Origin of the sequence: Klebsiella sp. C360 (genome assembly GCF_048822415.1) — a bacterium.
GTDB classification, from domain to species: Bacteria; Pseudomonadota; Gammaproteobacteria; order Enterobacterales; family Enterobacteriaceae; genus Klebsiella; species Klebsiella quasipneumoniae.
In genome coordinates this window covers 1-114135 of the sequence record NZ_JBMEZZ010000004.1, presented here as the reverse complement: position 1 = coordinate 114135, position 114135 = coordinate 1, and the positions used below count along the sequence as shown (strand labels likewise).

Sequence of the window (114135 nt, the reverse complement as noted above, 5' to 3'; positions counted from 1 at the left end):
CCGGGCAGTGGCTGAGCCGTACGTTGAGGCGCCGCCGGTGCTGGTGGCCGGTCCCGCCGCCCGCGGGCGTTTTGGCGAACTGATGGGCCTGCCGCAGGTAGCCGACCATGCCGCTGACGTGGCGGCGCAAGCGTTACTCACGCTCGGGATCCCGCAGGACTCCCGATGTCCTGCGTACTGAATTCCTCTCTTTCTTTTCCCTGATTCATTTTGCCGCGTGCGCCCCGGCGACGGGCCGCGCTATGGAGATTGCTATGTCATCACAACGTGAAATTCGTCTTAACGCTTTCGATATGAACTGCGTCGGCCATCAGTCGCCGGGCCTGTGGGCGCATCCCCGGGATCGCTCCTGGCAGTATAAAGATCTGGAGTACTGGGTGGATCTGGCGCGACTGCTGGAGCGCGGCAAGTTCGACGGACTGTTTATCGCTGACGTGCTTGGCGTCTACGACGTGCTGAACGGCAGCGGCGACGCGGCGATCCGCCAGGCGACGCAGGTCCCGGTCAACGATCCGCTGGCCCTGATCACCCCGATGGCGCTGGTGACGGAGCATCTGGGCTTCGGCCTGACCGCTTCGCTGTCGTTTGAGCATCCTTATCCCTTCGCCCGTCGTCTGTCGACGCTCGACCATCTGACCAAAGGGCGGGTGGGCTGGAACATCGTCACCTCCTATCTGGAGAGCGGGGCGCGCAATATCGGCCAGCAAACCCAGACCGACCACGACACCCGCTATGACTATGCCGATGAGTATTTGCAGGTGATCTACAAACTGCTGGAGGGAAGCTGGGAGGACGGGGCGGTGCTGCGCGACAGAGAGCGCAAGATCTTCAGCGATCCGCGGAAAATCCATCCCATAAACCATCAGGGACAGTTCTTTTCCGTGCCGGGTATCCACCTCTGCGAGCCATCCCCGCAGCGCACGCCGGTGCTCTATCAGGCGGGAGCGTCCAGCCGCGGCAAACAGTTCGCCGCCGGCCATGCTGAATGCGTCTTCGTGGCTGCGCCGTCGAAGGTGCTGCTGAAGAAGACGGTGGCGGATATTCGCCGCCGGGCGGCTGAGGCGGGGCGCGATCCGCACAGCATTCTGATCTTTAACCTGCAGACGGTGATTGTCGGCGACACCGACCGCGAGGCGCAGGCGAAGTGGCAGGAATATAAGCAGTACGTCAGCTATGAAGGCGCGCTGGCGCTGCTCTCCGGCTGGACGGGGATCGATTTCGGCCAGTATCAGCCGGATCAGGTGCTGAAGTACCTGCACACCAACGCTATTCAGTCGGCGGTGGAGGCCTTTTCCACTGCGGACCCGAACCGGCAGTGGACGGTGCAGGCCCTGGCCGATTGGGCCGGTATCGGCGGCTTCGGCCCGCTGGTGGTCGGCAGCGCGCAAACCGTGGCCGACGAACTGCAGTCCTGGGTCGAAGAGACGGACGTCGATGGCTTTAACCTCGCCTATGCCGTCACTCACGAAACCTTCCGCGACGTCGTCGAGCTGCTGGTGCCTGAGCTGCAAAAGCGCGGCGTCTTTAAGCAAGAGTACCGCGAGGGGACCCTGCGCGAAAAACTGTTCGGCGCCGGTCCGCGTCTGGCCGCGCCTCACCCCGGTGTCAGCTACCGTCGCGATGCGCGCACGGCGGCCTCGGTAGAGGAGAAGGTGACATGATTGCTATCGATGACCTGCATAAAAGCTACCGCACGGCGGATGGCCGGCTCAGCGCGGTGCTAAAAGGGTTGTCGCTGCAGGTACCTGAACGCTCCATCACCGCGGTGGTGGGGCCGAGCGGCGCCGGTAAATCAACTCTCGCGCGCTGCATCAGCCTGCTGGAGCGCCCGGACAGCGGCAGCATTCGTATCAACGGCCAGGATCTGTCGGCGCTGTCCGGCGAGGCGCTGCGCCGGGAGCGGCGGGCGATTGGCACCGTTTTCCAGTCCTCCGCACTGCTGAGCCGCCGGACCGCCTGGCAGAATGTCGCCCTGCCGCTGGCGTGGCTTGGCGTGGTGGAGCGCGATATCAAGGCGCGGGTTGGCGAGCTGCTGGAGAGCGTCGGCCTGAGCCACAAAGCGGATGCCTGGCCGTCCCAGCTCTCGGGCGGCCAGCGCCAGCGGATCGGCATTGCCCGCGCGCTGGCGCTGCGCCCGTCGGTTCTGCTGGCGGATGAAGCCACCTCCGGGCTCGATCCTCAGGCCACGGCCTCGGTGCTGGCCCTGCTCAAGCGACTGCGCGACGAGTATCAGCTGGCGATCGTCCTGATCACCCATGAAATGGACGCCGTGCGCACGGCGGCGGATGCGGTGGCGGAGATCCGCGACGGGACGATCGTCCAGTACGGGCGGATCGAAGATCTGCTGGCGCGTCCCGATTCTCTGCTTGGCCAGCAGCTGTTGCCGCTGACGCCGGCGGCAGCGGCCCACAGCGATCTGCTGCTGCGTCTGAGCTACCGCTGGGATGTACCGGTGGCTACCGACTGGATCAGCCGCCTGAGCCAGCAGTGGGCGCTGCAGATCGATCTCCTTGGCGGCCACGTCGAGGTGATTAACGGTAGGCTGGCCGGTCGCCTGCAGGCCGGAGTGCGCTTTCAGGGCGAACGCCTGTCGCCCGCGCGACTGCAGGACCTGTTGGCGCAGCTCGGCATGACGGCGGAGATCCTCGACAGCGCGCCGTTGCTCAGGGAGGCGGTATGAAACCGACAGTCATCAGCCAGGACACCCCCTGGGGCGAAATTCCTTCGCTGCTGCTCCCCGCCTATGGCGAAACCTGGCTGATGGTGGCCATTGTCATGCTGTTTGTCGTCACTCTGGGAGGACTGGTGGGGGTAGTGTTGTTTAACGCCTCGCCGCGGGGATTATTTCCGCACGCGTTGCTGTACCGGCTATTGAACTGGGTGGTCAACATGGGACGTTCGCTGCCGTTTCTGGTGCTGATGGCCGCCATTATCCCGTTCACTTACTGGCTGACCGGAACCACGATTGGCATCCCCGCCGCGGTGGTGCCGATGATTGCCGCCGGCGTCCCGTTCTTTGGCCGTCTGGTGGAGAACGCGCTGCGCGAGCTGCCGGCGGAGGTCACCGCGGTGGGCGTCGTTTGCGGCGGGTCGCGCTGGCAAATCATTGCCAGCGCGCAGCTCAGTGAAGCCTTGCCCGCGCTGGTGGCGGCGGTGACGCTAAATCTGGTCTCGATGATTGAGTATTCGGCTATCGCCGGGACCATCGGCGCCGGGGGCATCGGCTACCTGGCCGTGGTGTACGGCTATCAGCGCTTCGACAACCACATCATGATCGCGACAATCGTTGCCCTGATCGCCACGATCCAGTTGATTCAATTTTTGGGTGACCGCCTGGTCAACCGTTTACGCCACACGCAGGGGAACCTTGTATGACAACAGAGCAATTTGAGTTACGTAAAGCACGGCGCTGGCCCTGGCTGGCGGCGCTGGCGGTGATTATCCTGCTCGCCATCGCTTTCTGGTGGTGGCGGGGGCATACCCAAAGCCAGCAGGTGGTCTTCGGCAGCACGTTAAAAATTCACTACGAGCCGGCGATGGCCGGCGAGCAGCGGATCATTGAGTATATTAATCAGCATATTGCGCCCGATTACGGCCTGAAGCTGGAGGCGGTGGGGGTGCAGGATCCGGTACAAGCTGACCGCGCGGTAGCGGAAGGACAGTATGCCGGGACGATCTATCAGCATCAGTGGTGGCTCAAGCAGGTGGTGGACGCCAACGGCTTTGCGTTGTCGACTACGGTGCCGGTGTTCCAGTGGGCGTTCGGCATCTATTCCGACCGCTTCTCGTCGGTACAGGCGTTGCCCAATGGCGCGACCATCGTCGTGCCTGACGACGGCGCCAATCAGGGGCAGGCTCTGTGGCTGCTGCAGCGCATTGGGTTGATCTCACTCGACCCGGCGGTGGAGCCGCGCACGGCGAAGCTGAAAAATATTGTCGGCAACCCGCATCAGTTTGTCTTTAAAGAGCTGGATCTGCTGACCATGCCGCGGGCGTTAAATTCGGTGGATGCCGCCATCGGCTATGTCTCGCAATTTGACGCCGGGAAAGTACCGCGTGAGAAAGGCATATTATTCCCGCCGGCGCCGCGTACCTTTGCTTCGCAATTAGTGATTGGTACGCCGTATTTATCGCAGGAAAATATCGTCAAATTAAAACAGGCTTTTTCTGACCCGCGGATCCAGACGTGGTTAAAAACCACCGATGACCCGCTGGTAAAAGATGTATTAGTTCCGGTATCGGCGGAATAATCGTCCTGCACGACGTCTATTTTCGTTGTTATTTATTTCCCTTGAGGATGCGCGAAAGCGCGTCCTTTTTGTGCTGGTGTTTTAAATTAACTTATTGATTATGTTGATTTTAATAGCATGATTTGTTGTTTTGATTGTCGCCGCTCGAGGTTTATAACCGCTGATGACCTGCACAAAATAATAAGGTGAAAAAATGAGTACATTACCAGTGGATAATCCCGGTATCGCTTCGGTACCGGTCAGTAGCGTCGGGGATGTGGCGCGGCTAATTAATTCCGGCAGGGAACAGGCGAAATATGCGCGGATGATTGTGTTCCTCGCGCTGGGCGGCGTTTTTCTCGACGCCTATGACTTAACCACGCTCTCTTACGGTATTGATGACGTCGTGCGTGAATTTCAGCTCTCGCCGCTGCTGACCGGCCTGGTGACCTCCTCCATTATGGTCGGGACCATCGTCGGCAATATCATCGGCGGTTGGCTGACCGATAAATATGGTCGCTATTCGGTGTTTATGGCCGATATGTTCTTTTTTGTTATTTCGGCTATCGCCGCCGGGCTGGCGCCGAACGTCTGGGTGTTGATTGGCGCCCGCTTCCTGATGGGCATCGGCGTCGGCATCGACCTGCCGGTGGCGATGTCCTATCTGGCCGAGTTTTCCCGCTTTGCCGGCAAAGGCAACAAAGCGGCTCGCCTCGCGGCGTGGTGCCCGATGTGGTACGCCGCCTCAACCGTCTGCTTTCTCATTATCTTCGGCCTCTATTTCCTGCTGCCGCAGGAGCATCTTGACTGGCTATGGCGCGCCTCCCTGCTGTTCGGCGCCGTGCCGGCACTGCTGATTATTGCCGTCCGCAGCCGGTTTATGAACGAATCCCCGCTGTGGGCCGCGAACCAGGGCGATCTGACCTCCGCGGTGCGCATCTTACGCGACTCCTGGGGGATCCATGCCCATGAGGTCCCGGCGGCGAAGCCGGCGCCGAAAGTGAGCTTCCGCGTGCTGTTCGAAAAACCTTACCGCGAGCGGACTATCGTCGCCGGGGTGATGAATATCTGTATCTCCTTCGAGTACACGGCGATTGCCTTTTTCCTGCCGTCAATTCTTGCCCAGTTCCTCGGGGCTGGCGTCTTCGAAACCATTTCGGCATCACTGGGGCTGAACGCCCTGTTCGCCTTTACCGGCGGGCTGCTTGGTATGCATCTGGCGTGGAAATATCCTTCGCGTCATGTGGCGATAGCCGGCTTCGCCCTGCAGTTCGCGGCGCTGATTGTGCTGGCGCTGGTGGGGCAACCGCACGCGACGGCAGGCATCGTGTTGGCCATCGCAATGCTGGGGCTGTGGCTGTTCGCCGAAGGGTTTGGCCCGGGTGCACAGCTGATGATCTACCCGGCGCTCTCCTATCCCACCGCCATTCGCGCCACCGGGGTCGGCTTCAGCCGGGCGCTCTCCGGGATCGGCAGCGCGCTGGCGCTGTTTATTCTGCCGCTGCTGCAGGCCTCGCTCGGCACGAAGATGTTCTGGGTGGTCTCGCTTGCCGCCATTATTCCTATTTTCTTCCTGCTGGCGGTCCGTCATGAACCGACGCGAGAAGATATTGACGCAATCAATGAATAAGGAACCGACAATGACCTTGCTCTCCACAGGCACCGATTATGACGCGCTGGCAGCCGCCTTCCGCCCGATTTTCACCCGCATCGCCCAGGGCGCCGCGGAGCGCGAACAGCAGCGCATTCTGCCAGAGGAGCCGATCCGCTGGCTAAAGGAGGCGGGCTTCGGCACGTTGCGTATTCCTCGTGAGAAGGGCGGCTGGGGCGCTTCGCTGCCGCAGCTCAGCGCGCTGCTGATTGAGCTGGCGCAAGCGGACTCTAACCTGCCGCAGGCCCTGCGCGCGCACTTTGCCTTTGTGGAAGATCAGCTTAATCAGCCGGATTCCGCCGGGCGCGACCGCTGGTTTCGTCGCTTCCTCGACGGCGAGCTGGTGGGTAGCGGCTGGACGGAGATCGGCGCGGTTAAGCTGGGGGAGGTGAACACCCGGGTGACGCCGGCAGAGGGCGGCTGGCGACTCGACGGCGAGAAGTTCTACAGCACCGGCGCGCTGTACGCCGACTGGATCGATGTGTTTGCCCGGCGCAGTGATACCGGTGGCGATGTGATCGCCCTGGTCAGCACCCAACAGCCCGGCGTGGCGCGGGAAGACGACTGGGATGGCTTTGGCCAGCGGCTGACCGGCAGCGGGACCACCCGCTTCACCGGCGCCCGGGTGGAAGCCGACCACGTCTACGATTTTGCCCAGCGCTTTCGCTATCAAACCGCGTTCTACCAGCATGTGCTGCTGGCGACCCTCGCGGGCATTGGCCTGGCGGTTGAGCGGGATGCCGCACAGGGCGTCAAACACCGCTCCCGGATGTACAGCCACGGCAACGCCGCCGTACCGCGCGATGACGCCCAGGTTCTGCAGGTGGTTGGGCAGATCAGCAGCTGGGCATGGGCGACCCGGGCCGCGGTCCTCCAGGCCGCGGAATCGCTGCAGCAGGCCTATGTGGCGCACGTCAGCGACGACGAAGCGTTGATTGCCCGGCGTAACCAGCTGGCGGAAGTGGAAGCGGCGCAGGCGCAGGTGATCGCCAGCGACTGGATCCCGCGGGCAGCGACGGAGCTGTTCAATGCCCTTGGGGCGTCGGATACGCGAAGCCGACTGGCGCTGGACCGTCACTGGCGTAATGCGCGGACGGTCGCCTCGCATAATCCGGTGATTTACAAGGCGCGCAATATCGGAAACTGGCTGGTGAACGGTGAAGCGCCGACCTTTATCTGGCAGATTGGCAATGGTGAGAAAACGGTGGGGTAAGCCCGTCGGCGACGGGGGGCTATGCCTCCCGCCGCCGGGAAAACTAAGGTTTATCCAGCGACCAGGTGGCGCTGCGCACGTCGACTTTCACCGGCAGCAGGCCGATGCGCGTAAAGGTATCCGCCAGCGCCTGCTGTTCGTTATACACCGCCGGCGTCATGCGTTCGGCGCCGTAGGGCAGGCGGGCCAGGGTCTTCAGTCAGATGGCTTTATCCAGCCCGGTTGAGGTCGACAGGAGGCCAGCGGCCTCGTCCTGATGGCTGTTCGCCCACGCGCTGAGTTTACCCAGCTCATCCACCACCTGTTTTGCCGTCTCCGGGTAGGTATCCGCAAACTTGCGGCTGGCGAGATAGAAGGTGTAGTGCGGTACCAGCCCCTCGGCGTTGCGTATTTGTCGGGCTTTCGCGTTGGTTTCCACTTCCGCGAGGAACGGATCCCAGATCACCCACGCATCAATCGCCCCGCGCTGGAAAGCGGCGCGGGCGTCCGCTGGCGGAAGATAGACCGGGGTGATGTCTTTATAGCTGAGGCCCGCTTTTTCCAGCGCGGCGACCAGCAGGTAGTTGACGTCAGACCCCTTGTTCAGCCCCACGCGCTTACCTTTCAGGTCGGCCACGCTGTGGATTGCCGACTGTTCAGGCACCACAATGGCTTCCGTTTTCGGGTTAGCGGGGGAGTGGGCAAGGTAGACCAGATCGGCTTGCGCCGCCTGGGCAAAGGCCGGAGGCGCATCGCCGGTCGCGGCCAGATCGATACTGCCGACGTTGAGCCCCTCCAGCATTTGCGGCCCGGCGGGGAATTCGACCCAGCGTACGGCAATACCCTGTTTTTTCAGGCTTTCATCCAGGGTGCCGCGATATTTCAGCAGCGCGAAGATGTTCGCCTTTTGATAGCCGATGTTGACGGTCTCCGGCGCTTTGGCCAGCGCGGAGGCGGAAAGGGCGGCGAGGGCCAGCAGCCACGCGGGGCGGAATCGGTTGGACATTGTCTGTTCTCCTTAGCGTTTTGCGTAAGGTAACAAACAGCGCTTATAACCATTAAATAACTAAATTTTAATTGATATAACAAAAATGGGGGAGAGAGCCCGCCGCGGCGACGCGCGGCGGGCCAGCAGGTTAATCGCAGGCGACAATCTTCATCGCCAGCCCCCCGCGAGAGGTTTCCCGGTACTTGGCGTTCATGTCTTTGCCGGTTTCGTACATGGTCTCAATGACTTTATCGAGGCAGACGCGCGGCTCGCTGGTCCGGCGCAGCGCCATTCGCGCGGCGTTGACCGCTTTCACGGCGGCGATAGCGTTGCGTTCGATGCACGGCACCTGCACCTGGCCGGCGACAGGGTCGCAGGTCAGACCGAGGTTATGCTCCATGGCGATCTCTGCCGCGATGCACACCTGGCCCGGGCTGCCGCCCAGCAGTTCAGCCAGACCGGCCGCCGCCATCGAGCAGGCGACGCCCACTTCACCCTGACAGCCCACTTCGGCGCCGGAGATCGAGGCGTTCATCTTATAGAGCGAACCAATCGCGCTGGCCACCAGCATATAGCGCGCCAGGGAGTTGCTGTTCACCTTGCGGATAAACTTGTCGTAATAGGCCAGTACTGCCGGCACGATACCGCAGGCGCCGTTGGTCGGCGCCGTCACCACCCGGCCGCCGGCGGCGTTCTCTTCGTTCACTGCGAGGGCGAACATATTGATCCAGTCGACCACCGCCATCGGGTCGCTGTTGGTGGTGTCCTGGCTCACCAGCATGCGGCGCAGCGCGGCAGCCCGGCGCGGAACGCGCAGTTTGCCCGGCAGGACGCCTTCGGTGGTGATGCCGCGCTCAATACCGGCGCTCATCACTTCCCACACCGCGGCGAAGTGTTGCTCCAGCGCCTCTTTACTGTGCAGCGCCAGTTCGTTCTGCATCATCAGGCCGGAGAGCGACAGCCCGGTTTCGCGGCAGTGACGCTGCAGGTCGGCGGCGTTTTTATAAGGATAAGGGACGGCCACCGGCGCGTCGGTGGTCTGGCCGAAGTGCGCTTCATCGACGATAAAGCCGCCGCCGATGGAGTAGTACGTCTGGCTGTAGAGCGCCTGGTCGCCGGCCAGGGCGGTGATGCGCATGCCGTTCTCATGCAGCGACAGGTTGTCGGCATGGAAATTCATGCACTGATCGACCGGGAAGTCCACTTCGTGCTGGCCGTTGGCCAGCATCAGGCGACCATGGGTGTTAACGTCCTGAATAAAGCCAGGGATAGCGTCGATGTCGACGGTGTCCGGCAGGTTGCCGGCGAGCCCCATGATAATCGCGATATCGGTATGGTGGCCTTTACCGGTCAGGGAGAGGGAGCCGTAGACGTCGACGACCACTTTGGTCACCTCGGCCAGCAGGCCGCGCGCGATCAGGTCGTCAGTGAATTGTTTGCCCGCTTTCATCGGTCCAACGGTATGGGAGCTGGAAGGGCCAATGCCGATTTTAAAGATATCGAATACGCTGATCATATGTATTCCCGTGCTGTCGGAAAGCGCGCCGCCGTTCAGCGGCGCGGGGGGAGGTGTTGACTGAATTAGCTGAACAGCGAGTAGAAGATCGCGGAGATGGCAATCAGACCCATAATCACCACGAAGACGTTGCTGACGTGGCCGCTGTATTTACGCATCGCCGGCACTTTCTGAATCGCGTACATCGGCATCAGGAACAGGATCATCGCGATAATCGGGCCGCCAAGGGTCTCGATCATGCCGAGGATGCTCGGGTTCAGCGTCGCGACAATCCAGGTGGTCACCAGCATGAACAGCGCGGTCAGCTTGTTCAGTTTGTTGATTTCGATAGATTTGCCTTTACCGCGCAGGGACTTAATCACCATGCCGTTAAAGCCTTCGCGGGCGCCAAGGTAGTGGCCGAGGAAGGATTTGGTGATGGCGATCATCGCGATGATCGGCGCCATCCAGGCAATGATTGGCGCGTTAAAGTGGTTCGCCAGGTAAGACAGAATCGAGATGTTCTGCTCTTTCGCCGCCGCCAGGTCTGCCGGAGAGAGGCTCAGGACGCAGCTGAAGACGAAGAACATCACGGTCAGCACCATCATGATATGAGCGCGAGCCAGGATGCTTGAGCATTTTTTCTCGGCGCCTTCGCCGTACTCTTCACGCTTGGCAACCGCGAAGGAGGAGATGATCGGCGAGTGGTTGAAAGAGAAGACCATGACCGGGATCGCCAGCCACAGGGTCATCAGCAGGCCGTTGCCGGTGACGGAGGCGCCGCTCAGGGAGAGGGTCTCCAGCGCCGCGCCGTTCCACTGCGGGATCAGGTACAGCGCCAGAATCATCAGGGCGATTACGAACGGAAACACCAGAATGCTCATCGCTTTCACGATCATCTGCTCGCCGAAACGCACGATGGTCATCATACCGACGATCAGGATCAGCGACAGAATCGCACGCGGCGGCGGCGTCATGTGCAGCTGGTGCGCCATGAAGCTTTCGACGGTATTGGTGATCGCCACGCTGTAGACCAACAGGATTGGGTAGATAGCGAAGAAGTAGAGCAGGGTAATCAGCTTACCTGCGCCTACGCCGAAGTGTTCTTCAACCACTTCAGTGATGTCTTCGCCCGGGTTTTTGCCGGAGAGCACGAAGCGGGTCATACCGCGGTGGGCGAAGAAGGTCATCGGGAAGGCCAGAATCGCCATGATAATCAGGGGGATCATGCCGCCGACGCCGGCGTTGATCGGCAGGAACAAGACGCCCGCGCCGATCGCTGTACCGTACAGGCCCAGCATCCACATGGTGTCGGTTTTACGCCATCCGCTGCGGGTTTCGCCCGAAACGATGGTGCTGGTTTGAGTGGTTTCCATCTGTATCTCCTGGAGGAATCAACAAAATCTAATGAACAAATACAATTGCGTAACACGAAATTCGTTTAATTACGGTTTTTTTAGAAATTTTCTCCGTAATAATTGGGCCGGAAAGATACATTTATATGGTTTATGCATCAGTGATCGCGATCTCAAATGCAATAATCCACTTTCAATGTGCGTATTTTTAGTCCAACAGCCTGTTTCTGGTGATCAGCCAGCGATTTGTGGCGCGCAGGCTACCATTTGCAGCATATGAGATAAAAGCTGGGGGGCGTAATAACGAGGGATTTACTGTAAAAAAGAGAAGTGGTCGACGTTTTAGCGCTTAAAACCATTTTTTGCAGTGATAATTGTCGCAGTTTTTACCAACGCAAACGATTGGCTATGTAAAAATAATTTAGCTGTTTGATGAGTAACAGAAAGTTTTTTAGCGCGTTTTGGAAGTCAGAGAAAGCGTGCCCGCCGGGGCAACAGGCGCTGCCCCGGCGGGACGGAAATCAGGCGATGATTTCGTAGCAGGGAATATAGGCGGTGCCGCCCGGGAGCTTCATGCGGTGCTGGGCGACGAAGCCCTGCAGCAGATCGTCCATGCGGCGCATCATCTCCGGGTCGCCGTGCAGCTTATAAGGACCGTACTGCTCGATGGCCTGGATGCCCACCTCTTTGACGTTACCCGCGACAATGCCGGAGAAGGCGCGGCGCAGGTCGGCGGCCAGCACTTCCACCGGCTGGTCCGGGGAGAGTTTGAGGTTGGCCATGTTTTCATGGGTTGGATCAAACGGCATCTGCAGGTCCGGCGAGATACGAATCGACCAGTTGAAGCTGTAGGCGTCGTCGGTCTCGCGACGGCTCTCTTTCACCAGCGGCATCGCTTTTTTCATCTGCCGCGCCACTTCCGCCGGGTCGTCGATGATGATCCGGTAGTGGCGACGGGCGGATTCGCCCAGCGTATGGGTGATAAATTCGTCCAGCACGCGGAAGTAGTCAGCGCTCTCTTTCGGTCCGGTGAGGATCAGCGGCAGCACCTGCGCTTTGTTATCCGGATGCATCAGAATACCCAGCAGGTAAAGCAGCTCTTCGGCGGTGCCGACGCCGCCCGGGAAGATGATGATCCCGTGGGCGATGCGCACGAAGGCCTCCAGACGCTTTTCGATGTCCGGCATGATGATCAGTTCATTGACCAGCGGGTTTGGCGGTTCCGCGGCGATAATGGACGGTTCGGTCATGCCGATAAAGCGGCTGTCTTTGTAGCGCTGCTGCGCGTGGCCGACGGCGGCGCCTTTCATCGGCGCTTCCATCGCGCCAGGCCCGCAGCCGGTGCAGATATTGAGTTCCCGCAGTCCCAGCTGCGTACCGACGCGGCGGGCGTAGAGGTATTCGTTTTCGTTGATCGAATGGCCGCCCCAACAAACGATCATGTTCGGCGCTTCGCCGACGTGCAGCGCGCGGGCGTTGCGCAGGATCGAGAACACCAGGTTGGTGATATGGACCGAACTTTCGAGATCGAGGTTCGGGAAGCGAACGGTATTGTGGATCTGGCCGTACACGAACAGGATATCGCGCAGCACGGCAAACAGGTTGGCCTGCAGGGAACGAATAATGCGCCCGTCAACGAAGGCCTCTTCCGGCGGGTTGATCAGTTCCAGCTTCACGCCGCGTTCGCGACGCAGCACGTTAATATCGAAATTTTCAAAACGGGACAGAAGCTCCTTGCTGTTATCGGTCAGGCTCCCCGAGTTGAGCACAGCAAGCGAGCAGTTGCGAAAGAGTTGATACAGATCGCTGCTGGCGGTGCGCTTAAGCATATCCACTTCCAGCTGCGACAGCATATCCATTGAACCAAGCGGGCTAACATGTGTAATCAAGTGAACTCCTTACAGGACGCTTATGGTCTTCCTGTGATTACAATAGCCCTGCGAGCGGCGTTTCCACAACCTTGCGCGCGTCTAAACGCACGCAAATTGTGAAAATGTTTATTATTGTCGGGCAAGGCGGCCGGTGGCAGGGGAAAAGTCGCCGTTGCTGCGCCAGGGGTTGATATCCAGACCGCCGCGTCGCGTATAGCGGGCGTAAACGGAAAGCGATTCCGGCTGGCAGAAACGGAGAATATCGTTAAAGATGCGCTCGACGCACTGCTCATGGAATTCGTTATGGTGGCGGAACGAGACCAGATAGCGCAGGAGCTGCTCGCGGTCGATTTTCGCCCCACGATACTGGATCTGCACCGAGCCCCAGTCCGGCTGGTGGGTGATCAGGCAGTTGGACTTCAGCAGATGGCTGACCAGCGTCTCTTCCACGATTTTGCCGCTGGCGGCGCCCTGCAGGTAGTCGGCGCTGAACTGATAGTTATCGATCTCGATATCCTGATCGTCGATGCAGGCGCCGTGGAGGTGAGCAATCGGCTGGCCTTCCAGTTCATCCAGCCGATACAGCGAGACCTTGACCTCGCCCTGGGCGCAGGCGCTCAGATCGCGGGTCAGCGTCTCTTCAACCTCCTGCCAGCTGGCGAAACGCGTCTGGTTAAAGCTGTTGAGATAAAGCTTAAAGCTTTTTGACTCCACCAGATTAACGCTGGTGTCGGGCAGTTCGACGTGGCCGACGGCCACCTGCGGCAGGCCTTTGCCGTTCAGCCAGGAGAGTTCGTACAGCGTCCAGATATCGGCGCCGTGAAACGGCAGGTTGTCGGCATGCAGGCCAAGCGGGTCGCGGTTAAGGCTGCGCGGAACGCCCTGCAGCAGCGAGGCGTCATAGGTATCGCGGTAATCGGTTGATTTACCGAGCGTCAGGCCGGCCAGCGCCTGATGATTATCGTAAGAAGACATGTTTCACCATAGTAAAGCGGGTACACTATGACCCCAGTGTATCCTGTCTAACATGAAGAGAGAAACCGGTGGACCATCAGACCGCAGAAGCGCTGCATGCTTTTACCCAACGTTATTGCGCCGCCTGGCAGCAGCAGCGCCACAGCCTGCCGCGCAGTGAAGAGCTTTATGGCGTCCCGTCGCCTTGCGTCGTCGACACCCAGGGCGAGGCCGTGTTCTGGCAGCCGCAGCCGTTTTCGCTGGCGCAAAATATCAGCGCGGTTGAACGCGCCCTGGATATTGTGGTACAACAGCCGCTTCATTCTTATTATACCACTCAGTTTGCCGGCGATATGACCGGCCGGTTTGCCGGCGAAACGCTAACGCTGCTGCAGACCTGGAGTGAAGAGGATTTTCAGCGGGTGCAGGAAAACCTCATCGGGCATCTGGTGGTGCAGAAGCGGCTGAAGCTGGCGCCGACGCTGTTTATCGCCACCCTCGAGAGTGAACTGGATGTCATTTCCGTCTGTAATCTCAGCGGTGAAGTCGTCAAAGAGACCCTCGGCACCGCCAAACGCATCACCCTTTCCCCCTCGCTTGCGGGTTTCCTCAACCAGCTTGAGCCGGTTCTGTAATCCAGTCTGCCTGGTCATTTGTGAGAGATCTCTTACAAAACCTGTAAGAGATCATCATCATTTAAGGCAAATTTAATCCAATCTTTTTTTGTTAACTTATTGGTATTAAATTGGATTTTTATTTTTTCGTCCTTTTGAGTGGGGACTAATCTTAAGAGATTGTCTCAAGAAGGGTTGTAAGAAGAGGCAGAATCAGTGATCCTATGTCTGTCGACAGGAAGTCGCGAAATGAAGCGAACATCAGGATGATGGCGCTTCTGCAGGACCCGCCAGGATGGCGTTGCAAGGACAGGCTTCAGGATGAAGCAAGGATAACGCAGGATCGCGTAATGGACACCTCCAGGATGGAGAATGAGAGCCGCTCAGGATGAACGGTGGATCTGGAAGATCGGGACAAACTTAAGGATAAGTCATTTCGCATCGGGGTGGTGTGAAAGCAGGATGCACGAGTTTATGGATGAACATGGTCAGGAGACCTCAGGAAAAGTTTTCAAGGACGAGCAGGGAGCACCAATGTAGCGGGAATGCTGCAAAACGAACCGGGAGCACTGTTTATACAGTGCTCCCTTTTTTTATTTCTCCTGCGGATTTGCTATCCTGCGCCCGGTTTTTAACTCATCGAGGTTTCCCCCATGACTCTTGACGATAGCGTGCGCGATCGCCTGCGCGCCATTGAAGCCCTGCTGCGCGAAACAGAGCACTGGCAGGAGACGGCGCCGGACAGCAGCGCCTTCGCCAGCGATAAGCCGTTTTGCCTGGATACTCTGGAGCCGCTGGAGTGGCTGCAGTGGGTCCTGATCCCGCGTATGCATCAGCTGCTGGAGAGCGGCCAGCCGCTGCCGCAAAATTTCGCCGTTACGCCGTATTACGAAATGGCGCTGGATCAAGCCCACCCGGTTCGCGAATCCATGCTGGCGGAGCTGCTGCTGCTGGACGCGCTGTTTGCCGGTGAGCAGGCCTGATGCTGGAGATAATCTACCAGGACGACTGGCTGGTGGCGGTCAACAAACCGTCGGGCTGGCTGGTGCATCGCAGCTGGCTCGATCGCGATGAGAAAGTGGTGGTGATGCAGACCGTGCGCGACCAGATCGGCCAGCACGTTTTTACCGCCCATCGCCTCGACCGGCCCACCTCCGGCGTCCTGCTCATGGGACTGTCAAGCGAGGCGGGTCGCCTGCTGGCGCAGCAGTTCGAGCAGCATCAGATCCAGAAGCGCTACCATGCGATCGTCCGCGGCTGGCTGATGGAAGAGGCGCTGCTCGATTATCCGCTGGTGGAAGAGCTGGATAAAATCGCCGATAAGTTCGCCCGCGAAGACAAAGGGCCGCAGCCGGCGGTGACCCATTACCGTGGTCTGGCGACGGTGGAGATGCCGGTGGCGACCGGGCGTTATCCCACCACCCGCTACGGGCTGGTGGAACTGGAGCCGAAAACCGGCCGCAAGCACCAGCTGCGCCGCCATCTGGCCCACCTGCGTCATCCGATCCTCGGCGACAGCAAGCACGGCGATCTGCGGCAAAACCGCAGCGCCGCGGAGCATTTCGACTGTCACCGCCTGATGCTGCACGCCAGCGAACTGTCGTTAACCCATCCCTTTACCGGTGAGCCGCTGACCCTGCGCGCCGGTTTTGACGACGTCTGGATGCGTGCGCTGTCGCAGTTTGGCTGGCGCGGGCTTCTCCCGCTAAATGAAAGGGTTGAGTTTGCCGACGACTGCGGTCAGGATGAAGAGAATAAGGTCAATCCAGGGAGATAATAGCATGGCGGAAGTCGGAATTTTTGTCGGCACCATGTACGGCAACTCGCTGCTGGTCGCGGAAGAAGCGGAAGCGATCCTCAGCGGACTGGGACACAAGGCTACCGTGTATGAGGATCCGCAGGTCAACGACTGGGAATCCTACACGGGTAAGTATGTGCTGGTGGTCACCTCCACCACCGGGCAGGGCGATCTGCCGGACAGCATCGTCCCGCTGTATGAGGGCATCAAAGATATGTATCAGCCTCACCTGCGCTACGGCATTATCGCGCTGGGCGACAGCACCTACGCCAACTTTTGCGGCGGAGGCCTGAAGTTCGATCAACTGTTGCAGGAGCAGGGCGCGAAGCGCATCGGCGAGATGCTGAAGATTGACGCCAGCGAAGATCCGGAGCCGGAGAGCGTCTCTAATCCATGGGTTGAGCAGTGGGCTACCCTGCTGGAATAAAAGCGCTGCCCTCTCCCTACGCAGAGGGCGCCCTTTCAAGATGTCGCGGCCAGATACGCGGACAGCAAAAGTGTATCCCTTTCCGGGCGGCACGCCTTCAGGCAAATGCACAATATCCTTAGCAATATCATGGGTTAAGCCAGCCGGTTTCACCGGGTCAAGAGAGGTATTTCACACTCCGGCTCTTATTGCTGCGCTTTTGACCACCCGCGGCGCTGGTTTTTCATTTCCGTGAACTTCCCCCCATTCTTTCAGGCATACGCCATAAACCACCTGCAATAGCGGCGTAAAAGCTGTGTAGATGCACGGTGAGCCGCGGTGTGCCTCTTCATATACTGCTCCAGCCAGTGATAAATGCAGTGCCAGATATAACGACAACTATCAAAACACGACCACGTCATTCTGATTACCCTACAGGTTGTGCTGTTCAGAATGAACGTAGCTAAACGCTATGATTCAGGAGTACAACAATGAGTTCATTAAGTCAGGCGGCGACGGCGGCTGAAAAGCGCACCAACGCCCGCTACTGGATAGTGGTGATGCTGTTTATCGTCACCTCTTTTAACTATGGCGACCGGGCGACGCTGTCGATCGCCGGTTCGGAAATGGCCAAAGATATCGGCCTGGATCCGGTGGGAATGGGGTATGTCTTCTCCGCGTTCTCATGGGCTTATGTCATCGGCCAGATCCCGGGCGGCTGGCTGCTCGACCGCTTCGGTTCGAAGCGCGTCTATTTCTGGTCGATCTTCATCTGGTCGATGTTTACCCTGCTGCAGGGCTTCGTCGACATCTTCAGCGGCTTTGGCATTATCGTCGCGCTGTTTACCCTGCGCTTCCTCGTTGGCCTGGCCGAATCGCCGTCATTCCCGGGTAACAGCCGTATCGTGGCCGCCTGGTTCCCGGCGCAGGAGCGCGGCACGGCGGTGGCGATCTTTAACTCCGCCCAGTACTTTGCCACCGTTATCTTCGCGCCGATCATGGGCTGGCTGACGCATGAGGTGGGCTGGTCGCACGTCTTCTTCTTTATGGGCGGCCTGGGGATTGTGATTAGCTTTGTCTGGCTGAAAGTGATCCACGATCCGAACAACCATCCGGGGGTAAACAAGAAGGAACTGGAATATATCGCCGAAGGCGGCGCCCTGATCAACATGGATCAAAAGAGCAGCGCGCAGAAGGTGCCGTTCAGCGTCAAAATGGGCCAGATCAAGCAGCTGATCGGATCGCGGATGATGATCGGCATCTATATCGGTCAGTACTGCATTAACGCCCTGACCTACTTCTTTATCACCTGGTTCCCGGTTTACCTGGTGCAGGCGCGCGGCATGTCGATCCTTAAAGCAGGGTTTGTCGCCTCCATTCCGGCGGTGTGCGGCTTCGTCGGCGGGGTGCTGGGCGGGGTGATCTCTGACTGGTTAATGCGCCGCACCGGCTCGCTGAACATTGCCCGCAAAACGCCGATTGTGCTGGGGATGCTGCTCTCCATGACCATGCTGATGTGTAACTATGTCAACGTGGAGTGGATGGTGATTGGCTTTATGGCGATGGCCTTCTTCGGCAAAGGGATCGGCGCGCTTGGCTGGGCAGTGATGGCGGATACCGCGCCGAAAGAGATTAGCGGTCTTTCCGGCGGTCTGTTCAACATGTTTGGCAATATCTCCGGTATCGTCACCCCGATCGCTATCGGCTATATCGTCGGCACCACCGGCTCGTTCAACGGGGCGCTGGTTTACGTAGGTATCCATGCCCTGGTGGCGGTGCTGAGCTATCTGGTGCTGGTGGGCGACATCAAACGCATCGAACTGAAACCTGTCGCGGGGCGTTAATCATGACTACTCAATCCAGCCCGATTATTACAGAGATGAAGGTCATTCCGGTGGCCGGACACGACAGCATGCTGCTGAACATCGGCGGGGCGCATAACGCCTGGTTTACCCGCAATATCGTGGTATTGACCGATAACGCCGGCAACACCGGCGTGGGAGAAGCCCCTGGCGGAGAGGTCATCTATCAGACGCTGCTGGCGGCGATCCCGCAGGTGGTAGGTCAGGAGGTCGCCCGTCTCAATCGCGTGGTGCAGCAGGTGCACAAAGGCAATCAGGCGGCGGATTTCGACACCTTTGGCAAAGGGGCATGGACCTTCGAACTGAAAGTCAACGCGGTAGCGGCGCTGGAGGCCGCGCTGCTCGACCTGCTCGGCAAGGTGCTCAATGTGCCGGTCTGCGAGCTGCTGGGCCCGGGTAAGCAGCGTGATGCCGTCACCGTGCTGGGCTACCTGTTCTATATCGGCGATCGGCAGAAAACCGACCTGGGTTATCTGGACCATACGCCGGGCGATCACGAATGGTATCGCCTGCGCCACCAGCAGGCGCTTAGCAGCGAAGCGGTGGTGCGCCTGGCGGAAGCCGCTCAGGATCGCTACGGTTTCAAAGACTTTAAGCTGAAGGGCGGCGTGCTGCCCGGCGAGCAGGAAATTGACACCGCCCGGGCGCTGAAAAAGCGCTTTCAGGACGCGCGCATCACCGTCGATCCTAACGGCGCCTGGCTGCTGGATGAGGCGATCGCCCTGTGCAAAGGGCTGCAGGATGTTCTGACCTACGCCGAAGATCCGTGCGGCGCCGAGCAGGGCTTTTCCGGCCGGGAGGTGATGGCCGAGTTCCGCCGCGCCACCGGGCTGCCGGTCGCCACCAATATGATCGCCACCAACTGGCGCGAGATGGGTCATGCGGTGATGCTCAACGCCGTCGATATTCCGCTGGCGGACCCGCACTTCTGGACGCTCTCCGGCGCGGTACGAGTGGCGCAGCTCTGCGACGACTGGGGGCTTACCTGGGGCTGCCATTCCAACAACCATTTTGATATTTCCCTGGCGATGTTTACCCACGTCGGCGCCGCCGCGCCGGGTCATCCCACCGCCATCGACACCCACTGGATCTGGCAGGAAGGCGACGCGCGCCTGACCAAAAATCCGCTGCAGATTATTAACGGCAAGATTGCCGTGCCAGACGCGCCGGGACTCGGCGTGGAACTTGACTGGGAGCAGGTGCGCAGAGCCCATGAGGCCTATAAAGCGCTGCCGGGCGGCGCGCGCAACGACGCGGGCCCGATGCAGTACCTGATCCCCGGCTGGACATTCGACCGCAAACGTCCTGTTTTCGGCCGCCACTAATTACAAAAGGATGATGCTATGACGACTTTCTCTTCCACGCCTGTTGTCACCACCATGCAGGTGATCCCGGTTGCCGGCCATGACAGTATGCTGATGAATCTGAGCGGGGCCCACGCTCCGTACTTCACCCGCAATATCGTGATTATTAAAGATAACGCCGGCCATACCGGCGTCGGTGAAATTCCGGGGGGCGAAAAAATTCGCCAGACTCTGGAGGATGCCATTCCGCTGGTGGTGGGCAAAACGCTGGGCGAGTATAAAAACGTGCTCGGCGCGGTGCGCAATCAGTTCGCCGACCGTGACGCCGGCGGCCGCGGCCTGCAGACCTTTGACCTGCGCACCACCATCCACGTGGTGACCGGGATCGAAGCGGCGCTGCTGGACCTGCTGGGCCAGCACCTTGGGGTCAACGTCGCCTCGCTGCTCGGCGATGGGCAACAGCGCAGCGAAGTTGAAATGCTGGGCTATCTGTTCTTTATCGGTGACCGCCACGCCACGCCGCTGGCCTATCAGAGCCAGCCGGATGAACAGTGCGAGTGGTATCGCCTGCGCCATGAAGAGGCAATGACGCCGGATGCGGTGGTCCGCCTCGCGGAAGCGGCCTATGAAAAATATGGTTTCAACGACTTTAAGCTGAAGGGCGGCGTACTGGCCGGTTTTGAAGAAGCCGAAGCGATCAGCGCCCTGGCGAAGCGCTTCCCGGATGCCCGCGTGACCCTCGATCCGAACGGCGCCTGGCTGCTTGAAGAAGCCATTCAGATTGGCAAGCAGCTGAAGGGCGTGCTGGCCTATGCTGAGGATCCGTGCGGCGCTGAGCAGGGCTTCTCCGGCCGCGAAGTGATGGCGGAGTTCCGTCGCGCGACGGGCCTGCCGACCGCCACCAATATGATCGCCACCGACTGGCGGCAGATGGGCCATACGCTCTCCCTGCAGTCGGTGGATATCCCGCTGGCGGACCCGCACTTCTGGACCATGCAGGGGTCGGTTCGCGTGGCGCAGATGTGTCATGAGTTCGGCCTGACCTGGGGTTCGCACTCCAATAACCACTTCGACGTGTCGCTGGCGATGTTCACTCACGTCGCGGCTGCGGCGCCGGGCAAGATCACCGCTATCGATACCCACTGGATCTGGCAGGAGGGCAACCAGCGTCTGACCAAACAACCGTTTGAAATTAAAGGCGGAATGGTGCAGGTGCCGAGCACGCCGGGTCTGGGGGTAGAGCTGGATATGGACCGCGTCATGCAGGCAAATGAGCTATATAAGAAACATGGCCTTGGCGCCCGCGACGATGCGATGGCGATGCAGTACCTGATCCCGGGCTGGACCTTTGACAACAAGCGTCCATGCATGGTGCGCTAAAAGGCCGCCGGCCTCTGCGGGGGCCGGCATTGCGCGATAGCGACAGGGGTTAGCTCAAAGTAAGGACTGCAGATGAAAATAGTGATCGCACCGGATTCCTGGAAGGAGAGCCTGACCGCGCTGGAAGTAGCCAGTGCAATAGAGCAAGGCTTTCGCGAGATTTATCCTGACGCGGAATATGTCAGGCTGCCGGTTGCCGACGGTGGGGAAGGGACGGTGGAAGCCATGGTGGCGGCGACCGGCGGGCATCAGGTGCCGCTGACGGTGACCGGGCCGCTGGGGGAGCCGGTAGAGGCATTTTATGGGCTGTCCGGCGATCGCCAGTGCGCCTTTATCGAAATGGCGGCGGCCAGCGGGCTGGAAAGCGTTCCCCCGGCGCAGCGTAACCCGCTGCTGACCACCTCCTGGGGCACCGGGGAGCTGATTCGCCATGCGCTGGACGCTGGCGTGCGGCAGATCATTATTGGCATTGGCGGCAGCGCGACCAATGACGGCGGCGCCGGCATGGCGCAGGCGCTGGGGGCGAAATTGCTGACCGTCGACGGTCAGCAAATCGCGCCAGGGGGCGGCGCGCTGGAGACGCTGGCGCGCATCGATCTTAGCGAGCTTGATCCACGGCTGGCAGATTGTCGGATTGACGTGGCCTGCGATGTCACCAACCCGTTGACCGGCCCGCAGGGCGCCAGCGCGGTATTCGGCCCGCAAAAAGGGGCGACGGCGCAGATGATCGACCGGCTTGACAGCGGCCTGCGGCACTATGCCCGGATCATCGCCCGTGATTTAGATTGCGACGTGCTGAACCTGGAAGGCGGCGGCGCGGCGGGCGGGATGGGCGCGGCGCTGTATGCGTTTTGTGGCGCTCAACTGCGCCCGGGCATTGAGATTGTCACCGATGCGCTGCAGCTGGCGGAGCGGGTGGCGGATGCTGATTTAGTGATCACCGGCGAAGGACGTATCGACAGTCAGACTATCCACGGCAAGGTGCCGGTGGGAGTGGCCCGGGTGGCGAAGCGATTTAACGTACCGGTGATCGGGATTGCCGGCAGCCTTACCGCCGATGTCGGCGTCGTGCATCAGCACGGGCTGGATGCGGTATTCAGCGTGTTGTACACCATCTGCACGCTGGATGAAGCGCTGGCCAATGCCGCCGCCAACCTGCGGATGACGGCGCGAAACGTCGCCGCGGTTTTGCAGATGGGCGGTAAGCTGTAATTGAGGTATCCCGGCTGGCGCGGCCACCCGGGAATGTCTAAGCGATGTTGAGGCCGCCAGCACCGGCAGTTTTCGCAGCGCAAGCGGGTAAATTAACGGCAGGCTGCACGGACCGTAGGCCGGGCAAGGCGTCGCCGCCGCCCGGCATAAAAGCGGCTCCGTGCCCGCTCTCCTTGCCCGGCGGCGCGATGCCTGGCGAGCCGGGTGCAGGTCGGGAAGCCCTGTGGTTTTAGCCCCCCATCCGGCAGGCTTCGCGCGCCACGTTATCCATCTCATCCAACAGCTCAAGCAGCTCCGGCTCCAGATCCTCGGCGGCGGTGCCTGCGCGCAGCTGGCTCTCCAGAGTGTGGCAGAGCTTTTTCAGCCGCGGCACGCCGCTGTAGCTGCAGCTGCCGTGCAGTTTGTGGATCAGATCCACCAGCCCTTCCGGCTGCTCGCCGACCAGTTGCTCTTCCACTTTGTTACGCACCTCCGGCATAAAAGCGATCAGCATCTGCAGCATCTCCCTCGCCAGGTCCGGCTTCATCGCCGCCTGACGTAGCGCCAGCTGCCAGTCGAGCGTCTGGTTATGGTCGATGACCGGCTCTGCGGGCGGTATCGCCGCCGGGGCGATGCTGTGTACTCCAGGCTGATAGCGCAGCAGCAGGGCGTGCAGTTTCTCTTCTTCGATCGGCTTCGCCAGATAGTCGTTCATGCCGGCGCTCAGTAGCTTCTCGCGCTGGCCCTCCAGGGCGTGCGCGGTGACGGCGATAACCGGCGTTTGCTGGTGATGCGGCAAATGATGGATAAGCTCACAGGCGCGGATGCCGTCCATATCCGGCATCTGAATATCCATCAGGATCAGATCCATCTGCAGTTGCTTGGCCTTGTCCACCGCCTGCTGGCCGCTGTCGCAGAGGATCACCTGCTGCACAAGGTCATCCAGCAGGGCGCCAATGAGCTTCAGGTTTGCCGGGTTGTCGTCGACGGCCATCACGGTCATCGGCAGCTTATGGCTGTCGGCCTGGGTCAACGGCGCGGAGGCCGTCGCATGATGGGTGGCCACCAGCGCCGGCAGCAGACGGGTGGTGGTGAGCGGTTTCAACAGACAGGCGGCGATGCCATCGCGCTTCAGGGCTTCGGCGCTGACCTGGGCATGACATGGCAGAGCCAGCAGTACGTTATCTGACATCGCGCAGGCTTTGGCTAATTTTTCCCGGTGCGGCGACAAATCGCGCATTGAGACCGGAATACCGACCAGCAGAATGTCGTACTGGGCTTCCGCCAGCGCAGAGAAGGTGGGGCTGTAAATCACCTCCAGCGGCGTGGCGGCCAGCATCTCCAGCGTGCACTGCGCCGCCGTCGCGTTGGCTTCCACATAGGCCAGACGTTTGCCCGCCAGCCCGTCGGTATTCAGCGTATCCGGAATGGCGTTCGGGTTGAGATCGAGGCTGATATGGAACCAGAAGGTGGAGCCGCGGTTTGGCTGACTGTGGAACGAGATATCGCCGCCCATCTCCTTAACCAGACGCTGGGTGATCACCAGCCCGAGCCCGGTGCCGCCGTGGCGGCGTGAAATACTGGCATCGGCCTGACGGAAGGCCTGGAACAGCCGGGACTGGTCGCGCTCGGGGATGCCGATGCCGGTATCGTGGATCTGAATTTCGATCTGCACCCGCGAATTACTGATGGCCCGCTGCTCCACCAGCACATCGATATTACCGTGCTCGGTAAATTTGATGGCGTTGCCTACGAGGTTGGTCACAATCTGCTGCAGACGCAGCGGGTCGCCGATGACGTTATCCGGCACGTTGTTCTTAATGTTCAGCGTCAGCTCCAGCCCTTTATCGTGCGCGGAATGCGCCAGCAGGGTGACCACCTCATCAAGCGAGGTGCGCAGCAGGAACGGAATGCTCTCCAGGATCAGCTTCCCGGCTTCCAGCTTGGAAAAGTCGAGCACGTCGTTGATGATCGCCAACAGATTATTGGCCGAGCGTTCGATGGTGGTCAGGTGGTCGCGCTGCGTGGCGTTGAGATCGGTTTTCAACGTCAGACGGGTAAAGCCGATCACCCCATTGAGCGGGGTGCGCAGTTCGTGGGACATATTGGCCAGGAATTCAGACTTAATGCGCGCCGCCTCCTGGGCGCGCTTTTTCGCCAGGTCCAGCTCGACGTTCTGAATCTCCATCTGCTCAAGGGTTTCCCGCAGATCGGAGGTCGCCTGGTCGACGTTGTGCTGCATCTCCTCATGGTACGCCGCCAGCGACATGGCCATCGAGTTGATGCCGTTTTTCAGCATATCCAGTTCGCCGAGCATAAAGCCCTCGACGCGGCTGTCCAGCTGTCCGCGGCGGATGCGGTCGACGGTGTTGACCATATTGCGGATAGGGCCGGTGACGTCGCGCATCAGGCGCCAGCCGAAGATCAGCGCGATGCCGATGCAGAACAGCATCATCACGCTGGAGATGAAAATCTCTTTGTACTGCTGGAGGCGCACCGATTTGAGATCCAGCTCCAGCGCGACGTAGCCCAGCATATTGCCCGGCATTTTGGCATCGGATTCGGGGGATTCATCCGGCGAATAACTTTCCGAGACGATCGGCGTGCGCAGGATCATCATGTCGCCGTCGCGGATGACGCTGAGACGACGGGGAAACGCTTCGCCTTTCGGGATCTGCAGGTCGCTGGGGTTGAGCTGATAATTGGAGGTGACAAACAAGCGGTTATGCGAATCGTACACCGAGATGGCCCGCACGATCTCCGAGTGGCGACGATGCAGAACGCTGATCAACTGGCCGATAGATTCGCGGTTTTGCAGATTCATGCCATATTCGCTGGAGACCGCCAGCGGCTCAATAATGCTGGTGCCGGCGTCCTCCAGCTGACGTTGCAGGTCGTTATAACGGTGAGCGACAAAGAAAACACTGAGCAACAGCCCTATCAGGACGGTTGGCGCCAGAATCAGAATCATCATGCGAGCACGCAGGCTGTAGTTGGTCATGCGGTTCCATTATGGGAGAATATAGACATCATCGTTCGGTGCGCGTCGGTGCGCCTCGCGGCGCTGCCGCTCTGAACGAGCTCGTTTTATTTGATTGAGACAACTCTCTACGATGGCGCAATTCTACTCTGCAAAACGGCGTGTGACGACGCGCCAGATCATAACCGTTACAGTCAACGACCTCGATCCCTTTGGCCAGGGCGTGGCCCGCCACCAGGGGAAAGCGCTGTTCATCGGCGGCGTGCTGCCGCAGGAGCAGGCTGAGGTGATGCTGGTGGAAGACAAAAAGCAGTACGCCCGCGCCCAGGTGAAACGCCGTCTGACCGACAGCCCGCAGCGCCAGGCGCCGCGCTGCCCCCATTTTGGCGTTTGCGGCGGCTGCCAACAGCAGCATGCCAGCATCACGCTTCAGCAGCAAAGTAAACGCGCCGCGCTGGCGCGCCTGATGAAGCGCGAGGTGGATGAGATCATCGCCGGCGAGCCGTGGGGCTATCGCCGGCGCGCGCGCTTAAGCTTGAATTATCAGCCAAAGACCCAACAATTGCAGATGGGTTTTCGTCAGGCCAGCGATAAAGCGATCGTCGATGTGGTGCAGTGCCCTGTTTTGGCGCCCCAACTTGAGGCGCTGCTGCCCGCCGTGCGCGAGTGCTTAAGCGCGCTGAGCGCATTACGCCATCTTGGCCACGTCGAGCTGGTGCTGGCGGACAACGGCCCACTGATGGTGCTGCGCCATACCGCTGCGCTGCCGGCGGCTGACAGGGAAAAACTGGAACGTTTTTCGCAAACTCACGGTCTTTCCCTGTACCTCGCGCCGCAAAGCGAGATACTGGAACATATTCACGGCGAAGCGCCATGGTATACCTCAGACGGACTACGCTTAGTGTTCAGTCCGCGGGATTTTATCCAGGTCAACGACGGCGTGAATCAGCAGATGGTGCGTACCGCGCTGGCGTGGCTGGATCTGCAGCCGGAGGACCGGGTGCTGGATCTGTTCTGCGGGATGGGAAATTTTACCCTGCCGCTGGCGACTCGCGCCGCCCACGTGGTTGGGGTGGAAGGGGTGCCGGCGCTGGTGGAGAAGGGGCGGGAAAACGCCGCCCTCAATAGTTTATCAAATGTCACCTTCTTCCATGAAAATCTGGAAGAGGATGTCACCCGCCAGGCCTGGGCGAAGCATGGCTTTGATAAAGTGCTGCTGGACCCGGCCCGCGCCGGCGCGCCGGGCGTGATGCCGCATATTATAAAACTGGCGCCGCGGCGGGTGGTGTATGTTTCCTGCAACCCGGCGACGCTGGCGCGAGACAGCGAAACCCTGTTGCAGGCTGGATATCAGATTCAACGCCTGGCGATGCTGGATATGTTCCCGCATACCGGTCATCTGGAATCAATGGTGTTGTTTGAGCGCAGGCTTACATAAGGTCATTCACAACGTCGCAGAAGAGCCGCCCCGGCCATCAATGCTGACGCGACCTGCAGGATGACATGTAGAAAGTTGAGGCTTGCCGACTTCGGCAGGCCGGTCCCTTAAGGAGAGGACAATGGTTGCGGTAAGAAGTGCACATCTTAATAAAGCTGGTGAATTTGACCCGAAGAAATGGATCGCGAGTCTGGGGATTTCCAGCCAGCAGTCGTGTGAGCGCTTAGCCGAAACCTGGGATTATTGTCGCGAAAAAACGCAAGGACACCCGCTGGCGGACCTGCTGCTGTGGCGGGGCGTCGAAATGGTGGAGATCCTCTCCACCCTGAGTATGGATATCGATACCCTGCGCGCGGCGCTGTTGTTCCCGCTGGCCGACGGCGAAGTCGTCAGCGAAGAGGTCATGCAGGAGAGCGTGGGTAAATCGGTCGTGACCCTGATTCACGGGGTACGGGACATGGCCGCCATCCGTCAGCTGAAAGCCACTCATACCGACTCGGTATCTTCCGAGCAGGTGGATAACATTCGCCGCATGCTGCTGGCGATGGTTGACGATTTCCGCTGCGTGGTTATCAAGCTTGCCGAACGTATCGCGCATCTGCGCGAGGTCAAGGACGCGCCGGAAGATGAGCGGGTGCTGGCGGCGAAAGAGTGCACCAATATCTATGCTCCCCTGGCTAACCGCTTAGGTATCGGCCAGCTGAAGTGGGAGCTGGAAGATTACTGCTTCCGCTACCTGCACCCGGCAGAGTACAAGCGCATTGCCAAACTGCTCCACGAACGCCGTATCGACCGCGAGCATTATATCGACGAGTTCGTCGGCCACCTGCGGGCAGAAATGAAAGCCGAAGGGGTCAAGGCCGAGGTCTATGGTCGGCCGAAGCATATCTACAGCATCTGGCGCAAAATGCAGAAAAAACACCTCGCCTTTGACGAGCTGTTTGACGTACGCGCGGTGCGCATCGTGGCCGAGCGGTTGCAGGATTGTTATGCCGCGCTGGGGATCGTTCATACCCACTACCGTCACCTGCCGGATGAGTTCGATGACTACGTGGCCAACCCGAAACCCAACGGCTACCAGTCTATCCATACCGTGGTGCTGGGGCCGAGCGGCAAGACCGTGGAGATTCAAATCCGCACCCGGCAGATGCATGAAGACGCCGAGCTGGGCGTGGCCGCGCACTGGAAGTACAAAGAGGGAGCGGGAGCGGGGACCAGCGGCGGCCGCGGCTATGAGGACCGTATCGCCTGGCTGCGCAAGCTGATTGCCTGGCAGGAAGAGATGGCCGACTCTGGCGAAATGCTCGACGAAGTGCGCAGCCAGGTCTTTGACGACCGGGTGTATGTCTTTACGCCGAAAGGCGACGTGGTGGACCTGCCGGCGGGGTCGACGCCGCTCGATTTTGCCTACCATATCCACAGCGACGTCGGTCATCGCTGCATCGGCGCCAAAATTGGCGGCCGCATCGTGCCGTTTACCTATCAGCTGCAGATGGGCGATCAGATCGAAATCATTACCCAGAAGCAGCCGAACCCGAGCCGCGACTGGCTCAACCCTAACCTCGGCTATGTCACCACCAGCCGCGGACGCTCCAAAATTCACGCCTGGTTCCGTAAGCAGGACCGTGACAAGAACATTCTTGCCGGCCGACAGATCCTTGACGACGAGCTGGAGCATCTGGGCATCAGCCTGAAGGATGCGGAAAAGCACCTGCTGCCGCGCTACAACTTCAACGAGCTCGATGAACTGCTGGCGGCCATCGGCGGCGGCGATATCCGTCTCAACCAGATGGTTAACTTCCTGCAGGCGCAGTTCAATAAACCGAGCGCCGCCGAGCAGGATGCGGCAGCGCTGAAGCAGTTGCAGCAGAAAACCTATGCTCCGCAGAACCGTACCAAGGACAATGGCCGGGTGGTGGTGGAAGGGGTTGGCAATCTGATGCACCATATTGCCCGCTGTTGCCAGCCGATCCCGGGCGATGAGATCGTCGGCTTTATCACCCAGGGGCGCGGGATTTCTGTGCATCGCGCCGACTGCGATCAGCTCGCTGAACTGCAGTCGCATGCCCCGGAGCGCATCGTCGATGCGGTATGGGGCGAAAGCTACTCGGCCGGATATTCGCTGGTGGTCAGGGTGGAGGCGAACGATCGCAGCGGGTTACTGCGCGATATCACCACCATCCTCGCCAATGAGAAGGTGAACGTGCTGGGCGTTGCCAGCCGCAGCGATACCCGTCAGCAGCTGGCCACCATCGATATGACCATCGAGATTTACAACCTGCAGGTGCTGGGCCGGGTGCTCGGTAAGCTGAACCAGGTGCCCGATGTCATTGACGCGCGCCGTCTGCACGGCGGTTAATTCGTCTCCAGGCCGGATAAGGCGAAGCCGCCATCCGGCAATTTCGCCACGTCGGATAAGGTCGAAACGCCTTATCCGGCCGACTATTTTTTACATTTCCAGGATTGTCACATGACCCAAATCGACCGCTTGCTCGGCATCATGCGCCGCCTGCGCGACCCGGAAAACGGCTGCCCGTGGGATAAAGAGCAGACCTTTGCCACCATCGCCCCCTATACCCTCGAAGAAACCTATGAAGTGCTGGACGCCATTTCGCGAGAGGATTTTGACGACCTGCGCGGTGAGCTGGGCGATCTGCTGTTCCAGGTGGTGTTCTATGCGCAGATGGCGCAGGAAGAGGGACGTTTTAACTTTGACGATATCTGCGCCGCCATCAGCGACAAGCTGGAGCGCCGCCATCCCCATATCTTCGCTGATGCCACTGCGGGAAACAGCAGCGAAGTCCTGGCCCGCTGGGAGCAGATCAAAAGCGCGGAGCGGGCGGAAAAAGCCCAGCACTCAGCGCTGGACGACATTCCGCATAGCCTGCCGGCGCTGATGCGGGCGCATAAAATCCAGCGTCGCTGCTCGGCGGTCGGTTTTGACTGGACCTCGCTGGGCCCGGTGCTCGACAAGGTGCATGAAGAAATTGATGAAGTGATGCATGAAGCGCAGCAGGCGGTGGTGGATGAAGCGAAACTGGAAGAGGAAGTGGGCGATCTGCTGTTCGCCACGGTGAATTTATCCCGCCATTTAGGGGTCAAAGCCGAGGTGGCGCTGCAGAAGGCGAACCTCAAATTCGAGCGCCGCTTCCGCGAAGTCGAGCGCATTGTCGCTGCCCGCGGCCTGGAAATGACCGGCGTCGACCTCGATACCATGGAAGAAGTATGGCAACAGGTAAAACGCCAGGAAACTGATCTCTAACGAGTTTTCGTGATCAAGCGCGATTTGTGTGATTTTATAAATAACAAGCGCTTGATTTACGTCAAAAACATTTCGCCAAAAGCGTCTATTTTCTCTTTCCGTTATGTCGTTGAAACACCATGTAGCCTGCCTCTTCGAGTTGTTCGGGTCGCAACACAGGTGCAACTTGAAGAACGAAGGGGAGGGGAAGAATGAAAGTTTGTGGCGTCACGCATGTTCGGGTATACTACTTTCCCGTCCTGGTTATTCCATCGTTTTACCCTAACTTCTCAGGTTCAGCATGACAACGAACTATATTTTTGTGACCGGCGGGGTCGTATCCTCTCTGGGTAAAGGCATTGCCGCAGCCTCCCTGGCAGCCATTCTTGAAGCCCGTGGTCTCAACGTGACCATCATGAAACTGGATCCGTATATCAACGTCGATCCGGGCACCATGAGCCCAATCCAGCATGGGGAAGTGTTCGTTACTGAAGACGGCGCAGAAACCGATCTGGACCTGGGCCACTACGAGCGTTTCATCCGTACCAAGATGACTCGCCGCAACAACTTCACCACCGGCCGTATTTACTCTGACGTGCTGCGCAAAGAGCGCCGTGGCGACTACCTGGGCGCGACCGTTCAGGTTATTCCGCACATCACCAACGCTATCAAAGAGCGTGTGCTGGCGGGCGGCGAAGGCCATGACGTGGTGCTGGTGGAGATTGGCGGTACCGTCGGCGATATCGAATCCTTGCCGTTCCTCGAAGCCATTCGTCAGATGGCGGTAGAGATTGGCCGCGAGCATACCCTGTTTATGCACCTGACTCTGGTGCCGTACATGGCCGCCGCGGGCGAAGTCAAAACCAAACCGACTCAGCACTCCGTGAAAGAGCTGCTCTCCATCGGTATTCAGCCTGACATCCTGATCTGCCGCTCCGATCGCGCTGTTCCGGCTAACGAACGGGCGAAAATTGCTTTGTTCTGTAACGTTCCGGAAAAGGCTGTTATTTCTCTGAAAGACGTCGATTCCATTTATAAAATTCCAGGCCTGTTGAAATCTCAGGGGCTGGACGATTATATTTGTAAACGATTCAGCTTAACTTGTCCGGAAGCAAACCTGGCCGAATGGGAACAGGTAATCTATGAAGAAGCCAATCCGGCAGGCGAAGTCACCATCGGTATGGTCGGTAAGTACATTGAACTGCCGGATGCCTACAAGTCGGTGATTGAAGCGCTGAAACACGGTGGTCTGAAAAACCGCGTCACCGTCAACATCAAGCTGATCGATTCGCAGGATGTGGAAACGCGCGGCGTCGAAATCCTCAAGGATTTAGATGCTATCCTTATCCCGGGCGGCTTCGGCTACCGCGGTGTGGAAGGTAAGATCGCCACCGCGCGCTATGCGCGTGAGAACAATATTCCTTATCTGGGCATTTGCCTGGGTATGCAGGTTGCGCTGATTGAGTTCGCGCGCAACGTAGCGGGTATGGAAAACGCCAACTCGACGGAATTTGTGCCAGACTGTAAATACCCGGTTGTGGCCCTGATTACCGAATGGCGTGACGAAGATGGCAACGTCGAAGTCCGCTCCGAGAAGAGCGATCTGGGCGGCACTATGCGCCTGGGCGCACAGCAGTGCCAGCTGGATGATGATTCTCTGGTACGCCAGCTGTACGGCGAGCCGACCATCACCGAGCGCCATCGTCACCGCTACGAAGTCAACAACATGTTGTTGAAACCGATTGAAGCTGCCGGTCTGCGCGTTGCGGGCCGTTCCGGGGATGATCAGTTGGTCGAGATCATCGAAGTGCCGAACCATCCGTGGTTTGTGGCCTGCCAGTTCCACCCGGAGTTTACTTCGACGCCGCGTGATGGACACCCGCTGTTTGCCGGCTTTGTGAAAGCCGCCAGCGAGTACCAGAAACGCCAGGCGAAGTAAAAAGAGTTAGAACGGCAATGCACCCATCCGGGTGCATTGTTTGTCTGGAGTTTTAGTTTAACTTGTACTGAGGAAAACCTAATGTCCAAAATCGTTAAAGTCATCGGTCGTGAAATCATCGACTCCCGTGGTAACCCGACTGTTGAAGCCGAAGTACACCTGGAAGGTGGTTTCGTCGGTATGGCAGCTGCTCCGTCAGGTGCTTCTACTGGTTCCCGCGAAGCGCTGGAACTGCGCGATGGCGACAAATCCCGTTTCCTGGGTAAAGGCGTAACCAAAGCTGTTGCTGCGGTAAACGGCCCGATCGCTCAGGCAATCCTGGGCAAAGATGCCAAAGATCAGGCTGGCATCGATAAGATCATGATCGACCTGGACGGTACTGAAAACAAATCTAACTTCGGTGCGAACGCAATCCTGGCCGTTTCTCTGGCGAACGCCAAAGCAGCAGCTGCCTCCAAAGGCCTGCCGCTGTACGCGCACATCGCTGAACTGAACGGCACTCCGGGCAAATACTCCATGCCGGTTCCGATGATGAACATCATCAACGGCGGTGAGCACGCTGACAACAACGTCGACATCCAGGAATTCATGATTCAGCCGGTTGGCGCGCCGACCCTGAAAGAAGCAGTACGCATGGGTTCTGAAGTGTTCCATCACCTGGCGAAAGTGCTGAAGTCCAAAGGCATGAACACTGCCGTTGGTGACGAAGGCGGCTACGCGCCGAACCTGGGTTCCAACGCCGAAGCGCTGGCTGTTATCGCTGAAGCGGTTAAAGCTGCAGGCTACGAGCTGGGCAAAGACATCACCCTGGCGATGGACTGCGCAGCGTCTGAATTCTACAAAGACGGTAAATACGTTCTGGCCGGCGAAGGCAACAAAGCGTTCACCTCTGAAGAGTTCACTCACTTCCTGGAAGAGCTGACCAAACAGTACCCGATCGTCTCCATCGAAGATGGCCTGGACGAATCTGACTGGGAAGGTTTCGCTTACCAGACCAAAGTACTGGGCGACAAAATCCAGCTGGTTGGTGACGACCTGTTCGTAACCAACACCAAGATCCTGAAAGAAGGCATCGAAAAAGGCATCGCTAACTCCATCCTGATCAAATTCAACCAGATCGGTTCTCTGACCGAAACTCTGGCGGCTATCAAGATGGCGAAAGACGCTGGCTACACCGCTGTCATCTCTCACCGTTCTGGCGAAACTGAAGACGCGACCATTGCCGACCTGGCTGTGGGTACCGCTGCAGGCCAGATCAAAACCGGTTCTATGAGCCGTTCTGACCGCGTTGCTAAATACAACCAGCTGATTCGTATCGAAGAAGCGCTGGGTGAGCAAGCGCCGTTCAACGGTCGTAAAGAGATCAAAGGCCAGGCTTAATCCTGTCTTTGTGAAATAAGCATGCCAGCCTTCGGGCTGGCATTTTTTTTATGCCTGCGGCCATTATTTAAAGTCGACGGCCATTTGCTGAGGGATCGACAGCCCGCGAGTGGTTTCCACGCAGCGGTCGATGTAATCGGTAAAGCGCGGCGGTTTTGGCATCCCCATGCTCAGCAGCTTGTCGTTGCTAAAGCGCACGTTCAGCGTGGCGAACGCGCCATATAAGCGCATCGCTTTCAGCATCAGTCGCTCATTGCACGGCCCAAAAATTCCTTTCAGTTCGCGACGCATTTTGACCAGCGTTTCATAGCTCACCTGGGCGTACTTGTCTCCCACCGGCACCTGCTCCAGCGCCAGGGCCATCGCCCGGTCGATTTCGGCAAACTTCACGCTGTTCTCCTCGCCGGCAGAGATATGCACCACCTCGCCGCGGGCCAGCGGCTGGTTAAGCAGCATCAGCAGGGCATCGGCGCAGTAGTCCACCGGAATAACATCGATCCGATCCTCCATCGCGCACATAAATTTCTGCAGCATCAGCCCCATGCTGAACACCCAGAAAATACTGCTGGAAGGCCGGCAGCCATGATGGGTATGGCCCACCACAATAGAAGGGCGGGCAATGACCAGCGGTAGCGTAGGGCAGTGCTGCTGCATCAGTTGCTCGATGGCCGATTTCGAGTGGGTATATTCCACCAGATGCTCGGCGTGCTGCCGAAACTCCGCGCTCTCGGCGACCAGCGAATCTGGCTCCGGTGAGCAGGACATTGCGGTGCCGACGTGCAGAAAACGCTGCAGACCCGCCACCTGCGCCATCCGTTGCGCCAGACGCAGCGTACCCGCAACGTTAACCTTCCAGATAAGCGGGTTGCTGCCAAACGAGGCGACAGCGGCGCAGTTGAGGACATGGGTGACTTGCTCAAGCCGCGGGTCGTTAAGAAAATGCTCCGGAGAGGCGAGATCGCCCAGCAGGATCTGCTGCGGGCGCAGCATCGCCAGTTTCTCCTCGGCGATGTTGAACTTACGCATGTTCTCCTTGACCCGCTCCAGGCCTGCGTCGGGACTGTCGGCACGCACCAGCAGCAGCAGATCTAACTGGCTATCCTGATGGAGTATTTTCTCTAACGCCGCGCCGCCCAGAAAACCGGTGACGCCGGTAATGAATAATGTGGTCATAAACGCTATCTCATTATGGTTGGTCTGCGGGATTCTAGGAGGGACAAAGTAAACGACGATTAAATAAAAAATGGCGGGCAACAGGACTTTATTAAGGGGAGCTTAAGCTTATTTTCGGCGGTGGATTGGATTCGACTCTCAGACCAGATAAATAATTCACTCTTTCATGTATCAGTTTGTACAATGCTGTATTTAAAAGTGTTTTTGTTTTTATGCTGACGTTTTACATGTTCTGGTTTATAACGCGAAAAACATCTTCTGTTACATCTTTCTTTACGGTGGCATGGCGCGCCGTTTATTTTAATCCTTACCACACTAATGAAATAAACGAAAACAGAGGCATGCTTTTAATTAACAATGAATAACCTCCGGGGAGAGAAAGCGACGCCGTGAAGGAAAAACGATCGCAGCGCAGGACAAGACCTGGACAGTGAAATCTGCGATAATAAACGTTTATCACCCTAAACAGAGATGACTATGCAGTACCCGATTAACGAGATGTTCCAGACCCTGCAAGGCGAGGGTTACTTCACCGGCGTGCCTGCCATTTTTATTCGTCTGCAGGGATGCCCGGTAGGATGCGCGTGGTGTGACACCAAGCATACCTGGGACAAACTGGCCGATCGGGAAGTGTCGTTGTTCAGCATCCTGGCGAAAACCAAAGAGAGCGATAAGTGGGGGCCGGCAAGCAGTGAAGATCTGCTGGCGATTATCGGTCGTCAGGGGTGGACTGCCCGCCACGTGGTCATTACCGGCGGTGAGCCCTGCATTCATGATTTAACGCCGTTAACCTCGCTGCTGGAGCAAAACGGATTTAGCTGCCAGATTGAAACCAGCGGCACTCACGAAGTTCGCTGTACGCCTCATACCTGGGTGACGGTATCGCCGAAGGTGAATATGCGCGGCGGGTATGACGTGCTGTCTCAGGCCCTGCAGCGGGCGGATGAGATCAAACATCCGGTAGGGCGCGTCCGCGACATCGAAGCACTGGACGAACTGCTGGAAACGCTGAGCGATGACAAACCGCGGATCATCGCCCTGCAGCCAATCAGCCAGAAAGAAGACGCGACGCGCCTGTGTATCGACACCTGCATCGCCCGTAACTGGCGCCTGTCCATGCAGACGCATAAATATCTGAATATCGCCTGATGAAAAAGCCCGGCAGCGTACTGACCGGGCTTTTTTTCGCTTACTCGCCGCGATAGACGCAGCCGGCAGTGCAGGTCTCTTTCACCATCACCGCGCTCAGCAGCGGTACCCGCGGTTTCATCTCATCCCAGATCCATTTGGCCAGCACTTCGCTGGTAGGGTTTTCCAGACCGGGGATATCGTTCAGATAATAGTGGTCCAGGCGATCGTAGGTCGGCTTGAAGGCGGCCTTCAGCTCGGCAAAATCCATGATCCACCCGGTATGGGGATCGACTTCACCGGTTATCTCCAGACGCACCATAAAGGAGTGGCCATGCAGGCGACCGCATTTGTGTCCTTCCGGGACGTGCGGCAGGTGGTGGGCGGCTTCGAAGGTGAAATCTTTAAACAGCGTGGTGGACATCATTGACTCTCAACAGGACGAAAAAAACCGCCGTAGGGTACCGGAAAGTACATTTTTTCGCATTAATTAAAACGGCCCTGAACAGAAAATCGACACATTTATCTGGGTTAAGTGAATTAAGTTGTTATATTTCAAATATTTATTTAATCGATTTTGTTGTTAATAACTACAACTAAAACAGGTTAGTCCATTTGGTTATTTATTATTTCCATCCCTTATTTAATTGTTACTATGCCCGCCGTTAACCTTCTATTCTCTTCTGTTTTTGTCGCGCTGACAGGGTGCGAATAACAGCTTTGCTTACTGGAACAAACGACGCATGACGACACAGGCCCCACCTTCCAACTTGCTGCCGCTCAACCCGGAGCAACTGGCGCGCCTTCAGGCGGCCACCACTGACTTCACGCCCACTCAGCTCGCCTGGGTGTCTGGCTATTTCTGGGGCGTGCTGAATCAGCAGTCCGGCGCGGCAGCCGCCGTTCCCGCCCCGGCCGCCGAGGTCCCGACGATCACGCTGATTTCCGCCTCGCAAACCGGCAACGCTCGCCGCGTCGCCGAAGCGCTGCGCGACGATCTGCTGGCGGCGAAGCTGAACGTGAAGCTGGTGAATGCAGGCGATTATAAATTCAAACAAATTGCTGCTGAAAAACTGCTGGTGGTCGTGACCTCCACCCAGGGGGAAGGTGAGCCGCCGGAAGAAGCGGTCGCATTGCATAAGTTCCTGTTCTCGAAGAAAGCGCCGAAGCTGGACGGGACCGCATTCGCCGTCTTTGGCCTCGGCGATACCTCTTATGAATTCTTCTGCCAGTCCGGCAAAGATTTCGACAGCAAGCTGGCCGAACTTGGCGCGGAACGCCTGCTCGATCGCGTCGACGCCGACGTTGAATATCAGGCCGCGGCCGCTGAATGGCGCGCGCGCGTCGTTGAGGTGCTTAAGGCCCGTGCGCCGGTCGCCGCGCCCGCTCAGCTGTCCGCCAGCGGCGCAGTGAACGACATTCACACCAGTCCCTACACCAAAGAGGCTCCGCTGACGGCGACCCTGTCGGTCAACCAGAAAATCACCGGCCGCGATTCAGAAAAAGATGTACGCCATATCGAAATTGACCTCGGTGATTCCGGTCTGCGCTATCAGCCGGGCGACGCCCTGGGCGTCTGGTATCAAAACGATCCTCAGCTGGTGAAAGAGCTGGTGGAGCTGCTGTGGCTGAAAGGCGACGAGCCGGTGACCGTCGAGGGCAAAACCCTGCCGCTGGCGGAAGCCCTGCAGTGGCATTTTGAGCTGACGGTTAACACCGCGACTATCGTCGAAAACTACGCCACCCTGACCCGCAGCGAATCGCTGCTGCCGCTGGTGGGCGATAAAGCTCAACTGCAGCAGTATGCCGCCGCGACGCCGATCGTCGATATGGTCCGTTTCTCCCCCGCGCAGCTGGACGCCGAGGCGTTAATCGGTCTGCTGCGCCCGCTGACGCCGCGTCTGTACTCTATTGCCTCCTCGCAGGCGGAAGTGGAGAGCGAAGTGCATGTCACCGTGGGCGTGGTGCGCTATGACATCGAAGGCCGCGCCCGGGCTGGCGGCGCCTCCAGCTTCCTCGCCGACCGCGTGGAAGAGGATGGCGAAGTCCGCGTCTTTATCGAGCACAACGACAACTTCCGTCTGCCGGCTAACCCGGAGACGCCGGTGATCATGATTGGCCCGGGCACCGGTATTGCGCCGTTCCGCGCCTTCATGCAGCAGCGCGCAGCGGACGGGGCGCCAGGTAAGAACTGGCTGTTCTTCGGCAACCCGCACTTCACCGAAGATTTCCTCTATCAGGTGGAGTGGCAGAGCTATGTGAAAGAGGGTCTGCTGACCCGTATCGATCTGGCTTGGTCCCGCGATCAACAACAAAAAATCTATGTGCAGGACAAACTGCGTGAGCAGGGGGCCGAGCTGTGGCGCTGGATCAATGATGGCGCCCACATTTATGTCTGCGGCGACGCCAATCGTATGGCGAAAGACGTGGAACAGACTTTACTGGAAGTGATTGCCGAATACGGCGCGATGGACGCCGAAGCGGCGGACGAATTTTTAAGTGAGCTGCGCGTTGAGCGCCGTTATCAGCGAGATGTCTACTAATGAGCGAAAAACATCCGGGGCCTTTAGTGGTCGAAGGTAAACTGACCGATGCCGAGCGTATGAAGCTCGAGAGCAACTACCTGCGCGGCACCATTGCGGAAGATTTAAACGACGGTCTGACCGGCGGTTTTAAAGGCGATAACTTCCTGCTGATCCGTTTCCACGGTATGTACCAGCAGGACGATCGCGATATCCGCGCGGAGCGCGCCGCTCAGAAGCTGGAGCCGCGTCATGCGATGCTCCTGCGCTGCCGTCTGCCGGGCGGGGTGATCACCACCACCCAGTGGAAGGCGATCGATAAGTTTGCCGCCGAGAACACCATTTACGGCAGTATTCGCCTGACCAACCGGCAGACTTTCCAGTTTCACGGCATTCTGAAAAAGAACGTCAAGCCGGTGCATCAGATGCTGCACTCGGTGGGGCTGGACGCGCTGGCCACCGCCAACGATATGAACCGTAACGTGCTGTGCACCTCCAACCCGTACGAATCGCAGCTGCACGCTGAGGCCTACGAGTGGGCGAAAAAGATCTCCGAGCATTTGCTGCCGCGCACCCGCGCCTATGCCGAGATCTGGCTGGATCAGAAAAAGGTCGCCACCACTGACGAAGAGCCGATCCTCGGTCAGACCTATCTGCCGCGTAAGTTTAAAACCACGGTGGTGATCCCGCCGCAGAACGATATCGATCTGCACGCCAACGACATGAACTTCGTGGCGATCGCCGAAAACGGCAAGCTGGTGGGCTTTAACCTGCTGGTGGGCGGTGGTCTTTCTATCGAACACGGTAACAAAAAAACCTACGCCCGCACGGCGAGCGAATTCGGTTATCTGCCGCTGGAGCATACTCTGGCGGTGGCGGAAGCGGTCGTGACTACCCAGCGCGACTGGGGTAACCGTACCGACCGTAAGAATGCGAAAACCAAGTACACCCTTGAGCGCGTTGGCGTCGAAACCTTTAAGGCGGAAGTGGAGCGCCGGGCAGGCATTAAGTTTGAGCCGATCCGCCCGTACGAATTCACCGGCCGCGGCGACCGCATCGGCTGGGTGAAGGGGATCGATGATAAATGGCACCTGACGCTGTTTATTGAAAACGGCCGCATTCTGGATTATCCGGGGCGCCCGCTGAAAACCGGTCTGCTGGAGATTGCTAAGATCCATCAGGGCGAATTCCGCATCACCGCCAATCAGAACCTGATCGTCGCCAGCGTACCGGAAGATCAGAAGGCGCGGATCGAGAAGCTGGCGCGGGATCATGGCCTGATGAATGCCGTCACCCCGCAGCGCGAAAACTCAATGGCCTGCGTCTCCTTCCCGACCTGCCCGCTGGCGATGGCGGAAGCCGAGCGTTTCCTGCCGTCGTTTATCGACAAGGTGGAAGGGGTGATGAGCAAGCATGGCGTGAGCGATGAGCATATCGTCACCCGCGTCACCGGCTGTCCGAACGGCTGCGGCCGCGCGATGCTGGCGGAAGTGGGGCTGGTGGGGAAAGCGCCAGGCCGCTATAACCTGCACATCGGCGGTAACCGCAGCGGAACCCGCATCCCGCGGATGTACCGTGAGAACATTACCGAGTCGGAAATTCTCGACTCGCTAGACCAACTGGTTGGGCGCTGGGCGAAAGAGCGCGAAGCGGGTGAAGGCTTCGGCGACTTTACGGTGCGTGCGGGCATCATTCGCCCGGTGCTCGATCCAGCCCGCGATTTCTGGGAGTAACATCCTGGTGCCCGGTGGCGCGTAGCGATCCGGGCCTGTAAAACCCGTAGGCCGGGCAAACGCAGTGCCGCCCGGCAAAACAGGCAAACGAGGTTCTTATGTCCGTACTCGATCTAAACGCGCTTAATGCATTGCCGAAAGTGGAACGCATTCTGGCTCTCGCGGAAACCAACGCCCAACTGGAAAAGCTCGACGCCGAAGGGCGTGTGGCCTGGGCGCTGGAAAACCTGCCGGGAGACTATGTGCTGTCGTCAAGCTTTGGTATTCAGGCAGCGGTGAGTTTGCACCTGGTGAATCAGATCCGCCCGGACATTCCGGTGATCCTCACCGATACCGGTTACCTGTTCCCGGAAACCTACCAGTTTATTGACGAACTGACGGACAAGCTCAAGCTGAACCTGAAGGTCTACCGCGCGGCCGAAAGCGCGGCCTGGCAGGAGGCGCGCTACGGCAAGCTGTGGGAGCAGGGCGTTGAGGGCATTGAGAAATACAATGAGATCAACAAGGTTGAACCGATGAACCGGGCGCTGAAAGAGCTGAACGCGCAGACGTGGTTTGCCGGTCTGCGCCGCGAGCAGTCGGGCAGTCGGGCGACGCTTCCGGTGCTGGCGGTCCAGCGCGGGGTGTTCAAGGTGTTGCCGATTATCGACTGGGATAACCGGACGGTGTATCAGTATCTGCAAAAGCATGGGCTGAAATACCATCCGCTGTGGGATCAGGGGTATCTGTCGGTAGGCGATACCCACACCACCCGCAAATGGGAGCCGGGCATGGCAGAAGAAGAGACCCGGTTCTTCGGACTTAAACGCGAGTGCGGATTGCACGAGGGTTGATTAGCGCTTCCTGAGGGAAGGGTGTGAAAGAGAACACGCGGGTGATACCGCGTGTTCATTTGCACCCGTCAGCTTTTCTTCTCCACCTTCGCCAGCTCTTTCACCAGCGGCAGCATCACTTTCACGACATCGCGCCCGCGATGCTCGATCCGTCCCGGCAGCGCGTTGTCGATATATTGCTGATTATCCAGCTGAACGTCATGCCAGCTGATTCCCTGCGGGAAGCTGCGCGATTTGCTCCGCTGCTGATAGCCATCTTTCTTGCCTAATGACCAGTTGGTCGCTTCGACCGACAGCACCGGGATCCCCGCGTTGTCGAAGACGCTGGCGTCATTACAGCAGCTGGTGCCTTTCGGGTAAGCCGGATTGAGTCCCGGATTAGTGTAGGCGGCGATGCCTTTGCTGCGGGCGATAGCCAGCGCGCGATCGCGGGTCAGCTTGCGCACCGAGGCCGGCGTGCGGCGGCCGCTGTTGAAGTAAAGCTTATCGCCCACCACCAGGTTATCGAGATTGATCACCAGCAGGGTATTTTTCTTTTCCGCCTCGCTCATCCGCTGCAGCAGGTTTTGCGCGCCGAGACGACCTTCCTCTTCGCCGCTGGTGGCGATAAAGCGAATGCCATAGCGGGTGGGGACGTTCTTTAAATGCTCCGCCAGCTCCAGCATCACCCCGAGCCCCATCGCGTTGTCGTCAATTCCCTGCAGCGTCAGGCCGCCGAGGTTGTTTTCGACGTCTTTATCGCTCTGCGGCGCGTAGGTATCGAGGTGCGCCATGATGATGATTTGCTGGCGAGACTGGCCTTCATGGGCGGCGATCACCGTACTGCCGGTGACGTTATGCCAGTTTTTACGCTGGTTGCTGTCGGTATAGATGTAGCGGGTATTGAAGCTCCGCACGTCGCTCTGATAGCCCATCCGGGCGAACTGCTGACGCAGATAGTCAGCTGAGAGCATTTCCGGGGGCGTTCCGGTCATTCGTCCCGGGAAGACGGTGGCGATATGGCGAGCCTGACTACTGGCGGTGTCGCCCAGCGCGCTGAATGCGGGGGCGGCGGCGAAAACAAAACCGGTGCCGAGCGCCAGCGGAAGCAGACGGCGGCACAACGCGGAAAACATAAGGGGTCCTTACACGAACGAGACAATTTGACGCGTACAGTATGAAACTGTGACCGCGGTTAAACAATTTCAATTGCTCTTAAATAGCGGAAAAATAGCGTGTTAAGCACTTTTTGATATTTAGATTTTCACTGCGTTATTCCTTTGTGTCACAACTCATTCCATTTCGTAATTTCATTTGCTCTAAGGCGCACCCTATAGTCGCAGTATCGCTGATTGTAAGAGAGTTGTTACCCCGTGGATTACTTGCCCCTTTTTGCCGAACTGAAACAAAGGCCCGTGCTGGTGATCGGCGGCGGTGAGATTGCCGAACGCAAGATCAAGTTTCTGCTGCGCGCCCAGGCGCAGGTGCAGGTGGTCGCCGGGACGCTGTCTCCGGCGCTGGCCGATCTGGCGGCGCGCCAGGCGCTTAGCTGGCGGGCGACGGAATTTAGCGACGCTCTGGTGGATGATGTCTTTCTGGTGATTGCCGCCACGGAGGACGAGGCGCTTAACCAGCGGGTGTTTGCGGCGGCTAACGCGCGCTACCGGTTGGTCAACGTAGTGGATAACCAGGCGCTCTGCTCGTTTGTCTTCCCTTCTATCGTCGACCGTTCGCCGCTGCTGGTGGCGATCTCCTCCAGCGGGAAAGCGCCGGTGCTGTCGCGTATTCTGCGCGAAAAAATCGAAGCGCTGCTGCCGACGAACCTCGGGCGTCTGGCGGAATCGGCGAGCTACTGGCGCAATCATCTGAAAACCCGTCTGACGACCACCGAAGCGCGTCGCCGCTTTTGGGAGCGGGTCTTTACCGGCCGCTTCGCCAGCCTGATGGTGGCGGGCAACGCTGCGGAGGCGGAAAAAGCGCTGCAGGATGAGCTGGATAAGCCTGAACGCGAAACAGGTGAAATTATTCTGGTGGGGGCCGGACCGGGCGATGCCGGGCTGCTGACCCTGCGTGGCCTGCAGGCGATCCAGCAGGCGGACGTGGTTTTCCACGACCATCTGGTGACCCAGCCGGTTCTCGAACTGGTGCGCCGCGATGCCGAGCTGGTTTGCGTCGGTAAGCGCGCCGGCGAGCACTCGGTGCCGCAGCATGAAACCAATCAGCTGCTGGTGGAGGCGGCGAAGGCGGGGAAAACCGTCGTGCGTCTGAAGGGCGGGGATCCGTTTATTTTTGGCCGCGGCGCAGAAGAGCTGCAGGCTGCCGCCGCCGCGGGCATCCCGTTCCAGGTGGTGCCTGGCGTCACTGCCGCCGCCGGCGCGACGGCCTACGCCGGTATTCCACTGACCCATCGCGATTATGCGCAAAGCGCCGTCTTTGTCACCGGGCACTATAAGCCGGACAGCGCTCCCTTCGACTGGGCGCTGCTGGCGAAGAGCCAACAGACGTTGGCCATTTACATGGGCACCATGAAGGCGGCGGAAATCAGCGCCCAGCTGATCGCCCACGGTCGCGACAGCAATACGCCGGTAGCGGTGATTTCCCGCGGTACCCGTGACGATCAGCAGACGATAACCGGCACATTGCAACAACTCGAACACCTGGCGAAAGACGCCCCGATGCCCGCTCTGCTGGTGGTCGGCGAAGTGGTGCAGCTGCATCAGCAGCTCGCCTGGTTTCAACATACATCATCCGCCGAGGGGTTTAACTCTTCGGTGGTCAATCTGGCTTAAGGAACGGTTATGGACCAAAAACGACTCACTCACCTGCGGCAACTGGAGGCGGAAAGCATCCATATTATTCGTGAGGTGGCCGCCGAATTTGCTAACCCGGTGATGATGTACTCCATCGGGAAAGATTCCAGCGTAATGCTGCATCTGGCGCGCAAAGCGTTTTATCCGGGAACCCTGCCGTTCCCGCTGCTGCACGTCGATACCGGCTGGAAATTCCGTGAGATGTATGAGTTCCGCGACCGTACTGCCAAAGCCTATGGCTGCGAGCTGCTGGTGCATAAAAACCCGGAAGGGGTGGCGATGGGCATCAACCCGTTCGTCCACGGCAGCGCCAAGCATACCGATATCATGAAAACCGAAGGGCTGAAGCAGGCGCTGAACAAATACGGCTTTGACGCCGCATTCGGCGGCGCGCGGCGTGATGAGGAGAAATCCCGCGCTAAAGAGCGCATCTACTCCTTCCGCGACCGCTTCCACCGCTGGGACCCGAAAAACCAGCGTCCGGAGCTGTGGCACAACTACAACGGCCAGATTAACAAAGGCGAAAGCATCCGCGTCTTCCCGCTCTCCAACTGGACCGAGCTGGATATCTGGCAGTACATCTATCTGGAAAACATCGAAATCGTGCCGCTGTATCTGGCCGCTGAGCGCCCGGTGCTGGAGCGCGACGGCATGCTGATGATGATCGACGACGACCGTATCGATCTGCAGCCGGGCGAAGTGATTGAAAAACGGATGGTGCGTTTCCGTACCCTCGGCTGCTGGCCGCTGACCGGCGCGGTGGAGTCTGAAGCGCAGACGCTGCCGGAAATTATTGAAGAGATGCTGGTATCCACCACCAGCGAACGTCAGGGGCGCGTCATCGATCGCGACCAGGCCGGCTCGATGGAGCTGAAGAAACGCCAGGGTTATTTCTAAGGAGCCGCCATGAACACGACCATTGCCCAACAAATTGCCAATGAAGGCGGCGTAGAAGCTTATCTGCACGCGCAACAGCACAAGAGCCTGCTGCGTTTTCTGACCTGCGGCAGCGTCGATGACGGTAAAAGCACCCTGATTGGCCGTCTGCTGCACGATACCCGCCAGATCTATGAAGATCAGCTCTCTTCGCTGCACAACGACAGCAAGCGTCACGGCACCCAGGGTGAAAAACTGGACCTGGCGCTGCTGGTGGATGGCCTGCAGGCCGAGCGCGAGCAGGGCATCACCATCGACGTGGCCTATCGCTACTTCTCGACGGAAAAACGCAAATTTATCATCGCCGACACCCCGGGGCACGAGCAGTACACCCGCAATATGGCTACCGGCGCGTCCACTTGCGATCTGGCGATCCTGCTGATCGACGCGCGTAAAGGCGTGCTCGACCAGACCCGCCGTCACAGCTTTATCTCCACCCTGCTGGGCATTAAACACCTGGTGGTGGCGGTCAACAAAATGGATCTCGTCGAGTTTAGCGAAGCGCGCTTCAACGAGATCCGTGAAGCTTACCTGACTTTTGCCGAGCAGCTGCCGGGCAACCTCGATATTCGCTTTGTGCCGCTGTCGGCGCTGGAGGGCGATAATGTCGCCAGCCAGAGCGCGAACATGCCGTGGTACAGCGGCCCGACCCTGCTGGAAGTCCTCGAAACGGTGGAGATCCAACGGGTAGTGGAGAGCCAACCGCTGCGCTTCCCGGTGCAGTATGTTAACCGTCCGAACCTCGATTTCCGCGGCTTCTCCGGTACGGTCGCCTCCGGTACCGTGCAGGTCGGCCAGCGTCTGAAGGTGCTGCCGTCGGGCGTCGAGTCGAGCGTGGCGCGTATCGTCACCTTCGACGGCGATCTGCAGGAAGCCGCCGCCGGGGAAGCCATTACTATTGTGCTGAAAGATGAAATCGACATCAGCCGCGGCGACCTGCTGGTTGACGCGCAAGCCACGCTGCCGGCGGTGCAAAGCGCCAGCATCGACGTGGTGTGGATGGCCGAGCAGGCGTTGACCCCGGGGCAGAGCTACGACATCAAAATCGCCGGTAAGAAGACCCGCGCCCGCGTGGATGCTATCCGTTACCAGGTAGATATTAACAACCTGACCCAGCGTGAAGTCGAGTCTCTGCCGCTGAACGGCATCGGGCTGGTGGAGCTGACCTTTGACGAACCTTTAGTGCTGGATCCCTATCAGCAAAACCCAGTGACCGGCGGGCTTATCTTTATCGATCGTCTGACCAACGTCACCGTCGGCGCCGGGATGGTCAACGAGCCGCACCTGCAGGCGCCGACGTCGGCATCGCAGTACAGCGCTTTCGAGCTGGAACTGAACCAGCTGATCCGCAAACACTTCCCGCACTGGGACGCCCGCGACCTGCTGGGAGGCAAATAATGGCCCAGCATGACGAAAACGTCGTCTGGCATGCCCATCCTGTGACCCAGCAGCAGCGGGAACAGCATCACGGCCATCGCGGCGTGGTGCTGTGGTTTACCGGCCTTTCGGGGTCGGGTAAATCCACTGTCGCCGGGGCGCTGGAAGAGGCCTTGCATGAGCGCGGCGTCAGCACCTATCTGCTGGACGGCGATAACGTACGTCATGGCTTGTGCAGCGACCTGGGATTCAGTGATGAGGATCGCAAAGAGAACATTCGCCGCGTCGGTGAAGTGGCCAGGCTGATGGTCGATGCCGGGCTGGTTGTATTGACGGCATTTATATCTCCGCACCGCGCGGAGCGACAGATGGTGCGCGAGCGCCTGGGGGAGGGACGCTTTATCGAAGTGTTCGTCGATACCCCGCTGGCCATCTGCGAGGCGCGGGATCCGAAAGGATTGTATAAGAAGGCGCGGGCAGGGGAATTACGCAATTTCACCGGCATAGACTCGGTCTATGAGGCACCGGAAAAGGCGGAAATTCATCTGGATGGTGAACAATTGGTAACAAATTTGGTGCACCAACTATTAGACCTGCTGCAACAGAGCGATATTATCAGATCCTGAAACGGCAGCGGCATCGAGGGGTGCCGGTTGCCCGGTCTACAGGATTCGATATGCGCAATACCCAGAACCTCAGTATTATTCGTTCAGAACCGCCTCCGGCGACCGGCGACGAGACCACCTGGTCTTTGTCGGGCGCTGCCGTGGGCTTTATTTCATGGCTGCTGGCGCTGGGTATTCCCTTCCTTCTCTATGGCAGTAATACACTTTTCTTCCTCCTCTACACCTGGCCATTCTTCCTTGCGTTGATGCCGGTGGCGGTGGTGGTCGGTATTGCGCTGCACTCTCTGCTCAATGGCAAACTGCTCTATAGCGCCAGCGCGACCATCCTGACCGTCGGGCTGATGTTTGCGCTCCTCTTCCTCTGGCTGTTGGGATAACCCGTTTCTGGTATGAATCAAGCATGGGTATCAGCAGCAAAAATATGGTACAGTCCCCGCGTTACGCGGCATCGTCCGCGCGCCCCGGTAGCGTACCCGGGCGAGTTTTGGGATGATGATGCCGTTTTTCAGGGGGCAGGATGGGTAAACTAACGCTGCTATTATTAGCTTTGCTGGTCTGGCTACAGTATTCGCTGTGGTTCGGTAAAAACGGCCTGCATGACTACACGCGGGTTAACGACGACGTCACCGCCCAGCAGGCGACTAACGCCAAATTAAAAGCACGCAACGATCAGCTGTTTGCCGAAATTGACGACCTCAACGGCGGTCAGGAAGCGATCGAGGAGCGTGCGCGCAATGAACTCAGCATGACCCGCCCGGGCGAAACCTTCTATCGTCTGGTACCGGATGCGTCTAAACGCAACCAGGCATCGGGGCAACAGCAGAACAATCGATAACCAGGCCCAGGATTACAACATGGCAGCCACTTTTCCGGGCATTTGCGCCGTGGTGCCGGCAGCCGGTTTCGGCCGCCGCATGCAAACGGAATGCCCGAAACAATATCTCTCAATCGGTAACAAAACGATTCTCGAACATGCGGTCGCCGCGCTGCTGGCGGATCCGCGCGTCCAGCGCGTGGTGATTGCCGTCAGCCCCGGCGATCGGCGCTTCAGCCAGCTGCCGCTGGCCCAGCACCCGCAAATTACCGTCGTGGATGGCGGCGCCGAGCGCGCCGATTCGGTGCTCGCCGGCCTGCAGGCGTTGCCGGAGGCGCAGTGGGTGCTGGTGCATGACGCCGCGCGCCCCTGCCTGCATCAGGATGACCTCAGCCGCCTGCTGGCACTCTGTGAAACCAGCCGCGTCGGCGGGATCCTCGCAGCGCCGGTGCGCGACACCATGAAGCGCGCCGAGCCGGGCAAAACCGCCGTCGCCCATACCGTCGATCGTAATGACCTGTGGCACGCGCTCACCCCGCAATTTTTCCCTCGCGAGCTGCTGGTGGATTGCCTCACCCGGGCGCTGAACGAGGGGGCCACCATCACCGATGAAGCCTCGGCGCTGGAGTACTGCGGCTTCCATCCGCAGCTGGTCGCCGGACGCGCTGATAATATTAAAGTGACGCGCCCGGAAGATCTGGCGCTGGCGGAATTTTACCTCACCCGTTCCCGACACCAGGAGAAAGCTTAATGCGAATTGGACATGGTTTTGACGTACACGCTTTTGGCGGTGAAGGCCCAATCATCATTGGCGGGGTACGCATTCCTTATGAAAAAGGGCTGCTGGCCCACTCCGACGGCGACGTCGCGCTGCATGCGCTGACCGATGCGCTGCTGGGCGCCGCGGCGCTCGGCGATATTGGCAAGCTGTTCCCGGATACCGATCCGGCGTTTAAAGGCGCCGACAGCCGCGAACTGCTGCGCGAAGCGTGGCGCCGCATCCAGGCCAAAGGCTATACGCTCGGCAACGTCGACGTCACCATTATCGCCCAGGCGCCGAAAATGCTGCCGCATATCCCGCAGATGCGCGTTTTTATCGCTGAAGATCTCGGCTGCCATATGGACGACGTCAACGTGAAAGCGACCACCACCGAGAAGCTGGGCTTCACCGGCCGCGGGGAAGGGATCGCCTGCGAAGCGGTCGCGCTGCTGCGTAAGGCCGACAAATGATCGCCTTTGACCAACTGACCTGGCTGCACGGCAAGCCGCAGAGCAGCGGGCTGCTGAAAGCCAATCCGGAAGATTTCCTGGTGGTGGAAGACCTGGGCTTCGCCCCGGACGGCGAAGGCGAGCACGTGCTGGTGCGGATCCTCAAAAACGGCTGCAATACGCGCTTTGTCGCCGATGCGCTGGCGAAATTCCTCAAAATTCATGCCCGTGAAGTGAGCTTCGCCGGGCAAAAAGATAAGCACGCCGTCACCGAGCAGTGGCTGTGCGCCCGGGTGCCCGGCAAAGAGATGCCGGATCTGAGCAAATTTCAGCTCGAGGGCTGCCAGGTACTGGAATATGCCCGCCATAAGCGTAAGCTGCGATTAGGCGCGCTGAAGGGCAACCAGTTTACCCTGATCCTGCGCGAGGTAAGCGATCGTCAGGAGGTGGAGACGCGTCTGCAGGCCATCGCTGAACGGGGCGTGCCGAACTATTTCGGCGCTCAGCGCTTTGGCATCGGCGGCAGCAATCTGCAGGGCGCGCTGCGCTGGGCGGAGAGCGGCGCGCCGGTGCGCGATCGCAATAAGCGCAGTTTTTGGTTGTCGGCGGCCCGCAGCGCGTTGTTTAATCAGCAAGTCAGTATTAGATTAAAAAAAACGGAATTTAATCAGGTTGTTGATGGCGATGCGCTACAATTAGCGGGGCGTGGGAGCTGGTTTGTCGTCACACCGGAAGAACTCGAGGTTTCGCAGGCGCGGGTGCATAACCGCGAACTGATGATCACGGCTGCGCTGCCGGGCAGCGGCGACTGGGGAAGCCAGCGCGACGCTCTGGCCGCCGAGCAGGCCGCCATCGCCGAGGAAACCTTGCTGCAGACACTGCTGGTGCGGGAGAAAGTCGAGGCGGCGCGCCGGGCGATGCTCCTCTATCCGCAGCAGCTGAGCTGGAACTGGTGGGATGATGTAACCGTTGAACTGCGTTTCTGGCTGCCGGCGGGCAGCTTCGCCACCAGCGTGGTCAGGGAGCTTATCAATACAACGGGTGACTATGCGAATATTGCTGAGTAACGATGACGGGATCCATGCGCCGGGGATACAGACCCTGGCGAAGGCCTTAAGGGAGTTTGCCGAGGTCCAGGTGGTTGCACCCGATCGTAACCGCAGCGGGGCTTCGAATTCGCTGACGCTGGAATCGTCACTGCGCACCTTTACCTATGAAAATGGCGATATCGCCGTCCAGATGGGGACGCCGACGGACTGCGTCTACCTTGGCGTGAACGCGCTGATGCGCCCGCGTCCGGACATCGTCGTTTCCGGAATCAACGCCGGGCCCAACCTGGGCGATGACGTCATTTACTCCGGCACCGTGGCGGCGGCGATGGAAGGCCGCCATCTGGGGTTCCCCGCGCTGGCCGTGTCGCTCAATGGCTATCAACACTACGACACCGCCGCGGCGGTGACCTGCACTCTCCTGCGCGGACTCAGCCGTGAACCGCTGCGCACCGGGCGGATCCTCAACGTCAATGTCCCGGACCTGCCCCTTGACCAGATCAAAGGTATCCGCGTGACCCGCTGCGGCAACCGCCATCCTGCCGACCAGGTCATCCCGCAAAAGGATCCGCGCGGCAATACCCTTTACTGGATTGGCCCGCCGGGCGATAAGCGCGACGCCGGGCCGGGCACCGATTTTGCGGCAGTGGATGAAGGCTATGTTTCCGTTACGCCATTGCACGTCGATTTAACCGCCCATCAGGCGCATGAGGTGGTCACCGATTGGCTGGAACGTGTCGGGGTTGACAGGCAATGGTAAGTAAACGTGTTGAAAGTTTGTTGAATCAACTGCGCACGCAGGGCATCGTCGATGAACGTGTCCTCGAGGCGATCGCGCGCGTCCCGCGCGAAAAATTTGTTGATGAAGCCTTTGAACATAAAGCGTGGGAAAACACCGCGCTGCCGATTGGCCAGGGGCAAACCATCTCCCAGCCGTACATGGTGGCGCGGATGACCGAGCTGCTGGCACTGACGCCGGAGTCGCGGGTGCTGGAGATCGGCACCGGTTCCGGTTACCAGACGGCCATCCTGGCGCACCTGGTGCATCACGTTTGCTCGGTAGAGCGAATTAAGAGTTTACAGTGGCAGGCGCGTCGTCGCCTGAAACAACTTGATTTACATAATGTTTCAACCCGTCATGGCGATGGGTGGCAAGGTTGGCAGGCGCGGGCGCCGTTTGATGCCATTATTGTGACGGCGGCGCCGCCGGAAATACCGACCGCGCTGCTGGCGCAGCTGGATGACGACGGCGTGCTGGTACTGCCGGTCGGCGAGGAGCATCAGTTTCTCAAACGGATCCGTCGCCGGGGCAACGAATTTATCATTGATACCGTCGAGGCCGTTCGCTTTGTTCCCCTGGTGAAAGGGGAGCTGGCCTGAGACCCGGATTATTCCAGGTTTTTTTTGCCTGACTTTAGGCGTAGGGTGGACACATTTTTCAGTGTCCTGGCCGGGCGTCGCCCGGTAAGCAAGATATTGGCAGTTAACATATTCCTGGGGGATAAATGAGCGCGGGAAGCACCAAATTTACCGTCAGCCGTATTGCGGCTCTTTCACTGGTTTCACTCTGGCTGGCCGGATGTACCAACACCAATAATCCGCCTGCGCCGGTTAGCTCTGCCGGCGGTGCCGCTTCTTCCAGCACCAATTCCGGCATGTTGATTACGCCGCCATCCTCCGGCGTCCAGTCTGCTCCTCAGGCGCAGCCGATCCAGCCGGTGCAGACCCAGACCATTCAGCCGCAGCCAATGGCGCAGGAGCCGGTGCAGACGGTGAATGGCAAGATCGTATACAACCGCAAATATGGCGATATTCCGAAAGGTAGCTATACCGGCGGCAGTACCTATACGGTCAAACGCGGCGACACCCTGTTCTATATCGCCTGGGTTACCGGCAACGATTTCCGTGACCTGGCGCAACGCAACAATGTCCCGGCCCCGTACGCCCTGAACGTCGGTCAGGTGCTGCAGGTCGGCAACGCTTCAGGCCAGCCGATCACCGGCGAAAACGCCGTTTCTCAGGCCAGCGCAAGGGCGAGCGGCGGTGCGACGGCCACCACAACTTCTGCACAAAAATCGACCGCGGTGGTTGCTTCACAACCGACTATTACGTATTCTGAATCCTCAGGTGAACAAAGTGCTACCAAGATGTTGCCTAATAATAAACCAGCGACCACGACCTCGACGGTCGTCGCGCCGGTGACGGCACCTACAACGGTGAGCACAACCCAGCCGACTGCAAGCAGTACGTCAACCAGTTCGCCGATCTCATCATGGCGCTGGCCGACTGATGGCAAAGTTATCGAGAACTTTAGTGGCGCGGAAGGCGGCAATAAAGGTATCGACATTGCAGGCAGTAAGGGACAGGCTATTGTCGCGACCGCCGATGGGCGCGTCGTCTATGCCGGTAACGCACTGCGCGGCTACGGTAATCTTATTATCATCAAACACAACGATGATTACCTGAGTGCCTACGCTCATAACGATACCATGCTGGTTCGGGAGCAACAGGAAGTCAAAGCGGGGCAGAAAATCGCTACCATGGGTAGCACCGGAACCAGCTCAACAAGATTACATTTTGAAATTCGTTACAAGGGGAAATCCGTCAACCCGCTGCAGTACTTACCGCAGCGATAATTTGGCAAAGTACGGATAAGCGAAGCATTAGCTAACAGGCGCCAGGGCGGTGTCTATGCGCCTCTCGCTGAGAGGAGTAGGGGAAATCGTCCTGGCGTCTTTTGTTGATGCGCCGTGGAAGGTGCTTTGCTCAGGGATCACGGGTAGGAGCCACCTTTATGAGTCAGAATACGCTGAAAGTTCATGATTTAAATGAAGACGCGGAATTTGATGAGAACGGAATTGAGGTTTTCGACGAGAAGGCCTTAGTAGAAGAGGAACCCAGTGATAGCGATCTGGCTGAGGAAGAGCTGCTGTCGCAAGGCGCAACGCAACGCGTGCTTGACGCCACTCAGCTTTATCTTGGAGAGATTGGTTATTCCCCACTGCTGACCGCGGAAGAGGAAGTCTATTTCGCGCGTCGCGCACTGCGTGGTGATGTCGCTTCACGCCGTCGCATGATTGAAAGCAACCTGCGTCTGGTGGTGAAGATTGCCCGTCGTTACAGCAATCGTGGTCTGGCGCTGCTGGATCTGATTGAAGAAGGTAACCTCGGCCTGATCCGCGCCGTTGAGAAGTTTGACCCGGAACGTGGGTTCCGTTTTTCGACCTATGCGACCTGGTGGATCCGCCAGACCATTGAACGGGCGATCATGAACCAAACCCGTACGATCCGTTTGCCGATCCACATTGTCAAAGAGCTGAACGTCTATCTGCGTACCGCGCGCGAGTTGTCCCACAAGCTGGACCACGAGCCGAGCGCGGAAGAGATTGCCGAACAGCTGGACAAACCGGTCGATGACGTCAGCCGTATGCTGCGTCTGAACGAGCGCATCACCTCGGTGGATACCCCGCTGGGTGGCGATTCAGAAAAAGCGCTGCTGGATATTCTGGCCGATGAGAAAGAGAACGGCCCGGAAGACACCACGCAGGACGATGATATGAAACAAAGCATCGTTAAATGGCTGTTCGAACTGAACGCCAAGCAGCGTGAGGTTCTGGCGCGTCGTTTCGGTCTGCTGGGTTATGAAGCCGCCACCCTGGAAGATGTGGGCCGTGAAATTGGCCTCACTCGCGAGCGTGTGCGTCAGATCCAGGTGGAAGGTCTGCGTCGCCTGCGGGAAATTCTGCAGGGGCAAGGACTGAATATCGAAGCGCTCTTCCGCGAATAAGATCTTTTCTCTCAAAAAGGCCCCCTCGAAAGACGGGGCCTTTTTCTTTGCGCTAGCCGAGGCGGGTTTCCTGCAGATGGCGCCAGACAATTTTCCCTTCCGCTTGCTGAAAAATCGCCGTCGACCAGCGTACGTTCTCACTGCCATCCGCCAGCGTTTGGCGTTCACGGTACAGCACGGCGGCGCCGTCGTGCCACTCGCTGATGATTTTCGCCTGATCCACCACAATGTGTAATTTCGGACGGCTTGCGCCCGCCTGGTGGAAAAAACGGCTCACCGTCGGGTAGTCCATCTTCTCGCCGCTCAGAGGGATCATGGTGAATTCGGCGGCAAAGCGGCTCATCAGCGCCTCAGCGCTTCCTTCCCCGTGGCTTAACCAGCGTTCGATAAGGACATGGGCGTCGACGACTTCCTGCAGATAAGGGTTCATGACTTCTCCAGAGTAGTGTGCAGGCGATGGATAATCGCCCGATTATTCAGCCGCAGGCAAAACAGCAGCGGCAACAGGGTTATGGCGGCGGCGCAGCTAAACGCGCCCTGCCAGGCATAGGCCGGCGGGAAGACCCTCAACAGCAGGGCGAGCAGCGCGCTGCCGGCAAAGAAGCTGAGCTGGCGGTTAAGGTTCCACAGCGCGCTGGCGTCAGGCATCTCTTCGCCAGGCGTATGCAGGAAAGCGCTGCTTTGCGCGGTGCTGCTGCATAAGCTGCCTCCGCCGCCCATCAGCGTAAAGGCCAGAATCAACAGCGCCAGCGGGCTGTGCGCATCGACCTGCAGCAGCAGCAGGATCCCCGCCGCCTGTAGCAGGCAGCCGACCATCACCAGCGGCCGCGGCCCGAAGCGGTTGAAATACCTGCCGGTAAAGGTGATGGCGGCAAACGAGGCCAGCGACCACGGCACCATCAGGGCGCCAGTGGCCCCCGGCGCCATCCCGGTGACGCGTTGCAGGTAGAACATTCCCACCACGTTGACGGCAATAAACATCCCCGGTACGCAGAGATAGATCAGCATGGCGAAGCGCAGGAGAGGATCGGCCAGCAATGACAGCGGGAGAAAGCGGGTCGGCCGGACGGGAGCGGGTCTGTTGTTTAGCCATCGCGCCGCCAGCATAAAGGTAAGCAGGGCGACAGGCAGGCTGGCGAAAAAGACCCAGCGCCAGCTGAACGCCTGGACGAGCAGACCACCGATCGCCGGCGAGCAGGCGGGCGCCAGCAGGCCGACCAGCATCACCGCCGCCGACAGCTTCGCCCGCTCCTGCGGCTGAAACAGCGGCCACGTCAGCGCCTGGCCGAGGGGGATTAACAGCCCGCCGCCCATCCCCTGCAGCGTACGCCAGAAAATCAGCTCACCCAGGCTATGGGCCAGCCCCGATGCCAGCGCGCCGAGGCTGAACAGCCCCAGCGAGAGTAAAAACAGCCGTTTTGGCCCACAGCGCTGGCTGAGCCAGGCGCTGAACGGTACGACGGCCGTCAGGCCAAGAATATAGGCATTGCTGACCCACGCCAGCTGCGAGACGGACACCGCCAGCTCGTGGCTGATAGCCGGGAAGGCAATGCTGGCGATAAACATATTGATTAGGTCGAGAAAAAAGCCGAACAGAAAAACGGTGGCAACGCGGTGGCGATAGGTCATGATTTACTCCCTCAGACAGGCGGCTACTGTAAACCCGGCGCCGCGGGGGATAAACGGGGCGAATCGGGATATACTGTCTGAATATTTTTGACAATCATCCGGACGACGATGCTAAACCTTCAGCGCGTGACCATGTTTATCGCCGTGGTGGACGCCGGCAGCTTTACCCAGGCCGCCGCGGCGCTGGGGCAGACCAAGGCGGTGGTCAGCTTTAACGTACGGCAACTGGAAAATGAGCTGGGGGTGACGCTGCTGCTGCGCTCGACGCGCCGTCTGCGGCTCACTGACGCCGGGGCGCTGTTCTATCAGCGTGGGGTGGCGCTGCTCAAAGCGGCGGAAAATCTGCAGGATGAGGTCCGGGCCAGCCATAGCGGTTTAAGCGGAGAGCTGCGGATCACCACCACGCCGGAGTATGGCGCGCAGGTCATCATCCCGGCGCTGGCGGCGTTTTCCCGTCATCATCCGGCGCTACGGGTGCGGCACGTCTCGTCCTCCCATCATGCGGATCTTATCTCCGAACGATTTGACGTGGCGATACGCCTCGGTACGCTGGCCGATTCCCGCTATCGGGCGACGCGGATAGCCAGTTTCGCGATCCTGCCCGTCGCCTCCCCGGCCTGGCTGGCGGGCCATCCGGTGCTGACGCTGTCCGATCTGGCGCAAGCTGACTGGATTATTCACGAGCGTCTGCCGGCCCCGCTGCGCTGGCAGCTGCGAACGGATGAACAGGCAGAGGTGGATTTTACGATAGTCAACGCGCCACGGTTTTCAGCCGACAGCGCCACGGCGCTGATGAGCTTTGCTCTGGCCGGATGCGGCATCGCTTTGCTGCCAGCCTGGCTGGTGGCCGGTAAACTGGCGCAGCGGGAGCTGGTGGCTGTCCTGCCGGAATACCATTTCCCGCCGCAGGGAGTGTATGCCCTTTATCCCGATGCGCAGCATATGCCGACCCGGGTGCGGACGTTTATCGACTTCCTGCGCGAGCAGCTCGGCTAGGCGCTTGCTCAGGGAACCATCATTTTACGCACCAGCCGGGAGAACTGTTCGCGTTCATCATCGCTCAGGCGGCCAAGAAACTCGTCATCGACCTCATTGCCTTGCGGAATGGAACGGTTAAGCAGCGCCTCGCCTTCGTCGGTCAGATAGACAAAACGGCGGCGTTTATCGGCCGGATCGTGCTCCCGGCGCACCAGGCCGCGCGCTTCCATCCGGCTGAGCATCTCCGCCAGCGTGGCCTTCGTACTGACCGCCGCTTCAATCAGCACCACCTGTTCGATACCCGGTTGCTCCGCAACCGAGCGCATCACCGCATACTGAGGCTTAGTCAGGTCCGGTAACGCCTGCTGCCAGCGGGCGGTATGTTGTTGAAAAAGCTGGCGCAGCAGGTGGAATGCTTCGTTTCGTAACTCCATGGATACTCCGTAACAAAACTGTCACCTCTATGATAGCCGTTCGTACGCCTTTTTATACCTTTTCCCTGTTTGATTAAAAATGCGCACGTATGCGAACGATCTTGTCATTCGGCTCAGGAGAGGGTAATTTAAGCATAAAGTTCGTGTACGAACAAATTGAATGAGGTCTGGAATGAAACTGATTGTTGGGATGACGGGGGCCACCGGGGCTCCGCTTGGGGTGGCATTACTGCAGGCGCTGCGCGATATGCCGGAGGTGGAAACCCATCTGGTGATGTCGAAGTGGGCCAAAACCACCATCGAGCTGGAAACGCCCTGGACGGCACGGGAAGTGGCCGCGCTGGCGGACTTTTCCCACAGCCCGGCCGACCAGGCCGCCACCATCTCATCAGGTTCATTTCGTACCGACGGCATGATCGTGATTCCCTGCAGTATGAAAACGCTGGCAGGCATTCGCGCAGGCTATGCCGAGGGGCTGGTGGGACGCGCGGCGGACGTGGTGCTTAAAGAGGGGCGCAAGCTGGTGCTGGTCCCGCGGGAAATGCCGCTCAGCACGATCCATCTGGAGAACATGCTGGCGCTGTCCCGTATGGGCGTGGCGATGGTGCCGCCGATGCCGGCTTACTATAACCACCCGGAGACGGTTGACGATATCACCAACCACATTGTGACCCGGGTGCTGGATCAGTTTGGCCTCGACTATCACAAAGCGCGCCGCTGGAACGGCTTGCGCACGGCAGAACAATTAGCACAGGAGATCGAATAATGGCTTTTGATGATTTGCGCAGCTTTTTGCAGGCGCTGGATGACCAGGGACAACTGCTGAAAATCAGTGAGGAGGTGAACGCTGAGCCAGACCTGGCGGCGGCAGCCAATGCCACCGGACGCATCGGCGACGGCGCCCCGGCGCTGTGGTTCGATAATATTCGCGGCTTTACCGACGCCCGGGTGACGATGAACACCATCGGCTCGTGGCAGAACCATGCCATCTCGCTGGGCCTGCCGCCCAACACGCCGGTGAAAAAGCAGATTGATGAATTCATCCGCCGTTGGGATAACTTCCCGGTGACGCCAGAGCGCCGCGCCAACCCGGCTTGGGCGGAAAACACCGTGGATGGCGATGATATCAACCTGTTCGATATTCTGCCGCTGTTCCGCCTCAACGATGGCGACGGCGGGTTCTACCTCGACAAAGCCTGTGTCGTTTCGCGCGATCCGCTTGACCCTGACAACTTCGGTAAGCAAAACGTCGGTATCTACCGTATGGAAGTGAAAGGCAAGCGTAAGCTCGGCCTGCAGCCGGTGCCGATGCACGATATCGCCCTGCATCTGCATAAAGCGGAAGAGCGCGGGGAAGACCTGCCGATCGCCATTACCCTCGGTAACGACCCGATTATCACCCTGATGGGCGCCACGCCGCTGAAATACGATCAGTCAGAATATGAAATGGCCGGCGCGCTGCGCGAGAGCCCGTATCCCATCGCCACCGCGCCGCTGACCGGCTTTGACGTGCCCTGGGGTTCGGAAGTGATCCTCGAAGGGGTGATTGAAGGCCGTAAGCGTGAGATAGAGGGGCCGTTCGGTGAGTTTACCGGCCACTACTCCGGCGGTCGTAACATGACGGTAGTGCGCATCGACAAAGTCTCGTATCGCAGCAAACCGATTTTTGAATCGCTCTATCTCGGTATGCCGTGGACCGAAATCGACTATCTGATGGGCCCGGCCACCTGCGTGCCGCTGTATCAGCAGCTGAAGGCAGAGTTCCCGGAAGTGCAGGCGGTCAACGCTATGTACACCCACGGTCTGCTGGCGATTATCTCCACCAAAAAACGCTACGGCGGTTTTGCCCGCGCGGTGGGTTTGCGGGCGATGACCACTCCCCACGGCCTCGGCTACGTGAAGATGGTGATCATGGTTGATGAAGACGTTGACCCGTTCAACCTGCCGCAGGTGATGTGGGCGCTCTCCTCGAAGGTTAACCCGGCGGGAGACCTGGTGCAGTTGCCGAACATGTCGGTCCTTGAACTTGACCCAGGCTCCAGCCCGGCGGGCATCACCGACAAGCTAATTATCGACGCCACCACCCCGGTTGCGCCGGACCTTCGCGGCCACTACAGCCAGCCGGTGCAGGATCTGCCGGAAACCAAAGCCTGGGCTGAAAAACTGACCGCTATGCTGGCCAACCGTAAATAAGGAGAAGAAGATGATTTGTCCACGTTGCGCCGATGAAAAGATTGACGTCATGGCGAAATCGCCGGTGAAAGGAGTCTGGACGGTGTATCAGTGCCAGCACTGTCTGTATACCTGGCGGGATACCGAGCCGCTGCGCCGCACCAGCCGCGAGCACTATCCTGAAGCGTTCCGGATGACGCAGAAAGATATTGATGAGGCGCCGCAGGTGCCGCACGTCCCGCCGCTATTGCCGGAAGATAAGCGTTAATGAAAAGAGCCCGCTAAGGGCTTATCCTGTTAAGGTTATTTTACCTGCCATTTTAAAATTGGGTCGTGCGCAAACTGCCTGCGACCATCACGCCGACTGGGATAATCTCTCCGTCGGCTTTTTTATATTTCGCAAAATGATAAAAGTTATTTACTCATTAAATCCAGAAATTATGTAAAGGGGTAATATAATGGGGCGACTTTGCGAGTCGGCTTCCAGATTAATATAAAATCCGTCTGATTAATTCCTTGCAGATAAATTTCACGCCATGACGAGTATAGAATAGCGGCGGGTGCTTGAGGCTGTCTGGCCTTGAGCAAGACCAGGACCCCAGACAGACGAAAGCCCCAGGAGATATTTCTATCAACTGAGGCTAGCGAATGAACATAGACAATTCAGATGTTAGTCTCTTCTTTGCAGGGAGGCAAGATATGCTGACAAAATATGCCCTTGTGGCAATCATCGTACTGTGTATTACGGTACTGGGATTTACGCTTTTGGTGCGCAGCTCGCTGTGCGAACTCAGTATTAAAGAGCGTAGTATTGAGTTTAAAGCTGTTCTCGCTTACGAATCGAAGAAGTAGCATCCGCGCGGGGGCAACCCCGCGTATTGGTTGTCAGGACGCATCCTCTTGCACCCATTTTTAGTTTGTTAAAACGGCAGCGCGGAGCGGCGCTGCCGTTTTTCGCCTTAATGGGGCGCTAGACCAGACTTTTCAGACGGTAGATCCACTCCAGCGCCTGACGCGGGGTCAGGGAGTCCGGATCAAGATTCTCCAGCGCCTCAACCGCAGGCGAGGTCTCTTCCGGAGCGGCGAGCAGCGACATCTGCGTGCCGTCGACCTGGGTCGCCGCCGCGTTGGGCGAGATACTCTCCAGCTCGCGCAGTTTCTGCCGCGCGCGCTTGATCACCTCTTTCGGCACCCCGGCCAGCGCGGCGACCGCCAGGCCGTAGCTCTTGCTGGCCGCGCCATCCTGCACGCTGTGCATAAAGGCGATGGTGTCGCCATGCTCCAGCGCGTCGAGATGGACGTTGGCGACGCCTTCCATTTTCTCCGGCAGCTGAGTGAGCTCGAAGTAGTGGGTGGCGAACAGCGTCAGCGCCTTGATTTTGTTGGCGAGATTTTCCGCACAGGCCCATGCCAGCGACAGACCGTCGTAGGTGGACGTACCGCGGCCAATCTCATCCATCAGCACCAGGCTGTGTTCGGTGGCGTTGTGCAGGATATTGGCGGTTTCAGTCATCTCCACCATAAAGGTCGAGCGGCCGCTGGCCAGGTCATCCGCCGCGCCGACGCGGGTAAAGATGCGATCGATGGGGCCTATCTCCACCTTCTGCGCCGGGACGTAGCTGCCGATATAGGCCAGCAGCGCAATCAGCGCGGTCTGGCGCATATAGGTACTTTTACCGCCCATGTTCGGCCCGGTGATGATCAGCATCCGCCGCTGCGGCGCCAGCTGCAGCGGGTTGGCGATAAACGGCTCTTTCAGCACCTGCTCGACCACCGGATGGCGGCCTTCGCTGATGCGAATGCCCGGCTTATCGCTAAAGGTCGGGCAGCAGTAGTTGAGGGTTTCCGCGCGTTCCGCCAGGTTGACCAGCACGTCCAGCTCGGCCAGCGCGCTGGCGCTCGCCTGCAGGTCGGCAAGGTGCGGCAGCAGCAGGTCGAACAGTTCGTCATAAAGCTGCTTTTCCAGCGCCAGCGCTTTGCCCTTGGAGGTCAGCACCTTATCTTCGTATTCCTTCAGCTCAGGAATAATATAGCGTTCGGCATTTTTCAGCGTCTGGCGACGCACGTAGTGGATCGGCGCGAGGTGGCTCTGGCCGCGGCTGATCTGGATGTAGTAGCCGTGGACGGCGTTGTAGCCGACCTTCAGGGTGTCGAGGCCCAGCCGCTCGCGCTCGCGGATCTCCAGCTTATCGAGATAATCGGTGGCGCCATCGGCCAGCGCCCGCCACTCGTCCAGCTCTTCGCTGTAGCCTGGAGCGATGACCCCGCCGTCGCGGACCAGCACCGGCGGGGCGTCGATCACCGCGCGCTCCAGCAGTTCGCGCAGTTCGCTAAACTCGCCCATTTTTTCGCGCAATTTTTGCACCGGCTGACTGTCAACGTCAGCCAGCTGCTCGCGCAGCAGGGGCAACTGCTGCAGGGCATGACGCATGCGGGCTAAATCGCGTGGACGGGCGGTACGCAGCGCCAGACGCGCCAGAATACGTTCCAGATCGCCAACCTGGCGCAGCACCGGCTGCAGCTCGGTATAGCGCTCCTGCAGCGCGCCGATGGTCTGCTGGCGCTCCACCAGCACGGCGGTATCGCGGACCGGCATATGCAGCCAGCGCTTGAGCATCCGGCTGCCCATCGGCGTCACCGTACAGTCGAGTACCGAGGCCAGAGTGTTATCGGTGCCGCCGGCGAGATTCTGGGTGATCTCGAGGTTACGGCGGGTGGCGGCATCCATAATGATGCTGTCCTGCTGGCGCTCCATGGTGATGGAGCGAATATGCGGCAGCGAGGTGCGCTGGGTGTCTTTGACATACTGCAGCAGGCAGCCGGCGGCGCACAGGCCGCGGGGGGCGTTTTCCACGCCGAAGCCGACCAGATCGCGGGTGCCGAACTGCAGGTTAAGCTGCTGGCGCGCGGTGTCGATTTCAAATTCCCACAGCGGGCGACGGCGCAGACCGCGGCGGCCTTCGATCAGCGACGATTCGGCAAAATCTTCCGCGTACAGCAGCTCCGCCGGATTAGTACGCTGCAGCTCTGCCGCCATGGTTTCGCGGTCGGCCGGTTCGCTCAGGCGGAAGCGGCCGGAGCTGATGTCCAGCGTCGCGTAGCCAAAGCCTTTGCTGTCCTGCCAGATGGCGGCCAGCAGGTTGTCCTGACGCTCCTGCAGCAGCGCTTCATCGCTGATGGTGCCCGGCGTGACGATACGCACCACTTTACGCTCGACCGGCCCTTTGGTGGTGGCCGGGTCGCCTATCTGCTCGCAAATAGCTACCGACTCGCCCTGATTAACCAGTTTCGCAAGATAGTTTTCCACCGCGTGGTGGGGGATGCCGGCCATGGGAATGGGTTCGCCCGCGGAGGCGCCGCGTTTGGTCAGCGAGATATCGAGCAGCTGCGACGCGCGTTTCGCATCGTCATAAAACAGCTCGTAAAAATCCCCCATCCGGTAAAACAGCAGAATGTCAGGATGTTGCGCCTTCAGCTTGAGATACTGCTGCATCATCGGCGTGTGGGCGTCGAGATTGTCAATTGTGCTCATGGGGTGTTATCCAGATCCCTGATTTGAAATGGCTGCGATTTTGTTGTTTTCGTCGTTATCACATGGATGAGACATGATAACGGAGATGGGCAGGCGAGGGAAACTGACGAACGCGCGCGGCGCGATCCGGATTCCAGTTGCAGAGGGGGATGAGTCATCACAGGCCAGCATCAGGATGTGCAGTTACCGGTTCAAAAAAGCCCTAACCGATATTTCCCTGGATAAGCCTTAACGGCAGCAGTTAGCAACGATCCTTGATATACTGAAACCATCAGGTGAATGAAAAGGGAGATGCCATGAGTCACAACAAAAAAGATCAGGCCACATACGCCAGACCTTCCCGCGCTGACATCGTTCGTTCTGTTGCTACATCAACCGCGGTCGAGACAGGGCAACCCTCAGCCAGAGTTGAAGAGAGTCTTGAAGCCGCGCGCAAAAAATATGCGCATCTTCGTCTTGCCTAATCCCTTCTTAAGGCCATGCTGACCCAGTGTTTCATCGGTCGATAGTCCAGAGTCAAACCTGCATGGATAGCCGATATATACTGGGTTTTGTTTTGTTCCCAGCTTTGATAATTCAGCGGTTTATAGCCAGCCTGCACCGCCATCACATCAGCTAATAATCGTGATAAACGCCCGTTACCCTCTCTGAATGGATGGATGAGGATCAATTCAACATGTGTGACTGCGATAGCTTCTGTGAGCTGCAATTCACTCATGCCTGAACAAGGCGTATAATGAGCAAGGTGTTTCTTATCAAAATCGTTTAGCAGTTTAGCCAGCTGTGCTGAAGGGGCGAACATAAAATCGCCTTTGCTGATATTGACCGTTCTTTCCTGGCCTGCCCATGCATAGATATTGCCTAACCAGCGATAATGTCACTTTTTCAGGATGTTGACGCTGAGCAATCCGGTTGGAAAGTGTTCCTCAAAAACCGAGCGATAAAGTTGTTCCAGCAGTACCAGTTCTACGCTATCCATCTCATTTGCGTCAGCGATCCCGAGTTTATTAGCCAAAACCCGTTCACCTGAATTTTTCTCATACTGGCCTTCGCTGCCAGCAACTGTGTATCGGCTCATGGGGACCCTCAAAAGGGAACGCTGATAGATATGAAAGTATAATGCTCATCAGCTTTTGCGGTGTAATACCGAACGCGCGCGGCGCGATCCGGATTCCAGTTGCGCCGCGCGGGGGTTACGGCGCCAGATAGACCTGGGGGGCCGCGTTGTCCGGATGCTGGCCGAGGCGGACATCCGCCCCGTACCAGCGATGGATAACCGACTGTTGGATCACCTCCTGCGGCGTCCCCTGGGCGACCAGGCGGCCCTGGTGAAGCAGCAGGATGCGGTCGGCCCACAGGGCGGCGAGGTTAAGGTCATGCAGCACCACGCACACGTGCAGTTGCCCGCCGGCGGTGAGCCGTTTGAGAAAGCGCAGCAGATGCTGTTGATAGTAAAGGTCCAGCGCCGAGGTGGGCTCATCGAGAAACAGCCAGCCCTGCGGCGCGCCGTCGCGCCACAGCTGCGCCAGGCAGCGGGCGAGCTGCACCCGCTGCTGCTCGCCGCCGGAAAGGGCGGGATAGCGGCGGCCGGCAAGGTCATCGCAGCCGGTGACGGCCATTACCGCCGCCAGCTCCGCCGGGTCCGCGGTCGGGCCCCACGGCGAGCGCCCCATGGCGATGACCGTTTCCACCGTCCAGTCGGCCTGCAGGGCCGTGCGCTGTAGCATGACCGCCCGCCGGCGCGCCAGCGCCTCGGGTGACCACGCCTCCAGCGGCGTGCCCGCCAGACGGCGGGTACCGCTATCCGGGGTCAGGTACCCGGTCAGCAGCCGCAGCAGGGTGGATTTGCCCGCGCCGTTCGGCCCGATAAGCGCCATCATCTCTCCGCCGCGCAGCGCGACGGAGATGTTGTCGATAATCTGCCGCTGGCCGAGGCGAAGCGCCAGCCCCTGCGCGCAATATTCATTAGCCATGTTTGGGGTTCTCCCGACGAAAGACCAGCCACAGAAACCAGGGGGCGCCCAGCAGGCTGGTGAGCAGACCGACCGGCATCTCCGCCGGCGCCGCCACGGTACGGGCCAGGGTGTCGGCCAGCAGAAGCAGGATCGCGCCGGCCAGCAGCGAGCCGGGGATCAGCCCGCGATGGTCCGGCCCCAGCCACAGGCGCATCAGGTGCGGCACCACCAGGCCAATAAAGCCGATGACGCCGCTGATGGCCACCGCCGCTGCCACCAGCACCGCGCTGCACAGCAGCAGCCAGCGCTGCAGCGCCCGCACGTTGACCCCGAGATAGTGCGCTTCTTCATCGCCGAGCTGCAGCAAATTCAGGCGGGAGGCCATCCACCACACCGCCAGCGCCGCCGGGATGATCAGGGTCGCAGCCACCAACAGGGTCGGCCACTCGGCCTGGCCCAGACTGCCCATGCCCCACAGCGACAGCTGTCGCAGCTGGGCGTCGTTACTCAGCCAGGCCAGCACGCCGACCAGCGCCCCGCACAGCGCGTTGATGGCGATCCCCACCAGCAGCAGGCGCGACAGCGACCCCTCCTCCGCCCGGCTGAGGATAAAAATCACCACCATCACCGCCAGGCTGCCGATAAACGCCGCCAGCATCGGCATATACAGAGCGATCAGCCCCGTTGCGGAGAGCGGGAGCACCAGCCAGCTGGCCACCGCCAGCGCGGCGCCGCTGCTGATGCCCAGCAGGCCCGGGTCGGCAAGCGGGTTGCGAAACAACCCCTGCATCACGCAGCCGGAGAGGGCCAGCGCCGCGCCTACCAGCAGGGCCAGCAGCACCCGCGGCAGACGGATGGTCAGCCAGATGTGGCGCAGCATCTCATCCCCGGCGGGCAGCAGGCTGGCCAGCGGCAAACGCATCGCGCCAAGGGTGGTGGCGAACAGCGTCAGCAGGACCAGCAGCAGCGTCATCAACAGCAAACGGCGGGCGAGGGCAGGGCGCATCAGGGCAGATGCTCCGCTTTTTCACGCAGCGCGATAATCGCCTGCGGGGTGCGCGGCCCGAAGCCGAGCAGGGCCATATCGTCGATCGTCAGCAGCTGCTTATGACGCCCCGCCGGGGTCTGCGCCAGGCCGGGCAGTCTCCACAGCCCGGCTTCGCCGCCCATCCCTTTGAGACCATCGGCGGAGATCACCACCAGATCCGCCTGGCTGGCGGCCACCCCCTCCTGCGACATCGCCCGATAGTGGTCGAAGCCCTGCATCGCGTTCTGCAGCCCGGCGGCGCGAATGGCGCCATCGGCCGCGGTGCGTTGCCCGGCTACCAGGGTATTCATTCCGCCGTGGCTGAGAATAAACAGCACCCGCTTAGCAACCGGCTGCGTTGGAATGGCGGCGATCTGTTGCTGAAGCTGCTGGCGCAGCGCGTCGCCCGCCGGGGTTTTGCCTAACGCTTCGGCAATGACGGCCACTTTGCTATCGATCGCGGCCAGGCTTTCGCCGCCCGGCACGTTAACCACCTTCACGCCGCTCGCCTGCACCTTGTGTAAGACCAGCGAGGGCTGCGCCTGGGCGCTCGCTAGCACCAGCTGCGGACGTAATGCGAGGATCCCCTCGGCGTTCAGCTGCCGCAGGTAGCCGACATCCGGCAGCTTTTGCGCCGCCGGGGGCCAGCTGCTGGTGCTGTCCCGGGCGACCAGGCTCTGTTGCGCGCCAAGGGCATAGACGATCTCAGTGACATCGCCGCCGAGGGTGACGAGCCGCTCCACGGCGGCGTGGCTCAGCAGCGGGAAGGCGATGAGAAGCAGTAACCAGCGCATCATGCGGGCAGTCCTTCGCGGGTCAGACGATCCACCTGCTGGCGCCATTGCGCCTGCTCGGGGTGGCCCTCGCTGCGCTGGCCATAGAGCTGGGCGATCTGGGTGCCGTCTTTGGCGAACAGCTCGACGCTGGTGACGTGTCCGTCTGAGGTCGGCTTGCGGGTCACCCACACTTCATCGAGGCTCTCTTCACGCAGATGCAGGGTAAAGGTGGTATTGAAGATATTCAGCCAGCCGCGCATCGGCGCCAGCTTTTCCAGGGCGCCGGTGAAGATCTGCACGCAGCCGCGATTGCCGACGAAGATCATGATTTCATTGCCCTCCTGGCGCACCGTCTCCAGTAACGCTGGCAGCGCATGGCGATCAACGCGGCAGGCGAGGTCGTCGCTCACCAGGCGGAAGGCCTGCTGGCGGAAAAGCTGATATTTACGCAGCAGACCGAAGAACTGGTGTACGTCGGTCATCGCGCGCCAGTCGTTCTCCAGGGCGGCGCCGTCGGCGCTCTCGGCATATTTCACCGGCTCCAGCGGGCGCAGGGCCAGCGGCGCCGGGGCCGCCACCCGATGTTCCGCGATCAGGGTGTCCCAGGCCGCCATGTCGGTCTGCGTGGTCGCATAGACTTTCAGCAGCGCATCGCCGTGGTGGTCGAAAAACTGAATGCTCTGTCGACCGTTATCGTTCAGATGGAAGGCGCTGGCCCACTGGCTGAGGAACAGACGCAGGTCGAGCGCGCGCGGGTTGAGCACCAGCCCGGCGTGGCCGCTGAGGTGCTGGTGCGTGAACTGGCCGACCTGCTCATGCACGGCATACTCGTTGCGACAGATGCATTTGGTTTCACCGACGCGCTCAAGGGCGGCAATCAGCGCCCGGGCGTCATCGATCAGGCGCACGGCATCGTGACCGAGGCGGGCGGCGGTCAGCTCGGCTTCGCTGATCCCCATTTCCGCGGCGATATCGCGGGCATATTTCGCGGTGCTGGACGCTTTGGTGGCCTGGTAGCGCTGCCACAGATCGGGGTGGGCATTGGGCATAATCATATCCTTCTCAATGTTCAATATCCCCGGCCGGCGGGCCGGGGCAGGTGAGTTGTTATTCGGGCAATCAGAAGTCGACGTTGACCCCAAGCTGCCAGGTGCGGCCCGGCATCACCGCCAGCGCTTTATCATTGGCGTCCTGGTTGGTGCCGGTCTCGATATTGCGGCTGCTCAGGTAATCCCAGTATTTACGATCGGTGAGGTTGTAGACCCCGCCATTGAGGCGCACGTTTTTCGCCACCTGCCAGTACGCGGTCCAGTCCAGCATGCCGTAGCCCGGCACGCGCATATAGTCGTTGCTGGCATCGGCGATGGCGGACCCGCTATTGCTGTAGCTTTCGCGGTTGGTGGCGGTCGCCTGTTTCCCCTTGACGAAGGTCGCCGTCAGGGCGGTGCCGTAGCGTTTCGCCGGATCGTCCCACGCCACGCCGACGATAGCTTTCATCGGCGCTACGCTGTCGAGGTCGACGTATTTATCGCCGCTGTAGCTGGATTTCGATTTCCCTTCGCTATAGCCGAAGGCGAGGGTGGCGCTCAGGCCGTTCACCTGCTCAAACCAGGTGCCAAAGTTAAATTTGGTGCTGATCTCACCGCCGTAGATATAGGCCTTATCGCGGTTTTCCGCCTGATAAATGGTGTAGATGTTCGACGGCACATTCGTGAACTGGCCCGGATTATTCGCCCGGGTATAGCGGGTATAGGCGATAAAGTTCTTATAGCTGTTGTAGAACAGCGCTGTGCGCAGGGTGATGCCTTCGGTAACTTCCCCCTTCAGCCCCCACTCGAGATTATCGCTGGTTTCCGTCTTCAGATCGGTATTGCCGATCAGGGCATACTGCTGGCTGCCGGCGTAGCTGGACCCAAGGTTCCAGGATCCATACAGCTGGCTGGCGTTGGGGAACTGCGCGCCGCGCTGGTACTGCAGGTAGGTCATCAGGCGCGGGGTGAGGTCGTACTGGAAGGTCAACGACGGCAGAACCTGGGTATCGCTGTTTTTACCGTACAGATTCGCCACCGACGATTCGGTCAGCGCGCTGCTGTTGGCGGCAAGGTCGGACAGATTTTCCGGCTTCGTCGATTGATGCACCACGCGCACGCCGGGAATGATGGCGAAGTTGTGGCTATCAAGGTCGAAGTTGATCTTATCCTGGACGAAGCCGCCGAGAGTGTAGCTGCGGCTGTCCGCCTCCGGCTGCATGATCTCGCTGTAAACGCTGGGGATCGGCGACTGGCTGAACGGCCGCTGGGTTTTGCTGGTGCTGGCGTTGAAGCCGGCGCTCAGATCGTGGCGGCCCAGGGTTTTCGCCAGCGCGGTCTGCAGGCCCCAGGTGTCGGTGTCGTAGTTGGAGTTCACCGTCTGCATTCTGCGGGTGACGCTATCCGGCATATACGTCCAGTCATGGGCTTCGGTATGCTGGTAATAGATTTTACTGGAGACGCTGTCGAGGTAGTCATTCATCGGCGTCCAGTCATCCTTCAGGCTCAGGCCCCAGCGTCGGGTCTGGCTGGTCTGGTTGGCGGTGCCGATGGTGCTGTTGCCGCTGGAATCCCAGGTATCGTAGTGGGTGTGGTTGGTTTTGTGGTAATAGTCGAAGGTGCTGGTTAGCTTGTGCTCGTCGTTGGGCTGCCAGATCCCGGAGGCCAGAAAGGCATCGGAGTGCCAGTTCGCCGGGTAGGCGTCGACGGTGTCGCTGTTATTTTCGGTTTCCTGGCCGTCGCGGCGGCTGTAGACCAAAATGCCGCGCAGGAACTCATCGCCGCCGGCGACGGTCACCCCGTTGTGCCAGCTGCGATCCGCGGAGTCGTAGCCGCTGCGATAGCCGAAGGCGCTGGTTTTGCCCGGGCGCAGGTAATCATCCGCCGATTTCGGGCGGAAGGAGACATTCCCTCCGATGGCGCTGTTGGCCGTTTCCGTCGAGGTGGCGCCGGACTGGATATCCACGCTGCCGTACATATACGGGTCGATATAATCGCGGCCGATGCCGAAGGTATTGAGCCCCGAGCGGCCGACGTAGCCGCGGCCGGTGGCGTTGGGCTGGGCGATACCGTCCACGTCGATACCGACGCGGTTGCTCTCCATGCCGCGAATGTTGTAGCCGGTGTAGCCCCCGCGGTCGAAGCCGCTTTTGCCGTTGCCGGAGCCGCCGCTGGCCCCGGTGGCGCTGATGAGCGGTTCATAGCGCATGATCGAGCCGAAATCGTTAGCGCCTTTGTCCTCCAGCTCCCGGGCGCTGATGCTGTGCTCGTTACCGGCTTTTTGCGCCGGCGCGGGAGCGGTGACGGTCATTTGTTCCGAGGTGTCATCCACCGCCTCGCCGCCGATGGCGGAAGTGCCTGCTGCGACGGCAGAAGTTTGATAAATTGCTGCAAGCAAAGAGGTCACCAGCAGGCGTTTTTTACACCCTGCTGCTGACGGAGTCGATTTGTACATAGTCGCCACGCCTTGATCGTTATTAGTATCGGCTCACGCGTTACTTCCAGAGTTGCAGGTTGCTCCGTCTTTTCCGTTGCGGATAGGGTCTTACTCCATTTATTGATTGCGAATGGTAATGATAGGTATTATCGTTTGCAACAAAATATTCATGTATTCCTCATTTAAACTGCACTTTGTTTACACTGTGCCCTTTCAGCCTGAGCGAGATGACGATGAATTCAAAAGCGGCTATCACCATCACCTATTGTTCCCAGTGCAACTGGATGCTGCGCGCCAGCTGGATGGCGCAGGAGCTGTTACACACCTTCAGCACCGATATCGCCTCGGTGACGCTGGTGCCGGGCACCGGCGGGATCTTCACTATCGATATCGACGGCCAGCAGATCTGGGAGCGCAAGCAGGATGGCGGCTTTCCGGATGCGGCAGAGCTGAAACGCCGGGTGCGCGATGTCTGCTTCCCGGAAAAAGCATTGGGGCATGTTGATAAACCCGCTAACCCGACCTAATCGTTAGGAAAGCGGCTGCGTGGCCCGTTTAAAAGGTGTATTATTCATGCATCTTTGTGTGGGGAGGAAAGTTGACGGTGGGCAAACGCATCGAACGTGAAAAGCAGACGATCGGTCGGATGATTGGGCTTTATCAGCGCCGCTGTCCGGATGCCCGCGACGACGGCGAGCACTATCAGGCGCTGAACGCCTACGCCGACAAGCGGCTTGATAAGTGCGTGTTTGGCGACAATAAACCGGCCTGCAAGCAGTGTCCGGTACACTGCTATCAGCCGGCGAAGCGCGAAGAGATGAAGCAGATTATGCGCTGGGCCGGGCCACGAATGCTCTGGCGCCACCCGATCCTGACCCTTCGCCATCTGCTGGATGACAGGCGGCCGGTGCCGCCGGTGCCGGAAAAATATCGACCGAAAAAATAGCGGCCTTTCCCCGGCCTGGGCTGCGCGCAGCCGGGGGGCAAGCGCAGCCCCGGTAAGGCGTTAGCCGCCACCGGGGATGGGTGATGAAGCCTTCTGTTTCTGACTATCCCGGATCGTGCTTGTCACAAAGGCGACCACAAACAGCGCGGTGAACAGCACCACGATAGTCGGCGCCGGCGCGCTATCGAGATAAAACGCCAGCCACACCCCTCCCGCCGAGCAGCAGACCGCTACCGCCACCGCCAGCAGCAGGGCGTGGATAAAGCGCCGTACCAGCAGGAGCGCAATCGCCCCGGGGGCAATCAGCAGCGAAATCGACAGAATAATCCCTACCGACTGCAGCGTCGCGACGATGGTCAGGGCGATCATGCACAGCATGCCGTAGTGCAGCAGTCCGCCGCGCAGGCCGCTGGCTTTGGCCTGCGTCGGATCGAAGGCGTGCAGCAAAAAATCCCGCCATTTCAGCCCGATAATCAGCGCAATCACCAGCGCGATAGCCGCCGTTTGTCCAATATCGCTGAGGGAGATCCCCAGCATGTCGCCGAACAGAATATGGTCGAGATGGACGTCGGACTGGATCGCTACGTACAGCACCAGCCCGGCGCCAAACATGCCGGAGAAGACAATCCCCATGATGGTATCGCGTTTGAGGCGGCTGTTATCGTCGAGAAACCCGGTCGTCACGGCGCAGAGCAGCCCGGCGATAAATGCGCCGATGGCGAAGGGGATGCCGATAATGTAGGCCAGCACCACGCCGGGAAAGACCGCGTGGCTCATGGCGTCGCCCATCAGCGCCCAGCCTTTGAGCACCAGAAAGACTGACAGCAGCGCGCAGGGCACGGCAACGACCATCGATACTGTTATCGCGTTGACCATAAAAGGAAACTGGAACGGGGCCAGGATCAGATTCAGCATGCGGCCTCCCCGGCGCGGCGGCGGTTGGCCAACAGGCCATGCTTCGGCGCGAAGATAAAGGTGATGAGGAACAGCAGCGTTTGCGCCACCACGATAATGCCGCCGGTGGCGCCGTCGAGGTAGTAACTGAGCCAGGCGCCGAAGAAGCTGGTCAGGCTGCCGATGGCGACGGCGATGGCCAGCAGGCGCGGGAAGCGGTCGGTTAACAGCCAGGCGGTGGCGCCGGGGGTGACCACCAGGCAGATAACCAGAAAGGCGCCGACGGTCTGCAGCGCCGCTACGGTGCAGGCCGCCAGCAGGGTAAAGAACAGCAGCTTCAGGCCGCGGGTGTTCAGACCAATCGAGCGGGCGTGGTGCTCATCGAAGAAGGTCACCATCAGATCTTTCCACTTCAACAGCAGGATCGCCATCGAGATAAAGCCGATCGCCGCCAGCTGGATAATATCCTCCGGGGCGATGGCCAGAATATTGCCGAGGATAATGGTCTGGATATTCACCGACGTCGGGTTCAGCGACACCATAAACAGCCCGATCCCGAAGAAGGAGGAGAAGATCAGGCCGATAATCGCATCCTCTTTCAGCCGCGACCGCTGCTGCAAAAACAGCATACTGCCCGCCGCCAGGCCGCCGGAGAGAAACGCGCCGAGGGCAAACGGCAGGCCGAGCATATAGGCCCCGGCGACGCCGGGCACAATCGAGTGGGAAAGGGCGTCGCCAATCAGCGACCAGCCCTTCAGCATCAGGTAGCAGGAGAGAAAGGCGCAGACGCCGCCCACCAGCGCCGCCACCCACATCGCATTGAGCATATAGTGATAGCCAAACGGCTCCAGCAGCCAGCTCATCGTGGGCCTCCCGTCGCGCGCCGGCTGATAAACGGCCGCTCGTCATCGGTGATAATCTGCGCTTCCGCACCGGTGAGCGCGACGTGGCGCAGTACGCCGCTGAAAGCCCGCTCCAGATTCTCGGCGGTGAAGGTGGTTTCTGTCGGGCCGCTGGCCAGCACGGTGCCTTTTACCATCACCGTGTAATCGCAAAATTCACTTACGGACCCGAGATTATGGGTGGAGACCAGCATGGTACAGCCCTCATCGCGGAGCTCGCGCAGCAGGCTGATGATCCGCGCTTCGGTCTGCACATCGACGCCGGTAAAAGGCTCATCCAGCAGGATCACCTGGCCCTGCTGAGCGATGGCGCGGGCAAGGAAGACGCGTTTTTTCTGCCCGCCGGAGAGCTCGCCAATTTGCCGATGGCGGTACTCGCTCATGCCCACGCGGGCCAGCGCGGCATCGACAATCTCGCGATCGCGCGGCTTTGCCCGCCGCAGCCAGCCCATATGGCCGTAGCGGCCCATCATCACCACATCCTCCACCAGCACCGGGAAGGACCAGTCCACCTCTTCCGACTGCGGGACATAGGCGACCAGGTTCTGGCGCAGCGCGCGGTTGACCGGCTGGCCGAGGATGGCGATCTCGCCGTGACCGACGCGCACAAAGCCCATCAGCGCTTTAAACAGTGTGGATTTACCCGAGCCGTTAACCCCCACCAGCGCGGCAATAGAGCCGCGCGGTACGCTGAACGAGGCGTCGCGCAGGGCGGTGTGGCCGTTGCGCCAGGTGACGGTGAGCTGGTCGACATACAGACCCGCTTGCGCAGTATTCATGGCTGTTTCCTCATCCCGTCCTGGATACCGTTGACGATGGTTTCGGTGGTGACGCGCAGCAGGTCGAGCCAGGTCGGCACCGGGCCGTCGGCGGCGCTCAGCGAATCGACATACAGCACGCCGCCGTAGTGGGCGCCGGCTTCGCGCGCCACCTGACGCGCCGGTTTATCGGAGATGGTGCTTTCGCTGAAGATGGTCGGGATCTGTTCTTTCTTCATGGTGTCGATAACCTTGCGCACCTGTTGCGGAGTGCCCTGCTGGTCGGCGTTAATCGGCCACAGATACAGTTCGCGCAGGCCATAGTCGCGGGCCAGATAGGAGAAGGCTCCCTCGCTGGTGACCAGCCAGCGCTTATCCGCCGGCAGCTGCGCCAGTCTGGCCTGCAGCGGCGCCATCGTCTGACGGATCTTCTCTTTATAGGCCTCGGCGTTGCGGCGATAGGTGTCGGCGTGAGGCGGATCGTATTTCACCAGCGCATCGCGAATATTATCGACATAGATCAGGGCGTTATCTGCCGACATCCAGGCATGGGGATTGGGCTTTCCGCTATAGGGGCCTGCGCTGATGCCCATCGGCTGGATCCCCTCGCTGACCACCACCTCCGGGACGCCCTGCAGGTGCTGATAAAAGCGGGCAAACCACCGTTCGAGATTGAGACCGTTGCTGAGGATCAGCTGCGCCCCCTGCGCGCGTTTGATATCGCCGGGGGTAGGCTGGTAGTCGTGGATCTCGGCGCCCGGTTTGGTGATGGAGCTGACGACGGCGGCATCGCCGGCCACGTTCTGCGCCATATCGGCGATAACCGTGAAGGTGGTGATAACCCTGAATTTCTCCTGCGCCGAGGCCGGTGCCGCGGCCAGCAGGGCCAGCGCGCTGGCCAGCAGCAATGATTTCAGCGGTGTCAGGTGCAGCATAGGATCCCTCGCAATGATGTGGTTAATTTCCCAGCGTTTATAGCCATTGCTATGTTATATAGCACAAGCTATTTATAAATGAAAATAATTCTTATTTGCATGCGTGGGTAATAATGAGCCGGGAAACGAAAGCGATAAGAAAGTGGAGAGATAAGGCTGGCCCGGCGCGAACCGGGCGAAGATCAAGAGATATCGGCGACCGACTGGCGCGGGATCAGGCGGCCAGCCAGCGAGCGGCCCTCGGCGGTGAAGGTTGGCCGGTCGTCAATCAGGCTGCGGATACGCTGAATACAGTTATCCAGCAGCGCCTCCAGTGGCCAGGAGATGCAGGTCAGCGGTGGGTAGAGCAGCGAGGCGAGCGGGGAATCCTCAAGGCTCAGCAGGGAGACCTCCTGCGGGACGGCGATGGTGAATTCGCGCAGCAGGCGCATTGCCTCAGCCGCGTAGCGGTCACGTTTAACGATAATGACTGAGTATTTACTGAAGCTGTTAATTAAGGTCAGCAGCGCCTGTTCGACATCATCGTTGGCCGTCAGCACCAGCTGGCGGTTAAAAGGAATGGAGTAGTTCTGCAGAACGTTGCGGTAGCCTTCCATCATCTGGCGGCTGGCATCGTCGCTATCGCTGTCCACCAGCAGGGCGATGTTGCGGTGTCCCTTGCCAATCACATAGCGGCAGGCACTTTCAGTGGCGAAGGCGAAGTCATAGCCCTGGCTGTTGCTCCCGGCGACGCCGAAACGGTCAAAGGCGATAACGTTGCGCGGCGCGTCGGCAGCAACGGCGCCCAGCACCACCACCGCCACGCACTGGCGCTGCAGATCGTCGATCGCCGCCGCCTGCTCTACCGGATCGCTGACATACTGGACCAGCAGGCTTTTATTCAGCCCTTTCAGCGCCTGCGAGAGGAGCGGCAGCAGACGCGCGCCGTTGCTCTCGTCCTGCGCGGAAATCACCAGACCAACGTGGCTGGATGTCTGACTGGCGAGGTTTTGCGCGGCAAAGCTCGGGCGATAGTTGAGTTCTTCAACGGCCCGCAGCACAGCTTCCCGGCTCTCTTCGCGCACGCCCCGGGTGCCGGTCAGCACGCGGGAAACCGTCGCTCTTGAGACATTCGCTAATCTTGAAACATCATCAATCGTTGGCATGGCTTTTTCTGTCTGGACATTTTCGCCTAGCTTAACATACCTGCTGAAAAAAGTGTCTACCATGGCCCGTCCACGGCGCCGGGCAGACGGGGCAGCCAGGCCGCGCCGCGCACGCCGCTGGCGTCGCCGAAACGGGCCGGTTTGATCTGCGTGCGGCAGCTGTCGGAGAAGATCCACGGCACGATAGCGGCAGGCAGATCGCGATAGATCTGACTGACGTTGGACAAACCGCCGCCCAGCACAATCACCTGCGGGTCGAGAATGTTGATCACCGACGCCAGGCTACGGGCAAAGGCGTCGATAAAGTGTCGCCAGTGGGCCAGCGCGCGCGGATCGCCGTTTTGCGCCGCGGCGACAATGGCTTCCGCACGCGCTTGTTCCCCATAGCGGCGGGCGAAGCCGGTGCCGGAAATAAAGCTTTCGATGCAGTTCGTTTTGCCGCAGTAGCAGGGCTGCGGCGGGCCATCACGCTCAGGAGTATAGCCCGGCAGTGGATTATGTCCCCACTCCCCGGCGATAGCGTTGGGGCCGCTGAGCAGCTGTTGATGAACGGCGATCCCGCCACCGCAGCCGGTACCGATAATCACCCCGAAGACAGTGGTAGCCCCGGCGCCAGCGCCATCCACCGCCTCCGAAAGGGTGAAACAGTCGGCATCGTTTGCCATCCACACCGGCTGGCCAAGCTGCTGCATGATATCCCGGCGCAGATCGTGGCCGTTGAGCACCAGGCAGTTGCAGTTTTTAATGCGTCCGCTTTGCGGATCGATAGCCCCGGGCAGGCCTATCCCCAGGGTGAACGGCTGCGGGCTGACCGTGCGCATATCGGCAATCAGAGTCAGCAGCTGACGCATAAAGGCGTCATAGCTATCTTTGTGGGTCGGCCGACGCAGGCGCTGGACGCATTCGCCTGCGGGGTCCAGCAGTACGGCCTCCATTTTGGTGCCGCCAATATCTATTCCAAGATGTAACATAGTGACCTCGGGGAATCAGACCCGGCCAGCGCGTCTGGCCGGGCAAGGCGCTAGGCGTGAAGCGGTTGCGCGCGGTAAATCGCAATCAGTTCGGCAATCAGCTCTTTCGCCAGAATGGAGGTCATCAGGTGATCCTGAGCATGGACCATCACCAGCGTCATTTTGGTTTTTCCCTCGCCTTCGTCAGCTTCGATAAGCTGGGTCTGCACAAGGTGAGCTTCGCGAGAATAGTGCGCCGCCTCTTGCATTTTGGCGTCGGCGGTGGCGAAATCACCCGCTTTAGCGGCGTGCAGCGCTTCGTAACACAGGCTACGGGACTGGCCGGCGTTGATGATGATCCCCATCACCTGTTCTTCTAATTCCATGATTATCCTCTGAATCGTTAGCGTTAAGCGGTTTGCGCCGCGTTATCAGCCTGGCCGACGGCGTTTTCACGCTCCTGGGCCAGCAGCTGTTTTTCGTAAGCTTTGAGAAATGGCAGGTACATCACCATGGCGGTGGCCATACAAATGAGGCACAGAATCACCGGGCTAAAACTCCAGTTCGCCGCCCACGAGGCGCCGATAGGGGCCGGCGTCGTCCACGGCGTCATCGACACTACGCGGCTGACCAGGTCCAGCTTCAGCGCAAAGTACGCCAGGGTCGCGTTGACCATCGGCACCAGCACGAACGGCAGGAAAAACAGTGGGTTCATGATGATCGGCGCGCCGAAGAGGATCGGTTCGTTAATATTGAATACCCCCGGCACAACCCCCATCCGGCCAATCGTCCGCAGATGCACGGCCTTGCTGCGCAGCAGCATCAGCGCCAGCGGCAGGGTGGAGCCGACGCCGCCGATCAGCAGATAGTGATCCCAGAAGCCCTGGACATAGATGTGCGGGATAGCGGTACCTGCCGCCATGGCCGCCTGATTGACCGACAGGTTGGCCATCCAGAACGGGTTCATGATCCCGGTGACGATCAGCGCGCCGTGGATCCCGGCGAACCACAGCACCTGACAGACCAGCACTGACAACAGAATGGCCGGCAGCGTATCGGAAGCCGCGACCAGCGGTTTGACCAGCGACATGATCGCTTCCGGAATGATCATCCCCAGCTGAGCCTCGATAAACAGGTTCAGCGGATGCAGCGTCAGAATGATCGCCAGCACCGGGATCAGGATCTCGAACGAGCGCGCCACCCCGGCAGGCACTTCCGGCGGCAGGCGAATGGTGATGTTATGCCGCTTGAGGAAGGCGTACAGCTCGGTGGAATAGATGGCCACCAGAATGGCGGTGAAGATCCCCTGACCGGAGAAGTAGGCAGTAGAGATCTGGCCATCTTTCAGCGGTGCGGCTACCAGCAGAAACGACATCAGCGACAGCATCCCGGCGGTCAGCGAGTCCAGGTGATGGTGCTTGGCGAGGCTGGCGGCGATCCCGACGGCAATGAACAGGGTCATCACCCCCATGCTGAAGTTGAACGGCAGCATCAGCGCATCGCGATGATCGAGCGAAAATTGCAGCCAGGCGCGGGCAAAGCCCCACGTCGTATCCGGAGAAAACGGCGGAAAGATAAATACCAGCAAAAACGAGCCGACGATCATAAAGGGCAGGGCGGTAATAAAACCGTCGCGGATCGAGGTGACGTATTTTTGCTGGCCGATCGCCCCCGCCATAGGCGTGATCTGCCGTTCGATCACATCGATCAGTTTAGCGTACAGAGAGCTCATGTTCTTTCCTTAGTTCTTGTTTTCAATGAGGGAAAGGGCGAAATCGAGGACTGCAGCGCCTTTTTGCATGCCGTAGTCCATCATATTGATGGGTTCAACGCGGATACCGTATTTATCCGCCTGTTTTTGCAGATCCTGTTGCATGTATTTCACCTGCGGCCCCAGCAGCACCACCTGGTAATGGCCGACCTGTTCGGCGAACTCCGCTACGCCATAGGCGTTGATCTCTACCGGCAGGCCCCGCTGTTCGGCTTCGGCAATCATTTTTTTCATCAGCAGGCTGGTGGACATGCCTGCCGAACAACACAACATAATTTTTTTCATAAGTACCGCTCCTGATGAGGTTGGATGTGCGGACTATAGTCAAAACGGATGCATTACGGAAAGCGCTTTCCGTTTGTGGATTTATTAATTGTGACCATGATCACCTATGGCAGGCTTTCACTTTCCGGTGTTGTGGGCGATCATCCCGGCGAGACAACCATTCGCAAAGGTAGGAGTATGAACATTCAGTTAATGAATGTGGCCGTGGACATCATCGAGCAGCGGCTGGCGCCGCTGGCGAATGTTCTGACGCGCAACAACCACATTACGGCGATGCGCGATAGCTTTGCGCTGGCGATGCCCTTTGTGATTGTTGGCAGCCTGTTGGTTCCCATTTTGTTTCCGCCCGTTTCCATCGACGGCGCCTCGCGTTTCGGCCAGGTCTATTTGCTGCTGCGGCCTATCCTGCTGCCGACCTTTCAGCTAACCATTGGCCTGGTGGCGCTGATTGTCGCCTTCGGCGCCAGCGCCAGTCTCGCCAAGCAGTACCGTCTGCCGGAACGGCTCTGCGGTTTAACCGGGTGTCTGGCTTTTCTGCTGTTTATCGGCTTTCGCGAGACTGCGGTGAGCAACGTTTATCTCGGCGGTATGGGGATATTTACCGCCCTGATATCCAGTACCTATTCCATTGAGATAATTCGTTTTTTCTACAAAAAAGGTTGGTGTATCCGCCTGCCTGATGAAGTGCCGCTGATGACTCGCAATGGCTTTCAACTGCTGATACCGCTGCTGGTGGTGATGCTGTCGATAAGCGTGATGAATGCCATACTGCTGCAGACCACCGGACGCATCGTACCGGAGTTGATCAGCGAAGCGGTGCGGCCGCTGGTGCTGGCGTCCGACACGCTGATGGCGGTACTTATCTCTTTATTTATCTGTAACTTACTCTGGTTTATCGGTATCCACGGCGCGCTGATCATCACCGGGATCATGAACCCCTTCTGGATGACCTATCTGTTTGAAAATCAGCAGGCGCTGGCGGCGGGTTCGCCAACGCTGCCGCATATTTATCTGCAGGGGTTCTGGGATTTTTACCTGCTGATCGGCGGTATTGGCTCCACTTTGCCGCTGGTGCTGATGGCGATGCGCAGCCGCTCGCGGCAGCTGAAAAGCGTGGCAAAAATTGGCCTGCTGCCGTCGCTGTTTAATATCAACGAGCCAATACTGTTTGGTTTTCCGGTAATCATGAACCCGGTTTTTTTACTGCCGTTTCTCTTTGTTCCTCTCATAAATGCCTGTATCGCATGGTATTTAACTCAGCTGGGTATCCTCGATCGCGCGGTGGCGATGCTACCCTGGTCGATGCCTTCCCCGCTGGGGGCAGCATGGTCGGCGAACGGCAGCTGGAAAAATTTGTGCATGAGCCTGTTCGCGATGTTTAACGCCTGGATGCTCTATCGCCCCTTCTTCAAAGTGTACGAACGCCAGCTCGCGGAAACCGAACGCTGACCCCCTCGCCGTCGGCGGTATATCCCCCGGCGGCATTCATTTACCTGCTCGTCCTTCCGCTCTGCTGCCGGCTCCCGGCGGCATTCTTGTTGTTTTGTGTGATCAGTCTCACGAATATATTCGCCGCAGAGCGAATTTTGTGAACCAGATAGGCAATTATGGAAAGCGCTTTCCATTAATGGATGTACATTTCCGTTTTTGATCCGTAAATTTCCCCTCCGTTATCGGTTCGTGTTAACAAACATAACGTGGGAAAAAAATAATGATAAAGCTGAAACATTCAATACCTCTGGCTCTCCTCTCGCTGGCAGGGGCCAGCAGCCTGGCCTGCGCCGATCCGAAGTATGATTTTGCGCTGCATGGCTATATCCGCTCCGGGATCCTGGCGAACTCCGATGGCAACCGCGCGGACTCCGTCGGCCTGATGCCGGACGGCAAGTGGCGACTGGGCAACGAAGAAGACACCAAGATCGAACTGATCCCCACCGTGACGCTGACGGCGGACAGCGGCGTGGTGGCGAAAGTGCAGGCCAACCTCACTCACCAGTCGAAATGCACCTCCGACTGGAACTGTCAGGATGACGATGGCCATGACGTACAGTTTCGTGAAGGGTTCGCCGAGCTGAGCAATCTGGATTTTGCGCCGGAGATGACCTTCTGGGCCGGTAAGCGCTACAGCAGCTCCAACACCTCCAGCCATCAGTTCGACTGGGAGTACATTCAGTACAACGGCACCGGCGGCGGCTTCGACAACATGGATCTCGGCTTCGCCCGCTTCGACGCCGGGGTCTACGCCTTTTCACCCACCGATGAAACCAAAGCCTACCCGGTGGATAAGGGAGATCAGGGCTACCCGGATGACTACTCTCTCAACCTGTGGCTGAAAAAGATCGCCGGGACAGGCTTCGATCTGGAGCTGATCGGCCACCACATGAACCGTAATGAAAAGCATCCGACTTCCGCCGAGAAAGGCTATGGCGTGACCGGTATTTATAACTTTGACGGTTTCTATGGCCTCACTGGTGGCTATTCCCGCCTCGCGTTGCAGTACGGCAAAGGGCTGGCGGCGGGCGACTCGCTGGGTAAAAACGGCTGGGGCTGGGCCAATCTGGAAAACACCCAGTCCTGGCGGGTGGTGCTGGATAGCGTGGCCTCGATGGGCGATCTGGAGATCTCCACCTTCGCTTTCTGGCAGAAGGATAAAAACTACCGCTGGTGGACGGAAGATGACCATGGCTGGGGACGTTCGATGTGGGTCGCCGGTATCCGCCCTTATCATCAGATCACCCGCAACTTTGCCATGCAGTACGAGCTGGGCTACGAATACCTGGATGATAAAAACTACAAAGGGGTCAATGGCAAAGGCAAAGGCGGCCTGACCAAAGTCACCGTTGCGCCAACCCTGACCTTTGACTCCGGCTTCTGGGCGCGCCCGCAGCTGCGCTTCTTCGTCACCTACGCGAAGTGGGATAAAGGCGTCTCCGATGCGCTGGACGGCAACTACAACTGGGATACCAATACCATCACCGCCGGCGGGTATTCCCGCAGTGGCTCTACCGACACCGTTAACTTCGGCGTACAGGCCGAGGTCTGGTTCTAAGGAGAGACAACGATGAAGCCGATGAAAAACCTGCTGCTGATGGGGCTGCTGTCCGCGCTGGGGGCCGGCGGGGCGCTGGCCGCCGAGCGCTCGCACTTTACGCACTTTATCACTCGCGACGGCGCCACCCTCAAGGACGGCGACAAGGTGTTTCGTTTCGCCGGGATCCACGCGCCGGAGCTGCACCGCATTGAAGACGACGCCCGCGGCCCCTGCAGAGCAGACCCGCGCGGCTGGGGACAATACTTTAAATGGCCAACGGCGCAGGAGCAGCAAAACTGGATCCAGGCGATGGTGCAAACCGGGGCGAAAGCCCAGCGCGTCTACGTGCTGTCGGTGCAGCAGGAATTTGATAAAGCCTGCGGGCGCGAGACCCATATTCTGGCGCCGGAAACGGCGGACGGCATGCCGCGGCTGAATGAGAAAGCCATGCGGGTGTATGACAACATGATTGCCGAAGCGGATAAACAGGGATTGCGTCTGATCCTGCCGTTTATCGACCACTGGTGGTGGTGGGGCGGGCGCGAGCAGCTGGCGGCGTTCTATCATGAACAAGCGGAAGACTTTTATCGGACCGATAGCAAGACCTTCAAAGCCTATCTGGATGTGATCCGCCAGGTTATCACCCGGACAAATACCGTCACCGGTCGCGCCTACTATGATGAAAAGGCGATCATGGCCTGGGAAACCGGTAACGAGCTGGAGGATACCAACGCCGATTTCCTGCATCAGACCGCGGCGTGGATTAAAAAGTGGGCCCCTCACCAGTTAGTGGTGGATGGTACCTATAAGAAAATCAATTCCTTTGCGCTGACCGACCCCAATGTGGATATCGTCAGCAATCACTATTACACCAATGCCGATAATAACCATCCCGGGCAGGTCACGCAGGATCTGCGCGCCGTCGGCGGGCAAAAAGTCTATCTCGTCGGCGAGTTTGGCCTGCTTCCGGCGGATCAACTGGACGCCATTATGCAGTCGATTGTTCACAGCGACGTCAACGGGGCGCAAGCCGCCGGCGGGCTTGTCTGGGGCTTCCGTGGCCATCGTCACGACGGCGGCTTCTACTGGCATAAGGAGTCGACCGGGCACTACAGCTACCACCTGCCGGGGTTTGCCAAAGAAGGCGAAGCGAACCAGGAGCAGGCGGTGGTCGATCTGGTGCGCACGGCCGCGGCGCAGATGGCCGGACAGCAGACGATGGCGCCGCTGCCGAAGCCGGACGCGCCTTTGCTGCGCGAGACCACCTCGCCCTTTGCGATCAACTGGATGGGAGCCGCGGTGGGACGCAGCTACGATGTCGAACGCGCTGGCTCGCCGACCGGGCCGTGGACGGTGGTGGGCCGGGATATCTCCGATGGCGTTAACGAATGGAATCCGGAAACCATGGTTCTGTTCCGCGACGATTATCGTCAGCTCCAGCTCGGGCATACGTACTACTACCGGGTGACGGCGAAAAACGAGAGTGGTCGTTCTGCCCCTTCCAATGTGATTAGCGTGCAGCATAGCGAGGAGAATCAGCCGCCGGTTATCACGCTGGAACAGGCCCTAAACACCACGCAGGACCAGGGTGTCGAGCTTACGGCCAGCTGGCAGGACGATGGCCTGCCGTCGCGAGAGGTTAAGGTGGGCTGGCAGCACGCCGGTGAGGGACACGTGCATTTCTGCCATGCCGATCGGGCTCAAACCCGGGCCTGGTTTACGGCGCCAGGCACCTATGCGCTGACGTTCACGGCGGATGATGGGCTGCTGAAAAGCAGCAAAACCGTGACCGTGACGGTGGGCGAGGCAACGGGGAAAGCGCCGGCGGATTTCTGTCGTTATCACGGCAAAGTCTATGGCGTGGCTGAGGGGCGGCTGACGGTAATGAAGAGTGATAAAGACGCGCTGGCAGTTGGCGAGGACGGTTTCCTCGGCCCATTTGCCAGCGAGGGGGATAAGATCAGCTGGCAGGTGCAGGCGCCGTGGAGCGGTCAGTTCCAGCTCAACGTAACCTTCAACGGCAAATGGGGCGGCAAGCAGAACTCCTTTGTCGTCAACGGGGGCGCTCCGCAGGCCGTGGCCTTCCCGCAGACGGATGAGCAGGGCCAGCAGCTGCGGATACCGGTGACGCTTAACGCGGGGACTAATCAGATTGACTTCGGCCGCTTCGCCGGCGACTGGGGCTATATGTTCATTAAATCGATCGAAGTGGTCGCGGAGTAGTACGTTCAGGCTGCGCCAGACGGGCGCAGCCTTTTTTCGAAGGAGAGGTTATGCAGCAGTATCAGTTTCCGCAAGGGTTCCTGTGGGGGGCGGCGGCGTCCGGCCCGCAAACGGAAGGGGTCACCAATAAGCGCCATCGTTCCATCTGGGATAGCTGGTTTGCCGAACAGCCGGAGCGATTTTATCAGCAGGTAGGGCCGCAAACCGTGTGTGATACTTATCATCAGTATCCGCAGGACGTGGCGCTGATGAAAAAGACCGGCTTCAACTCGTTTCGCACCTCAATTCAGTGGTCACGACTGATCGCGGATTTGGAAACCGGCGCGCCGGACCCGGACGCGGTGCGTTTTTATCATGCCTATCTTGATGAGATGATCGCCAATGGCATTGAGCCGATGATCAATCTCTACCATTTTGATATGCCGGAGGTGCTGCAGAAACAGTACGGTGGCTTTGAATCGGCGCACGTAGCAGAGCTGTTTGCCCGCTTTGCCCGCACCGCCTTTAGCCTGTTTGGCCATAAGGTTAAATACTGGATAACCTTCAACGAGCCGATTGTACCGGTTGAGGGAGGCTACCTGTACGATTTCCACTATCCGTGTAAGAAAGATGGTCGGCTGGCGGCGCAGGTGGCGTTTAACATTATGCTGGCGCATGCCAAAGCGGTCACGGCTTATCGTGAACTGGCGCTGGCGGGCGAGATCGGCGTGGTGCTCAACCTGACCCCGAGCTATACGCTCACCGATAGCGACGCGGATAAAAAGGCCGCCGGGTATGCCGACCTGTTTTTTAACCGCAGCTTCCTTGACCCGCTGGTAAAACATGAATTCCCCAAAGCGCTTTGCGAGATCCTCGCCGCCCACGACTGCCTGCCGACGACCAGCAAAGACGACGTGGCGTTGATCCTCAGCGCGGAGATCGATTTTCTTGGGGTGAATTATTACGTGCCGCGGCGGGTAAAAGCGCGTGAGAGCGAATATGACCTCGATTATTTCACCCCGGAATACTATTTCGAAAACGCGGTGAACCCGCAGGGTCGCTTTAACCCCTATCGTGATAACAACGAGATCCTGCCGCAGGCTATTTATGACATTGCCGCCAATATTCGCGAAAACTACGGCAATATTAAGTGGTATCTCGCGGAAATCGGCATCGCGATGGATCGAGAATCAGAGGGAGAGCCCGGGGCGGACGGGGTGATAGACGATAATTTTCGCATACAGCTGATGGAGGAGCATCTGGTGCAACTGCACCGCGCCATTGCCGACGGCGCGAACTGCTTTGGCGTACACCAGTGGACGTTTATCGACAACTGGTCGTGGATCAATGCCTTCAAACGGCGCTACGGCTTCTGGCGACTGGATCTGGAGACCGGCGAGCGACAGATAAAACGCAATGCGCTGTGGTTTGCCGAACTGGCGACCAGCAACGGTTTTACCAGCGACAAATAGCGCGCTGCGCCAGCGCTCCCTCTTACCGGCGCGCAAAGAGGGAGCGCGCGAGGCTACACCAGCTCGTCTTTATTAATGCCCAGCCGCTTCATGCGCGACAGGAGCGTGGTGCGCTTCAGCCCCAGCCGCTGGGCGGCGCCTTTCGGCCCGGCCACCACGCCGTTGCTCTCCTTCAGCACCCGGACGATCAGCTGATATTCATCTTCGCCTTCCTCAGGCAGGACCTCTGGCGACCGCGGAGGCTCGACGATATCCCGCTCCGGCAGGGAGAGCTGCAGCACGTTGCCGCGGGTCAGCAGCACCGCCCGTTCGATGACGTTTTCCAGCTCGCGCACGTTGCCCGGCCACTCCATGCGCGTCAGGGTACGCAGGGTCTCCGCCGGAATGCTGTCGATATTGCGTCCCATGCGGCGGGCGATTTTGAAGGTAAAGGCCTTCACCAGCAGCGGGATATCGTCGGGACGCTCGCGCAGCGGCGGCAGGTGGATCGGGAACACGTTGAGCCGGTAGTAGAGGTCGCTGCGAAATTCCCTGTCGATAACCATCTGCTTGAGATCGCGGTTGGTGGCGGCGATCAGTCGGACGTCGGTCTGGATCAGCTTGTTGCTCCCCAGGCGCTCGAACTCCTGCTCCTGGAGAACGCGCAGCAGCTTGGGCTGCAGCTCCAGCGGCATATCGCCCACTTCATCAAGGAACAGGGAGCTTTTGTCCGCCAGTTCGAAGCGGCCGATACGCTGGGCGCTGGCCCCGGTGAAGGCTCCGCGTTCGTGGCCGAACAGATCGCTCTCCAGCAGACCGGCGGGCATCGCGGCGCAGTTCATCTTCACCATCCGCCGACTGTTTCGTCCGCTGAGGTTATGAATGGCGCGGGCGATAAGCTCTTTGCCGGTGCCGGTTTCGCCGAGGATCAGCACGGTGCTGTCGCTGTGGGCCACCATCTCGACCTGCTTGAGCACATTGTTCATCGCCTCGCTGCGGCCGATGATCTCCCCGAATTCGCTCTCGACATTGTTGAGCTGCTCGGTGAGGGCGAGGTTCTCATCCACCAGTCGCTCTTTCAGGCGCTGAATTTCACGGTAGGCGAGGGCGTTATCGATAGCGATCGACACCCGCTCGGCGATCTGCCGCAGCAGCTTGAGATTGGTAGTGGTAAATACCTGTTCGTCGCATTGCGCCAGCTTCAGCACCCCGAGGAGGGTGTTGCCGGACATCAGCGGCAGCAGGCACAGGGTCTGGATCTTGTTGCCCCACATTTCGAAGAGCATTTTCTCGTACGGCGCGAGGGTGTCATGCTCGTGCAGATTAAGCAGCAGCATCTCTTTGCTTTTGAACACGCGCTCGGTGAGGGTGCCCGCTTCATCTACCTCGCTCTGGTCGTGAACCGGATGGCTGGCATCGAGATAGTGTGTGGAATAGATGTTGAGCTTCCCTTTGCGGTTGCTGCGCAGCACCACGCTGATGGCGTCGATCCGGAAGTAGCGATGGATCTCTTTCGCCACCTCGCTGACCAGCTCGTCGATATCCAGACGTGAGAGGACCGCGTTGGTGATCGCCACCAGAATGCGGAAGTTGTCGCGCTCGTGGCACAACAGATCGTAATCGACGTTGTTACTGACCCGGTTCTGAATCTGCTCGCTGACGACGGCGACGATCTGCGCGAAGGTATGCAGTCGCTGGAACTCTTTCTCGCTCCATGGCCGGTTGTCACGGCGCAGAAATTCGCAACCGCCGAAGATCCGCCCGTCGGCCGCCAGCGGCAGCAGCGAGTAGTACCCGAACGGGCGATAGATCCCGCTGCGGATAAGCTGCGGCCAGGTGTCGGCAAAGGTCTCATGATCGCAATGCAGGGCATCCGGCCGGGAGAGTAAGCGGCGCACCGGTCCGTGGGCGAGCACGGTTTCATCTTCATAGCTCACCGGCTGGCCTGCCTCATCGCAGGCGTATCTGGCCGCGCGGTGGTTGCCTGCGTTCCACAGGATAATGGCCGCTTCGTCGGCCAGTGCGGACTGTTGCACCAGGCGGGTCAGGGTTTCGCTCAGCGCAGCCAGATCGGGCTGCTGTAATAAAAGCCGGGTGATATCAAACAGACCCTGCTGGCCGAGATCGCTCATCGGTGTATACGACATGGCTTACATCCAAAACGCGCCGGCAACGCGGCGCATAAGAAAATGATGGTACAAATAATAGTATGTTAATAAAGCGGTTATTGCCGCTTTAACCCATCCGTGGGCACCCGCTGGTTTGGGCGGGACAATCATGCTGGCTTTTCCCGGCTCGCGCTGCGCTTAGCCGGGCTACATGTGCGCGCCGTGTTGTAGCCCGGATAAGGCGCCAGCCGCTATCCGGGACCCGACGCCGTCGTTAACAAATTCTCGGCAGCGGCTCGGCGTGGGGAAGATCGAGCGTCCGCTTTACGCCGTACAGCCCGACGGAACGCACGCCAGGGCGGGCGACCACCTCGCCGATTATCGCCGCCTCGCGTCCCAGGGCGTGAGACCGTATATGCGCCAGCACGTTTTCCGCTTCTTCGCGGGCGACGGCGATCACCAGCTTGCCTTCATTGGCGAAGTTCAGGGCATCCAGCCCGAGCAGCTCGCAGACTCCGCGCACGGTGTCGTTGACCGGCAGCTTCGCCTCGTGCAGTTCAATGCCGCAGCCGCTGGCGGCGGCGAACTCATGGGCGACGGCGTTGACGCCGCCGCGGGTGGCGTCGCGCAGGGCTTTGACGCCGCGCAGCGGCCGCAGGGTTTGGATCAGCGGCGTCAGCACCGCGCAGTCGCTGGACAGCGCGCCGTCGAGCCCCATCTGCTCGCGCAGATTAAGGATGGTGGCGCCATGATCCCCCAGCGTGCCGCTGACCAGCAGCACATCGCCGGCGCTGATCTGCTGCGTCCCCCAGCGAACGTCTGCCGGGATGGCGCCGATGCCGGCGGTGTTAATAAACAGCTTATCCGCCGCGCCGCGCGGCACCACTTTGGTGTCGCCGGTAACGATAGCGATCCCTGCCGCCCGGGCGGTATCGGCCATGCTGGCGACCACCGCTTCCAGGGTAGCCATCTCCAGCCCCTCTTCAAGAATAAACCCGCAGGAAAGATAGCGGGGGATGGCGCCGCTGACCGCCACATCGTTGGCGGTACCGCAGACGGCCAGCTTGCCGATATTGCCGCCGGGAAAGAACAGCGGGTCAATCACATAGCTGTCGGTGGAGAAGGCGAGACGATCCCCCTGGGCGGCAAGCGCCGCCAGATCGAGACGCGCCTGATCCTCCTGCTCCGCCAGCCAGGGGTTGGCGAAAGCCTGCATAAACAGGTCGCCGATCAGCTGCTGCATTGCCTGACCGCCGCTACCGTGGGCTAACTGGACGCTTTTCATGCTTCATATTCCTGACTGCGATATTGATACCAGGCGGCGCAGGCCCCTTCCGAGGAGACCATCAGCGCGCCAAAGGCGCTTTGCGGATTGCAGGTGCTGGCGAAGAGCGGGCACTGGTGCGGTTTACAGCGGCCGGTCAACACCTCGCCGCAGCGGGCGCGCGGGTCGTCGCACACGCGCTGCGGCGCCGGGCGGAAATGGGCCTCGGCATCGAAGCGCTGATAGGCCGGCGTGAGGTGCACGCCGGAGTCGCTGATGACCCCCAGACCGCGCCATTCGCTGTCGCCATCAAGGCGAAACACGTCGGCCATCGCCGCCTGCGCCAGCGGGTTGCCGGCATCCGGCACTACGCGGCGGTACTGATTTTCCACCTCGCTACGCTGCGCTATTGTCTGCTCAACCAGCATCACCGCGCCTTGCAGTAGATCAAGAGGTTCGAAACCGGCGACCACTAACGGGCGATGATAGTCGCTGGCGATAAAGCCGTAGGCTTCGGTGCCGATCACCATACTGACGTGGCCGGGGGCGAGAAAGGCGTCGATACCGTTGTCAGGCTGGTCCAGCAGACTGCGCAGGGTCGGCAGCAGGGTGATGTGCTGGCAGAAAAAGAAGAAGTTATCGACGTTGCGCTCCCGCGCCTGACGCAGGGTGAGGGCGGTGGCGGGCATGGTGGTTTCGAAACCGAGACCGAAAAAGACCACCTCACGCTGCGGGTTTTGCTGCGCCAGCCGCAGGGCGTCCATCGGCGAATAAACGATGCGGACATCGGCGCCGCGGGCTTTCGCCTGCAGCAGTGAGCCGTTTTTGCCCGGTACGCGCATGGCGTCGCCGAAGGTACAGAAGATAACCCCCGGACGACTGGCAATCTCAATGCAGGCGTCGATGCGCCCCATCGGCAGGACGCACACCGGGCAGCCGGGCCCATGAATAAATTCGATATTCTCCGGCAACAGCTGGTCGAGACCGAACTTAAAAATGGCATGGGTATGACCGCCGCAGACCTCCATGATGCGCAGCGGTCGCGCGGCGGTGTGCGGCAGCAGATGGGCACGCTGCTGAAGATGGGCCACCAACTGCATGACCTGTTCAGGGGCGCGGTATTCGTCAACGTAACGCATTATCGCTCCTCGCCGTACAGCAGGGCGCCGACGTCCGGCTCTACGTCAAACATATTTTGCAGCGCTTCGAGAGTGTCGCGGGCTTCGGCTTCATTAATCACGCTCATGGCGAAGCCGACGTGCACCAGCACCCACTGGCCGAGACGCGGCTGGCCCTGCTCGTCAACGGCGCCCACCAGCGTCAGGTCGACGTCGCGCTGAATGCCGCAGACTTCCACCTTCGCCAGCACGCCGTCGATGGCGCAAATTTGTCCCGGAATGCCTATGCACATCGCTGCGTCTCCAGCCAGGTGAGCCACTGATCCATGCCTTCGCCGCTGGTGGCGGAGAGGAGGATAATGTCAATATGCGGATTGACCTCGCGGGCGCAGGCCAGGCACTTCTCGACGTCGAAATTGAGATACGGCAGCAGGTCGACCTTGTTGAGCAGCATCAGGCTGGCGGCGGCGAACATATGCGGATACTTCAGCGGCTTGTCTTCGCCTTCCGTGACCGACAGCACCGCCACCTTATGGCGTTCGCCGAGATCAAAGCTCGCCGGGCAGACCAGGTTGCCGACGTTTTCAATAAACAGAATACCGTGGTCAGCCAGCGGCAGGCGCGGGGCGGCGTCGGCGATCATCTGGGCGTCGAGATGGCAGCCTTTCCCGGTGTTGACCTGAATCGCCGGGGTGCCGGTGGCGCGAATGCGGGCGGCGTCATTGACCGTTTGCTGGTCGCCTTCAATCACCGCGCAGTCGGCACGCCCTTTCAGCCGGGTGAGGGTTTCGGTGAGCAGGGTGGTTTTGCCGGAGCCGGGGCTGGAAACCAGATTCAGCACCAGCTGCTGCTTCGCCGCAAAGCGCGCGCGGTTGCGCGCCGCCAGACGGTTGTTTTTATCCAGCACGTCGATTTCCACTTCCAGCATGCGCCGCTGGCTCTGGCCCGGGGCGTGAGTCCCCGCTTCGCCATGGCCGTAATGCAGATCGCCCTCTGTCGTGCGGGTGGGGGCGAAGTGGTCGGTTTTTACGCCGGTGATGGTCATCGTCTGGCGTGGGGCGGGCGCGAAGGGGGCGCTGCGGAACGCGGAATGCGGGTTTCGTTCGTCTCCTTCAATATAGAGGTTGCCTTCTCCACAGCCGCATGTTGTACACATAATTTACTCCAATTCTAAACGCTGAATCTGTAAGCCGTCATCCGCCACGATCTGTAGCTGGTCGTTATTGCAGTGCGGGCAGCGGCGGACGTGCTGCGAGACAAGATGGACGTACTGCTGACAGCGTTCGCACCAGCATTCAGCCTGTTGTTCGGCGATATGCAGTTCGCACCCCTCCGCCAGCGTGCCGCGGCAGACCAGCTCAAAGCAGAAGGTCAGGGCGCTGGCTTCCACGCAGGAAAATGCTCCCACCTTAAGCCACACGCCGGTCACCCGCCGCGCGCCGGCCTGCTGCGCCTGTTGTTCAATAATTTCCAGCGCCCGCTGGCTGAGGGTGATTTCGTGCATAGTCGCCTCCGTATCGCGATGCGCCTTTTATGCAATAACGGTGCCAGAAAGGACTCGTGGCGGCAGGAAATGTCGATGACGACGCGCCGGGGCTGTCATCGACATGTCGCGTCGGCAGGGAATAAATATAAAAACATAATTAAATCAAATAAATAAAATGTGGCACGGAAAATGCTTAGACGGTGCATCTCATGCTACGGAGAAACCGATATGACTATTTGGGAAATAAGTGAAAAGGCGGATTACATCGCCGACCGTCACCGGCAGCAGCAGGAGCAGTGGCATATCTACTGTAACTCGCTGGTTCAGGGGATCACCCTGTCGAAAGCCCGCCTGCATCACGCGATGAGCTGCGCGCCGGACAAAGAGCTGTGCTTCGTGCTGTTCGGCCATTTTCAGGTGTTCGTCGCCCTGGCGGAAGGCTTCAACAGCCACACCATCGAATACTACGTCGAAAACAAAGGCGGCGGTGATAAGTATCTGATTGCTCAGGCTACGCTTGCCGCGGATGGCACGGTGGACGGGCGGATCAGCAACCGCTCCCGCGACCAGGTGCTGGAGCATTATCTGGCGATTATCGCCACCGTCTATGACCGTCTGTACGACGCCATGGAGCAAGACCAACCGGTGGACTTAAGCCATCTGGCCCTGACCCACTGATCGCAAGGTGTCGACACGTGTCGAAAATGACACCTGCGCAACCTGATTTCGTCAAAAGTGACTTTCACCCGAGGATGACCCGGTGAACCGTTTTGTAATTGCTGACTCCACTGTCTGTATCGGCTGCCGCACCTGCGAAGCCGCCTGCTCTGAGACGCATCGCCAGCACGGCCTGCAGGCTATGCCGCGGCTGCAGGTGATGCGTAATGAAAAAGAATCGGCACCGCAGATGTGCCACCACTGCGAAGACGCCCCCTGCGCCGCTGTCTGCCCGGTAAACGCCATCCAGCGCGTCGATGGCGCCGTCCAGCTCAACGAGAGCCTGTGCGTAAGCTGCAAACTGTGCGGCATCGCCTGCCCGTTTGGCGCGATCGAATTTTCCGGCAGCCGTCCGCTGGATATTCCGGCCAATGCCAATACCCGGCTGGCGCCCCCCGCGCCGCCGGCGCCGGCCCGCGTCAGCTCGCTGCTCGACTGGGTGCCGGGCGTGCGCGCCATTGCCGTGAAATGCGACCTCTGCCACTTCGATGACCAGGGCCCGGCCTGCGTGCGGACCTGTCCGACCAAAGCGCTGATGCTGGTGGATAGCCGTGATATCGCCCAGGCCAGCAAGCGTAAACGCCAGCTGACCTTTAATACCGACCTTGGCGACTTGTCGTTGTTCCAGGCGCAACAGGGGGAGAGGGAATGAGTGTAATTGGATTAATCAATCAGGCGGTGACGTGGTACGCCGCCAGCGCCGTGCTGGCCTTTGTGTTTGCCATGCGTAAACCGCTCAGCGGCGCCATTGCCGGGATTGGCGGCGCGGTGGCCAGCGCTATGCTGGTGGTTGCCGGCGGCGCCGCGCTGCTGATGCCGGATCGGATCCACGGCGGCATGCTGCAGTTTCTCCATCTGACAATGCGGGTGGGCGGCGTCAATGCCCTGTGGCTGCTGGCCATCGGCCTGTCGGCGCTGCCGGTGTCGCTGTTTAACATTAGCTGGCATCGCCACCCGCAGGTGAAGGTCAACGGCCTGCTGGTCAACCTGCTGCTGGCCGCCGCCACCTGCGCGGTGGTGGTGACCAACATCGGTTCACTGGTGGTGATGGCGGAGATCATGGCGCTCTGCGCGGCGTTTCTCACCGGCTGCGCCGCCTCCGGTAAGCTGTGGTTTGCGCTGGGTCGTCTCGGCACGCTGCTGATGGCATGGACCTGCTGGCTGGTGTGGTCGACCTACGGCACCCTCGAGCTGGCGCAGATCAATCTCCAGGCGGTGGATATGATGCAGAACCCGCTGCTGTGGCTGCCGGGGCTGGCGGGATTCGCCCTGCTGGCGGGGGCGATCCCGCTGCACGGCTGGGCGCCGCAGGCTCACGCCGGGGCCAGCGCGCCGGCCGCCGCGCTGTTTTCCACTGTGGTCATGAAGGTCGGTCTGTACGGCATGTTAACCGTTTCGCTGGCCGGCGGCGTGCCGCCGCTGTGGTGGGGCGTGATGCTGCTGGTGCTGGGGATGATCACCGCCTTCATCGGCGGGCTGTATGCGTTGATGGAGCATAACATTAAGCGCCTGCTGGCCTATCACACCCTGGAGAATATCGGCATCATCCTGCTGGGGCTGGGCGCCTTCGTCACCGGCGTAGCCACCCGCAACAGCACGCTGATGGTGCTGGGCTTCATCGGCGGCATGTATCACCTGATTAACCACAGCCTGTTCAAAACTACGCTGTTCCTCGGCGCCGGGGCGGTGTGGTTCCGCACCGGCCATCGCGATATCGAGAAGCTGGGCGGCATCGGTAAAAAAATGCCGCTGATCTCCCTCGCCATGCTGGTGGGGCTGATGGCGATGGCGGCCTTGCCGCCGCTGAACGGCTTCGCCGGCGAGTGGGTCATCTACCAGTCCTTCTTCAAAATGAGTACCAGCGACCTGTTTATTGGCCGTCTGCTGGGGCCGCTGCTGGCGGTGGGCCTGGCGATCACCGGCGCGCTGGCGGTGATGTGTATGGCCAAAGTCTATGGTGTCACCTTCCTCGGCGCGCCGCGGAGCAAAGAGGCGGAAAACGCCACCTGCGCCCCCTGGCTGATGACCCTGAGCGTGGTCATGGCGGCGGTCTTCTGCCTCGTTGGCGGCATCGCCGCGCCGTGGCTGCTGCCGCTGGTGAGCGGCGCCTTCCCGCTGCAGGCCCAGGTGTCGAGCGTGGTGTCGCAGCCGATGATCGCGCTGCTGCTTATCGCCTGCCCGCTGCTGCCGTTCCTGCTGATGATCTTCTTTAAAGGCGATCGCCTGGCGGCGCGCTCGCGCGGCGCGGCCTGGGTCTGCGGCTACGATCACGAACAGTCGATGGTGGTTACCGCCCACGGTTTCGCCATGCCGGTGAAAGAGGCCTTTGCGCCGCTGCTGAAGCTGCGTCACTGGCTGAACCCGGTGCGTCTGGTGCCGGGCTGGCAATCGGCCTCGGCGCCGGCGCTGCTGCGCGGAATGGCGCTGGTTGAGCTGGCGGTGCTGGTGGTGATTGTCATTTCCCGAGGAGCCTGAGAATGAGTCTGTTAATTGCATTGCTACAGGCGCTGGCGCTGTTTGCCGTCGCGCCGCTGTTATCCGGGATCGTCCGCGTCGCCCGCGCGCGGCTGCATAACCGCCGCGGACCGGGCGTGCTGCAGGAGTATCGGGATATCCTGAAATTGCTGGGCCGCCAGAGCGTCGGTCCCGACGCCTCGGGCTGGGTGTTCCGCCTGACGCCGTACGTCATGGTGGGCGTGATGCTGACCATCGCCACCGCCTTGCCGGTGGTGACGGTGGACTCTCCGCTGCCGGTGCTTGGGGATCTCATCACCCTGATCTACCTGTTCGCCATCGCCCGTTTCTTCTTCGCGATTTCCGGTCTGGACACCGGCAGCCCGTTTACCGCGCTGGGCAGCAGCCGCGAAGCGATGCTCGGCGTGCTGGTGGAGCCGATCCTGCTGCTGGGCCTGTGGGTCGCCGCGCAGGTGGCGGGCTCCACCCATATCAGCAGTATCACCGACACCCTTTATCACTGGCCGGCAGCGCGCAGCATTCCACTGATTCTGGCGCTGTGCGCCTGCGCCTTCGCCACCTTTATCGAGATGGGCAAATTGCCGTTCGATCTGGCGGAAGCGGAGCAGGAGCTGCAGGAGGGGCCGCTTTCCGAGTACAGCGGCAGCGGCTTTGGCATCCTGAAGTGGGGCATCAGCCTCAAACAGCTGGTGGTGCTGCAGATGTTTGTCGGGGTCTTTTTCCCGTGGGGCCAGATGACCAGCTTCAGCGTCGGCGGCCTGCTGCTGGCGCTGGTGGTGGCCGTCGTCAAGCTGGTGGTTGGGGTGTTGATCATCGCGCTGTTTGAAAACAGCATGGCGCGTCTGCGCTTCTGTGCCACCTCCCGCGTCACCTGGGCGGGGTTTGGTTTCGCCTTTTTAGCTTTCGTCTCCTTGCTGGTGGCGTGATTAAGAGAGTTTGAGCATGTCTGAAGAAAAAATCGGTCAACACTATCTTGCGGCGCTGCACCAGGCCTTTCCGGGCGTGGTGCTGGACGAAGCCTGGCAGACCAAAGATCAGTTAACCATCACCGTGAAGGTCAATTACCTGCCGGAAGTCGTGGAGTTTCTCTACTACCAGCAGGGCGGCTGGCTGTCGGTGCTGTTCGGCAACGATGAACGTAAGCTGAACGGCCACTACGCGGTCTATTACGTGCTGTCGATGGAGCAGGGCACCAAATGCTGGATCACCGTGCGTGTGGAAGTGGATGCCAACAAACCGGAATACCCATCGGTGACGCCGCGCGTGCCGGCGGCGGTGTGGGGCGAGCGCGAAGTGCGCGATATGTACGGCCTCGTGCCGGTTGGCCTGCCGGACGAACGCCGTCTGGTGCTGCCGGACGACTGGCCGGACGAACTCTATCCGCTGCGTAAAGACAGCATGGACTATCGCCAGCGTCCGGCGCCGACCACCGACGCCGAAACCTACGAGTTCATCAACGAGCTGGGCAGCAAGAAAAACAACGTGGTGCCGATCGGCCCGCTGCACGTCACTTCCGATGAGCCCGGCCACTTCCGCCTGTTCGTTGACGGCGAGAATATTATCGATGCCGATTACCGTCTGTTCTATGTCCATCGCGGGATGGAGAAGCTGGCGGAAACCCGCATGGGTTATAACGAAGTCACCTTCCTGTCGGACCGGGTGTGCGGCATCTGCGGCTTCGCCCACAGCACCGCTTATACCACCTCGGTGGAGAATGCGATGGGCATCGTGGTGCCGGAGCGGGCGCAGATGATCCGCGCCATTCTGCTGGAGGTGGAGCGCCTGCATTCGCACCTCCTGAACCTCGGTCTGGCCTGCCACTTCACCGGCTTCGACTCCGGTTTTATGCAGTTCTTCCGCGTGCGCGAAACCTCGATGAAGATGGCCGAGATCCTCACCGGCGCGCGGAAAACCTACGGGCTTAACCTGATCGGCGGGATCCGCCGCGACCTGCTGAAAGAGGACATGATCCAGACCCGTCAACTGGCGCAGCAGATGCGTCGCGACGTGCAGGAGCTGGTGGATATGCTGCTCAGCACCCCGAACATGGAGCAGCGTACTGTCGGCATTGGCCGTCTGGACCCGGAAATCGCCCGCGACTTCAGCAACGTTGGCCCGATGGTGCGCGCCAGCGGCCACGCCCGCGACACCCGCGCCGATCACCCGTTTGTCGGCTACGGCCTGCTGCCGATGGAAGTCCACAGCGAACAGGGCTGCGACGTCATCTCCCGCCTCAAGGTGCGGATCAACGAGGTTTATACCGCGCTGAACATGATTGATTACGGTCTCGATAACCTGCCGGGCGGTCCGCTGATGGTGGAGGGCTTCACCTATATTCCGCACCGCTTCGCGCTGGGCTTCTCAGAAGCGCCGCGCGGGGATGATATTCACTGGAGCATGACCGGCGACAACCAGAAGCTGTACCGCTGGCGCTGCCGGGCGGCGACCTACGCCAACTGGCCGACTCTGCGCTATATGCTGCGCGGCAATACCGTTTCCGATGCGCCGCTGATCATCGGCAGCCTTGACCCGTGCTACTCCTGTACCGACCGCATGACCGTGGTCGATGTCCGCAAGAAGAAGAGCAAAGTGGTGCCGTACAAAGAGCTGGAGCGCTATAGCATCGAGCGTAAAAACTCGCCGCTGAAATAAGGAATCGCCATGTTTACCTTTATCAAAAAAGTCATCAAGACCGGCACCGCGACGCACGCCTATCCGCTGGAGCCGATGCCGGTAGATAAAAATTTCCGCGGCAAGCCGGAGCATAACCCGCAGCAGTGTATCGGCTGCGCGGCCTGCGTGAACGCCTGCCCGTCGAACGCCCTGACGGTAGAGACCGATCTGGCCACAAACCAGCTGGCGTGGCAGTTCAACCTCGGGCGCTGCATCTTCTGCGGCCGCTGTGAAGAGGTCTGCCCGACGGCGGCGATTAAGCTGTCGCCGGAGTATGAGCTGGCGGTGTGGAAGAAAGAGGATTTCCTCCAGCAGTCGCGCTTCGCTATCTGCCACTGCCGGGAGTGCCAGCGGCCGTTCGCGGTGCAGAAGGAGATCGACTACGCCATCGCGCTGCTCAAGCATAACGGCGACACCCGCGCCGAGCTGCACCGCGAAAGCTTCGAAACCTGCCCGGAATGCAAGCGCCAGAAATGCCTGGTGCCGTCCGACCGTATTGAACTGACCCGCCACATGAGGGAGGCCAGCTGATGAGCACTTTACTTGGCCCACGCGATGAAAACGGCATTCCGGTGCCGATGACGGTGGATGAATCCATCGCCAGCATGAAGGCCTCGCTGCTGAAGAAAATCAAACGTTCCGCCTACGTTTATCGCGTCGACTGCGGCGGCTGTAACGGCTGTGAAATCGAAATTTTCGCTACCCTTTCACCGCTGTTCGACGCGGAACGCTTCGGGATTAAGGTGGTGCCTTCGCCGCGCCATGCCGATATCCTGCTGTTTACCGGGGCGGTGACCCGCGCGATGCGCTCCCCGGCGCTGCGCGCCTGGCAGTCGGCGCCGGATCCAAAGATTTGTATCTCCTACGGCGCCTGCGGCAACAGCGGCGGCATCTTCCACGACCTGTACTGCGTCTGGGGCGGTACCGATAAAATCGTACCGGTCGATGTCTATATCCCGGGCTGCCCGCCGACGCCCGCCGCCACCCTGTACGGCTTCGCCATGGCCCTCGGCCTGCTGGAGCAGAAAATTCACGCCCGCCTGCCGGGCGAGCTTGACGAACAGCCGACCGAGCTGCTGCACGCCGATATGGTGCAACCCCTGCGGGTGCGCATCGATCGCGAAGCGCGCCGTCTGGCGGGCTATCGCTATGGCCGGCAGATTGCCGACGACTATATGCGTCTGCTCGGCCAGGGCGACAGCCAGGTGCTGCGCTGGCTGGAGGCGGAGAAAGATCCGCGTCTGACCGAGATCGTCACCCATCTCAACCAGGTGGTCGAGGGGGCGCGTATCCGATGAGCGAGACGGTGGTGTTCAGTCAGCTGAGCCGTAAATTTATTGATGAGAACGACGCCACGCCGGATCAGGCGCAGCAGGTGGTCTATTACAGCCTGGCGATTGGCCACCACCTCGGCGTTATCGACTGTCTCGAGGCGGCGCTGAGCTGCCCGTGGGACGCGTATCTGGCATGGATCGCCACCCTTGAGGCCGGCAGCGTCGCGCGGCGCAAAATGGAGGGGGTGCCGAAGTATGGCGAAATCGTCATCGACAGCAGCCATGTGGCAATGCTGGCCAACGCCTTTGATAAAGCGCAGTCCGCGCAGACCCCGCAGCAGCAGGCGTGGAGCAAAACAATGCTCAGCATGCTGCATGATATTCACCAGGAAAGCGCCATCTACCTGATGGTGAGGAGATTACGTGACTGACGTTTTACTCTGTGTCGGCAACAGTATGATGGGCGACGACGGCGCCGGCCCGCTGCTGGCGGAAATGTGCGCGGCGAACCCGGCCGGCCAGTGGGTGGTCATCGACGGCGGCAGCGCGCCGGAAAACGACATCGTGGCGATCCGCGAATTACGCCCCGAACGCCTGCTGATCGTCGATGCCACCGATATGGGCCTAAACCCCGGCGACATTCGCGTCATCGACCCCGACGACATCGCCGAGATGTTTATGATGACCACCCATAACATGCCGCTCAACTATCTGGTCGATCAGCTGAAAGAAGACGTCGGCGAAGTGATCTTCCTCGGCATTCAGCCGGATATTGTCGGTTTTTATTATCCGATGACCCAGCCGGTGAAAGAGGCCGTTGCCCGAGTGTACCAGCAGCTGGCAGGCTGGCAGGGCCACGGCGGCTTTGCCCGGCTGGAAGCCGCAGACGATTAACCCTGCGGTGCTCAGGGCTCCCCGACGGCGCGCGACTGACCGGCCGGGAGCCCCGTTACCGGCGGCGCCAGCTCAAGATTCTCTATCACTAATTTACCGGGCGACACCGAGACTCTGACCTGCGTGCCGACCGGGAATCCCGCCTGCTCCAGCCAGTCGCCGTTCAGGCTCAGCGCCGCATGGCGGGTGTAGCGCCGCGTCTCCCGCGTTTTGCGGTTCTCATGGCGTTTTCTGACATATCCCACGGTTAACTGGCGAATGGCCCTGGCGATCCCTCCGGCTGCGGTGGTGTGCTGTGCGTTCATGATGTGCTCCTTGCTGAAGATACCCCTGAAAATATACTGGATAAAATACCAGTTGTTGTGAACGAGAGGCAAACCAGAAACTGGAATCAGGCTCGAGAAAAAAACATGTAATAGATGCAACAGAAAGCAGCGCCCGTCCCCCGGTTAGCGCGGAGAGACGGGCGAGCGCGGGAGACGCGCTTAGTCGAGGTCGGCGCCGTTGCTGGCTATCACCTTCTGGTACCAGAAGAACGACTTTTTACGCTTGCGCGCCAGCGTGCCGTTGCCGGCGTCGTCGCGATCGACATAGACAAAGCCGTAGCGCTTGCTCATCTCGCCGGTTGACGCCGAGACCAGATCGATGCAGCCCCAGCTGGTGTAGCCCAGCACCGGAATACCGTCGCCGATGGCGTCGCGCATCGCCTTGATGTGCTCGCGCAGGTAGCTGATGCGATAGTCGTCATTGATCTCCCCCCTGGCGTCAATCTCGTCCCGGGCGCCGAGCCCGTTTTCCACCAGGAACAGCGGTTTCTGATAGCGGTCGTACATCATGTTCATGGTGATGCGCAGGCCCAGCGGGTCGATGCCCCAGCCCCATTCGCTGGCTGGAATGTGCGGGTTCTTCAGCGACTTGACGATGTTGGCGGCATTGGTGTTGCTGGCGTTCATCTCCGCCGAGGCGCAGCGCGAGGCGTAGTAGCTAAAGGAGACGAAATCGACGGTGTTTTTGAGGATCTCATCATCGCCCGGCAGCTTCGCAATGGTGACCCCCTTTTCCCGGAATACCCGCGCGGCCCATACCGGGTAGGCGCCGCGCGCCTGGACGTCAATAAAGAACAGGTTTTCGCGGTCCTTCTCCAGCGCCATCCATACATCTTCCGGCTTGCAGGAGTAAGGGTAGAAATTACCGCCCGCCAGCATGCAGCCGACCTGATTCTGCGGGTTTATCTCGTGGGCGATTTTTGTCGCCAGCGCGCTGGCCACCAGCTCGTGATGCGCCGCCTGGTACTTCACCTGCTCCTGATTTTCTCCCTCTTCAAACACCAGCCCGGCGCCGGAGTAGGGGCTGTGCAGCATAATGTTGATTTCATTGAAGGTGAGCCAGTATTTCACCAGACCGTCAAAAGCTTCAAAGCAGGTGCGGGCGTAGTGGCTGAAGAAATCGACCATTTTGCGGTTGCGCCAGGAGCCGTACTCCATCACCAGATGCATCGGCACGTCAAAATGGCACAACGTCACCAGCGGCTCGATACCGTGCTTTTTGCACTCCTCGAACAGCGAACGATAGAAGGCGATGCCCTGCGGATTCGGCTGCTGCTCGTCGCCGCGCGGGAACAGGCGGCTCCAGGCGATGGAGGTGCGAAAGACGCTGAACCCCATCTCCGCCATCAGGGCGATATCTTCCTTGTAGCGGTGGTAGAAATCGATCGCCTCGTGGCTGGGGTAGAATTCGTCTTCGCGAAGCGTGAAGCGCTTCTTCAGGCCTAATTTTACCGGCAGACGGTGGGCGCCGTGGGGGAGGGTATCCACGGTGGCCATCCCTTTCCCCCCTTCGCGCCATGCGCCTTCTGACTGGTTGGCGGCCAGTGCGCCGCCCCATAAAAATCCCTGTGGGAAACTCGCCATGCGTTACCTCGTTATTAATGGTGTGTTCAGGCGTGGGTTGCCTGGGCCTGGGCCTGGCGCGCTCGGGCGTCGGCGGCGGCCTGTTCAACGGGAATATCTTCAAAGCCGAGGATCAGCGTCAGGGCAAACGACAGCACTACCGACAGCGCCATCACGCCAAACACCCAGACGATGGTCATTGGATTGGCTGGATCGAAAAACTGCACGCTGGTGAACAGCCCCGGCGCCGCCATCGAGTGGCTGGCCAGTCCGGCGATGCCCGCCACCGCGCCGCAGATAAAGCCGCTGATTAAGCTGGCGATCAGCGGGCGTTTCAGGCGCACCGCCACGCCGTACAGCGCCGGTTCGGAAATACCGGCCAGAATCGCCGATGCCGCGGCGGCCAGCGCCGTCTGGCGCAATTCCGGGTTTTTCGTTTTCCACGCCACCGCCAGCGACGAGCCGCCGAGCGACAGGTTGGCGCCGATCTCCGACGGCATTACCATGCCCTCTTTGCCGGTTTCGGCGATGGTCTGAATGATGGTCGGCGTAAAGACCCGGTGCATGCCGGTCATCACCAGCAGCGGCCACAGCCCGCCCATGATCGCCACCGACAGCCAGCCGAGATAGCTGTGGATCGTATAGACCAGCGCGGAAATGGCGCTGCCGATCCAGATGCCGAGCGGGCCAATCAGCAGGATCGCCAGCGGGGCGGCGATCAGCACGATCAGCATCGGCTTAAGGAAGTTTTTCGTCACCGCCGGGGTAATGCGATCCACCCAGCGTTCGATATACGACAAGCACCAGGTCATCACCAGCGCTGGGATCACCGTGTAGGTGTATTTCACTGCGGTCACCGGAATAAGGGCAAATTCGACGTGTTCGCCCTGGGCGGCTTTGGCCATTAATTCGATAAACCCGGGATGCACCAGCACCCCGGCGATAGCGATGGCCAGCGACATATTGGTTTTGAATTTCACCGCCGCGGAGGCGGCCACCATCAGCGGCAGGAAGAAAAACGCGCCGTCGCCGATAAGCGTCAGGAGGGTCAGCGTCGGCGAGCCTTTCGGCAACGCGCCGCTCATTTCGAGGATCATCGCCAGCAGCTTGACCATCGATCCGCCGATAATCGCCGGGATCAGCGGCGACATGGTGCCGATCAGCGCGTCGAGGATCCCGGCGCCGATGCGTTTCAGGGTGATCGGCGCTTTGCCCTGCGGCTCGACCGGGCGCAGGTCGCCAGGCAGCAGATTCACGACCTCGCGATAGGCCTGAGAGACCGTGTTGCCGATGATCACCTGGCACTGGTTATCGCTGCGCACGACGCCGAGCACCCCGGTCAGGCCTTTCAGGGTAGGGCTATCGACCTGTTCGTTGTCTTTGACCACGAAGCGCAGACGCGTCATGCAGTGGGTCACGGCGACGACGTTATCGACTCCGCCTAATGCCGCGACTATCTGTGGCGCCAGGGCTGCATAATTTTTCGACATCGGATTTTATCCTGTTTATCAATAGGGTACTGATCTGTTACCGCGCCGCATCGTCGGGCGATACCATGCTTTATAGGAAACCGGTTCCACAAAATCATGGTGAGTTTCATTTGATTGCACAAGAAATAAAAAAAGATGATCTCATTTTTGTGATTTTGATCGCGAAGCGTCGCGGCGAGCAGGATCGCGGTGGTGAGCAGGGGGTGCTGTAAAAGCCAGAAACGTGCAGTACACTGCCTGCAACTTTTGCAACAGGAAGAATCACATGGCAACAATGCTGGAGGTCGCAAAGCGCGCGGGGGTATCGAAGGCGACCGTGTCGCGGGTGCTGTCGGGCAACGGCTATGTCAGCCAGGAGACCAAAGACCGGGTGTTTAAGGCGGTGGCGGAGAGCGGCTACCGACCGAATCTGCTGGCGCGCAACCTGGCGACCAAAACCACGCAAACCCTTGGCCTGGTGGTGACCAACACCCTCTACCACGGCGTCTATTTCAGCGAGCTGCTGTACCACGTGGCGCGGATGACGGAGGATAAAGGGCGGCAGCTGATCCTCGCCGACGGCAAGCACAGCGCGCAAGAGGAGCGGGAAGCGATCCAGTATCTGCTGGATCTGCGCTGCGATGCGATCATCATCTACCCGCGCTTTCTCACCGTCGACGAGATGGACGAGATCGTTGAGAACCACTCGCAGCCTATCATGGTGCTGAACCGCCGGCTACGCCGCCACGCCAGCCATTGCGTCTGGTCCGATCAAAAAGCGTCGGCGATGCGGGTGGTGGAGCGGCTGATTGCCCTGGGTCACCGCGATATCGCCTTTATTACCGGCTCCCTTGACTCGCCCACCGGCGTCGAGCGCCTTGCCGGCTATAAAGACGCGCTGGCTGGCCACGGCATTACCCTCAACGAGGCGCTCATCGCCGAAGGGCGCTGGACGCCGGAAACCGGCGCGGCGGCGGTGGAGAGCCTGCGTCAGCGCGGGGTGACCTACAGCGCGCTGGTGGCGAGCAATGACGATATGGCCATCGGGGCGATGAAGCAGCTTCACCAGCTGGGCATTAAGGTGCCGGAGCAGGTCTCGGTGGTGGGGTTTGACGATATTGTGCTGGCGCCGTACATGGTGCCGTCGCTCGCCAGCGTCCGGGTGCCGGTGACGGAGATGATTAAAGAGAGCATTAATCGCCTGATATTTATGCTCGATGGCGGCGAATTCAATGTTCAGCAGAGTTTCCCCGGGGCGCTGATCGAGCGTGAGTCGCTGGTGTCAGGTCCCTGCGCCTGACGTCGTCAGCTGTCATCGTCACTACTGACGATGACAGCGCGCTAAGCATTAAATTTTACTTATTATCAATAAGATAAAAACTGGAACGTATTATGCATACTCCGGCGCCTAACCCTCTTACTGCTGGAGAAATGGATGAACCGTTTCATTATCGCCGATGCGAGCAAATGCATCGGCTGTCGCACTTGCGAAGTAGCCTGCGTGGTCTCCCATCAGGAACATCAGGACTGCGCCTCCCTGACGCCGCACACCTTTCAGCCGCGTATTCACGTCATCAAAGGGGTCAATGTCTCCACGGCCACCGCCTGCCGTCAGTGTGAGGACGCCCCGTGCGCCAACGTCTGCCCGAACGGCGCCATCAGCCGCGATAAAGGCTTTGTTCATGTGATGCAGGAGCGCTGCATCGGCTGCAAAACCTGCGTCGTCGCCTGCCCGTACGGGGCGATGGAGGTAGTGGTGCGGCCGGTGATCCGCCATAGCGGCGCCGGACTGAACGTCGTGGCGGAAAAAGCCGAAGCCAACAAGTGCGATCTCTGCTTCCACCGCGACAGCGGCCCGGCCTGCATGGAGGTCTGCCCGACGCACGCCCTGGTCTGCGTAGACCGCAACAAGCTGGAGCAGATGAACCAGGAAAAACGTCGCCGCACGGCGCTGGCCTGGTAAGCTCAGGCATGAACGGGGTGCAAATCCGCATTCGCGGTAAAGTGCAGGGGGTGGGGTTCCGCCCCTTTGTCTGGCAGCTGGCTCAGGGGCAGGCGCGCTGTGGCGATGTCTGTAACGACGGCGACGGCGTGCTGGTGCGGTTGGCCGGGGACGATGATGGTTTTACTGCCGCCCTCGCTGCCCACTGCCCGCCGCTGGCGCGGATCGACAGCGTCGTCTGCGCCCCTTATCGCTGGGCGGCTCCGCCGCAGGATTTCACCATCCGCGAGAGCGGGGCGGGACGGATGCGCACCCAGATCGTGCCCGATGCCGCGACCTGCCCGGCGTGCCTCGCGGAGATGAATGATCCCCGGGCGCGCCGCTACCGCTACCCCTTTATCAACTGCACCCACTGCGGGCCGCGGTTAACCATTATTCGCGCGATGCCTTACGACCGGCCATTTACCGCGATGGCGCCGTTTCCGCTCTGCCCGCCCTGCGAGGCGGAATACCGCGATCCTGCCGATCGCCGGTTTCACGCCCAGCCGGTGGCCTGCCCCGACTGCGGGCCGCGACTGGAATGGCGGGCGCAAGGGGAAACGCTGGACGGCGAGGCGGCGCTGCAGTCGGCTATCGCCCGGCTGGCGGCGGGCGACATCGTGGCGATAAAAGGCGTCGGCGGCTTTCATCTGGCCTGCGACGCCGGCAACCCTGCTGCCGTTGCCACACTGCGGGCGAGGAAACACCGTCCGGCGAAACCGCTGGCGGTGATGCTGCCCTCTGCGGCGGGGTTACCTGCCGACGCCGCGGCGCTGATGGGCTCCCCGGCGGCGCCCATCGTACTGATTAGCAAAGCGCAGGTCTCCGGCCTGTGCGACGAGATTGCGCCAGGGCTTGCGGAAGTTGGGGTGATGCTGCCGTCTAATCCGCTGCAGCATTTGCTTCTGCAGGCGCTGGCGCGCCCTATCGTGATGACCTCCGGCAACCTTAGCGGCCGCCCGCCGGCGTTAAGTAATACTCAGGCGCTCAACGACTTAGTCGACATCGCCGACGGCTTTTTGCTCCATAACCGCGACATCGTGCAGCGGATGGATGATTCGCTGGTGCGCTCGAGCGGAGAAATGCTGCGCCGCGCCCGGGGCTATGTCCCGGATGCGCTGCCGCTGCCGCCGGGTCTGGAGAAGGTTCCGCCGCTGCTGGCGCTGGGCGCGGACATGAAAAACACCTTCTGCCTGGCGCGCGGGGGCGAAGCGGTTCTCAGCCAGCACTTTGGCGATCTTGGCGAGGAGGGCGTCGAGCAGCAGTGGCGCAGCGCGCTACAGCTGATGCAGAACATCTACGCCTTTATGCCGCAGCGGGTAGTGGTTGACGCCCATCCCGGCTATCGCTCGACGCAGTGGGCGGCGACTCTGCCGCTGCCGGTAGAGACAGTGCTACATCACCATGCTCACGCTGCGGCGTGCCTGGCGGAGCACCGCTGGCCGCTCGACGGCGGAGACGTCATCGCCCTGATCCTCGACGGAATCGGCATGGGGGAGAACGGCGCGCTATGGGGCGGGGAGTGCCTGCGGGTTAACTATCGCCAGTGCGAACATCTCGGCGGGTTGCCGGCCGTCGCGCTGCCGGGAGGCGACCTGGCGGCGCGTCAGCCGTGGCGTAATCTGCTGGCTCAGTGCCTGGCCTTTATCCCTGACTGGCAGGATTACCCGCAGACCGGTACGCTGCGCCAGCGCAACTGGCCGCTGCTGGCGCAGGCCATCGATCGCGGTATTAACGCGCCGCGCGCCTCGTCCTGCGGACGGCTGTTTGATGCCGTCGCCTGCGCGCTGGACTGCGCCCCGGAGAGCCTGAGCTATGAGGGCGAGGCGGCCTGTAGGCTGGAGGCGCTGGCCGCCAGCTGCTCCGGCGTCTGCCATCCGGTCACGCTGCCGTGGCGCGGCAATGCGCTGGACTTAGCCACCTTCTGGCGACAGTGGCTGCGCTGGCAGGCGACCCCGGCGCAAAAAGCCTGGGCATTCCATGACGCCCTGGCCAGCGGACTGGCGGCGATGGCCCGCGACTGCGCCACCGCCCGCGGCATCGACACGATGGTCTGCAGCGGCGGAGTGCTGCATAACCGCCTGCTGGCGGCGCGATTGACCTTTTATCTGGCGGATTTTACTCTGCTGTTTGCGCAGCAGTTGCCGGCCGGCGACGGCGCAATCGCCTATGGTCAGGCGGTGATCGCCGCCGCCCGCGGACAGGCTCAAGGAACACAACAATGATAATGACAGTTTTACGCCAGCAGCCGCGCGCTGCGGGACTGGTGCTGGGGTTGATCGCGGCGAACCTACTGGCCTGGTGCTGGGCGCTGCAGGCCTTTGGCGACAGCGGCGCGCTGATGGCCGCCAGCCTGCTGGCCTGGGGCTACGGTCTGCGCCACGCGGTGGATGCCGACCATATCGCGGCGATTGATAACGTCACCCGCAAGATGATGCAACAGGGGCGGCGGCCTTTCGCCGTCGGGGCCTGGTTCTCGCTGGGCCACTCGTCGATTGTGGTGCTGGCCTCGGCGGCGATTGCCGCGACCGCCACGGCCTTCAGCGCGCAGATGAGCTGGCTGCACGACACCGGCAGCGTCATCGGCACCGCGGTGTCGGCGCTGTTTCTGCTGGCGATGGCCTTTATCAACCTGGTGATATTGCGCAGCGTCTGGCGCAGCTTTCGGGCGTGGAAGCGCGGTGAGCCGGTGAGCGACGAGATCGTCAGCGGCGGCGGGGTGATGAGCTGGCTGTTTGGCAAAACCTTTCGTCTGGTCAGCCGCAGCTGGCAGATGTACCTGGTCGGTTTCCTGTTCGGCCTCGGGTTTGATACCGCCACCGAAATCGGCGTGCTGGGCATCTCCGCCGCCGGCGCGTCGAGCGGGATTTCCGTCTGGTCGATTATGGTCTTCCCGGCGCTGTTCGCCAGCGGCATGGCGCTGGTGGACACCCTCGATAACGTGCTGATGGTCGGCGCCTACGGCTGGGCGTTCAGCAAGCCGCAGCGCAAGCTTTACTACAACATGACCATCACCGGCACTTCGGTGGTGGTGGCGCTGTTTATCGGCGGCCTGGAAGCGCTGGGTCTGCTGATGGATAAGTTTGCGCTCAGCGGCGGAATATGGCGCTGGGTCGGGGTGTTAAACGACAACCTCGGCGACGCCGGGTTTGTGGTGGTCGGGTTGTTTGTCGCCTGTTGGGCGCTGTCGGTGCTCAACTATCGCTGGCGCGGCTACGATAATCTGGCGCGTTAGGTTCAGCATTTTCCCGGCTTGCGCTGCGCTAAGCCGGGCGACAACAACTGTCCGGCGGCGCTACGTGGGCCTGCGTGGCGTATGCTGCCCGCACTGTTTTACGCAGGCGCCTGCTGCTCGTGGTGAGGCATTGTATCGGTGTCGTTCAGGCTGATTTTTAACTTCTTGAAAACATATTAATTTCTGTTAGCCCCTCCCTTCCTCCGCTTTTAACGACCTTATACATCTGTGATTTACCTCTTATTTACATCATTTAAACCAATCGTTAACTGGATAAAAACACGGCGGCCTCGTTATAGTAGTTTTGTAAAATAAAACACTGTTGTACAGGGTAAAACAAAACGAGGTGTTCATGGAGATCGTTACCGCGCCGCACCTTGCGGTCAGAAACGAGTGGCTTGCGTTACATCGTGAAGCGCCATTACAACCCGAGCTGCCCATCATTGATGCGCATCACCATCTTTGGGATCGGCAAACCGGCCGCTATCTCACCCATGAGTTCAGCGACGATATCCAGACCTCAGGGCATCGCGTTGTCTCATCGGTCTATGTGCAATGCCGCTCTATGTTGCGTCGCGACGGGCCGGAGACGCTTAAACCGCTTGGTGAAATCGAGTTTGCCAGCGGTATCGCCGCGATGTTCGCCAGCGGACATTATGCAAACGCGCTCGGATGCGAAGCCATCATCGGCGGGCTCAGTTTACTGGCGGGGGACGCGATGCAGCCTGCCATTGAGCGCGCGATAGCGTTATCCGGCGGGCGGCTGCGTGGGATGCGCAATCCGTTGGCCTGGCATCCCGATCCGCGGGTAACCTCCAGCCCGGTTACGCCACCGGCAGGCCTGGCGCAGAGCGCTCCGTTCCGCCGGGGCGCTGCCTGTCTCGCGAGGCATGCATTGTCGCTCGATGTATGGGTTTACCACACGCAGCTGGAGGAGATTGCCGATCTGGCGCGGGAAATACCAACGTTACAGATTGTGATCGATCACTGCGGCGGGCCGGTCGGCGTTGGATCCTGTTCAGAACGGGATCCGGACATGTTTCAGCAGTGGCGAAACGGTATGCGACGTCTGGCGGAACTGCCGAACGTATGCGTAAAAATTAGCGGCTTTGGGATGACGGTCAGGGGGTTTCACTTCGCAGCGGCAGAGACGCCGCCGGATTCGCAAATGCTGGCACAGGCATGGATGCCGTGGTTTGAGACCATTGTTTCTCTTTTCGGTGCCGAACGCTGCATGTTCGCCAGCAACTTTCCCGTCGATAAAGGCATGTTCAGCTACGGCGTTTTCTGGAACGCCTGCAAACGCCTGGCGCAACAGGCGTCCCCTGACGAACAGGCGCAGTTGTTCTGGCGTACCGCCGCAACCTGTTATCGGTTAACCTCTGTGGAGAATATCAATGACCAGTAAAAGCGAGCTAAATCAATTTACTGCGACTAAAGCGACGCCTGACGCATTGCCACAACGCGTCGCTGAGAGGCGGACGCTGGCGCTGGGCGGCCTTGGCTGGACATTTGAAAGCTACGACTCCTTTCTCCTTTCATTGCTGTTGCCAGTGCTGGGCGTGGTGTTCGGTATTAATAAAGCCGAGCTTGGGCTGTTTATCAGCGTCACGGCCGGGGGGCAGATTATTGGCGGGATCCTGTTTGGTTTTATCGCCGACAAAATTGGGCGTGTGAAAACGGCGCTGATCTGTATCGCCATCTATTCACTCTTTTCCGGCCTGTTAGCCTTTACGCACGATCAACAACATTTCGCGCTTTTACGTTTTTGCGGCGCGCTGGGTATGGGCGGAATGTGGACCTCGGGCGCGGCGCTGATTGCTGAAACCTGGCGACCTGAACGGCGCGCGCGCGGCGGCGCGTTGATGCAAATGGGCTTACCTGTTGGCGCGATTCTGGCTATCAGCCTGACGGCAATCGTCAGCTCGGTCAACGGCGGCCTGGAGCAGGGTGCATGGCGCTATCTGTTTATGATCGGCGCGCTGCCGGTATTCATTATGAGTGTGGTCGCCTGGTTCACACCGGAATCGCAGGTTTGGCTTGCTCGTCAACAGGCGAAGGCGACGAGTCGTCAACCTGCCGTCAAGCTGGGTAAACAGAATCTGCGAGGTCTGCTGTTGGCCTTTGTCTTTATCTTTTTTATTCAGTATCTGTTCTGGGGCGTATTTACCTGGACACCCACCTATCTGCGGGAAGTCAAACATCTGGATTTTTTGCACAGCCTGAAGTTTGTACTTGCGCTGCAGGCTGGGGCCATCGCGGGTTTTCTGGTGTTTTCGGTGCTGGCGGATAAGTGGGGACGCCGTCCGATGTTCCTGATTTATCTGTTAACCGGCGCCATTGCCGTCGCGCTGTACCTTGTGACCACGCAACCCTTCATTCTGATGGTGGCGATTTTCATGGCCGGTTTCGGGGTTAACGGTATTTTTGCGGGCTCGGGACCCTTCCTGGCGGAAATCATCGGGGACACCTCATCCCGGGGCTTCCTGATGGGGCTCGCCTATAACGGAGGCCGTCTGGGCGGATTTATTGCGCCGCTACTGATTGGCGCTGTCGCCAACGCTGGCGGTTTCACCGCGGGACTGGCGACGACCGTGGTTGCTTTCCTTGCGGCGATGCTGGTGGTGTGGCGAGCGCCGGAAACCAGAGGCATCAAGCTGAAGTAACTTATTTCATCTCTACATCGTTTTCCTGATAAACATAATGAAACCCTGCGAGGAAACCATGACCGATCAATTACCGCACCGCGCGAGCGATAACGACGCGCTGGAAAAAGAAACCATGCGACGGGTTATCTGGCGCATCCTGCCTTTCCTGGTGGTGAGCTACCTGGTATCGATTATTGACCGCGGCAACATAGGCATGGCGGCGCTGCAGATGAATCAGGATCTGGGCCTGAGTAAGGCGGCTTTCGGCTTCGCCAGCAGCTTGTATTTTGTGGCCTACTTTATCTTTGAAGTACCCAGCAACCTGGCGATGCAGAAGGTGGGGGCACGATTGTGGATCCCGCGCATTATGATCAGCTGGGGAGTGGTATCGATGTGTATGGCGCTGGTGCAAAATACCACCTCCCTTTACATCGTACGCTTTTTGCTGGGGGCTGCCGAAGCGGGCTTTTTCCCGGGCGTGGTGCTCTATCTTACCTGGTGGATCCCGTCGCGCTACCGGGCGCGGATCATCGCCTCATTTATGGTGGCCATTCCGCTGGCTAACTTTATCGGTTCCCCGCTTTCCGGGTTGATACTGATGATGGATGGGTGGTTAGGTCTGCGCGGCTGGCATCTGTTATTCATTATTGAAGGGCTGCCGGCGGTCCTGCTGGGGATAGCCGCGTTTTTCATCTTGCGGGACCGTCCACACCAGGCTGGCTGGTTAAACGATCGTCAGAAAGCATGGCTGGAAAACACGCTTCAGGCGGAGCGCCAACAGCAGAAACAGATCGGCCACACCTCCACCTGGCAACTGTTGAAGCACCGTCAAATCTGGCTCATGGCGCTGATTTACGCCGGCGCCTCCTCTGCCGGCACGACCCTTAGCGTCTGGTCTCCCCAGCTGCTGAAGTCGTTCCATCTGGATAACCTGACCACCGGGCTGCTTAATGCCATCCCCTATGGTCTGGCCTCGGTACTGATGATTGTCTGGGGGCGCAGTTCGGATCGAAGTAATGAACGCCGCTGGCACACGGCGCTCACCCTCTTTATGATCGCGGGCGGCGTGTTTGCGGCGTTTATCAATCTGTCGCTGCCGGCCACCATTGCGATCCTCAGCACCATTCTGATTGGCGCTTACGCGATGAAGGGGCCCTTCTGGGCGCTGGCGTCGGGCTGGATGAGCAGCACCTCAGCCGCCGCCGGGCTGGCGGCCATCGGGGCGATCGCCAACCTGATTGGCGGCGCGGTGATGGTGAATGCCTACGGCATGATTAGCGAACGGACAGGAAGCCATACGCTGGCGATGCTCCCGCTGGCAGGCTTGTGTCTGGCAGGCGGCATTGCGGTGCTGGCCATGGGGCGCCGTTACTCGCAGACGGCCAGGCAGGAAAAACAGATGACCCATTAATAAGCAAAGGCGGGATTTTTCCCGCCTTCTCAGCAAAGCTTACTCTTTCACACCGTAAAACGTTTCGCAGAATGTCTTGCTGGCGCCTAGCTTGAGCGACAGGCGGTTGGCCGTCTCCTGCATGAGCTGGCTGATGCCGCTCGCTTTACGATCTTCCGTCAGACGCGATGCCGGCCCGGTCAGGGCCAGCGCCGCGATCAGTTTATCGTGGACGCCAAACACTGGCATGGCGAAGGCCGCGGTGTGCGGGTCGCGCGCGCCGGAGGTATAGAACGGCAGCGTCGGTTCGTCTTCCGGCAACGATTCACCCAATCCCCAGCGGCGTAAAACCTTACTGATAGCGGAACCATCCAGCGGGAACTGGCTGCCAGGCAGGTTGCTGTGGCGCAATCCCTGGGAGGCTTCGGCGCGGAACAGACACAGGCGTTGTCCGCCCTCAATCACATACCAGCTTGCGCTTTCGCTGGAGGCCTGTGACAGCGCCTGCAATTCCGGCTGTACCACTCTGGCAAGTTCAAATGATTGCTCATAGAGCTTGCCAAGATAGAGCAGACGGTGGCCGAGCGTATAGGTGCCATCGTCGTGCCGGATGATGTAGTTCATTCGCTCAAGCGAATTCATCAGGCGATAAACGGTTGTTTTGTGATATCCCGAAAGCTGGGCCAGCTCCGTTAACGTCAGACTGTCATTACCGGGACGGAAGCAATCAAGTAAAGCCAGCGCCTTTTCAACGGCAATTACGCCTTCATTCCCCATCATGTTCTCCTTTTTGCCGAACAAAATTGTACCTGAATTTTGTGAGTAACTTCGTGTTTACATCACAAACAACTTCGCAACACTGGCGAAAAGCGAAGCAATGCACGTATAGTTGTTTTATATAGTACACATGAGTTGTATCTAGTAAAACAAATGGAGAGTCACCATGCCTGCTTCGCAACAGAAACTCATCAATTTCGCTATTGCGCGTGTTACCGCGGAAGAAGTCCGTCAGGCCGCCGAATTTCAGGCCGCCATTCTGGCTGACGTGGCCGGACGCCGTGGCACATTACATGGCCGCATCAAGCCGCTGGCGCCGCATATGGCGGTCGCCGGGCCGGCGATTACCGTCGAGGTCCGCCCGGGGGATAACCTGGCTATTCACGCCGCAATGGCCGTCGCTAAACCTGGCGATGTATTAGTGATCGACGGGAAAGGCGATCTCTCCTGCGCGCTGCTGGGGGAGATCATGGCCACGCAGGCGCAGGCCAGCGGTATCGCCGGGATCGTTATCGATGGCGCCGTTCGCGATGCGGAGACCTTAAGCAAACAACGCTTCCCGGTGTTCGCTGCCGGCCTGAACCCGTGCGGCCCGACCAAGTTCATTCCTGGCCGGGTCAATCATGCCATTTCGGTCGGCGGCGCCGCGGTGCAGGCGGGGGACTTAGTGGTCGGGGATATTGACGGCGTGGTCGTTATCCCACGCGAGGAAGTCCGCACCATCATCGAACTGGCGAAAGGCAAACTGGAGATGGAAGCAAAACGTCTGGTTGCTATCCGCGATGGCGATCTGCGTCCGCACTGGCTGGAGAGCGCCCTGCGTCAGGCGGGGATGCTGAGCGAAAGGGAGACGCTGCCATGAGTGCTAAAAACGTGGTACTGATTACCGGCAGCGATTTGGCTGACGCGGCGCTGGGGATGCTGGAAGATTACGAACTTGTCTTTGCCGGCCGCCAGCCTACAGAGGCCCAGCTGATCGCTTTGTGCCAGCAGCACAATCCCGTCGCGATCCTGGTGCGCTATGGCCACATCACTGCCGCCGTTATGGATGCCGCCCCGGCATTGAAGGTGATTGCCAAACATGGCAGCGGCATTGATGTCATTGACGCCGAGGCGGCTGCCGCGCGCGGCATTCTGGTTCGCGCAGCGATCGGGGCGAATGCCGCCGCGGTGTCCGAACATACCTGGGCATTAATTTTGGCCTGTGCTAAGTCGGTCATTCCGCTCGACCGCCGCCTGCGTGAAGGGCACTGGGATAAATCCACGCATAAATCGCTTGAGCTTGAGGGCAGAACGCTGGGACTCATCGGCCTGGGCGCCATTGGCAGCCGGGTGGCGAAGATTGCCTGTGCCTTTGGTATGAAGGTTCTGGCTTACGATCCCTATGCGAAAGCGGTCCCGCCGGGATGTGAACGTGTTGCTGAACTTAACGATCTGCTCAGGCAGGCCGATGTGCTGTCCCTTCATTGCCCCTTGACGCAACAAAACAGGGGAATGATCAATGCCGCCACGCTGGCGCAGTGTAAGCCGGGCGCCATCCTGGTCAATACCGCGCGCGGCGGGTTGATTGACGATGCGGCGCTGGCCGCGGCATTAAAAGCGGGGACCTTGCGCTGGGCGGCGCTCGACAGCTTTAACAGTGAACCATTAACCACGCCCCACATCTGGCAGGCGATCGATAATGTGATTCTGTCTCCGCATGTGGGCGGCGTAAGCGATGCCTCTTACGTGAAAATGGGGACCGCTGCCGCGGCCAATATTCTGCAGGCGCTGCAGGAGTCGGCTCAGACAGAAACAACGTATTAAGTGTTAATCGAACCTGCGCTTCCGGTTAATTATTTTGCCCTGATGAGCTTACGGGCGGCATCCGCAGGTCGGGTAAGGCGCAGCGCCACCCGGCAAACTAACCGTGCAACAGGGTTGCCTTGGAGGTAATCAACGCGTGCCCGGCGGCGCTGCGCTTGCGCGGGCCTACCGTATCTGGGCTTACGGGCTACATCCGTAGGCCGGGTAAGCGTAGCGCCACCCGGCAAACTGGCGGCGCAACAGGGATGCGTGTATTGCAGATACGGTTATTGGATTGCCATTTTCTCACTCCGGCAAAAAGCGTCTGTCGCGTGTGATTTCAGCGTACATTGCGCTCCCGGTTAATCGTCTGCGTTATGCCTGGCATGGCGCAGGGAGCGCACAGGGGGCGGCCAGTCGCCGCCGCCCCCTGTACCCCCGGGCTCCGGCCAGCAAAATCGCCGCTGCGC

The 114135-nt window shown here is 59.8% G+C and carries 104 protein-coding genes and 2 pseudogenes (1 of these 106 only partly in view); 68 read left to right on the top strand and 38 right to left on the bottom strand.

Translation table 11 applies throughout. The features are described 5' to 3' along the window. From ACOI7D_RS12425 to ACOI7D_RS12395, 7 genes are all read left to right on the top strand, one after another. On the top strand, positions 1 to 181 hold the 3' end of the coding sequence (locus ACOI7D_RS12425) for an FAD/NAD(P)-binding protein (RefSeq protein WP_109546994.1). 1217 nt of this gene lie to the left of the window's left edge; 181 of the gene's 1398 nt are visible here — the last part of the coding sequence; its start codon lies beyond the left edge, outside the window; it ends in the stop codon at positions 179 to 181. 73 nt (positions 182 to 254) lie between these two features. Next, complete coding sequence (locus ACOI7D_RS12420; protein WP_023290849.1) at positions 255 to 1661, top strand: LLM class flavin-dependent oxidoreductase; 1407 nt, start codon at positions 255 to 257, stop codon at positions 1659 to 1661. Then, on the top strand, positions 1658 to 2680 hold the full coding sequence (locus ACOI7D_RS12415) for a methionine ABC transporter ATP-binding protein (RefSeq protein ID WP_064155026.1): 1023 nt from the start codon (positions 1658 to 1660) through the stop codon (positions 2678 to 2680). Before ACOI7D_RS12420 ends, ACOI7D_RS12415 begins: the two co-directional genes overlap by 4 nt. Further along, the gene (locus tag ACOI7D_RS12410) at positions 2677 to 3375 is read left to right on the top strand and encodes a methionine ABC transporter permease (RefSeq protein WP_008806263.1); all 699 of its coding nucleotides are present in this window, start codon (positions 2677 to 2679) and stop codon (positions 3373 to 3375) included. The genes ACOI7D_RS12415 and ACOI7D_RS12410 overlap by 4 nt, the downstream gene beginning before the upstream one ends. Beyond that, positions 3372 to 4250, top strand: coding sequence for a MetQ/NlpA family ABC transporter substrate-binding protein (locus ACOI7D_RS12405; protein WP_023290846.1), 879 nt, complete (start codon positions 3372 to 3374; stop codon positions 4248 to 4250). The genes ACOI7D_RS12410 and ACOI7D_RS12405 overlap by 4 nt, the downstream gene beginning before the upstream one ends. A 193-nt stretch (positions 4251 to 4443) precedes the next feature. After that, the gene (locus ACOI7D_RS12400) at positions 4444 to 5859 is read left to right on the top strand and encodes an MFS transporter (RefSeq protein ID WP_109546995.1); all 1416 of its coding nucleotides are present in this window, start codon (positions 4444 to 4446) and stop codon (positions 5857 to 5859) included. Positions 5860 to 5869: 10 nt separating this feature from the next. Continuing rightward, entirely contained in the window at positions 5870 to 7093 is a 1224-nt protein-coding gene (locus ACOI7D_RS12395; RefSeq protein ID WP_109546996.1) for an acyl-CoA dehydrogenase family protein, read from the top strand. Between the two features lie 43 nt (positions 7094 to 7136). Here the strand turns inward: ACOI7D_RS12395 and ACOI7D_RS12390 are convergent. From ACOI7D_RS12390 to queF, 5 genes and pseudogenes are all read right to left on the bottom strand, one after another. After that, positions 7137 to 8078: pseudogene (locus ACOI7D_RS12390) on the bottom strand (aliphatic sulfonate ABC transporter substrate-binding protein). Positions 8079 to 8208: 130 nt separating this feature from the next. Continuing rightward, positions 8209 to 9576, bottom strand: coding sequence for an L-serine ammonia-lyase (locus ACOI7D_RS12385; protein WP_044524543.1), 1368 nt, complete (start codon positions 9574 to 9576; stop codon positions 8209 to 8211). 65 nt (positions 9577 to 9641) lie between these two features. Continuing rightward, the gene (locus ACOI7D_RS12380; RefSeq protein WP_023290841.1) at positions 9642 to 10931 is read right to left on the bottom strand and encodes an HAAAP family serine/threonine permease; all 1290 of its coding nucleotides are present in this window, start codon (positions 10929 to 10931) and stop codon (positions 9642 to 9644) included. Positions 10932 to 11431: 500 nt separating this feature from the next. Beyond that, entirely contained in the window at positions 11432 to 12799 is a 1368-nt protein-coding gene (gene ppnN / locus ACOI7D_RS12375; protein WP_023290840.1) for a nucleotide 5'-monophosphate nucleosidase PpnN, read from the bottom strand. A gap of 111 nt (positions 12800 to 12910) precedes the next feature. Continuing rightward, positions 12911 to 13756, bottom strand: coding sequence for an NADPH-dependent 7-cyano-7-deazaguanine reductase QueF (queF, locus tag ACOI7D_RS12370; RefSeq protein WP_023290839.1), 846 nt, complete (start codon positions 13754 to 13756; stop codon positions 12911 to 12913). Positions 13757 to 13824: 68 nt separating this feature from the next. On the opposite strand from queF, the gene syd reads away from it, so the two are divergent. From syd to ACOI7D_RS12330, 8 genes are all read left to right on the top strand, one after another. After that, entirely contained in the window at positions 13825 to 14370 is a 546-nt protein-coding gene (gene syd / locus ACOI7D_RS12365; protein WP_023290838.1) for a SecY-interacting protein, read from the top strand. A gap of 632 nt (positions 14371 to 15002) precedes the next feature. Then, entirely contained in the window at positions 15003 to 15332 is a 330-nt protein-coding gene (locus ACOI7D_RS12360) for a YqcC family protein (protein ID WP_023290837.1), read from the top strand. Continuing rightward, entirely contained in the window at positions 15332 to 16126 is a 795-nt protein-coding gene (truC, locus tag ACOI7D_RS12355) for a tRNA pseudouridine(65) synthase TruC (RefSeq protein WP_109546998.1), read from the top strand. Before ACOI7D_RS12360 ends, truC begins: the two co-directional genes overlap by 1 nt. Before the next feature lie 4 nt (positions 16127 to 16130). Further along, positions 16131 to 16574: a flavodoxin gene (locus ACOI7D_RS12350; RefSeq protein WP_004205560.1), complete on the top strand. Its 444-nt coding sequence runs from the start codon at positions 16131 to 16133 to the stop codon at positions 16572 to 16574. 470 nt (positions 16575 to 17044) lie between these two features. After that, positions 17045 to 18397: an MFS transporter gene (locus tag ACOI7D_RS12345; protein ID WP_023290835.1), complete on the top strand. Its 1353-nt coding sequence runs from the start codon at positions 17045 to 17047 to the stop codon at positions 18395 to 18397. A gap of 2 nt (positions 18398 to 18399) precedes the next feature. Then, positions 18400 to 19740, top strand: a complete 1341-nt coding sequence (locus ACOI7D_RS12340; protein WP_109546999.1) for an enolase C-terminal domain-like protein — start codon at positions 18400 to 18402, stop codon at positions 19738 to 19740. Positions 19741 to 19758: 18 nt separating this feature from the next. Further along, positions 19759 to 21099, top strand: coding sequence for a glucarate dehydratase (gene gudD, locus ACOI7D_RS12335; protein ID WP_044524533.1), 1341 nt, complete (start codon positions 19759 to 19761; stop codon positions 21097 to 21099). A gap of 72 nt (positions 21100 to 21171) precedes the next feature. Continuing rightward, complete coding sequence (locus tag ACOI7D_RS12330; protein WP_087824533.1) at positions 21172 to 22311, top strand: glycerate kinase; 1140 nt, start codon at positions 21172 to 21174, stop codon at positions 22309 to 22311. Positions 22312 to 22540: 229 nt separating this feature from the next. Here ACOI7D_RS12330 and barA read toward each other — a convergent pair whose 3' ends face one another. After that, on the bottom strand, positions 22541 to 25291 hold the full coding sequence (gene barA / locus ACOI7D_RS12325; protein ID WP_023290831.1) for a two-component sensor histidine kinase BarA: 2751 nt from the start codon (positions 25289 to 25291) through the stop codon (positions 22541 to 22543). A 112-nt stretch (positions 25292 to 25403) separates the two neighbouring features. Between barA and rlmD the strand changes: the two genes are divergently transcribed. From rlmD to eno, 5 genes are all read left to right on the top strand, one after another. Continuing rightward, positions 25404 to 26708, top strand: a complete 1305-nt coding sequence (gene rlmD / locus ACOI7D_RS12320) for a 23S rRNA (uracil(1939)-C(5))-methyltransferase RlmD (RefSeq protein ID WP_117140782.1) — start codon at positions 25404 to 25406, stop codon at positions 26706 to 26708. 121 nt (positions 26709 to 26829) lie between these two features. Then, on the top strand, positions 26830 to 29067 hold the full coding sequence (gene relA / locus ACOI7D_RS12315) for a GTP diphosphokinase (protein ID WP_023290829.1): 2238 nt from the start codon (positions 26830 to 26832) through the stop codon (positions 29065 to 29067). Positions 29068 to 29178: 111 nt separating this feature from the next. After that, positions 29179 to 29970, top strand: coding sequence for a nucleoside triphosphate pyrophosphohydrolase (gene mazG / locus ACOI7D_RS12310; protein ID WP_032453910.1), 792 nt, complete (start codon positions 29179 to 29181; stop codon positions 29968 to 29970). 280 nt (positions 29971 to 30250) lie between these two features. Further along, positions 30251 to 31888 (top strand): glutamine hydrolyzing CTP synthase, encoded by a 1638-nt coding sequence (gene pyrG / locus ACOI7D_RS12305; RefSeq protein ID WP_023290827.1) that lies wholly within the window; start codon positions 30251 to 30253, stop codon positions 31886 to 31888. A gap of 81 nt (positions 31889 to 31969) precedes the next feature. Continuing rightward, positions 31970 to 33268 carry a phosphopyruvate hydratase gene (gene eno, locus ACOI7D_RS12300; protein WP_002915213.1) on the top strand — a complete coding sequence of 433 codons (1299 nt, stop codon included), beginning with the start codon at positions 31970 to 31972 and terminating at the stop codon, positions 33266 to 33268. Positions 33269 to 33331: 63 nt separating this feature from the next. On the opposite strand, the gene ACOI7D_RS12295 is transcribed toward eno, so the two are convergent. Further along, on the bottom strand, positions 33332 to 34441 hold the full coding sequence (locus ACOI7D_RS12295) for an SDR family oxidoreductase (RefSeq protein ID WP_109547002.1): 1110 nt from the start codon (positions 34439 to 34441) through the stop codon (positions 33332 to 33334). 477 nt (positions 34442 to 34918) lie between these two features. Between ACOI7D_RS12295 and queE the strand changes: the two genes are divergently transcribed. Then, complete coding sequence (gene queE, locus ACOI7D_RS12290) at positions 34919 to 35590, top strand: 7-carboxy-7-deazaguanine synthase QueE (RefSeq protein ID WP_023290825.1); 672 nt, start codon at positions 34919 to 34921, stop codon at positions 35588 to 35590. A 40-nt stretch (positions 35591 to 35630) separates the two neighbouring features. On the opposite strand, the gene queD is transcribed toward queE, so the two are convergent. Further along, positions 35631 to 35996, bottom strand: a complete 366-nt coding sequence (queD, locus tag ACOI7D_RS12285; RefSeq protein WP_004174641.1) for a 6-carboxytetrahydropterin synthase QueD — start codon at positions 35994 to 35996, stop codon at positions 35631 to 35633. A gap of 316 nt (positions 35997 to 36312) precedes the next feature. Here queD and cysJ point away from each other — a divergent pair, with 316 nt between their 5' ends. The 3 genes from cysJ (at position 36313) to cysH (ending at position 40657) form a co-directional block, all read left to right on the top strand. After that, complete coding sequence (gene cysJ / locus ACOI7D_RS12280) at positions 36313 to 38112, top strand: NADPH-dependent assimilatory sulfite reductase flavoprotein subunit (RefSeq protein ID WP_023290824.1); 1800 nt, start codon at positions 36313 to 36315, stop codon at positions 38110 to 38112. Beyond that, positions 38112 to 39824: an assimilatory sulfite reductase (NADPH) hemoprotein subunit gene (cysI, locus tag ACOI7D_RS12275; protein ID WP_004205585.1), complete on the top strand. Its 1713-nt coding sequence runs from the start codon at positions 38112 to 38114 to the stop codon at positions 39822 to 39824. Before cysJ ends, cysI begins: the two co-directional genes overlap by 1 nt. Before the next feature lie 98 nt (positions 39825 to 39922). Then, a complete protein-coding gene (cysH, locus tag ACOI7D_RS12270; protein ID WP_004205586.1) occupies positions 39923 to 40657 on the top strand; it encodes a phosphoadenosine phosphosulfate reductase in 735 nt (244 codons plus the stop codon). A 68-nt stretch (positions 40658 to 40725) separates the two neighbouring features. Here cysH and ACOI7D_RS12265 read toward each other — a convergent pair whose 3' ends face one another. Further along, positions 40726 to 41772 carry an aminopeptidase gene (locus tag ACOI7D_RS12265; protein WP_032453906.1) on the bottom strand — a complete coding sequence of 349 codons (1047 nt, stop codon included), beginning with the start codon at positions 41770 to 41772 and terminating at the stop codon, positions 40726 to 40728. 246 nt (positions 41773 to 42018) lie between these two features. On the opposite strand from ACOI7D_RS12265, the gene cysG reads away from it, so the two are divergent. From cysG to rpoS, 13 genes are all read left to right on the top strand, one after another. Beyond that, positions 42019 to 43425, top strand: coding sequence for a siroheme synthase CysG (gene cysG, locus ACOI7D_RS12260; protein WP_072096587.1), 1407 nt, complete (start codon positions 42019 to 42021; stop codon positions 43423 to 43425). A 9-nt stretch (positions 43426 to 43434) separates the two neighbouring features. Further along, positions 43435 to 44343 carry a sulfate adenylyltransferase subunit CysD gene (gene cysD, locus ACOI7D_RS12255; protein WP_048335130.1) on the top strand — a complete coding sequence of 303 codons (909 nt, stop codon included), beginning with the start codon at positions 43435 to 43437 and terminating at the stop codon, positions 44341 to 44343. A 9-nt stretch (positions 44344 to 44352) separates the two neighbouring features. After that, entirely contained in the window at positions 44353 to 45780 is a 1428-nt protein-coding gene (cysN, locus tag ACOI7D_RS12250; protein ID WP_023290822.1) for a sulfate adenylyltransferase subunit CysN, read from the top strand. Next, a complete protein-coding gene (gene cysC / locus ACOI7D_RS12245; RefSeq protein ID WP_002915158.1) occupies positions 45780 to 46385 on the top strand; it encodes an adenylyl-sulfate kinase in 606 nt (201 codons plus the stop codon). Before cysN ends, cysC begins: the two co-directional genes overlap by 1 nt. Positions 46386 to 46435: 50 nt before the next feature. After that, entirely contained in the window at positions 46436 to 46762 is a 327-nt protein-coding gene (locus ACOI7D_RS12240; RefSeq protein WP_004205590.1) for a DUF3561 family protein, read from the top strand. A gap of 140 nt (positions 46763 to 46902) precedes the next feature. Further along, positions 46903 to 47220, top strand: coding sequence for a cell division protein FtsB (gene ftsB / locus ACOI7D_RS12235; RefSeq protein ID WP_002915156.1), 318 nt, complete (start codon positions 46903 to 46905; stop codon positions 47218 to 47220). A 19-nt stretch (positions 47221 to 47239) separates the two neighbouring features. Further along, positions 47240 to 47950, top strand: coding sequence for a 2-C-methyl-D-erythritol 4-phosphate cytidylyltransferase (ispD, locus tag ACOI7D_RS12230; RefSeq protein ID WP_017899180.1), 711 nt, complete (start codon positions 47240 to 47242; stop codon positions 47948 to 47950). After that, positions 47950 to 48429 carry a 2-C-methyl-D-erythritol 2,4-cyclodiphosphate synthase gene (gene ispF, locus ACOI7D_RS12225; RefSeq protein WP_004181093.1) on the top strand — a complete coding sequence of 160 codons (480 nt, stop codon included), beginning with the start codon at positions 47950 to 47952 and terminating at the stop codon, positions 48427 to 48429. Before ispD ends, ispF begins: the two co-directional genes overlap by 1 nt. Continuing rightward, complete coding sequence (gene truD, locus ACOI7D_RS12220; RefSeq protein WP_032453903.1) at positions 48426 to 49475, top strand: tRNA pseudouridine(13) synthase TruD; 1050 nt, start codon at positions 48426 to 48428, stop codon at positions 49473 to 49475. Before ispF ends, truD begins: the two co-directional genes overlap by 4 nt. Continuing rightward, complete coding sequence (gene surE / locus ACOI7D_RS12215; protein WP_004205600.1) at positions 49456 to 50217, top strand: 5'/3'-nucleotidase SurE; 762 nt, start codon at positions 49456 to 49458, stop codon at positions 50215 to 50217. The genes truD and surE overlap by 20 nt, the downstream gene beginning before the upstream one ends. Continuing rightward, positions 50211 to 50837, top strand: coding sequence for a protein-L-isoaspartate(D-aspartate) O-methyltransferase (locus tag ACOI7D_RS12210; RefSeq protein ID WP_023290820.1), 627 nt, complete (start codon positions 50211 to 50213; stop codon positions 50835 to 50837). The genes surE and ACOI7D_RS12210 overlap by 7 nt, the downstream gene beginning before the upstream one ends. A gap of 125 nt (positions 50838 to 50962) precedes the next feature. Continuing rightward, positions 50963 to 52093, top strand: a complete 1131-nt coding sequence (nlpD, locus tag ACOI7D_RS12205) for a murein hydrolase activator NlpD (RefSeq protein WP_023290819.1) — start codon at positions 50963 to 50965, stop codon at positions 52091 to 52093. A 158-nt stretch (positions 52094 to 52251) separates the two neighbouring features. Continuing rightward, positions 52252 to 53244: an RNA polymerase sigma factor RpoS gene (rpoS, locus tag ACOI7D_RS12200; RefSeq protein ID WP_002915106.1), complete on the top strand. Its 993-nt coding sequence runs from the start codon at positions 52252 to 52254 to the stop codon at positions 53242 to 53244. Between the two features lie 52 nt (positions 53245 to 53296). Here the strand turns inward: rpoS and ACOI7D_RS12195 are convergent, their stop codons facing one another. Together ACOI7D_RS12195 and ACOI7D_RS12190 are read right to left on the bottom strand one after the other, a co-directional pair. Then, positions 53297 to 53674 (bottom strand): cytoplasmic protein, encoded by a 378-nt coding sequence (locus ACOI7D_RS12195; protein WP_049014501.1) that lies wholly within the window; start codon positions 53672 to 53674, stop codon positions 53297 to 53299. Continuing rightward, complete coding sequence (locus ACOI7D_RS12190) at positions 53671 to 54873, bottom strand: MFS transporter (protein ID WP_109547003.1); 1203 nt, start codon at positions 54871 to 54873, stop codon at positions 53671 to 53673. The genes ACOI7D_RS12195 and ACOI7D_RS12190 overlap by 4 nt, the downstream gene beginning before the upstream one ends. A gap of 108 nt (positions 54874 to 54981) precedes the next feature. Here ACOI7D_RS12190 and ACOI7D_RS12185 point away from each other — a divergent pair, with 108 nt between their 5' ends. Then, positions 54982 to 55869, top strand: a complete 888-nt coding sequence (locus ACOI7D_RS12185) for a LysR family transcriptional regulator (RefSeq protein ID WP_050533565.1) — start codon at positions 54982 to 54984, stop codon at positions 55867 to 55869. An 8-nt stretch (positions 55870 to 55877) separates the two neighbouring features. On the opposite strand, the gene ACOI7D_RS12180 is transcribed toward ACOI7D_RS12185, so the two are convergent. Beyond that, positions 55878 to 56285, bottom strand: coding sequence for a MarR family winged helix-turn-helix transcriptional regulator (locus tag ACOI7D_RS12180; RefSeq protein ID WP_023290815.1), 408 nt, complete (start codon positions 56283 to 56285; stop codon positions 55878 to 55880). A gap of 172 nt (positions 56286 to 56457) precedes the next feature. On the opposite strand from ACOI7D_RS12180, the gene ACOI7D_RS12175 reads away from it, so the two are divergent. From ACOI7D_RS12175 to ACOI7D_RS12160, 4 genes are all read left to right on the top strand, one after another. Next, positions 56458 to 57051, top strand: coding sequence for a non-oxidative hydroxyarylic acid decarboxylases subunit B (locus ACOI7D_RS12175; protein WP_023290814.1), 594 nt, complete (start codon positions 56458 to 56460; stop codon positions 57049 to 57051). Then, positions 57051 to 58478, top strand: a complete 1428-nt coding sequence (locus ACOI7D_RS12170) for a non-oxidative hydroxyarylic acid decarboxylases subunit C (protein WP_004205612.1) — start codon at positions 57051 to 57053, stop codon at positions 58476 to 58478. The genes ACOI7D_RS12175 and ACOI7D_RS12170 overlap by 1 nt, the downstream gene beginning before the upstream one ends. A gap of 10 nt (positions 58479 to 58488) precedes the next feature. Then, positions 58489 to 58725 (top strand): non-oxidative hydroxyarylic acid decarboxylases subunit D, encoded by a 237-nt coding sequence (locus ACOI7D_RS12165; RefSeq protein WP_017899174.1) that lies wholly within the window; start codon positions 58489 to 58491, stop codon positions 58723 to 58725. A gap of 431 nt (positions 58726 to 59156) precedes the next feature. Then, positions 59157 to 59309, top strand: a complete 153-nt coding sequence (locus ACOI7D_RS12160; RefSeq protein WP_072096588.1) for a Hok/Gef family protein — start codon at positions 59157 to 59159, stop codon at positions 59307 to 59309. A 118-nt stretch (positions 59310 to 59427) separates the two neighbouring features. On the opposite strand, the gene mutS is transcribed toward ACOI7D_RS12160, so the two are convergent. Further along, complete coding sequence (gene mutS / locus ACOI7D_RS12155) at positions 59428 to 61989, bottom strand: DNA mismatch repair protein MutS (RefSeq protein ID WP_023290813.1); 2562 nt, start codon at positions 61987 to 61989, stop codon at positions 59428 to 59430. 296 nt (positions 61990 to 62285) lie between these two features. Here mutS and ACOI7D_RS12150 point away from each other — a divergent pair, with 296 nt between their 5' ends. After that, positions 62286 to 62453 carry a hypothetical protein gene (locus ACOI7D_RS12150; RefSeq protein ID WP_162838135.1) on the top strand — a complete coding sequence of 56 codons (168 nt, stop codon included), beginning with the start codon at positions 62286 to 62288 and terminating at the stop codon, positions 62451 to 62453. Here ACOI7D_RS12150 and ACOI7D_RS12145 read toward each other — a convergent pair. The 6 genes and pseudogenes from ACOI7D_RS12145 to ACOI7D_RS12120 all read right to left on the bottom strand — a co-directional run bounded on the left by ACOI7D_RS12145 (position 62450) and on the right by ACOI7D_RS12120 (position 69230). Further along, positions 62450 to 63067, bottom strand: a pseudogene (locus ACOI7D_RS12145) (Fic/DOC family protein). The gene ACOI7D_RS12150 and the pseudogene ACOI7D_RS12145 sit on opposite strands and share 4 nt — an antisense overlap. 115 nt (positions 63068 to 63182) lie before the next feature. Then, positions 63183 to 63962: a heme ABC transporter ATP-binding protein gene (locus ACOI7D_RS12140; protein WP_109547004.1), complete on the bottom strand. Its 780-nt coding sequence runs from the start codon at positions 63960 to 63962 to the stop codon at positions 63183 to 63185. After that, on the bottom strand, positions 63955 to 64950 hold the full coding sequence (locus ACOI7D_RS12135; RefSeq protein WP_049014492.1) for a FecCD family ABC transporter permease: 996 nt from the start codon (positions 64948 to 64950) through the stop codon (positions 63955 to 63957). Before ACOI7D_RS12135 ends, ACOI7D_RS12140 begins: the two co-directional genes overlap by 8 nt. Continuing rightward, a complete protein-coding gene (locus tag ACOI7D_RS12130) occupies positions 64950 to 65768 on the bottom strand; it encodes a heme/hemin ABC transporter substrate-binding protein (RefSeq protein ID WP_060591942.1) in 819 nt (272 codons plus the stop codon). The genes ACOI7D_RS12135 and ACOI7D_RS12130 overlap by 1 nt, the downstream gene beginning before the upstream one ends. Next, positions 65765 to 66796, bottom strand: coding sequence for a hemin-degrading factor (locus ACOI7D_RS12125; protein WP_109547005.1), 1032 nt, complete (start codon positions 66794 to 66796; stop codon positions 65765 to 65767). The genes ACOI7D_RS12130 and ACOI7D_RS12125 overlap by 4 nt, the downstream gene beginning before the upstream one ends. Before the next feature lie 70 nt (positions 66797 to 66866). Continuing rightward, positions 66867 to 69230 carry a TonB-dependent receptor domain-containing protein gene (locus ACOI7D_RS12120; RefSeq protein ID WP_060591938.1) on the bottom strand — a complete coding sequence of 788 codons (2364 nt, stop codon included), beginning with the start codon at positions 69228 to 69230 and terminating at the stop codon, positions 66867 to 66869. Positions 69231 to 69445: 215 nt separating this feature from the next. On the opposite strand from ACOI7D_RS12120, the gene ACOI7D_RS12115 reads away from it, so the two are divergent. Both ACOI7D_RS12115 and ACOI7D_RS12110 read left to right on the top strand, forming a co-directional pair. Next, on the top strand, positions 69446 to 69739 hold the full coding sequence (locus ACOI7D_RS12115; protein WP_004205627.1) for a SelT/SelW/SelH family protein: 294 nt from the start codon (positions 69446 to 69448) through the stop codon (positions 69737 to 69739). Between the two features lie 77 nt (positions 69740 to 69816). Beyond that, on the top strand, positions 69817 to 70158 hold the full coding sequence (locus tag ACOI7D_RS12110) for a nitrous oxide-stimulated promoter family protein (RefSeq protein ID WP_072199164.1): 342 nt from the start codon (positions 69817 to 69819) through the stop codon (positions 70156 to 70158). Positions 70159 to 70218: 60 nt separating this feature from the next. On the opposite strand, the gene ACOI7D_RS12105 is transcribed toward ACOI7D_RS12110, so the two are convergent. The 9 genes from ACOI7D_RS12105 to ACOI7D_RS12065 all read right to left on the bottom strand — a co-directional run bounded on the left by ACOI7D_RS12105 (position 70219) and on the right by ACOI7D_RS12065 (position 77798). Further along, entirely contained in the window at positions 70219 to 71073 is an 855-nt protein-coding gene (locus tag ACOI7D_RS12105) for a metal ABC transporter permease (RefSeq protein ID WP_048298117.1), read from the bottom strand. Then, positions 71067 to 71915 (bottom strand): iron/manganese ABC transporter permease subunit SitC, encoded by an 849-nt coding sequence (gene sitC / locus ACOI7D_RS12100; protein ID WP_023290804.1) that lies wholly within the window; start codon positions 71913 to 71915, stop codon positions 71067 to 71069. The genes ACOI7D_RS12105 and sitC overlap by 7 nt, the downstream gene beginning before the upstream one ends. Continuing rightward, entirely contained in the window at positions 71912 to 72733 is an 822-nt protein-coding gene (locus ACOI7D_RS12095; RefSeq protein WP_109547006.1) for a manganese/iron ABC transporter ATP-binding protein, read from the bottom strand. Before ACOI7D_RS12095 ends, sitC begins: the two co-directional genes overlap by 4 nt. Continuing rightward, complete coding sequence (locus ACOI7D_RS12090) at positions 72730 to 73647, bottom strand: metal ABC transporter substrate-binding protein (protein WP_044524511.1); 918 nt, start codon at positions 73645 to 73647, stop codon at positions 72730 to 72732. Before ACOI7D_RS12090 ends, ACOI7D_RS12095 begins: the two co-directional genes overlap by 4 nt. 182 nt (positions 73648 to 73829) lie before the next feature. Next, a complete protein-coding gene (locus ACOI7D_RS12085) occupies positions 73830 to 74792 on the bottom strand; it encodes a LacI family DNA-binding transcriptional regulator (protein WP_048298115.1) in 963 nt (320 codons plus the stop codon). Positions 74793 to 74848: 56 nt separating this feature from the next. Beyond that, entirely contained in the window at positions 74849 to 75763 is a 915-nt protein-coding gene (locus tag ACOI7D_RS12080) for an ROK family protein (protein ID WP_109547007.1), read from the bottom strand. 50 nt (positions 75764 to 75813) lie between these two features. Beyond that, positions 75814 to 76128, bottom strand: coding sequence for a PTS lactose/cellobiose transporter subunit IIA (locus ACOI7D_RS12075; protein WP_002914983.1), 315 nt, complete (start codon positions 76126 to 76128; stop codon positions 75814 to 75816). Positions 76129 to 76151: 23 nt separating this feature from the next. Next, positions 76152 to 77474 carry a PTS cellobiose transporter subunit IIC gene (locus ACOI7D_RS12070; protein WP_002914981.1) on the bottom strand — a complete coding sequence of 441 codons (1323 nt, stop codon included), beginning with the start codon at positions 77472 to 77474 and terminating at the stop codon, positions 76152 to 76154. A 9-nt stretch (positions 77475 to 77483) separates the two neighbouring features. Then, positions 77484 to 77798, bottom strand: a complete 315-nt coding sequence (locus ACOI7D_RS12065; protein WP_002914979.1) for a PTS sugar transporter subunit IIB — start codon at positions 77796 to 77798, stop codon at positions 77484 to 77486. 177 nt (positions 77799 to 77975) lie between these two features. On the opposite strand from ACOI7D_RS12065, the gene ACOI7D_RS12060 reads away from it, so the two are divergent. From ACOI7D_RS12060 to ACOI7D_RS12045, 4 genes are all read left to right on the top strand, one after another. Next, the gene (locus tag ACOI7D_RS12060; RefSeq protein WP_004151052.1) at positions 77976 to 79247 is read left to right on the top strand and encodes a PTS sugar transporter subunit IIC; all 1272 of its coding nucleotides are present in this window, start codon (positions 77976 to 77978) and stop codon (positions 79245 to 79247) included. A 262-nt stretch (positions 79248 to 79509) separates the two neighbouring features. After that, positions 79510 to 80847: a maltoporin gene (locus ACOI7D_RS12055; protein ID WP_085551570.1), complete on the top strand. Its 1338-nt coding sequence runs from the start codon at positions 79510 to 79512 to the stop codon at positions 80845 to 80847. Between the two features lie 12 nt (positions 80848 to 80859). Beyond that, complete coding sequence (locus ACOI7D_RS12050) at positions 80860 to 83052, top strand: CBM35 domain-containing protein (RefSeq protein ID WP_117140780.1); 2193 nt, start codon at positions 80860 to 80862, stop codon at positions 83050 to 83052. Between the two features lie 50 nt (positions 83053 to 83102). Beyond that, positions 83103 to 84503 (top strand): glycoside hydrolase family 1 protein, encoded by a 1401-nt coding sequence (locus ACOI7D_RS12045; RefSeq protein WP_109547009.1) that lies wholly within the window; start codon positions 83103 to 83105, stop codon positions 84501 to 84503. 53 nt (positions 84504 to 84556) lie between these two features. Here ACOI7D_RS12045 and flhA read toward each other — a convergent pair whose 3' ends face one another. From flhA to hypA, 6 genes are all read right to left on the bottom strand, one after another. Continuing rightward, positions 84557 to 86629 (bottom strand): formate hydrogenlyase transcriptional activator FlhA, encoded by a 2073-nt coding sequence (gene flhA / locus ACOI7D_RS12040; RefSeq protein WP_023290801.1) that lies wholly within the window; start codon positions 86627 to 86629, stop codon positions 84557 to 84559. A 235-nt stretch (positions 86630 to 86864) separates the two neighbouring features. Beyond that, entirely contained in the window at positions 86865 to 87875 is a 1011-nt protein-coding gene (gene hypE / locus ACOI7D_RS12035; RefSeq protein ID WP_048335100.1) for a hydrogenase expression/formation protein HypE, read from the bottom strand. Continuing rightward, positions 87872 to 88993 (bottom strand): hydrogenase formation protein HypD, encoded by a 1122-nt coding sequence (gene hypD, locus ACOI7D_RS12030; RefSeq protein ID WP_023290799.1) that lies wholly within the window; start codon positions 88991 to 88993, stop codon positions 87872 to 87874. The genes hypE and hypD overlap by 4 nt, the downstream gene beginning before the upstream one ends. Continuing rightward, positions 88993 to 89265: a HypC/HybG/HupF family hydrogenase formation chaperone gene (locus ACOI7D_RS12025; protein ID WP_002914934.1), complete on the bottom strand. Its 273-nt coding sequence runs from the start codon at positions 89263 to 89265 to the stop codon at positions 88993 to 88995. The genes hypD and ACOI7D_RS12025 overlap by 1 nt, the downstream gene beginning before the upstream one ends. Continuing rightward, the gene (gene hypB / locus ACOI7D_RS12020; RefSeq protein ID WP_023290798.1) at positions 89256 to 90128 is read right to left on the bottom strand and encodes a hydrogenase nickel incorporation protein HypB; all 873 of its coding nucleotides are present in this window, start codon (positions 90126 to 90128) and stop codon (positions 89256 to 89258) included. The genes ACOI7D_RS12025 and hypB overlap by 10 nt, the downstream gene beginning before the upstream one ends. Positions 90129 to 90131: 3 nt before the next feature. Continuing rightward, positions 90132 to 90476 (bottom strand): hydrogenase maturation nickel metallochaperone HypA, encoded by a 345-nt coding sequence (gene hypA, locus ACOI7D_RS12015; RefSeq protein ID WP_004205644.1) that lies wholly within the window; start codon positions 90474 to 90476, stop codon positions 90132 to 90134. Positions 90477 to 90686: 210 nt separating this feature from the next. Between hypA and hycA the strand changes: the two genes are divergently transcribed. From hycA to hycI, 9 genes are all read left to right on the top strand, one after another. Beyond that, complete coding sequence (hycA, locus tag ACOI7D_RS12010; RefSeq protein ID WP_004205645.1) at positions 90687 to 91136, top strand: formate hydrogenlyase regulator HycA; 450 nt, start codon at positions 90687 to 90689, stop codon at positions 91134 to 91136. Positions 91137 to 91218: 82 nt separating this feature from the next. Further along, the gene (locus ACOI7D_RS12005; protein ID WP_023290796.1) at positions 91219 to 91827 is read left to right on the top strand and encodes a 4Fe-4S dicluster domain-containing protein; all 609 of its coding nucleotides are present in this window, start codon (positions 91219 to 91221) and stop codon (positions 91825 to 91827) included. Beyond that, a complete protein-coding gene (gene hycC, locus ACOI7D_RS12000) occupies positions 91824 to 93650 on the top strand; it encodes a formate hydrogenlyase subunit 3 (RefSeq protein ID WP_281166493.1) in 1827 nt (608 codons plus the stop codon). Before ACOI7D_RS12005 ends, hycC begins: the two co-directional genes overlap by 4 nt. Positions 93651 to 93652: 2 nt before the next feature. After that, on the top strand, positions 93653 to 94576 hold the full coding sequence (locus tag ACOI7D_RS11995) for a respiratory chain complex I subunit 1 family protein (protein WP_023290794.1): 924 nt from the start codon (positions 93653 to 93655) through the stop codon (positions 94574 to 94576). Positions 94577 to 94592: 16 nt separating this feature from the next. After that, the gene (hycE, locus tag ACOI7D_RS11990) at positions 94593 to 96302 is read left to right on the top strand and encodes a formate hydrogenlyase subunit HycE (RefSeq protein ID WP_004205649.1); all 1710 of its coding nucleotides are present in this window, start codon (positions 94593 to 94595) and stop codon (positions 96300 to 96302) included. Positions 96303 to 96311: 9 nt separating this feature from the next. Continuing rightward, positions 96312 to 96854 (top strand): formate hydrogenlyase complex iron-sulfur subunit, encoded by a 543-nt coding sequence (locus ACOI7D_RS11985; RefSeq protein WP_023290793.1) that lies wholly within the window; start codon positions 96312 to 96314, stop codon positions 96852 to 96854. Continuing rightward, entirely contained in the window at positions 96854 to 97621 is a 768-nt protein-coding gene (locus ACOI7D_RS11980; protein WP_002914891.1) for an NADH-quinone oxidoreductase subunit B family protein, read from the top strand. Before ACOI7D_RS11985 ends, ACOI7D_RS11980 begins: the two co-directional genes overlap by 1 nt. Further along, positions 97618 to 98028 carry a formate hydrogenlyase maturation HycH family protein gene (locus ACOI7D_RS11975; protein ID WP_023290792.1) on the top strand — a complete coding sequence of 137 codons (411 nt, stop codon included), beginning with the start codon at positions 97618 to 97620 and terminating at the stop codon, positions 98026 to 98028. Before ACOI7D_RS11980 ends, ACOI7D_RS11975 begins: the two co-directional genes overlap by 4 nt. Beyond that, positions 98021 to 98491 (top strand): hydrogenase maturation peptidase HycI, encoded by a 471-nt coding sequence (gene hycI / locus ACOI7D_RS11970; protein ID WP_017899636.1) that lies wholly within the window; start codon positions 98021 to 98023, stop codon positions 98489 to 98491. The genes ACOI7D_RS11975 and hycI overlap by 8 nt, the downstream gene beginning before the upstream one ends. A gap of 11 nt (positions 98492 to 98502) precedes the next feature. Here the strand turns inward: hycI and ACOI7D_RS11965 are convergent, their stop codons facing one another. The 3 genes from ACOI7D_RS11965 to ascF form a co-directional block, all read right to left on the bottom strand. Next, positions 98503 to 98796: a SymE family type I addiction module toxin gene (locus ACOI7D_RS11965; RefSeq protein ID WP_023290790.1), complete on the bottom strand. Its 294-nt coding sequence runs from the start codon at positions 98794 to 98796 to the stop codon at positions 98503 to 98505. Positions 98797 to 98976: 180 nt separating this feature from the next. Further along, positions 98977 to 100401: a 6-phospho-beta-glucosidase gene (locus ACOI7D_RS11960; RefSeq protein ID WP_109547011.1), complete on the bottom strand. Its 1425-nt coding sequence runs from the start codon at positions 100399 to 100401 to the stop codon at positions 98977 to 98979. A gap of 26 nt (positions 100402 to 100427) precedes the next feature. Further along, entirely contained in the window at positions 100428 to 101870 is a 1443-nt protein-coding gene (gene ascF / locus ACOI7D_RS11955) for a PTS cellobiose/arbutin/salicin transporter subunit IIBC (protein ID WP_049004637.1), read from the bottom strand. A gap of 65 nt (positions 101871 to 101935) precedes the next feature. Here ascF and ACOI7D_RS11950 point away from each other — a divergent pair, with 65 nt between their 5' ends. The 8 genes from ACOI7D_RS11950 (at position 101936) to ACOI7D_RS11915 (ending at position 111124) form a co-directional block, all read left to right on the top strand. Further along, positions 101936 to 102082, top strand: a complete 147-nt coding sequence (locus ACOI7D_RS11950) for a hypothetical protein (protein WP_156835060.1) — start codon at positions 101936 to 101938, stop codon at positions 102080 to 102082. Positions 102083 to 102135: 53 nt separating this feature from the next. Beyond that, the gene (locus ACOI7D_RS11945) at positions 102136 to 103149 is read left to right on the top strand and encodes a LacI family DNA-binding transcriptional regulator (RefSeq protein WP_109547012.1); all 1014 of its coding nucleotides are present in this window, start codon (positions 102136 to 102138) and stop codon (positions 103147 to 103149) included. Between the two features lie 135 nt (positions 103150 to 103284). Further along, positions 103285 to 103812, top strand: coding sequence for an electron transport protein HydN (gene hydN, locus ACOI7D_RS11940; RefSeq protein WP_004205658.1), 528 nt, complete (start codon positions 103285 to 103287; stop codon positions 103810 to 103812). Positions 103813 to 103820: 8 nt separating this feature from the next. Continuing rightward, positions 103821 to 106055, top strand: a complete 2235-nt coding sequence (hypF, locus tag ACOI7D_RS11935; protein ID WP_109547013.1) for a carbamoyltransferase HypF — start codon at positions 103821 to 103823, stop codon at positions 106053 to 106055. Continuing rightward, positions 106052 to 107065 (top strand): HoxN/HupN/NixA family nickel/cobalt transporter, encoded by a 1014-nt coding sequence (locus tag ACOI7D_RS11930; protein WP_048298103.1) that lies wholly within the window; start codon positions 106052 to 106054, stop codon positions 107063 to 107065. Before hypF ends, ACOI7D_RS11930 begins: the two co-directional genes overlap by 4 nt. 352 nt (positions 107066 to 107417) lie before the next feature. Beyond that, a complete protein-coding gene (locus ACOI7D_RS11925) occupies positions 107418 to 108473 on the top strand; it encodes an amidohydrolase family protein (protein WP_109547014.1) in 1056 nt (351 codons plus the stop codon). After that, positions 108463 to 109731 carry an MFS transporter gene (locus ACOI7D_RS11920; protein WP_032453870.1) on the top strand — a complete coding sequence of 423 codons (1269 nt, stop codon included), beginning with the start codon at positions 108463 to 108465 and terminating at the stop codon, positions 109729 to 109731. The genes ACOI7D_RS11925 and ACOI7D_RS11920 overlap by 11 nt, the downstream gene beginning before the upstream one ends. A gap of 58 nt (positions 109732 to 109789) precedes the next feature. After that, complete coding sequence (locus tag ACOI7D_RS11915) at positions 109790 to 111124, top strand: MFS transporter (RefSeq protein ID WP_023290782.1); 1335 nt, start codon at positions 109790 to 109792, stop codon at positions 111122 to 111124. Positions 111125 to 111163: 39 nt separating this feature from the next. Here the strand turns inward: ACOI7D_RS11915 and ACOI7D_RS11910 are convergent, their stop codons facing one another. Next, a complete protein-coding gene (locus tag ACOI7D_RS11910) occupies positions 111164 to 111880 on the bottom strand; it encodes an IclR family transcriptional regulator (RefSeq protein ID WP_023290781.1) in 717 nt (238 codons plus the stop codon). 166 nt (positions 111881 to 112046) lie between these two features. Here ACOI7D_RS11910 and ACOI7D_RS11905 point away from each other — a divergent pair, with 166 nt between their 5' ends. Then, positions 112047 to 112742, top strand: a complete 696-nt coding sequence (locus tag ACOI7D_RS11905; RefSeq protein ID WP_109547015.1) for a methyltransferase — start codon at positions 112047 to 112049, stop codon at positions 112740 to 112742. Further along, complete coding sequence (locus ACOI7D_RS11900) at positions 112739 to 113686, top strand: hydroxyacid dehydrogenase (RefSeq protein WP_044524486.1); 948 nt, start codon at positions 112739 to 112741, stop codon at positions 113684 to 113686. The genes ACOI7D_RS11905 and ACOI7D_RS11900 overlap by 4 nt, the downstream gene beginning before the upstream one ends. Positions 113687 to 114135 lie beyond the last annotated feature (449 nt).

Bases quoted from the DNA above. Each gene is read 5' to 3' on its own strand.
- ACOI7D_RS11960 (WP_109547011.1), bottom strand. From the start codon at position 100,401: ATGGCGAGTTTCCCACAGGGATTTTTATGGGGCGGCGCACTGGCCGCC.
- ispD (WP_017899180.1), top strand. From the start codon at position 47,240: ATGGCAGCCACTTTTCCGGGCATTTGCGCCGTGGTGCCGGCAGCCGGT.
- ACOI7D_RS12080 (WP_109547007.1), bottom strand. From the start codon at position 75,763: ATGTTACATCTTGGAATAGATATTGGCGGCACCAAAATGGAGGCCGTA.
- ftsB (WP_002915156.1), top strand. From the start codon at position 46,903: ATGGGTAAACTAACGCTGCTATTATTAGCTTTGCTGGTCTGGCTACAG.
- ACOI7D_RS12160 (WP_072096588.1), top strand. From the start codon at position 59,157: ATGCTGACAAAATATGCCCTTGTGGCAATCATCGTACTGTGTATTACG.
- ACOI7D_RS12340 (WP_109546999.1), top strand. From the start codon at position 18,400: ATGACTACTCAATCCAGCCCGATTATTACAGAGATGAAGGTCATTCCG.
- ACOI7D_RS11910 (WP_023290781.1), bottom strand. From the start codon at position 111,880: ATGGGGAATGAAGGCGTAATTGCCGTTGAAAAGGCGCTGGCTTTACTT.
- truC (WP_109546998.1), top strand. From the start codon at position 15,332: ATGCTGGAGATAATCTACCAGGACGACTGGCTGGTGGCGGTCAACAAA.
- ACOI7D_RS12125 (WP_109547005.1), bottom strand. From the start codon at position 66,796: ATGCCCAATGCCCACCCCGATCTGTGGCAGCGCTACCAGGCCACCAAA.
- cysJ (WP_023290824.1), top strand. From the start codon at position 36,313: ATGACGACACAGGCCCCACCTTCCAACTTGCTGCCGCTCAACCCGGAG.
- ACOI7D_RS12210 (WP_023290820.1), top strand. From the start codon at position 50,211: ATGGTAAGTAAACGTGTTGAAAGTTTGTTGAATCAACTGCGCACGCAG.
- hypB (WP_023290798.1), bottom strand. From the start codon at position 90,128: ATGTGTACAACATGCGGCTGTGGAGAAGGCAACCTCTATATTGAAGGA.
- ACOI7D_RS11905 (WP_109547015.1), top strand. From the start codon at position 112,047: ATGCCTGCTTCGCAACAGAAACTCATCAATTTCGCTATTGCGCGTGTT.
- hydN (WP_004205658.1), top strand. From the start codon at position 103,285: ATGAACCGTTTCATTATCGCCGATGCGAGCAAATGCATCGGCTGTCGC.
- hycE (WP_004205649.1), top strand. From the start codon at position 94,593: ATGTCTGAAGAAAAAATCGGTCAACACTATCTTGCGGCGCTGCACCAG.
- rlmD (WP_117140782.1), top strand. From the start codon at position 25,404: ATGGCGCAATTCTACTCTGCAAAACGGCGTGTGACGACGCGCCAGATC.
- ACOI7D_RS12130 (WP_060591942.1), bottom strand. From the start codon at position 65,768: ATGATGCGCTGGTTACTGCTTCTCATCGCCTTCCCGCTGCTGAGCCAC.
- ACOI7D_RS11995 (WP_023290794.1), top strand. From the start codon at position 93,653: ATGAGTCTGTTAATTGCATTGCTACAGGCGCTGGCGCTGTTTGCCGTC.
- surE (WP_004205600.1), top strand. From the start codon at position 49,456: ATGCGAATATTGCTGAGTAACGATGACGGGATCCATGCGCCGGGGATA.
- ACOI7D_RS12195 (WP_049014501.1), bottom strand. From the start codon at position 53,674: ATGAACCCTTATCTGCAGGAAGTCGTCGACGCCCATGTCCTTATCGAA.
- ACOI7D_RS11930 (WP_048298103.1), top strand. From the start codon at position 106,052: ATGATAATGACAGTTTTACGCCAGCAGCCGCGCGCTGCGGGACTGGTG.
- hypD (WP_023290799.1), bottom strand. From the start codon at position 88,993: ATGCGTTACGTTGACGAATACCGCGCCCCTGAACAGGTCATGCAGTTG.
- ACOI7D_RS11980 (WP_002914891.1), top strand. From the start codon at position 96,854: ATGAGCACTTTACTTGGCCCACGCGATGAAAACGGCATTCCGGTGCCG.
- mutS (WP_023290813.1), bottom strand. From the start codon at position 61,989: ATGAGCACAATTGACAATCTCGACGCCCACACGCCGATGATGCAGCAG.
- truD (WP_032453903.1), top strand. From the start codon at position 48,426: ATGATCGCCTTTGACCAACTGACCTGGCTGCACGGCAAGCCGCAGAGC.
- cysH (WP_004205586.1), top strand. From the start codon at position 39,923: ATGTCCGTACTCGATCTAAACGCGCTTAATGCATTGCCGAAAGTGGAA.
- hycA (WP_004205645.1), top strand. From the start codon at position 90,687: ATGACTATTTGGGAAATAAGTGAAAAGGCGGATTACATCGCCGACCGT.
- flhA (WP_023290801.1), bottom strand. From the start codon at position 86,629: ATGTCGTATACACCGATGAGCGATCTCGGCCAGCAGGGTCTGTTTGAT.
- hypE (WP_048335100.1), bottom strand. From the start codon at position 87,875: ATGAAAAGCGTCCAGTTAGCCCACGGTAGCGGCGGTCAGGCAATGCAG.
- hypA (WP_004205644.1), bottom strand. From the start codon at position 90,476: ATGCACGAAATCACCCTCAGCCAGCGGGCGCTGGAAATTATTGAACAA.
- sitC (WP_023290804.1), bottom strand. From the start codon at position 71,915: ATGAGCTGGCTGCTGGAGCCGTTTGGCTATCACTATATGCTCAATGCG.
- cysI (WP_004205585.1), top strand. From the start codon at position 38,112: ATGAGCGAAAAACATCCGGGGCCTTTAGTGGTCGAAGGTAAACTGACC.
- ACOI7D_RS12385 (WP_044524543.1), bottom strand. From the start codon at position 9,576: ATGATCAGCGTATTCGATATCTTTAAAATCGGCATTGGCCCTTCCAGC.
- ACOI7D_RS11900 (WP_044524486.1), top strand. From the start codon at position 112,739: ATGAGTGCTAAAAACGTGGTACTGATTACCGGCAGCGATTTGGCTGAC.
- pyrG (WP_023290827.1), top strand. From the start codon at position 30,251: ATGACAACGAACTATATTTTTGTGACCGGCGGGGTCGTATCCTCTCTG.
- cysN (WP_023290822.1), top strand. From the start codon at position 44,353: ATGAACACGACCATTGCCCAACAAATTGCCAATGAAGGCGGCGTAGAA.
- ACOI7D_RS12330 (WP_087824533.1), top strand. From the start codon at position 21,172: ATGAAAATAGTGATCGCACCGGATTCCTGGAAGGAGAGCCTGACCGCG.
- ascF (WP_049004637.1), bottom strand. From the start codon at position 101,870: ATGTCGAAAAATTATGCAGCCCTGGCGCCACAGATAGTCGCGGCATTA.
- ACOI7D_RS12380 (WP_023290841.1), bottom strand. From the start codon at position 10,931: ATGGAAACCACTCAAACCAGCACCATCGTTTCGGGCGAAACCCGCAGC.
- ACOI7D_RS11965 (WP_023290790.1), bottom strand. From the start codon at position 98,796: ATGAACGCACAGCACACCACCGCAGCCGGAGGGATCGCCAGGGCCATT.
- ACOI7D_RS12405 (WP_023290846.1), top strand. From the start codon at position 3,372: ATGACAACAGAGCAATTTGAGTTACGTAAAGCACGGCGCTGGCCCTGG.
- ACOI7D_RS12265 (WP_032453906.1), bottom strand. From the start codon at position 41,772: ATGTTTTCCGCGTTGTGCCGCCGTCTGCTTCCGCTGGCGCTCGGCACC.
- cysC (WP_002915158.1), top strand. From the start codon at position 45,780: ATGGCCCAGCATGACGAAAACGTCGTCTGGCATGCCCATCCTGTGACC.
- ACOI7D_RS12165 (WP_017899174.1), top strand. From the start codon at position 58,489: ATGATTTGTCCACGTTGCGCCGATGAAAAGATTGACGTCATGGCGAAA.
- ACOI7D_RS12120 (WP_060591938.1), bottom strand. From the start codon at position 69,230: ATGTACAAATCGACTCCGTCAGCAGCAGGGTGTAAAAAACGCCTGCTG.
- ACOI7D_RS12360 (WP_023290837.1), top strand. From the start codon at position 15,003: ATGACTCTTGACGATAGCGTGCGCGATCGCCTGCGCGCCATTGAAGCC.
- ACOI7D_RS12170 (WP_004205612.1), top strand. From the start codon at position 57,051: ATGGCTTTTGATGATTTGCGCAGCTTTTTGCAGGCGCTGGATGACCAG.
- ACOI7D_RS12395 (WP_109546996.1), top strand. From the start codon at position 5,870: ATGACCTTGCTCTCCACAGGCACCGATTATGACGCGCTGGCAGCCGCC.
- gudD (WP_044524533.1), top strand. From the start codon at position 19,759: ATGACGACTTTCTCTTCCACGCCTGTTGTCACCACCATGCAGGTGATC.
- ACOI7D_RS12055 (WP_085551570.1), top strand. From the start codon at position 79,510: ATGATAAAGCTGAAACATTCAATACCTCTGGCTCTCCTCTCGCTGGCA.
- ACOI7D_RS12070 (WP_002914981.1), bottom strand. From the start codon at position 77,474: ATGAGCTCTCTGTACGCTAAACTGATCGATGTGATCGAACGGCAGATC.
- nlpD (WP_023290819.1), top strand. From the start codon at position 50,963: ATGAGCGCGGGAAGCACCAAATTTACCGTCAGCCGTATTGCGGCTCTT.
- rpoS (WP_002915106.1), top strand. From the start codon at position 52,252: ATGAGTCAGAATACGCTGAAAGTTCATGATTTAAATGAAGACGCGGAA.
- ACOI7D_RS12065 (WP_002914979.1), bottom strand. From the start codon at position 77,798: ATGAAAAAAATTATGTTGTGTTGTTCGGCAGGCATGTCCACCAGCCTG.
- ACOI7D_RS12140 (WP_109547004.1), bottom strand. From the start codon at position 63,962: ATGGCTAATGAATATTGCGCGCAGGGGCTGGCGCTTCGCCTCGGCCAG.
- ACOI7D_RS12240 (WP_004205590.1), top strand. From the start codon at position 46,436: ATGCGCAATACCCAGAACCTCAGTATTATTCGTTCAGAACCGCCTCCG.
- queE (WP_023290825.1), top strand. From the start codon at position 34,919: ATGCAGTACCCGATTAACGAGATGTTCCAGACCCTGCAAGGCGAGGGT.
- ACOI7D_RS12075 (WP_002914983.1), bottom strand. From the start codon at position 76,128: ATGGAATTAGAAGAACAGGTGATGGGGATCATCATCAACGCCGGCCAG.
- ACOI7D_RS12190 (WP_109547003.1), bottom strand. From the start codon at position 54,873: ATGACCTATCGCCACCGCGTTGCCACCGTTTTTCTGTTCGGCTTTTTT.
- ACOI7D_RS12410 (WP_008806263.1), top strand. From the start codon at position 2,677: ATGAAACCGACAGTCATCAGCCAGGACACCCCCTGGGGCGAAATTCCT.
- ACOI7D_RS12295 (WP_109547002.1), bottom strand. From the start codon at position 34,441: ATGACCACATTATTCATTACCGGCGTCACCGGTTTTCTGGGCGGCGCG.
- ACOI7D_RS12175 (WP_023290814.1), top strand. From the start codon at position 56,458: ATGAAACTGATTGTTGGGATGACGGGGGCCACCGGGGCTCCGCTTGGG.
- eno (WP_002915213.1), top strand. From the start codon at position 31,970: ATGTCCAAAATCGTTAAAGTCATCGGTCGTGAAATCATCGACTCCCGT.
- ACOI7D_RS12085 (WP_048298115.1), bottom strand. From the start codon at position 74,792: ATGCCAACGATTGATGATGTTTCAAGATTAGCGAATGTCTCAAGAGCG.
- ACOI7D_RS12115 (WP_004205627.1), top strand. From the start codon at position 69,446: ATGAATTCAAAAGCGGCTATCACCATCACCTATTGTTCCCAGTGCAAC.
- hycC (WP_281166493.1), top strand. From the start codon at position 91,824: ATGAGTGTAATTGGATTAATCAATCAGGCGGTGACGTGGTACGCCGCC.
- ACOI7D_RS11945 (WP_109547012.1), top strand. From the start codon at position 102,136: ATGGCAACAATGCTGGAGGTCGCAAAGCGCGCGGGGGTATCGAAGGCG.
- ACOI7D_RS12150 (WP_162838135.1), top strand. From the start codon at position 62,286: ATGAGTCACAACAAAAAAGATCAGGCCACATACGCCAGACCTTCCCGC.
- ACOI7D_RS12025 (WP_002914934.1), bottom strand. From the start codon at position 89,265: ATGTGCATAGGCATTCCGGGACAAATTTGCGCCATCGACGGCGTGCTG.
- ACOI7D_RS12415 (WP_064155026.1), top strand. From the start codon at position 1,658: ATGATTGCTATCGATGACCTGCATAAAAGCTACCGCACGGCGGATGGC.
- ACOI7D_RS12420 (WP_023290849.1), top strand. From the start codon at position 255: ATGTCATCACAACGTGAAATTCGTCTTAACGCTTTCGATATGAACTGC.
- ACOI7D_RS12350 (WP_004205560.1), top strand. From the start codon at position 16,131: ATGGCGGAAGTCGGAATTTTTGTCGGCACCATGTACGGCAACTCGCTG.
- relA (WP_023290829.1), top strand. From the start codon at position 26,830: ATGGTTGCGGTAAGAAGTGCACATCTTAATAAAGCTGGTGAATTTGAC.
- barA (WP_023290831.1), bottom strand. From the start codon at position 25,291: ATGACCAACTACAGCCTGCGTGCTCGCATGATGATTCTGATTCTGGCG.
- ACOI7D_RS12400 (WP_109546995.1), top strand. From the start codon at position 4,444: ATGAGTACATTACCAGTGGATAATCCCGGTATCGCTTCGGTACCGGTC.
- ACOI7D_RS12185 (WP_050533565.1), top strand. From the start codon at position 54,982: ATGCTAAACCTTCAGCGCGTGACCATGTTTATCGCCGTGGTGGACGCC.
- ACOI7D_RS12095 (WP_109547006.1), bottom strand. From the start codon at position 72,733: ATGAATACTGCGCAAGCGGGTCTGTATGTCGACCAGCTCACCGTCACC.
- mazG (WP_032453910.1), top strand. From the start codon at position 29,179: ATGACCCAAATCGACCGCTTGCTCGGCATCATGCGCCGCCTGCGCGAC.
- ACOI7D_RS12180 (WP_023290815.1), bottom strand. From the start codon at position 56,285: ATGGAGTTACGAAACGAAGCATTCCACCTGCTGCGCCAGCTTTTTCAA.
- ACOI7D_RS12135 (WP_049014492.1), bottom strand. From the start codon at position 64,950: ATGCGCCCTGCCCTCGCCCGCCGTTTGCTGTTGATGACGCTGCTGCTG.
- ACOI7D_RS11915 (WP_023290782.1), top strand. From the start codon at position 109,790: ATGACCGATCAATTACCGCACCGCGCGAGCGATAACGACGCGCTGGAA.
- ACOI7D_RS11950 (WP_156835060.1), top strand. From the start codon at position 101,936: ATGCTTTATAGGAAACCGGTTCCACAAAATCATGGTGAGTTTCATTTG.
- ACOI7D_RS12090 (WP_044524511.1), bottom strand. From the start codon at position 73,647: ATGCTGCACCTGACACCGCTGAAATCATTGCTGCTGGCCAGCGCGCTG.
- cysD (WP_048335130.1), top strand. From the start codon at position 43,435: ATGGACCAAAAACGACTCACTCACCTGCGGCAACTGGAGGCGGAAAGC.
- queD (WP_004174641.1), bottom strand. From the start codon at position 35,996: ATGATGTCCACCACGCTGTTTAAAGATTTCACCTTCGAAGCCGCCCAC.
- ACOI7D_RS12060 (WP_004151052.1), top strand. From the start codon at position 77,976: ATGAACATTCAGTTAATGAATGTGGCCGTGGACATCATCGAGCAGCGG.
- queF (WP_023290839.1), bottom strand. From the start codon at position 13,756: ATGTCTTCTTACGATAATCATCAGGCGCTGGCCGGCCTGACGCTCGGT.
- ACOI7D_RS12105 (WP_048298117.1), bottom strand. From the start codon at position 71,073: ATGCTGAATCTGATCCTGGCCCCGTTCCAGTTTCCTTTTATGGTCAAC.
- ACOI7D_RS11975 (WP_023290792.1), top strand. From the start codon at position 97,618: ATGAGCGAGACGGTGGTGTTCAGTCAGCTGAGCCGTAAATTTATTGAT.
- ACOI7D_RS12045 (WP_109547009.1), top strand. From the start codon at position 83,103: ATGCAGCAGTATCAGTTTCCGCAAGGGTTCCTGTGGGGGGCGGCGGCG.
- ACOI7D_RS11920 (WP_032453870.1), top strand. From the start codon at position 108,463: ATGACCAGTAAAAGCGAGCTAAATCAATTTACTGCGACTAAAGCGACG.
- hypF (WP_109547013.1), top strand. From the start codon at position 103,821: ATGAACGGGGTGCAAATCCGCATTCGCGGTAAAGTGCAGGGGGTGGGG.
- ACOI7D_RS11925 (WP_109547014.1), top strand. From the start codon at position 107,418: ATGGAGATCGTTACCGCGCCGCACCTTGCGGTCAGAAACGAGTGGCTT.
- ACOI7D_RS12050 (WP_117140780.1), top strand. From the start codon at position 80,860: ATGAAGCCGATGAAAAACCTGCTGCTGATGGGGCTGCTGTCCGCGCTG.
- ispF (WP_004181093.1), top strand. From the start codon at position 47,950: ATGCGAATTGGACATGGTTTTGACGTACACGCTTTTGGCGGTGAAGGC.
- ACOI7D_RS12345 (WP_023290835.1), top strand. From the start codon at position 17,045: ATGAGTTCATTAAGTCAGGCGGCGACGGCGGCTGAAAAGCGCACCAAC.
- ACOI7D_RS11985 (WP_023290793.1), top strand. From the start codon at position 96,312: ATGTTTACCTTTATCAAAAAAGTCATCAAGACCGGCACCGCGACGCAC.